Source organism: Hathewaya limosa (assembly GCF_030815255.1).
GTDB lineage: Bacteria > Bacillota > Clostridia > Clostridiales > Clostridiaceae > Hathewaya > Hathewaya limosa.
This window is the reverse complement of record NZ_JAUSWN010000015.1, coordinates 1-96,477: the sequence shown is the minus strand read 5'-3', so window position 1 is coordinate 96,477 and position 96,477 is coordinate 1. Positions and strand designations below refer to the sequence as shown.

The following is a 96,477-nucleotide window of genomic DNA, read 5'->3' as shown; positions in this document are numbered from 1 at the left end:
TTCTATCATGAGATTTGGCATTAGATACAACTATAAGTTCTGGAATTCCTTTGTTTAAGTTGAACTTTGTATGAAGTTTTATTCCCGCTTTTGTATATCGAAATTTTGCCCATTCAAAATAAGTTTTAGCTATACTTATAGTTGAAGAATCTATTAGTTTTATGTTTCCAAACTTTTTGATTTTCTCATTTATAGGCAATTGTTTTAAAGCATTAGAAATTAGTTCATTCAATATTGGAATGTAAACATTATAATCAATATGATTGTTATAATTTGATAACATCCCCAAGCTAACGCTTTTTATTAATTCCTTTAGTTTAGAATCTGATTGCATAAAATCACCAATATCCCTTAAGCTGTCTAGCTTCGCTAAGTGAAAATATAGGTGAGTTTTTAAATGATTTGATGCTACATTATAGTTAATATCTAACTTATAGGCAGATTTTTTCAAAGTGTTCCAATTAATAATATCTAACAATTTTTCAAAGATAGTTATATAATTATTCATAAATAGTCAGCAACTCCTTTGCGATATGATGGTGGTAATTATATTAAAGCAAAGGTGCTGGCTATTTTCATTTATATATTGATGGAATAAATACAAGTTTATTACATGTGATTATTGTCAATAGGATTTTAAATCCATTTATTAAACACTAGTGAAAATTTCTATATATCATAGTACTTAATTACTACATTTTAGTAAATTATTTTTCTCTTCTGTTATTACTTTCTTATCAAGTCTTTCAAGTAATATTGTAACTTCCCCTATTGAAACTTCTATAAAGAAGATGGTTCAATGAAAATACTTTGAATTTCTTTATTAAATAAAAATGCCTATACATTGGATTTTGACCAAACATATAGACATTCACTAACTTATTTTTTAAATCTTTTTCTTAATACAATTCCAAGACCTGATAAAATTGTTCCCATACTTGCTAAAATTCCTGTATTGATAGGAAGTCCTGTTTGCGGTAACTTATCTTTTTGTATTAACTTTTCTTTATTTTTATTATCTTTAAATTTTCTACTAGTGACTTCTTGTTTATATTGTATTTCTTTATTTTTTTCATTCATAGGTTCTAATCTTTTTTTATTAAGTTCTTCTTTTTTATTTTGTGTTTTTTTTTGTTTTAATTCTTCATTATCTATATTTTTAATGTTTTTTACTTCACTTTCTGTGTCTTTGTTTATATTTTGTTTTTGATCCTTTTCTTTATTACTACTATTTATTTTATATTTTTCCTTTTTTTTAATATCTGTTTTTTTATTTTCTTCTTTCTCTAATTTTATTTCCTTTTTATTTAATTTATCTTTTTCATTCTTTATTTCTTTTTCTTTTAATTCTTTATTATCTACTTTATTATTATTTTCTTTTAAATCTTCTAGTTCGTTGCTTTGTTTTTCCTTATCTTCTTTATTACCATTTAATTTATCTTTTTTTTGTTTTTTTGTTTTATTATGTGTTTCTTTTTCTTTTAATTCTCCATTATCTATATTTTTAATGTTTTTTACTTCACTTTCTGTGTCTTTATTTATCTTTTGTTTTTGATCCTTCTCTTTGTTACTAGTATCTATTTTGTGTTTTTCCTTTTTTTCAATATCTGTTTTTTTATTTTCTTCTTTCTTTGATTGTGTTTCTTTTTTATCTGATTTGTCTTTTTCATTCTTTATTTCTTTTTCTTTTAATTCTTTATTATCTACTTTATTATTATTTTCTTTTAAATTTTCTAGTTCTTTACTTTGCTTTTCCTTTTGTTCTTCCTTATTACAATTTAATTTATCTTTTTTTTGTTCTTCTGTTTTATTTTGTTTGTCATTATTTGCTTCTTTTTTATTCTCTACATCTTTTAACTCTTCCCAAAACATTGGAGCTACAGATGGTTTAAAAATTTCATTAGGATAATGTTCTCTTTTGCATTGATAAATCTTATTATCATACATTACAATTTGCCCTTTTACATATACTATTTTTTCACTCTGTGTTAAATTACTTTTACCATCCCATGATGAAATATCACTTTGCAATGCCTCCGTAGTGAAAATATTAGTAGTACTTAATATAGTAGTACTTAATACTAAAGAAATTAACATTTTTGATTTTTTCATAAAAATACTTCTCCCCTAACATAAAATTCTATTAGGTCGGTTGCACTACTAACTCGGTATAATTCAAGTGCCCAATTAAAAATTATACTTCATAGTTTCCTAATGTCATTATATACAAATTTTATGTAAAATTAAAGAGTATATGTAAAAATTTATATACTTTTTTGCTTTTATACAACAATTTCTTTTTTATGTATATGTCATGTTATTCTATAAATTGTAAAATAAGATATTTTAATGAAATTTTTTCACATAATTTTCCATTGTTAACTATGTTGTGTACATGAAAATGATTCTTACTAATTGTAAATAATAAGAGTCATTTTTATAAATTTAATTCATATAAAATTTCTATATATCATAGTACTTAATTACTACATTTTAGTAAATTATTTTTCTCTTCTGCTATTACTTTCTTATCAAGTCTTTCAAGTAATATTGTAACTTCACCTATTGAAACTCCGAATTTTAGATCAATTGTTTTCCATCTATCTTCATCAATAGCTAGGCTTTTTTATCAATTTATAAATAATATCTAAAAACAATTATTACAATACTATATCTATTGTCTTTTCTTTTTTGTGTTTAATACTTACTAATGTAACACCTATTATAGTAAGAATTATGATTATAATTAGCTCTTTATACTTAGGTTGAAATAATCCTATAAAGCTGTGTAATACTTTAGATTTTGTTATATATATTAAAATTGCTGAGATAGGTACTAAAACTCCTATAAGAAGAATATAATTTGAAATACATCTTGATATATAACAAGTTATTAATGTAACTATTTCTCCAAGAATATATAGTACTATTACTGTTAATATTATATATTGTATAAAAGTTACATCAAACCAAAATAAAGAATCTAAAAAGGAATTTATATTTGAATTATAAAATATGCTTACTGTATAAGGACGAGTACTATATAGAAAAAACAACATACCCAGTTGTATTGTTATAATTATAGGTGTTGCTATAAGTGCAGCTTTGATTTTGTCTTTATATAACCTTCGTCCTCTTTTAGATGTATATTGTAAGGATTCTAAGGATACTCTTTTATCCCTTGTAAAAATAGGTGCTATCATAAATATTATTGATATTAATACAGCTACAGAGGTTTCTTTAATGATATTTTCATAATTTTCAAAAACAAGTGCTGGTAATATGCTATTTTGTGATTTATTTTTTTTAATTTCATTTATTCTGTTTTTATATTTTGGGGTAAGTAATTCATCATGATTATTTTTATTTTTAAAAATTTCTATATATCTATCTATTACTTGTAATTCCCAAAATACATTAACATTATCTTTAAAGAAAATATCATCATTTAAACTTTGTACTGCTTCATTTGATCCATCATTTTTCTTGTCAAAACTATTATAATCTTTTATATTAAGTTGCTTGGCTTTTTTGTTATTTTTAAGATAATTATTTACTTCCATTAGCCTATCTTTTTTCATATTATAAAGATATTTAATATCCTTATCTTCAAGATTGTTTCCCTTTTCATTAATCATCTTTACTGCTAATCTGTACTCATCAAGCTGTGGCCTTCCATTTGGAAAAACATCCATAGAAGATTTTATAAATAAAGAATATATGGCAACATTTATTAATAATACAACTAATATGCTTTTAATATTAAATATTTTTTTAAGTTCATTTATTAAAATTCTCATATTTTCCTCCTAATTTAAAGCTTCTTTTTTAAATTTTTTTACACTCAATATCCCAGTAATTATTAATAATCCTCCCCATATTAAGACAGTTATCAGTTCATAACATTTATAAGTTGTAAATATATCACCGTGCATAAACCAAAAATTAGGATGCATTGTTAAAAAAAATGGGTTGAAATTTGAATAGATAATAAAATTGCTATTTTTAGGCACAAATGTTGATAATACTACTGCAAAGGATCCTACTATAAAAAATATAAAAAATCCAATATAAGTGTTTTTTGTTATTCTAGCTATTAAAAAAGTTATACCTCCAAAAAGCATCTGTATTACATATACTAAAATTATAAATAAAATTAAATATTGTTTCATATTTATTGGAAACCAACTCATAAAAGGAGTTCCCATTCCGCCTTCCCAATTAAAATAGCTGCTTATTGGTATTTTCCAAAGTCCCTCATAACTAAATATAGAAAAATATATTATAAGGGTTGTACCAAGTATAATTGTTGTTACCAAGCATATACATATTAAACCTGCAAACATTTTATCCTTCACTAAATTTCTTCCTCTTTTAGTACAATATACAATTAAACTCGTATTATTATGAAATTCATAATTTACTATAAATAATATAATTAAACATCCTAATATAGCAATCTCAAAAATAACATTTCTTAAAATATCCTTAAATAAAAAAGAATGCATTTCATAAAGTTTTCCTATAAAAAATAAATTTCTATGTTCTCCATTAACTCTTATATTATCTAGCCTTTTCTGAAATTTTTTATAATTACTTCTAATTGTTTTAGCCGCCTCTCCAAATATTCTATAAGACTTTATTTGATATTCAGCTATTTCTTTCATATTTATTTTTTTATAATCCATATCATTTTGCTCTATAGAATAATAATAATTTTCTAATATACAAGTCTCTTTAATTTTCTGCTGTTCTTGTATATTATATTGTTGTGATATATCTAACTTTGTGTTTTCATAAAAATCTGCTACATTTTTATAAGTTTTTCCTTCCTTTTTATTGATTATCTTCTTTACTTCATTTAAATTTTCTTCATAATAGTTTTTAAAATTTTCAATCATTTTTTCATCTATTTTATAACCTACTTTTTTAACTATTGTATTTAAAACTTTTAAATCTTCTCTATAACAAAATTTTTCACTCATGATAAATAAATTAAATAATATAAATAGTACAGTTAGTCCAATTACAATTGGTGATTTAACTATCTTTTTTATTTCATTTTCTATTATCTCCATAAGCAATCACTAAACTCCTTCATTATATTCATATAGAAAAACATCTTCAATATTTGGAGAAATTAACATCCACTTATCTTTTTTATCATTCTCTTCTATAAATCTTATTTTCATTTTTCCATTTTCCTGTTTTTCAGATAGTGAAATATGATTTTTTCTAAATTCATCTGCTTCATTAAAAGAAATTTCTGTTTCAAAAACCTTACCCTTAATAGTATTACATATGTTTTCCACAGTATCTTTATATAATATTTTTTTATTTTTAATCATAATTATTTCATTAGCTATAAATTCTACATCACTTACTATATGGGTAGAAATAATAATTATTCTATCTCTTCCAAGTTCACTTAAAATATTTCTAAATCTTACTCTTTCCTTTGGATCTAATCCTGCAGTAGGCTCATCTAAAATTAAAATCTTAGGATCATTTAAAAGGGCTTGAGCTATGCCAACTCGTTGTAACATTCCCCCTGAAAATTTCCTCATTTTTTTATTTATAACATTCTCTAAGGCAACTAATTTTAATACTTCTTCTACCTTAACTTTTGCATTTTTTTCTTCTATACCCTTAAGTGCTGCTAAGTATAGTAAGAACTGTTTAGGTGAATAGTTTTTATAATATCCAAAGTTTTGTGGTAAATATCCTAATATATCACGATATTCTTCATCAAGACTTATAATATTAGTTCCGTTATATAAAATTTCACCTTTATCTGGGAAAATTAATGTTGTAAGCATCTTAATTAATGTAGTTTTACCTTCACCATTAGGTGCCAGTAACCCATATACCCCGTTTTTTAACTCTAAATTTATATCTTCTAAAACTGAATAATCTCCAAAACTCTTACTTAAGTTATTTATTAATAACATTTATATTTCTCCTTTCTCTTTTCTTACATATATAAGCTTTTTTAAGGCTTTAAGGTAAATGATTATACAAATTGCTGTAATTATAAAATGAATATATAATGGACCATAAGTAATAAAATTCATATAGAGTTTACTTTTAACAATCATTAAAATTGAATTAACCAAAATCCAACCTATTATAACTAAATACTTATGGATAGGTTTCTTTAAATAAACTATTGTTAATATAAATATAGTAGAAAACAAAAATAACGAAGTTATAGATACTGCATATGCTCTTATCATGCTAAAGTTATTAAATATAAAGTATATAATAACTATTAAAAGAGAATTTAAAATCATTCCTACTATACTGAAAATAAACATTCTTATAACCGCTAAATTATACATATTATATTTACATGTAGCTTCTATTTCATAAGTTTCTTTTAATTTAGTATTTATAAAAGAAAATAGTGAAATCATTACATACATAATAGGAGAAACCATAAAAATATATCCATATAATCTGTAAAGGTATGTCTTTTCATAAATAAATTTTAATGCAATGTGTCCACCTATAATTGCAAATAATATTAAAGATATAATAGATATAAATATCAATTCACTTTTATCATGAAATATATTTTTTAAACCTATCTCTTTAATTGATGAAATTATATAAGAAAAAAAACCTTTTTCCTTTTTTAATCCTTTATCTAAAATTTCGTTTATTTGAATATTTATTTCTTCTAGTGATGGAAAATCAACCTCTTTCTTCACTCTAATCCTCCCTTAAAATTCTATTTATTTTTTTAATAGCTGAATAATATCTAGTCTTTACCGTAGATTCTTTAATTTCTAAAATTTTAGATATTTCATTAAAAGTCATATCCGAAAAAATTTTTAACCTTATGATTTGTTGAATACTTCCCTCCATTTTATTTATAATTTCCACTATCTCCCTAGCATCTTGGTTTATAATAAAATCATCCTCAATACTTAAATTATCCTTTAATTCTAAATCATCAATATTTCCAATATCAATACCCTGCTTATAAGATTTAGATCTATAATAATCGACTATTTTATTGCTTGCAATTTTATAAATCCAGGTTTTAAAAGAAGCCTTTTTTTCTTGAAAGTCGTTAATAGACTTCATCATACTAACAAAAATTTCTTGCGTTAAATCTAAAGAGAGTTCTCTGTTACCATTTTGTTTAAAAACATACAAATATATTTCTTTGTAGTATAAACTAATTAAGGTATTAGCTGCAGTTCTATCACCTTTTTTTTGTATTAATTTAATAAGCTGTAAATCTTGGGACATACAAATTTATAACTCCCTTCGTTTATTACTTTTAAAATACTAGTATTTTATTCCTTCATTTACATATTCGTAATAAATGTTAAAATAGTTTTAAAAATAAATATTCTTTTTCAATAAAGTTAAGAATTTCTTTAATCTTTGTAAAAATAATTAAAACTCCTAATAATTTCATAGTTAATCAAGACATACTTATGTTTTTTTAGCAGCTAAAACTTATACGATATCTTGAAAAATTATTAATAAACAAAAAACAAAATGTACACAAATAAACCATTAATATAATTTTTAAAATGAATACTTATTTATAAATGTATATAACATAATAAAATAATAAGGTGTTATAATAAATTACTTAACTTGACGTAACTTATTACACACCTTATTTGTTTTAATTTAGTAAATTTAAAGTACTTTTAATATTTTTTATCAACTTCTTGTAACAAATTATATAAATTATGAATATTATAAATTACAAGGAATAGTATTTCTTATAATTTTTATATGTAGGTGATTATAGTGTCATGTTATAATAATAGATTTCCAATAGAAGTATCTATTGATTATCCATTATATCAATCTAAAGAAGGTAATTATTTTATTGGACAAACACCATTTTTAACCGGTGAAGATAAACATGCCTTAGCTATGTTACAAAATCCAATTGATTCAAATAGAACTATATATTTAAATGCTATGACTATAACAAATGCTGCAAATCTAAATATATCGGCTGAATTTTATTTAAAATCCAGCTTTAATACTGGAGATATTAGTGATTTATTTAGCTGTACGAATACAGCTGTTTTTCCTGACCCCACTCCTAAAGGTGAAATTAAATATTTAAATACAACTACTAAACCCCCAAGTGATGGTGTCTGTATATTTAGTAGAATAGTTTCTCCATATTCAACTCTAGTAGTTGATGGTGGACAAATTATCCTTGGTCCTGGACAATCTATTCTTATTTATCTTGGCGGGTTCCTACCAATTGGTTCTAAAAGTTCAAAGATTGCTTTTGGTTGGTGGGAAAAAAGGATATACAATTGTCCTAATTATTGTTGTTAAAATATATTATTTAATATTCTATTTCATATATAAAAAAGCCCATAATCAAGAAATTTTAATGATCATGGGCTTTTTATCTTCATAGTGCAATTCTAAATTACATATGCCTAGTCCTCTTTCAATATTAAAACTTATACTATATGGTAGACATTTTTCTGTACTGTATATTTTGTAAACTATGTTATAATAAGTTCAATGTAAAATTATTTTACAATAAACAATATTCATTAAATTCATATTTTTTTAGGAGGATTTATATATGACCTATCATTTAAATGAAGAAAGAATACCTTCATTAGAAGAAGCAAAATTGCTTTTAATAGAAGCTGAAAGACTAAATCCAGGTCCTTGGGTAAATCATTCTATGTATGTAGCAGAAGGTGCAAAATTAATGGCAGAGCAAACGGAAAATTTAAATTCGGAATTAGCATATATTTTAGGTTTACTGCATGATATAGGTAGGAGAAATGGTATACATGCTATGAGACATGGGATAGATGGATACAATTATGCAATTAGTAAGGGCTATGATCTAGTTGCAAGAACTTGTTTAAGTCATACAGCATTTAAATATAATAATGAAGTTGTTATTGTTGGAAAATGGGATGGGACAATTGAAGAATATAATTTTGTAAAAGAATATTTATCAAAAACAGAAGAAACAGATTATGATAAACTAATAAAATTATGTGATTATTTATCTCTTCCAAGTGGATTTGTTTTGATTGAAAAAAGACTTGTAGATATATCATTACGAGGAGGATTTAATGAATATACAATTCCAAGATGGAAATCAACCTTTGAAATAAAAAAATATTTTGAAGAAAAAATAGGGAAGTCTATTTATGATATTTTACCTAATGTAAAAGAAAATACTTTTAATTCTTAAAACATAGAAGGAGTTAAATATTAACATAATTACTTTTTAACATTTAACTCCTAAATAACTTATACCTAATATACTTTTAAACTTTCTACAAAGACCAATCCATACTTTCTGTTTGTAACTTAACCATATTGCTATATATACCATTTTTCTTAAATAAAGACTTTGGTGTACCTTTCTCTGCCACATATCCATCAGATAGAACTATTATTTTGTCTGCATTCTCTACAGTACGCATTCTATGTGCTATTACTAATACTGTTTTATTTTTTATAAGTTCAGATAGAGCATTCTGGATTTTTGTTTCATTTTCTACATCTAGAGAAGCTGTAACCTCATCTAATAGAATAATTGGTGCATCCTTTAATAATGCTCTAGCTATAGAAATTCTTTGACGTTCCCCACCTGATAGGGTTGATCCATTTTCTCCAATAACAGTTTTATATCCATTTGGCATTTTCATAACAAATTCATCACACATAGCAATTTTTGCAGCATTCAAAACTTCTTCATCTGTAGCTTCTCTTCTTCCTAAACGAATATTCTCCATTACTGTATCATTAAACAATGTAACATCTTGAAAAACAATTGCATAATTCTTCAAAAGTGCTTCTGGAGATATAGTTGATATATCTACCCCTCCCATAGTTATCTTCCCACTTGTAATATCCCAAAATCTTGCGGCAAGTTTTGCAGCCGTACTTTTTCCACCCCCAGATGGTCCTACTAATGCAGTAACCTCTCCTTGTTTTATAACAAAGGAAACATCTTTTAAAACAGAATCTTTTTTATCATATGAAAAAGCTACATTTTTAAACTCAATATCATAGCCATTAAGATTATATTCATCTGACCCTTGTTGAACAGGCTGATTTTCAATTTCTTTCATTCTTTCTATTGGAACTTCTGTACCAAAAATTTCTGCTATATTAGCAAGTGTTCCCGCTAAAGGATCATATAATCTTGATGCAGTAATTAAAAAAACTAAATAAGTTATAAGATCGGTTTTCCCCTTAATTAATAGTGTACTTCCTACTAAAATAACTGTTGCAAGTCCTAAGTTTAAAATAGCTTTTCCTCCTATTACACAAGAACTCATCATTAATTCTGAACGAATTTGAGTTTTTTCTGATTTATCTAACTTCTCATTTAAATTATTTAAATATTGTTCTTGTATATTATAGGATTTAATATCCTCAATAGTTTCAAGACATTCTTGAATTCCTTCTGCACACTCTCTTTTTAATTTATAATGTTTTAATTTTGCTTTCTTTTGATAACGTTTTGATGACATAATAATCCATAGCGCTATTGGTAAAACCCATAATGCTGATAATCCCATATAAAAATTCATAGATGATAATCCTATGGCTATAAGAATTGTAGAAATCATAGCACCTATCAACTGAGGAATAGCATGAGAAAAAGCATGTTCTAGGTTTGTACAATCCCCTAAAAGTGTATTTGTTAGATCTGATAAATCTCTCTTACTAAAAAATGAAATAGGCAATTGTCTTAATTTTTCAGCTAAAGTAATACGTCTAGTTGCACTCTCATTATAGGTAGTTATAAAGACACTAGAATATTGAAGATAATTACAAAGATATAAAATAGAAAAAATAACTAAAACAAGAATTACATATTTAATAACACTTGGAGTAGCAGCTTTTTCTCCAAGAAGGGGTTTTAATAGTTCATCTAGTAATAGTATAAAAAGTCCTACAGGTAGCATCATACTAATATTTACTAAGGCACTATATATACATCCTTTAATTAGATCTTTTGATCCTTGCTCACTCAATGCAAATTTATCTTTAAAATATTTACGCATGTGCCTTCTCCTTTCCAACCTTCCATGAAATAGAATTTTGATACTCATTCCACATCTCTGAATATAAACCTTTTTTATTTAGAAGTTCTTTATGATTTCCCTTTTCAGCAATTTTTCCTTCTTTTAAGACTAAAATGCAATCCACATCTTTAATAGAAGAAAGCCTATGAGCAATCATAATAACAGTTTTATTTTTTACTAAGGATACAAATGCTTTTTGCAATTTATATTCGTTTTCAGGATCGGTAAATGCAGTTGCTTCATCTAAAACAACAATAGGAGCATTTTTTAAAATAGCTCTAGCTAAAGAAATTCTTTGCTTCTCTCCACCAGATAAATAAACGCCCTCTGTACCTACAATTGTATCTAATCCTTGTGGCATTTTTTCTAATATATCATCACATTGAGCTAAATGAGCAGCCTTTAATATTTCTTCTCTACTTGCTTTTGGATTACCAATTCGAATATTTTCTAACAAACTAGTTTTAAAAAGTTTATTATTTTGAAAAACAAATGCTACATTATTCATTAGCTCTTTTTCTTCTATGTTTTTAACATCTACACCGCCAATTAGTACACTTCCTTCATCTACATCCCAAAATCTAGGCACTAAACTAGCAAGAGTAGTTTTTCCTCCACCAGATGGTCCTACTAATGCATAAGTTTTTCCTTCTGAAATAGATACACTTACATTACTAATTGCTGCATTCTTATTTTCAGGATAAGTAAAAGTAACATTTTTAAATTCAATATCAAATTTCTTTATTTCATTTTTAATATTACTTTGATTTAAGGTTTTAGTTTCTATTATTTCATCTATTCTTTGAAGAGCTTGTTTTGCTATCATAATATTTTCACCAGAATACATAATCTTATTCATCATTGTTACACAAAGTGGTGCAAATAACATATAAAAAATTAGATCTAATAAAAACATCTTATAATTAGATGTATTTGTAATTATAAGTACACCAATTGGAATAAGTAATAAAGAAGATGAATTTATAGTAAGTGTAAAGTTAACCATAGGAATTCTGCAACACAATGCATAGTTTGAAGCAAAATCACTATACTTTTTAATAGCTTCATAAAAATTTTTAAACGAATATACTGTTTGTTGGAATACCTTTACTACTGGAATACCCCTAACATACTCTACGGCAGATGAATTCATATCTTCTAAGGCATTCATATAGTTATTCATAAATTTAGCATTTTCTCCACCCATCATTTGTTTTAAAAATACTAAACTTAAAAATATAGGTACAAGACAAACAAGTCCTAAACGCCAATCAAAAATAAATAATATAATAATAATTGCAATAGGCATTATTATTGTTCCTGATAAATCCGGTAATTGGTGTGCTAAAAAACTATGTGTAAGACCTGCATTATCATCTATTACCTTTCTAAGCTTTCCACTAGTATTTTTAGTAAAAAATCCTAAAGGTAATGTAACAATTTTACTCATAGCTTCCTTTCGCATATTTTTTTCTACACGAAATGCAACTAAGTGAGTACATAATAAACCTACAAAATAAACTGCTATACTGGATATTGCAAATATAACTGCCATCCATCCATATCTAATAGTTCCTGTTGCCTTTGTAACATCTGGTAAAACCCTAAAAATATCTCTAACAACAAACCAAATACATACAAAAGGAAATAAAGATAAAATCGTACTTATAGCCGATAAAGTGCACCCTACTATAAGTAAGGTCTTATAATTCCCTGCAAACTTAAATAATTTGGAAAAATCTTTTTTCTTATTTTCTTCCATATTTATCACTTCCTTACTTTCATTTTTTATAAAAAACTCTAAAATTTTCTTATCTTCTGTTAGTTATACTTGTTGCAACAAATAGTTTTTTATATTTCTATAAAAAGTTTCATGAAAGCTTTCATCAAAAGTAATCTATACATCATATTAAGACATTTAAAATTAAATCTAATTGCATAACCTACTTTCATTTTTTATTATATAGTATATAATTGATATTGATAATAGTTATCACTATTCTTCGTCTAATCATGATAGATTTGCGTCTAATCGAGATAAAGGGGTTATAAAAATGAAGTATTCTAATATACACGAAAAATTACTTTTTGATAATGGTTTTTCCATATGCAATAATGAAAATAAATTCAATAACTTAGGAACCTGCTATAAAATAGATCCTTCTATTGGTGAAGGTTACTATTGGGTATATAATCATAAAGATATGTTTTCTTTAGTAGTTCATGATTTTTATTATCATGAGGATTTTTATTTAGAAAGTTGTCTTTCTGAATATCTAAGCGTTTCATATTATGAATCTGTATCCGGAGAAGAACTAAATCCTTACCGTCGTGTAAATGCAGGATGTGTTAAATGTTACTGGTGGTACGATCAAGAAAAGTATCAAGGATTATTTCATAAAAACATTCCCATACGTATACTAGGAATAGAATTCATGCCTAAATATTGTGATGATTTTCTAAAAAACAAGTTTGGAAATGAATATATCAATCCTAGAGCAGCTTTACTAAGTATTGACGAAACTACTGATTTTCCTGAAATGATTGTATTACTTCATCAAATATTTAATTATAGAGGTACTGGAATTTCTGCTGAATTATTCTATGAAGGTAAAGTAGCGGAGGCTATGTCTTTAATTTTGGATAAATATAAACATGAAAAAAACATAGCTTCTTCTCTTTCTCAAATAGATATAGATCATTTAAGAGATGCAGCCTCTTATATAAATGATCATTATGCCTCATTACTTACTTTAAATCAATTATGCAAAATAGCTTGTATGGGAACTACAAAGCTAAAAAAATGTTTTAAACAATTGTATAAATGTACAATAACAGAATATATTCAACACCGTCGCATGAGTCAAGCAGAACATTTTCTAACAAATACAGAATTAACTGTAGGTCAAATTTCTAAACTAGTTGGTTATCAGAGTGGTAGTAGATTTTCTGAATTATTTAAAAAAAGTACAGGCTTGTGTCCCCTTGAATATAGACACTTTTCAAAACGTGCATAGTAAACATATCCATATATTTTATACAAAAATAGGACATATATAAATTATTTTTTAATCTACATATGTCCTTAATTAATATTATTTAATTTCTAACTTATCTCCAGTTTTTAATTTTTTAGATTCTTTATATATTTCACCATCTTTTTTAGAAAGTTTTATATTTTCAACACCATCTTTTGCACATACCTCAAACATTATATGCCCTTTACGCACCTGTGGATGACGTAATATTCGCGCTCCACTACAATTACATTCCTCACGAGTTACTGCAATATACATAAATTTTTCATCTTCATAAGGTGCTTCCCCACCCTTAAGTTGACGGTGTAAACTACTTCTGCTTACACGACAAGAAAAATGACACCAATCACTTTCTAATTTAGGACATTTATTATTATGTACACAAGGTGCTGCTATATTTGCACCACATTTTATTAATTCTTCACGTATTTTCTTTAAATTAGAAAATCCTACTGGTGTTCCTGGTTCTATAATCAACAACATTTTATTTGTAGCATTCCATAGCTTCTTTGCTGCCTTGATCCTATCTTCAGGTGACATTTCATTTAATACATATGATGCAACAACCAAGTCAGCCTTTTCAGGAATTTCATCTATAGTTAAGTCATGAGAAATCCATTTTGCGTTACGTAATACCTGTGATCCATTTTGCATTAATGCCTTGCCCGTTTTACGCATAGCACTTTCTCTCTCTAGACAAACAATATTTTTCAAATCTAACTTTTCATCAACTGCCCACGCAACTGCACCAGTTCCTGCACCTACATCTAATAAAGTTTCAGGATAGCATTGTGAATCTTCAAGAGCATGCTGAAGTGCCATAGAAACAGCTCCAAATGTTGCTGGCATTCGTGCTGCGGCATATGCTACTGCTTCTGTATCACGAGTTAAAAGTCGTTTACCTTTCCCACTTTCTGTTCTGTATCTCATACTAATTACCTGAGCATCATTCATCATTTGTGTTTGTTGCACACCTTTTATTTCAGCTTCTAATGCTGCACGAAGCGTCTGTGGAATTTCCATGTATTGTATCTCTCCTTATATGCTATATTTCATCCTATTTCTCTACCAATTTTAAAGCTAATTTAAGCTTCTGTCAATGTAACTGAAAATATAAAAAATAAAGAGACTGTCCCACTAATTTTTTAGTGAGATAGTCCCTTTTATTTTTTTATGTTATTTTATAATTAAATTTTAATATTATTATTTTATATTTTTCCAAAACATTCTTGATGCACTAGGATTCCAACCTGGTTGGGCATAATGAAATCTTTTACACTCATAAAATTTACCTTTATATAAAACAACTTTCCCCTTTTTATATGGTATTTTTTGATTTTGTGTTAAGCTTTCATCAACTGTCCATTCTCTTATATCTAACTTTTCCCAAAACATTGGTGCCACAGAAGGTTTAAAAACTTCATGAGGATAATGAGCTCTCTTACATTTATATACGCCATTATCATGTATTACAACTTGTCCCTTTGTATATAATGTTTTTTGACTTTGAGTTAAACTACTTTTACTATTCCAAGTAGAAATATCATTTTGCATTGCTGAAATAGTAGAAACATTTATACTACATAATATTGTAGTACTTAAAAGTACAGAAGTTAAAATTTTTGATTTTTTCATAAAATACTTCTCCCCTAACATAAAATTTCTATTAGGTCGGTTGCACTACTAACTCAGTATAATTCAAGTGCCCACATAAAAATTATACTTCATAGTTTCCTGACAATATTATACATAAAATCCACATAAAATTAAAGTAATATTGTGAAAATTAAGGTAATATTTTTCTTTTTATTTGTATGATTTAACATGTTCTTGAATATTTATCATTCTGTACTATAATAAAATAAGTTTTTATCAACTTTACTTTAATTCTTATATTTCTAATCTTTATTATTAAAATTTTCTTTAAGTTTTTCTTTTGCAATATCTAACCCTAAACTAGCAGCCTTTTTATACAGCTCAAGAGATTTTTCTTTATTTTGATCAACGCCATCACCGATATAATATATTTCACCCAAATTAAATAAGGCATACGGATTATCTTTGTTTGCTGCCTTAGTATACCATTTTATAGCTTGTTTTATATCCTTGTAGCCATCCTCATTAAAATCATATATATAAGCTAAATTACATTGTGCATTAGTATGACCTTGTTTAGCTGCTAAAGAATACCATTTTATAGCATTCTTAATGTTTTTCTCTATTCCCTTTCCTTCACTATACATGTATCCTACGTTAAATTGAGAATTAACATCTCCATGTGCTGCTGCCCTAAGTGACCACTTAAAAGCTTTTTTTAAATCTTTTGGTACATCTTTTCCTACCATGTACATATAAGCTAAATTACATTCCGCTTTTGAATAGTTTTGTTCTGCTGAAGAAGTATACCATATAATAGCTTTTTTTATGTTTTTAGTAACATATATACCTTTATGATAATAACATCCTAGGTTAAATTGTGCTACTTTATCCCCTTTAAGTGCAGATTTTTTACAAATATCAAATTGGTTCTCTTCATTATTTATAGTTTTTTCTTTATAGTTTTCTAATTTAATATCTTCTTTTTCTAAATCACTTTTCTCTTCATTTGATAAATTTTCTTCTATATCATTGAATATCATCATAAAAAATACCTCACATATATTAACCTCTATTTTAGGTATATTAAGTAAAATTTCAATATATGCTTTATATATCTTTCTTTACATTAATTTTAAATATAATATATGCTTCAATGCAAATTTCTAAAATACACTGTACTTCGCAGAACATTCTTGCCACTATAAAGTTTGTGAAAATTTATTGATATACTCTTAAGTATTATTTTAACAATATTGTTTAAAATCTAATTTAGACTTAATGATAATATTTCATAAAAATTATAGCTAAAAATAAAGAAATTATACCGAATATTTTAAGTGATTTTTCAAATTTTTCCTCTTTAGCTTTATCATATACCTGAAAAGTTTTATCTAAAGATTTCTCTTCTTTGTTTATTTGCCTTTTTTCTATATCTTTTTCTTCTTTTTTTATGTTTTTTTCTTTAATGTTATAATTAGTACAAGGCCTTTTATTATGTTGTTCATTATCCATAAAAAATTCTCCCCTTACATAAATTATTTGTTTAAATCTCTATGAAATTTATGTATTATAATTTATACTATGTACATTCTTATATTAAATTATTATAATTGTGAAAAATAAAACTTGTCAAACAAATATAAGTTAATAAAAACCTTTTAGTATTCAAATACAGCCTTTTAAATAAATTACTTAACAAAAAAAGGACTAAACCAATGAATATGGCCTAATCCTTAAATAATTCATAACTTTCATTAATTTTTTTGCTTATTCTGCACTTTTAAGTGATTCTATCATATCTATTTCATCAAATTTTTTATACATAACTAAATTTATAATTATTGAAAATCCTATAGTAAGTAATACTGAATATACAAAATAAATAGGCTCAACTTTTCTTAAAAACAGTAATATATTAGTTTCTGCAGTTATAATTACAAATTTATTAAGAACTATTCCTAATAATATGCCAATAATGCTACCTATAATAGTAAGTATTACATTCTCTCTGTATATATACATTGCAAGTTCCTTGTTATAGAATCCTAAAAGTTTTATTGTAGCAAGTTCTCTTTTTCTTTCATTTATATTTATATTGGTAAGGTTATAAATTACAACAAAAGCTAAAACTCCTGCCGATATTATAAGTATTATAACCACTGAATTTATACTAGTAATACTTTTATCATAATCAAATTGAATATTATTTTTAAAGACTATAGAATTAATTCTTTCAATTCTTGTTAAAAACTTTGATGTTTTTTCTTGTGATTCTTCTGAAACATTTTTTAACAATCCATAAAAACTATTAAACTCTAACTTCTTTTTGGTTAATTTCTTATAATATTCAGGACTCATATATATATAGTGCTGAATATAATGCTCTGTTATTCCAACTATTTTAACCCTTACACTCTTATTGTTAATAGTAATATTAAAATCATCACCTATATTCTTATTTATAAGTTTACAAAGCTTTTCTGTTATGATTACTCCCTCATTACTAAGCTTTAGCTCTTTATCTTTCATGTTAAGATTTACAAATGAATTAATTTTAGTTTTATTTTCTGGTACTACTACATACACATCTTCATTTGCTGAACTTTTAGTTTTAACCAAAGCATTTTTAGAATAAGTAAATAATATAGATTTTATATTTTTATCTTTGATAATATTTTCTTTTATCTTATTTTTTTCATTTAAGTCTACATCCTTGCTAAGATTGCTTTGAAAGTTATATTTATAAATTTTATTAAATTGCTTTTCCGTAGAACATATTATTCCATCTTTGATACCAAAGCCTGTTATCATTAATGCAGTACATGCAGCTATACCTATTACAGTCATAAAAAACCTCTGCTTGTATCTAAATATATTTCTTGCAGTAACTTTTTTAGTAAAACTTAATTTCTCCCATACAAAAGTTATTTTTTCAAGAAATATTATTTTCCCACCCTTAGGTGCTTTAGGTCGCATTAGGGATGCTGGTACTTCCCTTAATTCTTCTAATGTGGCTAAGACTGTAGATATTGATGTAAGTAGTATAACTATTATAGATGCTTGCAATGCTAAAAATATGTTAAAAGAAGAAATACTATATGGAATAGTATAAAGCGTACTATATGCTTTCATTATAAGCGGTGGAAATAATTTAAATCCAATTCCTATTCCAACTATGCTTCCAACAATACTTGCCAAAAGTGAGTATATAAGATAGTGACATACTATAGTAATTCTTGAATATCCTAATGCTTTAAAGGTACCAATTTCAATTCTCTTTTCCTGCACCATCCTTGTCATAGTAGTAAGACTGACTAATGCTGCTACTAAAAAGAAGATAAGAGGAAATACTTTTCCTATATTGTCTATTCTATTACTATCTTGTCTATAAGTTTCATATCCCACATTACTATTCCTATCCATTATATACCATTGAGGTTTGGATAAAGTTTTAAGTTTATCCTTTGCTTTTTTAATTTCTAATTCTTTCTCTTTAAACTTAATTTTCATCTCTTCTACATTTGTATTTATGTTATTAGAATTGTTGTTTGCAAGCATGCTTTTCCTTTTAGCATAATTTAATTTGTTTTGTAAATTCTGAATTATTTTATTCCCATCTGTTAAAATTTGCTTATGTCTATTTTCACTACTCTTAATTCCAAGTGTTTTTAAATCATTCTTTATCCTTGTAATCTTTTCTTTATAATCATCATTATATAAAAGACTCTTTTCAGAAGATTTGTCCTGTATTTTTATATAGGCCTCAGTAAAAACTGAACTTTTAAATACTTCAGGTAATACATATATAAATCCTTTCACAGAGCCATTACCAACGGAACTTAATTGTCGCTGTGTTGATATATAAAGAGGAGAATATGATGTTCCTACTATTTTGAACTCTGTATTTTTTAAGTTCTCACCTATTTTACTATTATTTCCCGATTGTAACTTTATTTTATCATGTAAATTTAACTTATTTTCTTTTAAAAATCTTTCTTCAACTATAGCTTCATTACTATTTTTAGGCTTTCTTCCTCTAACAATTTTTATATCATTTATTCCATTTTCTCTAGGTAAAGATTTTATATTCATAACTAAAGAATGCTTATTTTTTTCTATTATTGCATCCAAAGAATATGTGCCCTCTGCATTCTTTACACCCTTAACTTTATTTATTTCATCTAAATCATCTTTTGTAAGTCCTAAAGTTGAAATTATTTTAAAATCCATTAAGTTATTTTTACTAAAATATAAGTCTCCAGATTTTTTCATATCTGGACTTGTTGCTCTAACGCCTGCATAAAAAGCTACTCCAACTGCGATAATAATTATTATGGATAAGAATCTTGAAAATGTACTTTTTATATCTCTGAATAAATTCTTTAAAAATGTTTTTTTCATAATTACCACTCTATACTTTCTACAGAAACTTTATTTTGATTTTTCTCTACATTTTCGACTTTTCCACTTTTTACAGTTATTATTTTATCAGCAATTGGAGCTATAGCAGAATTATGAGTTATGATTATAACGGTCATATTATATTTTTTTGAAGTATCAATTAATAATTTTAATATAGACTTGCCTGTATTATAATCTAAAGCACCAGTTGGTTCATCACAAAGAAGTAACTTAGGATTTTTAGCAAGAGCCCTAGCTATAGAAACTCTCTGCTGCTCTCCTCCAGATAATTGTGAAGAAAAATTATGTATTCTATCTCCTAAGCCCACATCTTTAAGAACTTCCATAGGCTCCATAGCATCTACACATATTTCTACTGCTAATTCTACATTTTCAACAGCATTTAAATTTTGAACTAAATTATAAAACTGAAATACAAATCCTATATCTTCACGTCTATATTTTGTAAGTTGTTTTTTATTATATTTGCTTATATCATTTCCATTCACATAAATGTTTCCTTCTGTTACTTCATCCATACCACCTATAAGGTTAAGAATAGTTGATTTTCCTGCTCCACTTGCTCCCAGAATAATAACGACTTCCCCCTTATCTATTGAAAAGGAAACATCATCTACAGCTTTAATAGTAACTTCCCCCATACTATAAGTTTTTTTAACATTTTTTAATTCTATAAAACTTCCCATTTGTATATTCCTCCCCTGTACATTTGTGAACCTTGGTTCTCTTTTGATTTTTTTTAAATACTGCTACTTTTAAAGTAACAGTATTTATCTTTTATCTTCAATATTTAACTTATTTATAATATCCATATAAAAAAGACTTATTAAATCATATATAAGCTTTTTCACTTCTTCCCCATCTTCTTTTTCTTCTAAAATTATAGAAATACTCTCTACAAGGCTATTTGAAACTAAATATATAATAAAATTATCCTTAAGTATTTTTCCCTGAAGTGATAGTTCATATTCCATTGTTTCAGTAACTATTCTAGTTATAAATTCTACAAAACTATTTTTACAGTTTTCATATTTAGATCCTTCACCTTTATTAAGTAAAACCGAAAGTTCTATACTATTATTTTTGAATATATCCATAATGTTATCTAAAAGTCCATAGAATATTTCCTCTGCCTTGTCATTGATTTCTACTTTAGAAAATTGATTAATATAACCCATAAGCCTATTATAAACTGAACCTATAAGTTCCTCATAGAGTGACTCTTTATTATTAAAATACTTATATAAATTTCCCACTGAAGTATTAGCATTTTTAGCAATGGATCTTATAGAAGCTCCTCTATATCCTTTTTCTTTAAACTCATTTAAAGCTTCTTTTAGTATATTATTTCTAACTTCCTCTTTTAAATACTGCATAAGAAAACCTCCGTTCATTTTTAAGTTTATGACAGTTTAAGTGTACTTGTCAATAGAATATCTATAAATATTTTAGAATATTCCCTTAAAAATAAACCTATATAGATATAACAGTTTTTTAGTTTTTGAAAATACTATTCTTTTATTAATTATTTTTATTCTTTTACTGCCATAATTTTATAAACAGGAATCTCCATTCCTTTAGTCTTTTTCACAAAGTCTTGTAGATTTTCTTCTTCTTTAATTAATCCTTGTATGATTTCTAAATTTTTCATCCTATTTAATAACATTTTAAATCTATAATTAAAAAACTCTAAGCAATCTTCTCCTAATATTCGTTCCGGACTACTTTCTACTTTTACATCTTTAAACTCCAAAATTTCCAAAATATCTTTTAAAATTTCAGGTTCTATTTCGTTGTATGGTAACTCACCTAAAAACATATTTACTGATTTTAATAATCTCCATTTTTGGGCCCATACTTCTTGCATAGGATTATTAATATTTGTTATAGGATATTCTTCCTCTATATATAATTTCCCTCCCACTTTTAAAACTTTTTTAAATTTATTTAATGCTATAACACCTCTTCCACTTCTAGAATTAATTGCACATATAGTATAATTACAAACTATAAAATCTATTGAATCTTCTTCTATACCAGCTAACTCACAAGCATCTGTTCTAACAAAAGAGACTGGTACTTTATAATTACTTATTTTTTCTTTTATACTTTCAAAATTGCCATCATACCTTTAAAGATATTTTAAACCCTCTTCTTACTAGAGAGTCAACTGAAATTTCATTATATTTAAATAATTATTTTATCTCCTAATATAAATCTCTTTTAAACTTTAATAATTAACATTTTATAATTTATTGCAAGATATTTATATTATATAGAATATTAATTTAATTCTCTATAAAAAACTTTGTTTAACAAACTAAATTATAATAATTTAAGAAGCTTTAATAAAAAAAGATAAATATAAAAAGGCTGTTGATAAGTTGTGTTTATCAACAGCCTGAATAGGTCAAAAGATCTATCCTTTTTTAACTTTATAAAAGATTTATAATATTTTACTTAACTAATTCTACAGTTGTACCAAAATTATTAGCTATTTTTTGTGTTAATATAACTCTTGAATTAGATTCATCTAACTCAATTTTAAAATATTTAGTAAAAGATGAGTTAGCTTTAAATGCATTTTCTACTTTTTTAGCTATATCACTAGTACTATCTCCCTTTTTAACATCTACAGAAACTGTACCTATATTTATACCAACTGTTCCCTTAATTCTTAGTGTTAGGGTTTCATCCTTACTTGCCCCTTCAGTTATTGTAACATGACACTTCTCTTTTACTCTTAATTCACCTAAATCCCCTATTTTTTCATCATCTTGGAAAAATTCAATCTCATCTGTTCCTAATGCCAAGTTATTAACATTTTCTCTAATTTCTCTACATTCAAATTTAACACTTGCACCTTTTTCTTCCACTACTACATATCCAGTTTCAAACTTCCAATTTGGATCATTTTCAAGTGCTTTTAAAATTTTACTTTTTATACTACCTGAATCATCTCCAGTTACTAAGTTTATTAACTTACCTGCAACAGTAATTGTTTGATTTTTAGTTAGTTTTTTACCTGCAATTTTAAATGCTAAATATCCCTGCTGATTTGTAGCTTCTCTACCTATTACAAATTTATCTACTAATTCACTTTTTATTTCTACTTCTTTGCTTTTTTCTACAACTTTATTTTTTATTGTATTTACCTTTACCTCGAACATTATACGAGCTTGTTTACTCTGACTACTTTCTCTAGCCGCTAATAAATTTAATTTTACTGTATCATTAACCTCTTTATTATCTCTTACTTTTATTTTTAATATATCGTTTTCATCAATTGACAAACTTAATATATTAGTTTTTCCTTTTTGAGCTATAATATTATATAATATTTTTTCACCATCTTCTACTGTAACTGCTGGTCCTTGTCCATTTATATTTTTTAAATCTATACTTATTTCATTTACACCATTTATTTCAAATATATATCCCTCTAAAACGCCTGTTCTAGTTGGATATATGTTATGCTTAGCTTGGTTTTCTTGTTCTGCTTTTTTTCTTTCTTGTTCAAGTTTAATCTGTCTTGCCTTCTCTTCTTCTGCCTGTTTTTTAGCTTTTTCAAGTTCAGCTTGTTTTTGTTTTTCTATAGCAGCTTGTTTTGCCTTCTCTTCTTCTAATTTTTGTTTACTATCATTAACTTCATTATTTTCTTCTACAACTTTATTTTTTATTGTATTTACCTTTACCTCGAACATTATACGAGCTTGTTTACTCTGACTACTTTCTCTAGCCGCTAATAAATTTAATTTTACTGTATCATTAACCTCTTTATTATCTCTTACTTTTATTTTTAATATATCATTTTCATCAATTGACAAACTTAATATATTAGTTTTTCCTTTTTGAGCTATAATATTATATAATATTTTTTCACCATCTTCTACTGTAACTGCTGGTCCTTGTCCATTTATATTTTTTAAATCTATACTTATTTCATTTACACCATTTATTTCAAATATATTTCCCTCTAAAACGCCTGTTCTAGTTGGGTATATGTTATGCTTAGCTTGGTTTTCTTGTTCTGCTTTTTTTCTTTCTTGTTCAAGTTTAATCTGTCTTGCCTTCTCTTCTTCTACCTGTTTTTTAGCTTTTTCAAGTTCAGCTTGTTTTTGTTTTTCTATAGCAGCTTGTTTTGCCTTCTCTTCTTCAACTTTGCCTTGATTTTCTTGTTTATCCTTATGATTTTGTTTAACGTTTTCTTCCACAATTCTATTTGGTTCATAGTTCTTTAATATTTCATCTATTTTTTCAGAAGTTAATTTTAGGTTTAAGCTTGACCAATAAAGGCCAGCGTTAAAAGCTTTATTTTTATCTGCCCCTATATGTTTTAAATATTCAACTAGTTCTTCTGAAGTTCTACAATTTTTAATTGCTTCTTTCTCCGCATTACCTATTCTTTTGTCAACAATTTCCATATATTTTTTAGCTAATGCTTTAACCTCTAAAACTTGAGTGAAAATTTCAGCTGAATATTCATCTACAAATTTTTTAACCCCATCATTATACTTTACCTTATTTAAATCACTTAATTCTTCTTCTACTTTTTCTAAAACTAGAGTATTATTAGGTGCTACTTTAATATTCTTTACACTAGAAACTAATTTTTCAATTTTTACTTGCTGAACTTTATCTAACTCAGCAGACCAAGTTCTTTTATATTGATCTTCAATTACATCTTTAACTAATTCTCTACCTGTGTTTATATCTTCTTGTTTGTTACTTTTTTTTGATTTCTCTATAGATTTAATTATTTCAACAAATATAGGATGCTGTTTAGTATCAACTTGCTTTGAAAATTCACCAATAGCCCAATTTAATGATTTAGGTAATTTACCAATAGCCTCTCTAGCTTCTTTTATAGATTCTTGAGTTCCTAATTTTAAACATTTTTCAGTTGCATTATATGCATCTTTATAAAGTTGATCTATATTTTTTTTACCAGTAGTATTCTTTGAAATCTTTTCTGTTTTTTTCTCATTTTCTCTAGAATTACTTTGTAAAATAGCAGATTTCTTTTTTCTAAGCTGTATTTTTTCATCTAAACTAACATTTTCATCTTCTATTTCATTAATATCTATACTTTCATTAGTTACCCTTAGTGCTATATCTTGTCCTGATTTTTTTAAATTCCTTTTAACATCAGACCATAATGAATTTTGTACTGCAAAACCATTTGTAGCTATACTCATTGTTAACGTTAATGCGATTAAACTACTTAAAAATACTTTTCTCATAAAATCTCTCCTTTTATTTTATTGATTATATTTTATATATTAATATATTGGTTACAATTTGTTCAATTTTTTCTTATATTTTTAACATAGTGTTAACATTCATTTAACATTAAACAACATTTTTTGACAAATTAGCTGAATTATTTTTGTATTTATTGATTATTTTTCAATTTATTAATCTTACTTATTCATTTTTATTTAACTTTTTCCATTAAAAAAAGAACAATTAAGCTACATTTCTCTATACATTTAAATATTGCATAGTAATAGCTTTTTTGTTCTTTTAACTTTATTCTTTTATATTAAATTTTACTCTGAATCTGAATTATTTAGATTTTTATCGATTTTGGAATTATATATAATTCCTAAAGTTACAATTATAGACCCTATTATTTTATTTATTTCTATATTTCCACATATTATAAAGTCAATTATAATTCCCGTTATTACTTGCCCTATAAATAAAAGTATCATACTATAAAATACTGGTATTCTAGGAATTATTATGTTTGATGTATATACAACCGATACCCCTATTAAACCTCCTAAAAACATAAATATAGGTGTGCTTTTTAATTGTGCTATTGATATTTGTACTGAACTTCCTATAACCAACAATGTAAATATAGAAAAAATCAATCCAACTATATAATTTATTAATGTACTTTGAATTAATCCTACCTTTTTTGCAAGTGTTGAATTAATAACCATAGATAATGTAGTTAATATTCCACCTATTATTGCAAGTATGTACATTTATTATTCCTCCTATCTTATTGTCATTACTATTAATCCAATTATTATAATAGTAAAACCTATTAATTTTTTGCTATTAAATCCATATCTTTTCATTCCGAATAACCCATAGTTATCGATAAATGATGAAAATACTAATTGTCCAAATACAGCTAAAGAAGTTGTCAATGTAACACCTATAGTTCCTATTGTTAAAATATTACTTATTGTTAATGCAACACCTACTGCACCTCCACAAAATAGATATTTTGGAATATTGGTATTAATTTTAACCATTTCTTTTCTTATTATCATAATTAAAATTGTAGCAATTAATCCCACTATATGGATTATTATAAGTGAATACATTGTTCCAACTTTTCCTTCTAATTGGCTATTGAAGGTTATCATTATAGAAATTAAACTCCCGATAAATAATGCTAAAATATTATACATTAATTATTCCCCCATTAATAATGTTACTTTTTTTAATCAAGTATATAATATCAAAGTAATACTTTTTTACATAGGACATTTGTCCTGTATAAATCTGAAATAAACGTTTATAATTTAATATATTACTTTGTTATTTATTTTTATCTTAAATTAATCGTCTTGGGGTGAATTACTTGAAAAAATTAAAAGATCAAACTTTACTTGAAACATATTTAAAAAAATATTTATTAGATACATATTTAAATAAAAATTTGATAAACTACTGTGAACTTCATACCTTCAATAAAAACGAAATGATTTGCACATTAAATGAAAATATGTATTATATGTATTTTTTAGTTAAAGGAAAGGCTAAAATTTACACTCTTATATCAACTGGAAAATCTCTACTCCTATCATTTACAACTCCTCTTTCAATAATGGGGGATATTGAATTTTTAGATAATCCTGCGGCTGACTGCTCTGTACAAGCTCTAGAATGTTGTCATTGTATTGCAATTCCAATTGATAAAGTTCAAAAATTTGCATGTAATGATCCTAAATTTTTAAGATTTATTATATACTCCTTAGAAAAAAAACTTAGAAATAACTCAAATTTTAGTTCTATAAACATGCTCTATCCATTAAAAAATAGGTTTGCAAGCTATTTACTATCTATTCCAAGTACTGATGATAATATAGTTGAAATTGAGGAACTAACACATATATCTGAACTTTTAGGTTCTAGTTATAGACATTTAAATAGAGTTATTAAAGATCTTTGTGATACTAATGTTATAGTAAAAGAAGTAAATACTATAAAAATATTAAATATAGATAAGTTAAAAATGTTAGCATTAGATATATACAAACATGAAAAATAAAAAAACTATAAGTTTTAAAAATCCAATTTTGTTTTATAATATAATTTATTATAAAACTTGGACTAATAGTTGCTTATAGCCTATTTATTAATTTTAATTATTTGTTTGGTCTCTATAAACCTTATTGTAAATAAATTTTTAGTTATGTAATTCCTTAATAAACATTTGTGCCGTTTTTCCATCATCAACTTTATAAGTTTTACACAATATAAATCCATTTTTTAATAATATTTTCTTTGAACGTATATTATCTGGGTTTATTATTGCTGTGACCTTAGATATATTACTTATTTTTTTAATTTTTTCTAGTAAGTTTTCCGCAATTTCAGTTCCATATCTATTTCCCCAATATTCTGGAAGTAATAAATATTCAATTTCCGCCTCTGTACAATCATTATTTACCGAAATGGCAGCTAGTCCTATAAAAGTATCCTCATTCTTTTGAAAAACTTTGAAATATCCAAAATCCTTAGTTTTACTGTTTTGCTCCATCATCTTTTTATAAAACCCTTCGGATTCTTCTCTAGTAAAAATTCTTCCATAATTCATTACCATTAATTCTTCATTAGTAGTCAACTTTAAAAAATATGAAAAATCTTCTTCTAAAACAAACCTCTTAAAACATATTCTTTTTTCCATCCCTACACCTCCAATATTTAAAATAATTAATTTGTTATATATGCATATGATATTCATTAATCATTTCTATTTTAGCACCTTTATTCTCCCAAATCTTCCTAGATGCAATATTATTCTTTTTAATCTTACTGCTTAAATATATTATTTCCTTTTTTCTAGCATACTCTAATATTTTTTCAAAAGCTTTAGTTTCATATACTTTTCCCCAATATTTACTACCACTCCAGTAACCAACCTTTGCTTTTTTATTTTTAATATCTTGATTACTTAAAGAAATAGTTCCAATAGCTATATCTTTATAAATAATAGCAAATACCTCTGCGTTATTGATCTTGCACCATTTATCACTGTACTTTAAAAATTCTTCTATAGATATTTCTTCTCTGTTTTCTTTTGTTCCTAAAGAATTTAATAATACAGTATCTTTATTTAATATTTCTAAAATTTGACCTGCAAAAGCATTATTAACTTTTTAATATCTATATTCCTTTTTACCATAAATTCAATTAATCTCCCTAACATATGCTAAAATTAAATGTTATAATAAAACTTAACTTTTTTAATTAATTTTTATTCTATAGTATATTTGAGAATATTTCAACATTTTTATATACTTAATTCTTATAAACACATGCACTTTATATACTTTATTTTTTTCGTAGTATTCCTTTATATATACCTATAACATTATATATAAGTACAATCAATAATATAAAAAAATAGTTTTTATTTTCAAAAGACTTTTTAGTTAACATTGTTAGTATAATTGCTAACATTATAGCTACAATGATAAAAAAATTAAATTTCTTTTGATTTTTTATTATCTTATTTGCTAACTTACTTAAATCTAAATTTATCATATTTTTTCTATATCCTTTATATCCTATATTTATTTTCATAGAAACTATGTTAACTATACTTATTAACATCTTAGAATTCTTTAAAAGTTAAACTAATTTATTTTATATAACCTATTAATTATATAAAAAACATATAAAATTCTTGTAAGAATATAACTCAAATTATATCACATAAGCTATTTTAGATTATTATAATATTTAAATTAACTAAAAATATTTTCTAGTTAATTTAAATACAAGAATTATATAAAAAAATACCAACTAATAACTTTAATTTATTAATTAATAAAAAAAAGTATATATAGTTATTCCTAAAAATCCAGAAATATACTAATATACTTTATTTTTTTTAATACTAAATTTATATATATACTTTATCATCTAATTACACTATAAAAGGAGAACTTAATATTCTCCTTTTATAGTGTAATATTCTAAGTTAATTAGCTATTTATAAGATTGCATATGTTTTTTATAATCTTTATTATTATTGTATCTTAAACTTTTGTACTGTTTTATTAAGTTTTTCAGATTGCTCTGCCTGAATCTGTGCTGTCTTTGAAATTTCCATAATAGCTTTAGTTGTTTCATCAATACTTGATAGAATCTCTTCTGAACCTTCTGCTGATTCTTGGGAAGTAGCTGATATATTTTGTATTGCAGCACTTATTTGATTCATGGATTCTAAAATCTGATTAGTACTTAAAGAAATTTCATTTGAAATACTATTAATAAATTCTGCATCTTTTTCATACTGAGTTCCAGTATCTAAAAGTAATTTATAACTTGGCTTTACATTTTCATCAATAAAAGCTAAAACATCTTCTGTATTTTGTGAAAGATTAGTAAAAGCTTCTTGAACCTGCATTACTATATTTTGAATACTAGATACGGCATTTCCTGATTCTTCTGCAAGTGTTCTTATTTCTTCTGCAACTACAGCAAAACCTTTTCCTTGTTCACCTACTCTTGCTGCTTCAATAGCCGCATTTAGTGCTAATAAATTAGTTTGTTCTGATATAGCAGCTATAGCATCTGCCATAACTTTTATTTGTTCTACTATTTTTCCGGACTTAATTGCATCTATTATTTTATCATGCTTTTCTTTATAAATTCCTTCTATATTTTTTATAGAGCTAGTCCCTTCTTTGCTTATATTATTTGCTCTTTTCTTTATCTCTATAGATGATTTTTTTGCTCTTTCCGCTTTTTCTACAAACTCATTTGTTACGGATGAAACCTCTTGTGTAGATGCATTTACTTGTTCTGTAGTAGCACTTAAGTCTTCTGTTCCCTTTGATATCTGTTGAGTAGATTCATCTATTACATCCATTTTTGATGAAATTTCTTGCATAGAAGCCGAAAGCTGCTGACTAGACAAAGTTACCTGAGCTGCTATATCCATAATTTGAACAATTACTTCTTTTATATCTTTTAAAAATCTATTAAATGCTATTGCTAAATCCCCTATTTCATCACTTGATTTTACAGTAATATTTTCTGAAAGATCTCCTTTTCCATTTGATAATTTTTCTAATTCTTCTGTTATAAGACTTATTGGCTTTAATATTGAATTCTTAATTAAGATTATAGCAAAAACAGTAAAACCTAGTGCAAATATAAGGAACAAACAATTTATTATTTTTGCCTTCAAAATTTTATTTTTAGTAGAATTAGAATAACTATCAACAACTTTATCAATTTGTTGTGTACTATTGTTATCTTTATTTAACCTTTCTTCTTTGTGATCTACAATATTTACATCACTTTCAATTGACTTGTAAGTTAAAAGATTTGTACCTATTACTATTAATATTAAAAATAAACAAACTAAACTCATAACCCTTACTTTTGTTTTAATTTTCATAAAATCCCCCCTTATTAGTTATGTATAGGTTATATAAAATTTATTATGTATGAACAAGGATTAAATGACTTATTAGTTTGAATTTTAATATATTTACTTATTATATATATTACCACAATTTTGACTTATTTTTTAAAAATTTATAATATTATCTAGATACAATTTTTTAGAATATAAAAAATTATAACTTGTACTACTATTATAATTGGAATACCATATTTAAATTTAATATGTTTAGTTTTATGTTTAAAGGTTTCCATTCCTAAATAAGATCCTATACCTCCCCCTAAAATAGCAATCATAATTAAAGTACTTTCTTTTATTCTCCATTGTGATTTTACAGCTTTTCTTTTATCTAAATACATAGAAATAAAGCCTATTACATTAATACAAATAAAATAATTTATTATCATGAACTTCATTATTTTTTCTTTTTTCCTCCAATATTTTTCTACTTTAAATACACACAACTAAGTTTTTCTTTTTTTACATTTTTTTGTTGACATCATAGTATTATTTATGGTAACATATAGTTTTTGCTATTTTAGCCTTTCTATGTTATACTTATTATGTAAGTATAAAATTATATATGGAGGCGAGTTATTTGTTTAATATCGGTGATAAAATAGTCTATCCAATGCAAGGTATAGGAATAATAGAGGACATAGAAGAAAAAACTTTTTCAGGTAAAACACAAACTTATTATATAATAAAAATGTTAACAAATAATATGAAAATAATGTTACCATCTATAAGAGCAGAAGATCTTAATGTACGTCCAATTAGTGATGAATCTACTTTAGAAAATGTTCTAATAGCTCTTAATAATAAACAATGGGATTCTGAAGAAATGCCACCTTCTAAACAAAGATATAAAATCAATATGGATAAAATTAAATCAGGTTCTTTTGAAAAAAATGCTGAAGTAGTATATGATTTAACATTCATCAATAAAAAGAAACCACTTAATTCTAATGAAAAACAGATGTTAAAAAATACACGTAAGTTATTAATCAATGAGATAACTTTAATAAAGCAAATATCTGAAGATGAAGCAGTAAGTTTATTAAAAGAAAATATTAACTAATAATTATACTAAAACTAATTTGACATTATTCCTTTCTAATAAACATGCTACTATTTCAAATCTTTATAGACTTTATTAAAAAACTTACTAGAAGATAGAATAATTTCTCTAAGTTCTGGAATTTCATTTTTAATAGTTTCTTTTCCTAACTCTGTTATAATGTAATATTTTTTTAATTTAGTTTCTGTATAAACTTCCAATAGTTTTTCTTTAACTAATTTTCTTAAAAGAGGATATAATGTACCATGCGAAGGTTTCCATACATTAGAATCAAATGTATTTTCTATTTCATTTAAAATTTCTTTACCATATACAGGTTGCCCAGCTTTATAAATATAATACAAAGTATACATTGATAAAAAGTTTGTACTAGACATCTTAGATGGAAACATTCGCTTATATTCATTTTTATATTCTTTTGGTATTGTTATTTCCTTTCTTTTATATCCTCTTATTAAATTTAATTTAGATTCGGCCATAGTTTATCTCTTTCCTCCTTTATTAAATTTATGTTTATTTTATATCTATTATTCATTTACTGGATCCTTATCAATTAAAGTACTTACTTGCAGTTGAACAAATTCATCATCCCTAAGTTCTGGATCCTTAATTAAATCTTCTTCCAACACTTCATAATATCTTATAGGAAAATCTGTATTATCATCTTCAAAAGTTTTTCCTATGTACTCTAATATAAAAAGTTTTAAATCTTTTTCTGATTCAAAAACTCTTAATTCATCAACTAAATACTTAGATAGCTGTCTCATACTTAAGCTTAATACATACTTTAAATTAATTGCTTTTAATCTTTGTTCAATCCTCTTATCTATCATGTTCTTTCTCTCCTTTATAGTAGTATAACACTAATATAACGTTTTTTCCAATTACTTGCAAAACATTTTTTTCTTTATGGCACTTCTAAGAATTATCGTTTATTTTTCTATTTTAAAATTTATTATTTTTATGTCGCAATTGACTTTTTATATAAAAACATACTTAAATTTCTATCATAGATAAAGGCTATATAAAAATAATAAGAGTTTTACATAGCTTTTATATTGTTTTAAAAAATAAAACCCATTATTGTTATAAATAATATTATACTCATAAATACTAAAGATATATTTTTTCCAAGTTTAGCTCCGTAATCTTCCTTATGTTTATATCCAATAATTCCTGCTAAAGTAAATAAAATGATTGATATAACCGAACTAGGTATTGAACCGTGAACTACTCCTACTATATATTGTCCTATAGTTTTTCCGCCTATATAAGTAAATGACACCATTATAGCAAATAAAGAAATTATTAATGCTAAGGTTCCTATTCCATATTTTTTGTCTCCAATACTATTTACTCCACTCATGATTATCCTCCTTTACCGCATTTATATTTTCATAATATTTAAACAATTTTATATTGATTATATCAAAGTTTAACCATATATTCCATAATTATTTTATTTTTCTTTTTTAACCATACTTTCCTGATGTTTAAATTATATAAAAGATACTAATTTAATAAAGAAACTACCATTGAAACTTTTTCATTAGCAGTTTCTTTATATTAATTTATTATATTATTTTTGTAGACCACGCCTCTGCATTCCACACATCCGTTACTAATCCTTCATAAAATTCTGGTTCATGACATACAAGCAGAACTGTACCTTTAAATTCTCTTATAGCCTTTTTTAGTTCTTCTTTTGCTTCTACATCTAAATGATTTGTAGGCTCGTCTAATACTAAAAAGTTTGTTTCTTTAAGCATTAACTTACAAAGTCGTACCTTTGCATTTTCTCCACCACTTAAAACTTTCATCTTACTTTCTATATGTTCTGTAGTAAGTCCACATTTTGCTAGAGCAGCTCTTACTTCACCATTGCCCAGTGATGGAAAAGTATTCCACACTTCATCTAAAGCAGTATTATTGTTTTCTCTATCTCCTTCTTGCTCAAAGTAACCTGTAAATAAATAATCACCTAATTTAGCTTCTCCTGAGATTGGTTTTATGAGACCTAGAAGAGTTTTCAACAATGTAGTCTTTCCTAATCCATTAACCCCTTTTATAGCAATTTTTTGTCCTCTTTCTAAAACTACATTTACAGGTTTTGTTAATGGAGAATCATATCCTAATACTAGATCTTTAGTACTTAATATTATTTTACCTGCTGCTCTTGATTCTTTAAATTTGAAAGTTGGTTTAATTCTTTCTTTTGGCTTTTGTAAAACTTCCATTTTCTCTAATTGTTTTTCTCTTGATTTTGCTCTACCTTTTGTAGAAAATCTAGCCTTATTTCTTGCAATGAAATCCTCTAATTGCTCAATTTCCTTTTGTTGTTTTTCATATGCTTGTTTTTCTTGCTTATGCTTTATTTCATTCATTTGAAGAAAATATTCATAAGTTCCTTTGTATCTAGTAATTTCACCATTTTCTACATGATAAATCACATTTACAACTGCATTCATAAAACTTTCATCATGTGATACCAAAATAAAGGCATTTTCATATTCCTGTAGAAATCTCTTAAGCCATTCTATATGTTCTACATCTAAATAGTTTGTAGGTTCATCTAATATTAATATCATAGGTTGCTCTAATAAAAGCTTAGTCAATAAAACTTTAGTCCTTTGTCCACCACTAAGTTCATCAACTTTTTTATCAAGTCCAATCTCCATAAGACCGAGCCCACTTGCTACCTCTTGTATTTTAGCATCTATAGTGTAAAAACCACTTTGTTCTAAAATAGTCTGAATTTCTCCTACATCTTCCATCATTTTAGATACTTCATCCTCTGATGAATCTGCCATTTTTTCATATATGCCCATCATTTCATTTTCTAAGTCAAACATACCTTTAAATGCTTCTCTTAATGCATCTCTTATACTCATCCCTGGTGTCAGTTGACTATGTTGGTCCAAGTAACCATAAGTTACTCTATTACACCATTGAACTTTTCCTTCATCCGGTACTATTTTTCCTGTAATTATATTTATAAATGTACTTTTTCCTTCTCCATTGGCACCAACTAACCCAACATGTTCCCCTTTCAAAAGTCTAAAAGAAACATTTTCTAGGATTTGTCTTCCTCCAAATCCCTGACTTACATTATCAACCGTTAAAATACTCATCTTTATTTTGCTACTATAAAAGTACTAAACTACATCTTCTGTATTTATTAATTACTAAAAGTAGCGCCTCCTTCTTTATAATATGTCTATTAAATCCCCTGGATTATTTTTAAGTTTATCTATTGAATGTATATATCTATTTGTAGTAGATATATTAGCATGTGCTGCAAAATCTCTAACTTTTTCTAGTGTAGCCCCTGATTGGATTACTAATGTTATAGCTGTATGTCTTGTAGAGTGGACTTGTAGTTTTTTATCTATACCTGCTTTTTTTCTTGTTCTATCTATAATTAAATTTAAAGTATTACGATTTAATTTTTTACCATTTAATCCATTAGTAGAATGTCCCATAAACAAATATTCTTCACTATTTGTTTTTAAATTTCTCTGTGTCTTTTCAAGATATGTTAAAATTAATTCTTTAACTCCATCTTGCAATTTAACTAAATCTTTTTTTCCACCCTTTCTTCTAACCTCTATTACATCAAAATCTGCATATTTTTTTATATCTTTTAATTGTATGTTTATAATCTCTGATTTTCTTAATGCTGTAGTTAGAGCTAAAGATAATATACATTTATCCCTAAGTCCAATTAAAGTATCGATATCGATACTTTCTAATAACTTAACACACTCTTCTTTAGTTAAAAATTCAGTTTCCTTATTAACTACAGTTGGTTTTTCATCCCCTAATTCTGCAAAAGGATTGTATTTAATTATTTGTATATCTCTAACATTATCTCTATATTTAAGTAACCACCTATATAATGCACTTAGAGATGAAACCTTTCGATTAATTGTAGCAGAAGCATACCCCTTGTTTTTTAGTTCTAAAATATATTGTTCTGCATGAAGAAAATTTACACACCTAACTTGGTCTATGGATATACTTTTTATATTTTCTACTCCAAAAAAATCTTTTATATCTCTTTCATAACTTTTAGATGTATTTTTACTTTTCAAAGCTTTAATCTTTAAAAAATATTCTATAAAATGAGGTTTTTCCTTTAAAATACTTATTTTCTCCTCATTTACACTTACTATATCCATTTATATATGATTTACCCTCTTTCTTAATTCAATTTTTAATTTTTATAAATTTGAGATACCCAGAGCCTTATGTTGAGTTAAGATATATTCTTTTAATATTTCTTTAGTATTTGCAGCAAACTCATATACTAAGAATTCTGGACTAACAAGTTCAACTATCTGGCTAACTTTAGTATGAGTAAAAGGTTTATGCTGATCTATATTAAAAATATGATCATATGCAAGCTTGAAATTTTCAAAAAATTCTTCACTACTATGAGGATTTTTATATGTAATTTTTTCTTTTAATTTTTTTCTTACGTAAGGACCTGATATAGAACAATTTAAGTGTATACCTTTTATATGATTTTTTAAGGTTCCAAGCTCCATTATTTTCTTTTTAACATAATCTATACCTTCTTCTTCAGTATTTAGATTAATATTTGTATTTATCAAATGAGCTGTATCCAACATAAAACCACATTTACTATAATTTACCTTTGATAAAAGTTTTTCTGCTAATTTTTTATCTAAAAAATTTAATCCCGGCCACCAAAGATTTTCAAAGAGAAGATAAAAATCACCTTCAAAACCTTTTAACACCTCATTTAAAAATTCTATAGAGGCATTTATAATTTCCTCGTTACTATATGGAAATTTATAAGTAAAACAATGTTCTAAAGCAACATGAGTTACATGAAAAACAACATACTTAGCACCGACACTTTTGGCAAGTTTTAACTCATTTCTATAAGTTTCTATAATATCTTCTATGGTACCTCCATAAAATTGCTTTACTGTATCCATAGTTCCAAATTGTTTTTCTAATTCCTTTATATTACCCTTATAAAAATCCAACCAAATTGGATAATACCTTAAGTGAACCCCTTTTATAATTTCTCCATTTAATCTTTTTTCATCTAATTCTCCACATTGAATTAGTTCTACACCCGTTAGATTTAATTTTTTTAAAAACTTTTCTACTTCTTTGGAAGTTGCACCAAATCTGTCTAGATCCAATGGATAATTTGATGTATTAATTAACCTTTCCATTTAATTTCCTTTCCAAAACACAATAATAAATTTTTATTTTTTATTTTTAAATCTATTTGTTTTAATTAATATTACTATACTTTATATTCTTTATCAAGTAGCCTTATTTCAAGGCTTTTCAATCATATATAAAATAATTTTTAAACACCTTTTTTGTTAAGATACTTAAATCATATAACAAAAATAACCTACAATATAATTTATTGTAGGTTATTTCTATGTAATTATTATATTGTTTTTATTATTGTTTTCTCATAAAGAAATTCATTTTTTGTGCATCTTCAGTTTCAAAATCTATATTTCTTTTATGTATTGGTTGATTATTATTTTGAGCAAATAAGTTATCACAAACTAATGCATAATCAGTACTACCTTCTTTAGCCCATCCCATAAATATATAAACATGTGATGGATATCCTTCCATATTAGTCATATCCGTAGTAAAACAAACATCACCTTTTTGTAATTGTTTTGGATCTGTGATTTTTTGCCATCCTAAATTTTGTAAAGACGAAACTAAATCTTTTGTATTCTTAACCTCTCTAGGAACCTGAACTCCACTTTGTCTCAAAAGTTCTGATATATATATAGCTGCCAATCCAGTTGTTTCATTTTCATTTATTCTTACAGATTCTTCCAACGCTTTCTTTCTATTTTCGTCACCTAAAACATTAGTATAAACAGCATTATTTATTGCTCCTACTGGTTGCTGAGTTTGTGGGTTTACTTGTGGGGTAGTTGGCTTATTATTTGGCTCTACTTTTTGTTCTACTTTAACAGATTCAGTATTTTTTCCTGTTAGTTTATCAGCAGGAGTGTTAATCATTTTTATTCCTACAAATACTACTACCAAAGCAACAATACCAATTGCTCCACCCATAATCATATTATTTTTTTTGTCATAATTTTCTTCCATTTGTTGCATTTCTTTTATGCATTTTTGAACTTCATGATCATTTTTCATCTTTTGAACATATTTAGACTTTCCGCCAAATATTCCATCTTCTTTTAACTTACTAATGTGCTTTACAATATCTTCCCCTGCACCTTTTATTTTTTCTTCTTTTTTATTAAGCTTTTTTTCATTACTATTCTCTACATTTGTATTATGTTCTTGAAAATATTTTTTTTCCTTTATATTATTATCATTATTTTCATTATTCATTAAAAATCACTCTTTTCTAATCTTATTTAGCAAGAAAACTCACAACTTGTATACATTTTACCTAACTTAGTTAAATAATAAAACTATATATTAAATTAAACTTTGCATACAGCATTAATATCTTAATTAAATTAATTAGATGCATTTAATTAAACCGATAAAAAACTATACATATACATTGTAAATTATAATAGGAATTCTTTCAACAAAATCCTCAAATTTTTTTTAAAAAAGTTATATTTTTTACGTAAATTGTTTGGTAACTTTTTTAAATGTTTCAAATATACTGTATATAGTCATATTATAGGAATTTAATACTAGGAGGAATATTTATGTATAAATTTAATAAAGATAAAGTAAATATATTTTATGAAAAAGGTACTAAAGACATCTGCCCTATTATTCCCAGAAGATACACCTTAACTCATTCTGATAAAACCGGAGATTTATTTATAACTATTGGAAGTAACTTTGCAACTCAAAACATAGACCTAAAACAAAGAGATGAGGTTCTAGCTAAATGGGCTCATATAAATGATCAATATATATTTTGTGTATATGTTTTAGTTGATAACGAAAATCTTAAGAATAGTGCAGAAAAAAGGAATAAAATTTTCAGAGAGGAATTACCTCTTGCAATAAAAGGTTTAGCCTATGCTGATAAGGAATTGTTTATAACTTATCCTTATTTAAATAGCTCTCCTATATATGTATATTTCCATTCTACTAGAGAAGATCTTAACAGAATTGAATTCTCAGGTCATTTTTATGATTTTATAAAATGTCACTAGATTTTATAATAAAAGACTATGCTATATTTCTTGCATAGTCTTTTAAAATTATTCTTTTCTATGTCCTTCAAAGACATGAACATATTGAAAAGATTTTTTTATATTTTTTCTGCTAACTATATTTAGTTTGTGTATAGTTTTTCTTAAGCATATTGCAGAAACAATACATGCTATCAATTGACTTATAGGAAATGCAAGCCATAATCCATATATAGAAAGTTTAGTTCCATAACATAATATATATACTAATGGAATAAATACTCCTATTTGTTTAAATAATGAGAAAAATAGTGCTAACTTTCCTTGTCCTAAAGATTGATAAAAATACGTGGATATAAAGTATATTCCACCTAATGGAAATAAAATTATAGTGATTCTTAAAGCTGTAATAGCACTTTTATATACAGTACTATCATTTATAAATAAACTTATAATATTTCTTGAAAAAGCTAATTGTCCTATCCAAAATATCGTTGAAAAAGCTATTATAGTTTTTATAGCACATATTAGCACATTTTTTAATCTATTAAATCTTAATGCACCAAAATTATAAGATACTATGGGTTGCATTCCTGTAGTAATCCCTATAACGGGAATATCCATAAATAAAGTTATTTTTGTTATTATTCCCGCTATAGTTATTCCAAGAGATCCTTGAAGATCTCCTGCTACTCTATTTAAAACTATAGACATTAATGCATCTGAAGCATCAATAACTAAGGCAGCAATTCCAATATAAACTATTTCTTTGATCAGACTAAAATCAAAATTTAAATGTCTTAACTTCAATTTATATATAGATTGTTTTCCTGTAAAATGTTTTATTACATAAATAGAAGAAAATATTTGTCCAATAACCGTAGCAATAGCGGCTCCAGTCACTCCTTTATGAAGTAAAATCACAAAAACATAATCTAATATAACATTAGTAATAGCTCCTATAATAGTAGCTTTCATGGATACCTTAGAATTACCTGATGCTATAATTAATTCAGGAAGAACTATTACAAAGGTATTCAAAACTCCACCTAAAAGTACAATACTTACATATTCTTTAGCATAAGGTAATAACTCCTTACTACTTCCAAAAAATATCAATATAGGATCAAGAAAAATGTAAGTGAAAACTACCATTATAAAACTAATTAATAAACATAATATAATCCCATTACCAGCCGCTTTTTTACCTTTTTCAATATCTTGAGCTCCAAAACTTCTAGCCGCTATAGATGAAGATCCCGATGCAACCATAGCAGATATGGCTAAAAATAATGTTTGTATAGGAAAAGCTATTGCCAAGGCGCCGATTCCTGTAGTTCCAATAGCTTTACCTAAAAAAATTGTATCAATAACGTTGTATAATTGTGCTACCATTAATGAAATTGTAGCTGGAACTGAAAGTTTAAATAATAACTTATTTACCTTTTCCGTCCCTAAATTAATATTCTCAGTTTGCATAAATACCACCTTTTCAAATAATCAATGTCCTTTCCACTTTCAAAAAAGATTTTTGTCATTTATCTATCCCCTTCCGTTTTTCATCTTAATATTATTATATTACTTTTTTTGTATATTCTTAACCTATAACATTGCTGACTTATATGTACAACTTTGCTATTCTTAAAATTTACATTATTGCATATAAAACAAAAAACGCCTTTAAGTTAATAAAGACGTTTTAAAATTAAAGTTTTATGAGTTTTATAAGTTCTATTGCAAAAGGCTCTAAGCTTGACTTTATAGAATATATACTGCTTTCCTCTACAAATTCAAAGTTTACCTTAGGATGATTAATATTTTTTATTAAATCTATTTCTTCAGAAGTTAATAATTGAGGTTTAGCCAAACTATTCCAATTATCATATGGACAATTTTGCTCTTTTGTAAGTTCGTATCTAATTAACTTATAATTATTATCTAAATTTAGTACGTTTATAGTAGTTTCTTTCCAGATATCCATACTATAAGCGTCATTAACAAAATCCATTAAATTTTTATAGTTTTTATTGCTTATCTTACTTAATTCCTTAGGACTCATGTAATTGTATAAAAGTATTTCAATATCATCTTGTTTTTTAGTAACTATATATCCTTTGCCCTTGTCTAAAATTATATCTCCTAATTGACTAAAAAAAGAATATGCGAAATACGAAGGTTTTCTTAAACCATTAGAATAGGTCAATCCCTTTTCCCCTTGGAATATAAAATTCTTTTTATTCTCTATGATCAAAGGATAATCTTCATCTACAGCCTTCATAATAATATTATTTTGTCCTTTTTCTATAAATTTGTGTAAAAGATAGGCAGCCATAAAATTAGTTTCTTTTTCTAGCCCCTTTCCAATACCTTTTATATCTTTGATTAAAATTATTATATTATCATCTAGTTCTTTAATTGCATTTACTATTTTATTTTTTATTCCTTCTTCTAAATTAAAAGGTAATTTAAAACCAAATTTAAAATCTTCACCATAGTTTTGTTTGAGATAGGTAATAACACCTTGTAATATTTCTAAAAAACATTTTTTCTGCATATCTTTAAAAGTAAATTCAATAATAGGACAAATGTTTAATTCTTTTAAAACTTTAATACTTTCATATAAAAAGTTTGAAAAATTATAGATATCTTCTATGCTATTAAATAATGAAAAAACATCATTTAATATTCCATATTTAAAGTTTAATTTGTTTTGGACTTTCTTTAATGTATTTAATATATCTTTATTAAATACATTATGTATTTTACCTATTTCTATATAATTAAAAGCTCCATAATTTAATTTATTTTTTTCATCAAAATCTACTTGCTGTTCCAAGTCTATGTTAATAGCTTGTATTTCATCATAATTTATATTTTCTTCTTCATAATCTTCTATATAGGAAATTAAATAAGGTATAGCCTCTTCTAAGTCTTGAATAGAATAAATTTTTAGCTTTTCTAGTTCTTTTTCATCAAATTTATATTTTTTTCTAAATTGCGTTGGTGAACAATTATAATAATACTTAAAATGCTTATTAAAGTATCTTGCATGAGAAAAGCCACATTCTAGTGCTATGTCAGATATGCTTTTATTTGTATCCAATAATAATTTTATAGATTCCTCTATTCTTGTTAAATTTAAAATCTCTTGAAATCCATATCCAAATTTATTTTTAAGTTCATGAGATAGATAATGTAAACTTAGAAACTCCTTATCTGCAATATCCTTTAAGCTAATTTTATTCATATAATTATTATAAATATATTTAGTTATCCTATGATATCTCTCCATTTGTAATTCTTTTTCTTTTAAATCATTATCCTCCATAGTTAAATAATGAAATTCATTTACAAGGTGAAATAAAATAGATATTAGATTACTTTGTACTTCAATTTCATATTCTTCCTCAGATTTTATAACTTCATAAAATATATTAGCTAAGTATCTTTTTAATACATCATATTTTTCTTCTTTTTCTTGTGACTCATTATCCGTGTAGAAAAAAACATTATCAATATCTTCATAATAATTTTTTAAAAACTTAGTATCTATATTAAAAAGAAGAACTAAGTTATCTTCCTTAGAATTAATACTATGCGCTTCATCTATATTGATTATCTCTACTTCTCCGGATTTTAAAGTAAAACTTTCCGTATCTATGGTAACAAAAATTTCCCCTTTTAGTACATATAAAATTTCCATACAATCATGCCAATGAAATGGATATTCTCTAAAATTTATTAAGCTTATATTAAGAGGTATTCCTCCATAAAAATTTATATATTCCCTTCTCATATTTTACTCCTTAGTTTAACCTATATTCTTTATTATTTTACTATATAATTATATTATAAATCTAATACCTAATATTTTCTTTCATAAATTTTAATTTTTATGGAATAGGTCCTTGTTCTGGATTTATATTAGCTCCCAAATTAATAGAAAGTATAGCTAAAACGTTACTTCCTGTAAGTGCTAAAAAGTTTCCTATTATTCTTAGATCATCATTTTGTTTATCTTCAGCTATTATTAAGGCTGCTATATTTGCTAAAATCACAAGTTCTCTTCCCGTCAACCTAGGTAACTTTTCCATATATATCACCTCTAAGATATTATATTGCATATTTTATCTAATTATTATTTAAAATTTATTTTTATTATATAAACTTTATTTTTATTTTCATAAAATATTATTAAAATATATAATATCTCTATACAAAAAAATAGATAGGTAATATACTTACCTATCTATAAATTTTAATTTTATATGTGTATTGGAGAGCCTGGTCCTATAGGTAATCCTGTTTTATACCATACCACAAGTAATATACTCCAGAATATTAAGAAGAATATTGAATATGGAAGCATAGTAGAAATTAATGTTCCTATTCCAGTATCCTCATCATATTTTTCTGCAAATGAAACAATCAATGCAAAATAAGACATTAATGGGGTTATTATATTAGTACAAGAATCTCCTATTCTATAAGCAACTTGAGTAAACTCTGGTGAGAAATGCAATCCCATAAACATAGGTACAAAAATAGGTGCCATAATAGCCCATTTCGCTGAAGCTGAACCCATAAATAAATTTATAAATGCAGACAATATAACAAATGCAATTATAAGAGGTATTCCTGTAAATCCAGTAGACTTCAAAAATTCAGCACCTTTAAAAGCTATTATTGTTCCTAAATTAGTATGAGCAAAGTAAGCTACAAATTGAGATGCTGTAAATACTAATACAAGATATCCTCCCATTTTTCCCATAGATTTTCCTAAAGAGTTAGCTATATCTTTATTTGACTTTATAGTTCCTACAACTTTCCCATAAGCCACCGCTGGTATAAAGAAAAATAATGTAATAATAGGAACTATAGAATTCATAAATGGAGTATGTCCAATAATTTTATGTGTTTTTGGATCTCTTAAAATTCCGTTTGTTGGAACAACAAGAAGCAATATAATTGCCATAAAAATAAAGAATCCTATCCTTGCTGCTTTTAATCCCTTATTCTCTTTCTCTGTAATAACCATCATGTCTTCTTGATCAATTTGTTGATTATATTTTCCAAGCCTAGGTTCTACTATTCTTTCTGTAACAAAAGTACCCACAAACATAATTAAAAAAGTTGATACTATCATAAAATACCAATTGGCTGTAGGTGCAACCTTGTAACCTGTATCAACAAGTTTTGCTGCTTCTGTACTAATTCCTCCTAATAATGGGTCTGTAGTACCTATTAATAAGTTTGCACTAAATCCACCTGATACACCTGCAAAAGCTGCAGCCATCCCAGCCAGCGGATGTCTACCAAAACTTAAAAACACCATAGCCCCTAAAGGTATTAATACTATATATCCTGCATCTGATGCAATATTAGACATTACACCTAATAAAACAATTATCATTGTAACAAATTTTTTAGGTGCCTTTAATACAGATTTTTTTAATATAGCTTGTATAAGTCCAGTTTCTTCTGCAAGACCAACACCTAGCATTGCAACAAGCACAGTTCCTAATGGAGCAAACCCTGTAAAATTATCTACAGCACTTGTAAACATATATCTTATTCCATCCGGGTTAAGTAAGCTTACAGCTTTAACATTAACAAGTTTTGTTCCTCCCTTTACTTTATCCACTAAATTAGCATTAATATTTACCCCCATTTTAGCACAAATATGAGATATTATAATTAATAATAGGCATAATACCACAAATATTGCAGCTGGGTGAGGCATCTTATTACCTACTCTTTCAACCCAGTCAAGAAATTTTTGAAAACCACCCCTCTTAACGTTTTCTTTCACTTCTTTAGTTTTTGACATTTAATCCTTCCTTTCTTAAATTTCATTCCCACAATAATTTTAATTTTTCAAATCTTTTTAAAAGTTTAGCATATTTATTCTTTTTACGCAATGAATATTTTGGAATTTTCAAATTATTTTAATTTTTTAAACTTTTATTTTTTCAATTTTTATCTATTATTTTCTTTATTTTTTCTAATTTATATGGTAGTATTGAACATTTTTATAAACTTACTAATTAATTATTTATATAATTTACTATTTAAATCTGAATAATAAATAAAATTGTACATGAATAATTATGCATAATTTTTAAATAAAAAGCCTATTCTTTACCTAGCCATTGCTGATATATGGTTTTTCAATATATTTTTCTTTACAAAAAATTTCTTTACAAAACCAAACTTTAATAACGTTTAAAACAATTTTATTATAATGTAAAAATATATACAAATTTCGCAAAAATAGCAAATAAATCCTTAAACAAAAATTCAAAATTTTTATTTAAGAATTTATTATTTATATATGTTATTAAACTATCAATAACATATATAACATTCTTTTATTATTACTTATAATACATTTTTTAATATGTACACTATTTATTTTGTAACTATACTAAATATTAATATGTTTTCTACTCTAAAAAATACTCTAAAAAAAGCTATCTCTAAATAAAAAAATATTTTTTATAAGAGATAGCTTTTTTTAATATTAGCCTTTTGACATTTTGTAATTACCTGTATTATTAAATTGTTCTTTAAATGCTTTTTCTGCATATGGCTTAAATTCCTCTGATAGCTTGTCTAATTTCTTCATAAATACAGGATCAGTTACCATTAAATCGGCACTTGGATGGGTTCCTTTAGCCCCTGTTACCTTTACAATTTCCCTAATTTGCTTTGGATTATCTATCATAGGACAAGGCATTAATAAATTTTTATTATATGGTTGTCTATTTCTCAATTCTTTAAAATATGATGTTTTAAAAGCTTCCCCTAAAGGTTTTCCTTTAACATTGTCAGTTGCAAAATGTGAAAAAATACATGGTTCTAAATCTTCTTTTGAATTAATATGACAATAATATTTTCCTGCTATACATCCTCCAACATAGGGAGCATCGTTAAAGAAATCTATGGTAAACATTTTTTTAGTAGTTCTAATTTTTCTTGTTCTTTCTCCTAAACGTAAACGTTGTTCCGGAGTCAACATTAAATCCATATCTTGAATTGGATTATCGCCTACTGGCATAAACATAAAATACCAGATCATTCTAGCGCCTTTTTCTATTAGCATATCTGTGAATTTATCTGAAGTAACTATATCTATGTTATTTCTACTTGTAGCTGAAGATACTCCAAAAGGTACACCAGCTTTTTTCAAGAGTTCCATTCCTTTCATAACTGAATCAAAAACGCCAGGAGCTCTACGTGCATCTGTTTCTTCTTTAAATCCTTCTAAAGAAAACATAGGCATTACATTACCCAACTTAGCCAATTTATTTACTATGTTCTCATTAAATAAAGTCCCATTTGTAAATGGAGTAAAATATACATCATTATATTTTTCATATATATCTAACATATAGTCATTAAAAAAAGGTTCTCCTCCTAAAATAACCATATAATAAATTCCTAAATCTCTAGCTTCTTTTACTATTCTGTCCACTTCTTCTAAAGGAATATCGTCTTTTTTACTATAATTAGCAGCATAACATCCTTTACACCTTAAATTACATCTCATTGATGGACTCATCAAAATTGTAAAAGGTATTTTTGTATTATATTTTTCTCCTTGTTTTTCCCTTTTAGGAATACCATACCACATAGCATTTCCAACAAAATTTGAAAAGAATTTCTTTAAACAGTTTTTATTTGTATTAAGAAGTATATCCTGAATATATTCATGTATCGATGGCATTTCTTCATAATATTTTTGAACATTATCTATTCTTTGCTTTGAAAATTCATCTTTTACACCTTTACGAATAATGGCAAAGATTTTATCTACATTTTTTTCAGGATTTTTTTCTAATAATTCAACTCCAGCTTTAATTATAGCTTCTTTTGTCCCTTTTTCTAATGTATCCTTAATGCCCATAAAATCACCTCTTTTATAATATTAATAAGACTTACTGTATTATAATTCTTATCATTTTATAACCCATCAAGTATAATTCTTTTCATTACTAATTATAACATATATTTTATTTATTTACATTTAAGTTAATTTTATTATGTTACCTCAAAAATTAAAGTCTTATTCATTGTTATGAAATTTTATAAAGAATTATAACTATAGCAAATAATTCTAAAATTACATTCTATGAATAAAATTAAACTCTTTTATGCTTTTAAATAAAATTTTATCTATAAAAAGAAACATGATGTTACAAATCATTATATTACCATTTTTTCAATTGTCAACCTATTCATAATTTTATTAACATTATATTAATATCTCTTTATTTTAATGTTAAATAAAATTTTTAATAATTATCTTAATTTATAAAACACTACTTTATATAAGTTTAATTTTACATATGTATAAGTTTTCTAATGATATTTTTAGCTGGTTTGGGATTACTTGAAGCTATACGCAGTGTAATTTTTTTCTACAACTATATTCCAAAACTTTTGAACCAACTTAAGATAACATCCTTTTGGTAAAACACAAGATAATTTAGATTCCATTAATACTTTAATTAATGAAAATTTAAATTGTAAAAAAACTAAAATATTAGTTTTAGATGATAGCACTTCTAAACTAGATGCTAAATTAGAAGAATCAATAAAAAATCTATTAATGGATAAAGAGGTTTTTATTAGTCTCTGTATACTACTCGATTTAGTCTTTCTTAAAGTTTTAAATTTCTAAATTTAATTACAAATTTGAAAAAGGTGTATTTTACATTAAAACTATGTATAATATTTATATTGTATACAAATTTATATTTATACTATATATGGATTTTTATTAATATTGTGTACAAATCACATCGTGCATAGTTTTATATTTTTAAATCATAAATTGGCATATTTTATATAGAAATTTAACTTAGGAGATAAAATAAATGAACAACTTTGAAATTTGCTCAAATATACTAAGTGCAAAAATAATCTCTAATGTAAGTCCTGCCCTAAAAAAGGAACTTAACATTAAACACGATCATAAAAGTATTGGCATGATTACTGCCGAAATAGATTTACCTGCTTATACAGCATTAGACCAAGTTACTAAAATGGTAGATGTAGAGTTAGTGTATGCAAAATCCACCTATGGTGGACATACTAATGCCACAACAAAACTTGCAGGCGAATTTATAGGCATCTTATCTGGTGGTACTACAGAAGATGTAAAAACTGCTTTAACCTTAGCCTCTAATTACATGAAGGATTCTTTATGTGGAGAAATTCAATTTGCAGATGAAGAAAATTCTATTCCTTATTATGCTCACTGTATTCCTAGACCCGGTACTTATTTCAAAACTGCAACTAACATATCTGAAAACGAATCTATAGCATTTTTAATAGCTCCCCCACTTGAATCTATGTATGCTTTGGATTCAGTGCTAAAAAGTGCTGATGTAAAAATAAGAGTTTTATGGAAACCACCTACAGCAACTAACTTTGGTGGTGCCTTAATTAGCGGAAATGAGAGTAGTTGCACTACAGCCTGTAAATCCTTTAGTGAGGCTATTATAACCATAGCAAAAATTCCTATTGATATTTAGATTTTAATTAAATAAAAAAACGGATGTCTTTTAAAAATTAAAAGATATCCGTTTTTACTTATTAATAAATTCCTTGAGAATACATTGCCTCTGCTACTTTTAAGAAACCAGCTATATTAGCTCCCGCTACTAAATTATATCCAAATCCATATTCTTTAGCAGCATTCATAGCATTTTTGTGAATATTAATCATTATTTCATGTAATTTTTCATCTACCTCTTCACTACTCCAACTTAATCTCATACTATTTTGAGCCATTTCAAGTGCAGATACTGCAACACCACCAGCATTAGCTGCTTTGGCTGGACCAACTATTACCCCATTTTGCAAGAAATATTTTATTGCTTCGTTTGTACAAGGCATATTAGCCCCTTCACAGATAAATTTAACACCATTTGCAACTATTTGTTTAGCTTGTTCTAAATCAATGTCATTTTGAGTGGCACATGGCATAGCTATATCAACTTTAACACCCCAAGGCTTTTGTCCTACATGATATTCACATCGGAACTTGTCTGCATAATCTTTTACTTTGCCCTTAGTAGAACTCCTTATTTCAAGTAAATAATTTATTTTTTCTTCAGTTATAACTCCATCTTTATCATATATGTATCCATCTGATCCTGATAAAGTGACTACTTTTCCTCCAAGTTCAGCTACCTTTTTACATACTCCCCAAGCTACATTTCCATATCCTGATACTGCTACTGTTTTACCTTTTATACCTTCTCCTTTAAGGTGTAACATTTCTTCGCAAAAATAAGTTACTCCAAATCCAGTAGCTTCCGGTCTTATTAAGCTTCCTCCATAAGATAAACCTTTTCCTGTTAAAACTCCATTTTGGAAAGCCCCTCTTAATCTTCTATAATATCCATATAAATATCCTATTTCTTTCGCACCTACTCCTATATCTCCTGCAGGAACATCTACATCTGGCCCTATATGTTTATATAATTCCGCCATAAAACTTTCACAAAATCTTCTTATTTCTCCATCCGACTTACCTCTTGGATCAAAATCTGATCCTCCTTTTCCACCACCAATTGGAAGACCTGTTAAGGAATTTTTTAAAATTTGTTCAAATCCTAGAAATTTAATTATTCCTAAATAAACTGATGGATGAAATCTTAATCCTCCCTTATATGGACCAATACATCCATTAAATTGCACTCTAAATCCTCTGTTTACTTGAACATTACCGTCATCATCTACCCATGGCACTTTGAACATAATTTGTCTTTCTGGTTCACAAAATCTCTCTAAAAGGTTTTCTTCAATGTATTCTGGATGTTTATCTAAAACGGGCGCTAAGGCTGGTAAAACTTCTTCTACTGCTTGAATGAATTCAGTTTCTCCATGATTTCTTTTTTTTACTTTTTCTAAAACACTATTAATATACTCTATAGAATTTAATGTATTTTTTTTCATATTAAGAGCCTCCTATAAGATCCATTAAGTTAAAAAGATCTAAACGCATTAAAATTTTATTAATTAATAAAATTAGAATAGTATAAAATATACTATTCTAATTTATTTTCTTTATGAGAATATACTCCATACTCTTGCCAAATATCTTCTAACTTAGAAAAAGTATTAGAAATGGTTTCTTTTTCTCTTAAGCCCACTGCTATAATTAAGGCATTTATTACACTAAGTGGTGCAACAAGAGAATCAACAAAAGAAGCCATATTACTTTGAGCTATTAAAGTTAAATCTGCTTTAGCTGCTAATGGCGATAATAAACTATCTGTAATTGCTACAACTTTAGCATTTCTACTTTGAGCAAAACTTAGAGCTTCTATAGTTCTAGTAGCATATCTTGGAAAGCCTATTCCTATGACTAAATCATCTTCTGAAATATTTAAAATTTGCTCAAAAATATCACTTACACCATAGTTAACAACTTTTACGTTATCTAATATTATATTTAAATAAAAACCTAAAAATTCTGCAAGTGCACTTGAACTTCTTAAACCTATAATATATATTTTTTTAGCTTGAAATAAAGATTCTACAACTGTATCAAAGGTTCTATGATTGATTTTTTCTAATGTAGCTCTAATATTTTCCATATCAGATTTTAAAACACCCTTTAATGCATTTTCTTGAGTTATATAATCATTAGATAACTCAATTCTCTGTACAGTAGTTAGTTTGTTTTTAATCATTTCCTGTAACGCTTTTTGCAGTTTAGGATATCCACTAAATCCTAATTCATTGGCAAATCTAACTACAGTGGACTCACTTACCCCAACACTAATCCCAAGTTTAGCTGCAGTCATAAATGCTGCTTTATCATAGTGCTTTAATATGTACTCCGCAATTAACTTTTGCCCCTTACTTAGTCTTGGGAATTTAATTTGAATAATCCTCATTAAATCCTTATTTTCTTCCATGTATACTACCCCTTCATAAATTTTCGCAATAAATATTTCATTTTTAAAATTTACGAAATATTAATTTCATTTTAACATTAATTGCATTTGTTATCAATATAAAATTCATATTACTTTTTTTCTATTACCAATAGCTTCGGTGCAAAATCACTTCTATTTATAAAATCATGCATTACAACTGCGTATAAAGATTTATCCAATGACTCTAAATACGGAACTAATACTTGTTGTTCCTTTTTACCTTGTTCATGTCCAATGTATAAACAAAGCGTTATAATTCCTCCTGATTTTAGTAGAGTAATAGCTTCTTTTAAACTATTAAAACTACTCTCTGGCAAAGTAGTAATATCTTTATTTCCTCCTGGCAAAAATCCTAAATTATACATAAAGCAATCTATTTCTTTTTCTTTTATGTTTTCTTTTAAATTTTCATGAGATGTATTTATTAAGCATACGTTTTTAACATTTTTATTTTTATAATTTTCAATAGCTTCTTTTTGAATATCAAAGGCATATACTCTATCAAAATTTTCTGATAGGAAATCTGTATCATGTCCATTTCCTAAAGTACAATCTACTGCCACATTAAATTCACCTACATATTTTTTTATAATATCTTGAGCAAGCAAACTTATATCTTTTGCATATTTAAACATAATTTATCCCCTTTGCTATAAACTTTTTAAATAATCAATTTCATTTTTTTCTAGATACCTCCAAGTACCTTCTTTCAAATTTCCTAATTTAATTTTACCTATTGAAATACGTTTTAACTCTACCACAGGGTGATTTATTTTATCACACATTTTTCTTATTTGTCTGTTTTTGCCTTCATGTATTTTTATTTCTACTATAGCATGTGTATGTTCCGATTTTATGATTTTAAATTCACTTTTAGCGGTTATATATCCACCTATATCTACTCCATTTTTAAAATGCTCTATTTCTCTTTTACTAGGAACTCCTTTTATTTTTGCTACATATGTTTTATTTTTTTCTGTTCTAGGATGAATTATTTTATTAAAAACCTCTCCATCATTGGTAAGAAGTAATAATCCTGAAGTCATAAAATCTAATCTTCCTATGGGATAAATTCTTTCCTCTACATTTATTAAATCTAAAACTGTTTTTCTATCTTTTTCATCTTTTACTGTAGTAACATACTTAATAGGTTTATTTAAAGCTATATATACTTTTTTTTCTTCTCTAAAAATTCTTTTCCCTTGAAATTCTACTACATCCTTTTCTCCATTTACTTTTTCACCTAAAGTATTTACTACTTTACCATTTACTTTTACTTTTCCTTCTATAATAAATTCTTCACATTTTCTTCGTGATGCAACTCCACAAGAAGCCATATACTTTTGTAATCTTTCTTCCATACTATAATCACCTATTCATTAAACTTTTTAAACCTAAAATATATAATACACTATATATTACACTAAAATCAAAAAAACATGAAGAATTTTCTTCATGTTTTTTAGTAGCTTTTTCTATTTAGCTTGCACTATAAATTTAATAGCAGTTCTTTCTTCGCCATTAATCTCGATGTCAGTAAACGCAGGTACACAAACTAGATCCATTCCACTTGGTGCTACAAAACCTCTTGCAATAGCTATAGCTTTAACTGCTTGATTAATTGCTCCTGCCCCTATAGCTTGTATTTCTGCAATTTTATTTTCCCTTACAACTCCTGCTAAAGCACCTGCTACAGAATTAGGATTTGATTTTGCTGAAACTTTTAATACTTCCATAGTATACCTCCTGATAATATTGTATATAAAATATACATTAGTATATACTTTTATATACTTCTACAAATAACAAAAAAATCCTTTAAATATAAGTCTTTTTAACTCGTATTTAAAAGGATTTTTTAAAACTTCAAAATTTATTCACAATTTTAAATTATTTTGCATATTCTATTGCTCTTGTTTCTCTAATAACATTCACCTTGATTTGTCCAGGATATTCTAATTCATTTTCAATCCTCTTGATAATGTTTCTAGCCATTTCTATGGCAGAAGCATCATCGATTTCCTCTGGTCTTACCATTATTCTTATTTCTCTTCCAGCCTGAATTGCAAAACATTTATCAACTCCATCATATGATGTAGCTATTTCTTCTAATTTTTCAAGACGTTTAATATAAGCTTCCAAAGTCTCTCTTCTTGCACCAGGTCTAGCTGCAGAAATAGCATCTGCTGCTTGAACTAATATAGCTTCTACTGATTGAGTTTCTATATCACCATGATGAGCTCCTATAGCATTAACTACTACTGGTGATTCATGATACTTCTTAGCAATTTCAGAACCTATTAGTGCGTGTGGACCTTCAATTTCATGATCTACAGCTTTTCCTATATCATGCAAAAGACCTACTCTTTTTGCAATAGCAGGATCTAATCCTAGCTCTGATGCCATAATACCACATAAGTAAGATACTTCTATAGAATGTTTTAAAACATTTTGACCATAACTTGTTCTATATTTTAATCTTCCTAATAATCTTATAAGTTCTGAATGAAGACCATGAACACCTGTTTCAAATGTTGATTGTTCTCCTTCTTCTCTTATAATATTCTCAACTTCTTTTTTAGCTTTTTCAACCATTTCTTCTATTCTAGCTGGATGAATACGTCCATCTATAATTAGTTTTTCTAATGCAATTTTAGCAACTTCTCTTCTTATAGGATCAAATCCAGAAATTATTACTGCTTCTGGGGTATCATCTATTATTAGATCTATACCTGTTAAGGTTTCCAGAGTCCTAATATTTCTTCCTTCTCTTCCTATAATTCTTCCCTTCATTTCGTCATTTGGAAGTGGTACTACATTTACAGTTGATTCTGCAACATGATCTGCAGCACATCTTTGAATAGCACAGGTGATAATTTCTCTCGCTTTTTTATCAGCCTCTTCTTTCGCTTTTGTTTCTACTTCTTTAATCATCATTGCTGAATCATGAGTTATTTCTTTCTTAACTTCATCTAAAAGGATATTTTTAGCTTCTTCAGAAGTTAAGTTAGATATTTTTTCTAACTCATTTCTTTGTTCATCGTAAGTTTTTCTTATCTCTGACTCCAACACTTCTACTTCTTGTTGTTTACTATTAAGAACTTCTTCTTTCTTTTCTAAGGCTTCACTTTTCTTGTCTAATATTTCTTCTCTTTGAATATTTCTTCTTTCTAGCCTTTGGATTTCATTTCTTCTTTCTCTTGATTCTTTTTCAAGATCTGAACGAAGTTTATGCACTTCCTCTTTTGCTTCTAATAGTGCTTCTTTTTTGATTGACTCTGCATTTTTTTGTGCTTCTTCAATTACTCTTTTAGCTTCTTCCTCAGCTTTTGCAATATTAGCTTGAGATATATTTTTTCTAGTATATATCAAAACAAATATACCTAAAAGCACAACGGCAATTACTGCAAACACAACTGTAACAATTAAAATTGTTGAGCCCTCCATAAACAACACCTCCTTTTTGTCCATATAATAGCAATTAACTTTAAAAGCTAGAAAAGGTGTTATATTTAAAAAATTGGCAGCAAATTGAATATACTAAACCAGCATTTGTATTTATTGTATATTACTTTTTAAATTGTGTCAAGCAATTAGAAATATCCCCTTTTTTCTTTTCTTATATCAAATTTAAGCTATTTTTCTTTAATTTTTGTTATAAACTACATTCTTTATTATTAACTATTTTAAATTTTCTAAACGCAATTATAACTGTTTTCTATAATAATATCTTAAACATTATCTTATTATTAATTTAGTCTTAAATAAGATATAAAATCTGTTGCTTGATTAATACTATATAATTAATATTTCAATATTTTTTACAATAAGTGATTTAATTTTTAAAAATTTATTAATTCTATGAAATTAGAAAATAAAAATACAAATAAAAATTATATTATAACTTTTATTTGTATTTTTTAACTATATTTTTTTATTTATATCTATTTTATATAATGTGTAGTATTTCCTTTGATCCATTCATTAATATTTTTTTCACACTGTATATTTCCATCTATTATTACCTTAACATATTCTGGTTTCCACTCATCTTCTATAGATGCAAGTTTTGATTTCTTTATCCACATTTTTGATATTTCATTATATTTAATTTTATTATCTTTAAATTTTAATATATAAGTATCTTCTTGATTTTTTTCAAAATCATTTCCTGGATTATCTAACTTCCATTCATGTTGTTTACCATCTTTTGTTTCAATACCAAAAGAAATATAATTATCAGTACCCGCATTTTGTTCATTAGCAGTTTTTATAACTACCATTAACTCATTAGTTTCATGATTTTTATATGGCAATAGGTTTTTTGATATATCATAAAGAAATCTATATATATATCCTGCTGTACCTTTTTGAGCATTTCCTACAGCATGTATAGCTGAATATTCCCAGTCATTCCAATTGTGATTCATTGTTGAGTGTGTATAATATAAACTTTTGGCTTGTTTTGCCCAATAAGTTGAATACTGTTTTGACCAATCATCAAAATCATCATTAATTAATATATCAGAATAAAATGTTTCATTAGTTTTATATCCTGTTGAATACAATTTATAATTATCTTTTCTTTGCTCTACATAAGTTTCATATTTTACATGTCCTGGACTATCTGCAGCCGTTACATTCGCTGCATGATATGGTGTATTTAAATCTCCAAAATAATGCATAGCTTGTCCTAAATACCATGTTGCTTTTTCATAATCACCCTTAGCCCACTCATTTTTAGCTATTGCTGTAAATTTTCTAACTTGTGATTCCGCTGTTTCTGGAACTGCATATGCAAGATACCATTTATTATCTTTAGAAAAATTATGATTAGTATCAGGATCCCAAAAATGATCTTGATATAACTTATAAGCATTTGGATCATAATCTGGATAAGTAGAGCCTAATTGAAATTTGTGTAAATTATTTTTAAGAACTTTAAAATTTTGTTTTATAACCTCTGGTTCCTTATCACTGAAATCCTTTTCTAACATTTCAACAGCTTGTGTAACTATTACAGAATGAGTCCCTGTTCCATCTTTTTTTCCATCCCATGCATATACCTTGCTTGTGGAACTTATGCATATTAATCCTGTTATTAAAACATACCCTAAATTTTTTAAAATATTTTTATTCATAGTATTACCCTCCTTATTACCTTTATATGTAGTATATTCCTTTTTCAAAAAAAATACAACTATTTTTTAATATTTTTATTAATTAAATTATAATTTATATTTAAGTTATGATGCTTAACAAAAAATTAACTTATTCTTCACCTAAGGTTAAACTTTTTAAAACTTTATTTTTTTATAAAAAAAATGCTATACATCTATTATTAGATGTATAGCATTTTATAAAATTTACTTGTCTACTTCTTTTTTCTTTGCAACCACTTTATTTACTTCCTTTAATTCTTCCATTAGTGGCAATTCAAATTTAGCTCTAATTTTATTTTCTATTTCTAAAGCTACCTTAGGATTATCAAATAAATATTGTTTAGAATTTTCTCTTCCTTGGCCTAATCTAATATCTCCATAAGAGAACCATGCTCCACTTTTTTGTACAATTCCATTATCTACACCTGAATCTAATATATTACCTTCTCTAGATATACCTTTTCCATACATTATATCAAATTCTGCTTGTTTAAATGGAGGTGCTACCTTGTTCTTAACTATTTTAACTCTTGTTCTATTACCTAAGAACTCATCACCTTGTTTTATTGTATCTATTTTTCTAACATCCATTCTAACAGATGAATAAAATTTTAATGCCCTTCCTCCAGGTGTAGTTTCTGGATTACCAAACATTATACCAACCTTTTCTCTTAATTGGTTTATAAATATAGTAACACAATTAGACTTATTAATAGCTCCTGCAAGTTTTCTTAATGCTTGTGACATAAGTCTTGCTTGAAGACCTACATGAGCATCTCCCATTTCACCTTCAATTTCAGCCTTTGGAACTAAAGCTGCAACCGAATCAACAACTATAACATCAATGGCTCCTGAACGCACTAAGGCTTCAGCTATTTCTAAACCTTGTTCCCCTGTATCTGGTTGAGATACAATTAAATTTTCTGTATCTACACCTAAAGATCTAGCATATATAGGATCAAGTGCATGTTCTGCATCTATAAATGCAGCCACTCCACCTTTTTTTTGTGTTTCAGCTACTATGTGTAATGCTACAGTAGTTTTACCTGATGACTCTGGTCCATATATTTCTATTATTCTACCTCTTGGTACTCCACCTACTCCTAAAGCAATATCTAAACTTAGACTTCCTGTTGAAACAACATCTATATTTAATTCTGTCTTTTCTCCTAATTTCATTACTGAACCTTTACCAAATTGTTTCTCAATTTGAGACATAGCTGCTTCTAACGCTTTTATTTTTTCGTTTTCCATATTTCTCCCTTTAGGGTTCACCATCCTCTCATTTCTCGAACATTTGTTCAATAATTATATTATATATTATTTATCAACTATAGTCAATAAATATAATTAAAAGTCCCTACATATTTAAAGTAGGAACTTTTTTAGTCTTTTTACTTATTATTACCAAACAATCTATTTTTAAACAATTATTTGTTAGTTTTTATAATGTGAAGATTTTTTCTAAAATAATCTACTCCTGATACAATAGTTATTACTACTGCTGCAAACATAAATATTCGTGTTAAACTTTCTAAATATGTAACTCCATAGGTTAAATTTAATAACGCTAAAATTATAGCTATTATTTGAATTACTGTTTTTAATTTTCCCCACCAACTAGCTGCTATAACAATACCTTCAGATGCTGCAATAGTTCTAAGTCCAGATACTGCAAATTCTCTTGCTATAATTATTACTGCCACATATGAATGAATTACTTGTAATTCCACTAAAGATATTAAAGCTGTAGTAACTAAAAGTTTGTCGGCTAATGGATCCATAAACTTTCCAAAGTTAGTAATTTGATTTCTACTTCTTGCAATATACCCATCTAACTTATCTGTTAAAGAAGCTATTATAAATATGCACGTAGCAATTATAGTACCATAGGGTATTCCCTTTATAGCAATAAAAATCAAAAATACTGGAACCAAAAAAATTCTAAGAACAGTAAGTTTATTTGCTAGATTCATCGCATACAACTCCTATTAAATCATATTCTAAGCTTTCTGTAATTTTAACTTTCACAAATTCTCCAAGATTTAATTCTTTTTCTGATGTAAAAAGTACTTCTCCATCAATTTCAGGAGCCATTTCATAAGTTCTTCCATGATATAAAAGTCCATCAAAGCTTTCTACTATTACATTATATACTTTTTCCATCTTATTTTCATTAATTTTTTTAGAAATATCTTGTTGTAGTAACATTATTTCAGATTCTCTGATTTCTTTAATTTCTTCACTAATTTGATTTTCCATTTCATATGCTGCAGTTTCTTCTTCTCTAGAATATTTAAATACTCCTAGTTTCTCAAACTTTATTTCTTTACAAAACTCTTTAAGTTCATTAAAATCCTCTTCACTCTCTCCTGGGAATCCAACAATTAATGATGTTCTTAAAACTACACCTTTAATTTTTTCTCTTACTTTATTTATATTTTCTAATATGATTCTTTTTCTACCTTTTCTTCTCATATTCTTCAAAACATTATCTGATATATGCTGAATCGGTATATCTAAATATTTACAAACTTTTTTATTATTTGCCATCTCGTCTATAATCTCATCTGTCATTTCTTCAGCATAACAATATAATACTCTAATCCATTCTATACCATTAATTTCAGATAATACTCTCAAAAGCTCAGGAAGTTTCTTCTCCTTGTATATATCAACTCCATATCTTGTAGTATCTTGTGCTACTAAAATAAGTTCTTTAACACCTTGAGATACTAATGTTTCCGCTTCTTTTAGAATATTTTCCATAGTTCTACTTCTGTATCTTCCTCTAATTTTAGGAATAGCACAGTAAGCACAGGCATTATCACACCCTTCAGAAATCCTTATATAAGCTGTTCCTTTATCTGTTGTTACTATTCTTTCTCCTTCATTAATATTAGAATCACTATAGTTACAATAACTTACCTTTTCCTTATTTAAAGCCTTCTCTATTAGTTCTTGTAATTTATTATAGTCATTCACTCCTAAGATACCATCTAACTCCGGCATTAAATTTAAAATTTCATCTCCATATCTTTGAGTTAAACATCCTGTTGCAAGTAATACTTTACAATTTTTTTCTTTATATTTTGCCATTTCTAATATAGTATTTATAGATTCTTGCTTTGAAGCTTCAATAAATCCACAAGTATTTACTATAATAATATCCGCATTCTCTGCATTTGATTCTAAAACATAATTTTTACTTAAATTAGCTAGTGCAATCTCTCCATCTATCCTATTTTTATCGCATCCTAAATTTACAAATCCCAATTTTAACTTTTTCACTTCTGTTCCTCCTAAAATTATGTTCATTAAATATGTTCTAAATCTGCTAAAGTAATCAATACATCTCTAGGTTTACTTCCATTTCTACCCGAAATAATATTTCTCTCTTCCATACTATCAATTATTCTCGCTGCCCTATTATAACCTATTTTGAATTTTCTTTGCAACATTGAAGTTGAAGCATATCCACTTTCTACAACAAAATTAATAGCTTCTTTTAATATAGGGTCAACTTCTTCATCATTATTTACCGCTGTTCCGCCTTCTGCATTTGCATGAATTTGTTCTATTATATCTTCATCATATTTTACTTCTTCACTTTGAGATTTTATAAATTCCACTATGTTTTCTACTTCTTTTTCTGATATAAATGCACCTTGAATACGTACTGGTTTAGGTGCACCAACAGGATAAAATAACATATCACCTTTTCCTAAAAGTTTCTCTGCTCCTGAAGAATCCAAGATAGTTCTTGAATCTATTTGGCTAGATACTGCAAAGGATATTCTAGATGGAATATTAGCTTTTATCATTCCAGTAATTACATCTACAGATGGTCTTTGAGTAGCTATTACTAAATGCATTCCTGCTGCTCTTGCCATTTGTGCAAGTCTCGCAATATAATCTTCTACATCTTTAGGACATACCATCATTAAATCTGCCAACTCATCTATAATTATAACCTGATATGAAAGCTTTTCATCTTCCTGTCCTTCTTTAAGTTTATTATAACCTTCTATATTTCTAACACCATTTTCAGCAAATAAATTATACCTTCTAGTCATTTCAGTTACCGCCCAATTTAAAGCGCCAGCAGCTTTTTTTGGATCTGTTACAACCGGAATTAATAAATGTGGTATACCATTATATATGCTAAGTTCTACAACTTTAGGATCAATTAATAATAAATTAACTTCTTTAGGTGAATATTTATAAAGTAAACTAACTATTAAAGTGTTAATACATACACTTTTTCCTGATCCTGTAGCTCCTGCTACTAATAAGTGAGGCATTTTAGATAAATCTGCTACTACCGAGTTACCTCCTATATCTTTACCTAATGCAAAAGATATGTTTTTAGTAGATTTTATGTATTCTTCTGATTCTATTATTTCTCTTAGGAATACAGGGGTTAAATTTTCATTTGGCACCTCTATACCTATAGCAGCCTTTCCTGGTATAGGAGCTTCCATACGAATACCTGGTGCTGCCAAATTTAGTGCTATATCATCGGATAAATTAACAATTTTACTAACTTTAACTCCTGTCTCTGGTTGAATTTCAAATCTAGTTACAGATGGTCCTTTAGTTACCTGAGTTACACTTGCACTAACGCCAAAACTACTTAATGTATTTTGAAGTTTTGTAGCATTATTTAAAAGTTCTTTTTTATCTCCCCTTTTATTTTTTAAAGCATCATTTTCTTTTAAAAGATCTATAGGTGGAATTCTATATTGTATATTAAATTCATTTTCTTTAGCCATAGATATATTTTTTTCAATTTCATTTTCAAAACTTTGTTCACCTGTGTCTTTTGAAACAATTTTTTTATTAGTACTATTTACTATGTCATCATTACTATCTAATATATCTACACTAATGCTTTGTTTTACTAAAGGTTCATTTGCAGTTTTTTCTCCATCAGTTGACTTTAAAAAATTCATTAATTTTAGTCTATTAACATCCTTTTCTAATTCATTGTCTGATTCTATTGGTTGCTCTGTATCATCTACAATTTTTATTTTTTCTGGTTTTTGCAATTTATTTTTTATATTTTTCTTTTTAGATTTAACATTTCCTTTAAAATTAATAAATACATCTCCTATAGATAAATCAAATAATATTATAGCATTAATTATATAAACACATATACAAATTACATAAACTCCAACATTACCTATTAAAAACTTCACCGGTGCTATTAAAATATAACTTAAAAATCCACCGTGAATTATAGTGTTTGAATTGTAAAAATTAGAAAATGTATCTAAAATATTTTCAGATGCAAACTTATTTAATTTCACCATTTGAATTAAAACTAAAGTATTAATTATAGTTGTTACAATAGAATAAAACCTAGTATTAAATTCAATTTTTCCCTTTTTAACGATAAAACACTTTCCTATAAAAAATAAGACAAAAGGTAAAATATAAGCTCCTACCCCTAAAAAAGTAAATAATACATTTCTTATAAACTTTCCTATAATACCTGGGGAGGAATCTTGAAAAAATATGGATATTAAACTAAATAACATTAAAACTCCTACTGCTATTAATATTATCCCTTTAATATCCTTATTTTCTTTGGTTATTTTTGCCTTTTTAGATTTTGCCAACTTCTTCACCTCCAAACTTATTATTTCTACAAAAGTAACTTAAATCCTTTTTAAATATTTATTTATAATTTAATTAACTTAAAGATTTTATTTTAAAAATATGCCATAATATGTATTTAAATTATATCATAAAATAAGGATATATACTTATAAAATAAAAGCATATATCCTTTCTTAAATTTATTTATTTTCATCTATAAGTTCATTTAATTTTTTTAACGCCTCTTTTACTCCACCAACTTCATCTATTAATCCACACTCTACAGCCTGTTTGCCTATTAAAATGGTTCCCATATCATTTAATAGATCTTTGGTTTCAAGCATAAGCTTATTTAAAATATGCTTTTCTATATGAGAGGTTCTCACAATAAAGTCCGAAATTCTTTCTTGCATCTTATCAAAATAATGAAATGTTTGAGGAACTCCTATTACAAGTCCATTCATTCTTATTGGGTGAATAATCATAGTAGCAGAAGGTGATATAAATGAATATGTTGATGCCGTAGCTAAAGGTACTCCTATGGAATGTCCTCCTCCAATCACTAAAGATACAGTTGGTTTACTTAAACTTCTTATCATTTCTGCAATTGCGAGCCCGGCTTCTACATCCCCTCCTACAGTGTTCAAAACTGTGAGAATTCCCTTAACATTATCATCTCTTTCCATTGCGATTAACATAGGAATTATGTGCTCATATTTAGTGGTTTTTGTTTGAGGATTTTGAGCCATGTGCCCTTCAATTTGGCCAATTATAGGAACAACTTGAATTCTATCATCAATTTTCTTTTCTATTTGGGGCACACCCATTTCCTTTATATTTTCTGTTTGGTCTTCCTCACTATTTACTTCATTATTTTCTTCATTTACATCATTTTTAATAAAATCCTCTTGTGAATTATATAAATTTCTCATAAATATTCCTCCTAACTTTCAGTTTAGTTTCTGTTATAGGAGGAATTTTATACATTAATTAAAATTTAAAGTTGAAAAGCTTCATGTAAGGATTTAATTGCCCTTTTAACCTCTTCTTCTTTTACAAGACACCATATAGTCATATGGGAATCTGCTGTTTGTAAAACTTCTACTCCTTCCTTAGTTAAAGCTGTTAATATTTTAGCCATAACTCCTGGCTTTCCTTTCATACCAGATCCTATAATAGAAATTTTACTACATCTTTCTATAACACTAAAATCTAGTTCAAATTCTTTTAAGATATTTTCTACTTTTTCTAAATCATCACTGTCTATAGTAAAGATTTTTTCTTTAGGAAATACATTAATTAAATCTAAACTAACAGAGTTATCTCCTAATGTATCAAATAATCTAAAATAATTATCATTATTATAAGATACCTTTACTTGAACCCTATTATTTATATTAGTTATACCGGTTACAATCTTATTTAAGTCTGATTGATAGAACTTACTTATTAAAGTTCCCTCATTATCATTCATTGCATTCTTTATTAAAAGAGGTATATTATTTTTTTGTGCTATTTCCACAGCCCTAGGATGTATAACTTTAGCTCCTTGTTCTGCAAACTGAAAAATTTCTTCATAATTTATTTCTTTAATTAAGGAAGCTTCTGGTACTATTCTAGGGTCTGTAGTCATAATACCATCTACATCTGTATATATTACTACTTTTTCTACATTAAAAGCAGCACCTAATAATGCAGCAGTAACATCACTTCCACCTCTTCCTATTGTAGTTATAAAACCATCTTCTGTGATTCCTTGAAAACCAGCTACTACTGGAATTTTTCCTGATTTTAAAACTTTTTTTAACTTTTCAGTATCCACTCTCAAGAATGCTGCATTATTAAAATTATTATCTGTTATAATTCCCGCTTGTCCACCTGATAATGGAATTGCATCTATGTTTTCTTTATATAATTCATTACACATTACTGCGGTACTTATAATTTCTCCACAACTCATAATAGTATCTAAAGCTTGTAAATTAGTCTTTGTGAATTTCTTATCTAAAAGAGAGATTAACGTATCTGTAGCATAAGGTTCACCCATTCTTCCCATGGCTGAAACTACTACAATAGGTGTATATCCTTCATTAATTACTTTTTTTATTTTTTCCACTGTTCTTCTTCTTCTAACCTCTGTAGAAACCGAAGTTCCTCCAAACTTTTGTACAATTAGCTTCATAAGATCACCTACTAAAAATTTATTTCATTTTAATTATTTTTGATTTTTATCCATATCAATAATTATAGTTCTAGAGCCTATTTTTTTTACACATTCCCAAGGCACCTCAAAAAAATTTCCTTTTGAAAAAAAACTAAAACTATTTTTCATATCATTTAATAATAATAACTTTAAATTTCCCTCTTCGTCAATAGCAACATCATTATTTCCTAAATAACTGTATTTATCTCCATCATTTATATTAATAATTTCATATCTTTCCATTTCACTAAAATATTTTTTACTATTATCCATACTTTCTCCTCCTAAGATTTTATTATTACATTTTATGTTCTTAAGAGGAGTTGTATAACCTTATTATATGCTTTTAATATTTATTGGTAAACTATTTTTAACCAATTCGTAATCTTTAGATACAAATCCAGCATTTATAATTCCTTTTCTAAAAGTTTCATCTAAAACTCTATCTATATCTCTAAGATTTATGTTATCTATTTTTTTTAGAATTTCATCTGGTTTATTTATTTTATTTAAGTTAATAACGGTCTTACCATTATTAAACATTCTACTACTAGTACTTTCTAATCCTAAAATATAATTTCCTTTTAATTGTTCCTTAGCTTTTCTTAATTTTTCTTCTCCTAAACTTTCTTTTGAAAATTTAAAAATTTCTTTTTCTATTTCATTATATGCTTCTTTTATAAATTCTGAGTTTAGTGCAGCGTATATAGTTATAATTCCTGTATTAACTAAGGCACTAGAATAAGAATATATTGTATAACAAAGTCCTAATTCTTCTCTAATTTTTTGAAATAAATTCGAAGATGCTCCTCCTCCAAAAAGATTAGTAAGTAATATCAAACTATATGAATCTTTATGTCCTATGGGAAGTCCTTGAAGTCCTAAGCTAAAATATGTTTGTTCTATATCTTTTTGTCTAAATAAAAATTTATTTTCCATCTTAGGAGTACTATAAAAACTTTTTTTATTCTTACTCCTTTGCCATGTTCCAAAATAATTTTCAATTTGACTATATATATTATTTTTATTAAAATTACCACAAATAGATATAACGGTATTTTGTGGTACATAATACTTAGACATATACTCTAATATAGAATCTCTATTTAATTTATTTACACTTTCTTCTGTTCCTAAAATAGGCATTGAAATAGTATCATTTCCATAGGCAGATAAAATATGAATATCAGACAGAACATCCTCTGGATTATCATCATTCATCTTTATCTCTTCTATAACTACCTTTTTTTCTTTTTCTATATCCTCTTCCAAAAATTTTCCATTAAAAAGCATATCCGAAAGCACATCTAATCCTAGATCTAAATGCGAATCTAAAAGTTTTACATAAAAACAAGTTGCTTCTTTACTTGTAAAAGCATTGATTTGCCCGCCTACATCTTCAATATCCTCTACTATCTGTTTGGCTGTCCTCTTGTATGTATCTTTAAAAAGCATATGTTCAATAAAATGAGATATTCCACTATTAAGTTTTTCTTCATTTCTAGAACCATTTTCAATCCATATTCCTACACTAACTGAATTTACATATTCAATATGTTCTAAAACTATTCTAAGTCCATTAGCTAAAGTTACTAATTCATACATATATATTTCACCTCAAATATATTTTTAAGAAATTACAATATATTATTCATTATAAAAATAAAAAGGCATTAATTATGCCCTTCTACTCAAAACTAACATATTCTATTTATATATTATTCTTCAACTTCTTTAGCTACAGCATCTTTTCTTGAAAGATTAACTCTTCCTTGATTGTCTATTTCCATAACTTTTACAAGGATTTCATCACCTACAGATACTACATCTTCAACTTTATTAACTCTTTTATGATCAAGTTTAGATATATGAACTAATCCTTCTTTATTTGGTAGTATTTCAACAAAAGCTCCAAAAGCAGCTATCTTAGTTACTTTTCCTAAGTACACTTCCCCTACTTCTACATCTTTTGTAATTCTTTCTATCATTTCATAGGCTTTATTTGCAGCTTCCATATCTGCTGACATAATAACTATTGTTCCATCATCATTTGTATCTATTGAAACGTTAGTTTCTGCAATAATTTTCTTTATAGTTTTTCCACCTGCACCTATTACGTCTCTAATCTTTTCTGGATCTACTTTCATAGTTAACATTCTTGGCGCATAAGGAGATAATTCTTCTCTTGGTGCATTAATACAGTTTTGAATTTTATCTAAAATAAATAATCTAGCTTTTCTTGCACCATATATAGCATCATTGATTACCTTATATGATAAACCTTTAATTTTTGTATCAACTTGAATTGAAGTTATTCCTTTTTCTGTTCCTGCAACTTTAAAATCCATGTCTCCAAAGAAATCTTCTAATCCTTGAATATCTGTTAAAACTTCTTCTTTGGTAAGATCTTCATTTGTTATAAGTCCCATAGCTATACCCGCTGCTGGTCTTTTTATTGGTACACCTGCATCTAATAATGCTAAAGTACTTCCACAAACTGATGCTTGTGATGTTGATCCATTTGAACTTAAAACTTCTGAAACTAATCTAATAGTATATGGGAATTCTTCTTCTGAAGGGATTAATGGTTCTAATGCTCTTTCTGCTAAAGCTCCGTGTCCTATTTCTCTTCTTCCTGGACCTCTTAATGGTCTTACTTCTCCAACACTATATGAAGGGAAATTATAATGATGCATGTATCTCTTTGAACTTTCTTCTCCTAGACCGTCTATTATTTGTACATCACCTAAAGCTCCTAAAGTAGCAACGGTCATAACTTGTGTTAAGCCTCTTGTAAATAATCCTGTACCATGAGTTCTTGGTAGAATACCTACATCACAACTTATTGGTCTAATCTGATCAAATGCTCTTCCATCCGGTCTTCTTCTTTCATTTAGAAGCATACTTCTTACTACTTCTTTTTGCATTCTATAAGTAATATCACCAACATCAATGGCTACTTCTTCATATCTTTCTCCAAGCATTTCTTGGATTTCAATCATAACCTGATCTACTGCTTTATTTCTTTCATCTTTTTCAGTAATATACATAGCTTCTTTGATTTTATCAGAAGCAAAATTTCTAATTTCTGTCTCTAAGTCATTATCAGCTTTATATAGTACTGGTTCAGGCTTTTCTTTTCCGAATAACTTCATAGCTTCTTTTTGAAAATTAACGATTTTCTGACAACCTTTAAAACCAAATTCAATAGCTTTAATCATTGTTTCTTCATCAATTTCATCTGCACCAGCTTCTATCATCATTACTCTTTCATCTGTAGCACTTACTACTAAATGTAATAAACTTTTTTCTCTTTGTTCTGTAGTTGGATTTAATATAAATTCACCGTCTATTAATCCTACTAAAACGTTACCAACTGGTGTTGTAAATGGTAAACTAGATAAACATAATGCAGTAGATGCTGCATTCATAGCTAAAATTTCCGGTGAATTATCTTGTTCTACAGATAAAACTGTACAAACTACTTGAACATCATTTCTGTATCCTTTAGGAAATAACGGTCTTAATGGTCTGTCTATAGCTCTTGCACTTAAAATTGCTTTTTCTGAAGGTCTTCCTTCTCTTTTAATAAATCCTCCAGGAATTTTTCCTACAGAATATAATCTTTCTTCATACTCTACACTTAAAGGGAAAAAATCTATTCCTTTTCTTGGCTCTTTAGATGCATTTACGTTTACCATTATAACTGTGTCACCATAGCTTACGAATATCGCACAGTCTGATAGCATACCTACTTTGCCAAATTCGACTTTAAGCTTTCTTCCGCCTAATTGCATTTCATGTACATGACTCATTGGCATACCTCCATAAATAAAATATATTATTATCTTATCTAAATATAAATTTTTAATTCTCTTTTTCTAATTCTTTTTAAAATAATAGAGCGGCATAGCCGCTCTATAATTATTTTCTTAAACCTAATTTTTCAATAATAGCACGATATCTTTGTATATCTTCTTTCATAAGATAGTTTAAAAGACCTCTTCTTTGACCAACCATCATTAAAAGACCTCTTCTTGAGTGGTGATCTTTCTTATGTAGTTTTAAATGCTCATTTAAATGATTGATTCTGTGAGTTAGTAAAGCGATTTGTACTTCTGATGAACCAGTATCACCTTCGTGCTTACCGAATTCTCTTATTATTTGTTCTTTTGTTGCCTTATCCATTATAAAACACCTCCAAAAATTATCCCCTTAATCCAAGAAATCGTTGGCAAATCGATATTCTTAGCTTAAGGTTCAAAACAATTATAACAAATATATTGTTTATTGTAAATTAATTTTTATAATTTTAGTTCCTTTTCTTTTGCAGAAATTTTATCCTTTGTTAAAACTTGCTTTAATTGTTCTAAAGAATTAAATTTCTTTTCATCTCTTAATTTCTCTATAAAAAACAACTTAACACTTTCACCATATATTTCTTTACTGAAATCTATAATATTAGTTTCTACACTTAAATTATTACCATTTACCGTAGGATTAAACCCTATATTTGTAATTCCTCTATATAATTTTTTTTCATACTCTACTATAGTATAGTAAACCCCTCTTTTAGGCAAAGCAAAGTTTCTTTTATAACTTAAATTAATAGTAGGAAAACCTATTTGTCTTCCAATTTTTTTTCCTTCTATTATTTCACCTTCTATAGAATAAGGTTTGTTTAAAAGTAATCTTGCCTTTTCTACGTTTCCCTCTTTAATAAGATTTCTAATAAAAGTACTACTTACTATTTTTTCTTCAAATGTTATTGGAGGACAAACATAAAGTTCAAAATTATATTTTTCACTAAAATCCTGTAATAATTCTATTGTACCTAAATTTTTATATCCAAATCTATAATTAAATCCTACTACTATACCTTTAACATTATAATAATTTACTAATCTACATACAAATTGTTCCGGTTGCATTTTCATATGACGTAAATTAAAAGTAGCGAAATTTACAATATCAATACCTTCATTTTTAAAAATTCTAACTTTATCTTTTTTACTTTGAAGTAACTTAGGTATTTTTTCACTATTTACTAGACTCATAGGATGATTTTTAAAAGTATATATCATACTTTTGCATTTATTTTTTTTAGAAAGTTCCACTACCTTGCGTACTAAACTTAAATGCCCTAAATGCAATCCATCAAAACTCCCTAAAGCTATATATGTATCATATTGAAGTTTTTTATTAAAGTTGTCTTCTAAAATTACCATATCATAACCCCTATTTTCTAAAATAAACTTTCCATCTTGAAGAAATCTTGTTCTCTTTTCCCAAGTCCTAAAAATTTTCCACTATTATTATACACTTTAAATATACCCATTTCCATAAATTTAGATATAAGTCTATTATCTTTTATAGAAACTCCATTTAAAAATAATTTTTCAAAATAAGGTTCAATGGTAAAAGAATTGAAGTCTTTAAAAAGCTCTTCTACAGAAATTAATATGCTTTCTATATTGTCTAAATTTAATGCTTCTAACTTTAATGATTGATCAAGATTGAAATGCCCTGATTTAATACGTTGAAGATTAAAAAGATGTGCTCCACATCCTAGTTTTTGTCCAATATCATAAGCTAAACTTCTTATATAGGTTCCTTTAGAACAAGTAACTTTTATAGTAAAATAAGGAAGATTAATATTTAATATTTCTATACTAAACACCTCTATTTCTCTTCCTTTAACTTCAAATTCTATTCCTTTTCTGGCTAGGTCATACATTTTTTGACCATTTATCTTTAATGCTGAATATTTTGGTGGTACTTGAATGATCTTTCCTACAAATGATTTTATAGCTTTAATTAAATTTTCTTCACTAATATTAACATCATTTGTTGATACTATAGTTCCTTCTCTATCATAAGTATCAGTAACTTCTCCTAGCTTTACTTCTGCTATATATGCTTTATTATCTTTTATCAAATAATTAGCAGCTTTAGTAGCCTTTCCAATACAAATAGGTAAGACACCTGTGGCCATAGGATCTAAAGTACCTGTATGCCCAACTTTTTTGCATGATAAAATTTTCTTAACTTTTCTTACTACATCAAAAGAGGTCATACCCTCTTCTTTATTTATAACTATAATTCCATTAAATTCTTTCATCTTTATAACTCTCTATTTTTAAAATTAGTTCATTTTTTAATTGTTCTAATGGTTTATCACTGGCAAATCCCGCCGCCCTTATGTGACCTCCACCACCATAAGATTCTGCAATTTCTCTTACATCTACATATTGTTTTGATCTTAAGCTAACTTTAAGTATATCATCCTTTTCCTTAAATAATGCCACTACTTCTACTGTATTTATTTTCATACCAAAAGTAAGTAAATCAGAAGTATCTCCATCTTCTAAATTTAATTCTTCAAAATATGATTTTTGGGCATTAATAAATGCAATTTTGCCATTATTGGTAACTTCTAAATCTTCAATAATCTTTCCATATAATTTTATTCTATTTAAAGATTTATTATCAAAAATAATTCTATGAATTTGTGAAAAATCAAACCCAGTAGAAATTAATTTTCCTGCAATATTATGAGTTTTAGAAGTTGTATTAGAATGTCTAAACGAACCTGTATCTGTTAATAAGGAGGTATATATACATGTAGCAATACTTTTATTTAATGTAACCTTTAATTGTTCCATTATATCATATATAATTTCACCTACAGCGGCAGCTTCACTATTTACATAGTTTATTTTGCCGTACTCTTCATTTGATTTATGATGGTCAACATTTAATACTATATATTTATCATTGTTTAAATCTATATTTCCGTTTATTCTTTCTACATTTCCACAATCAAGAACCACTATACAATCAGTATTATCTAAGGGTTCCGTAATATTTTTTTCTATTTCCGCATTAAAAGGTAAAAAATTAAAAGTCTCTGGTATGCTTTCTTTACAAATAATATATGCTTCTTTTTTTAGCTCCCTTAAAATTTGTAGTAGAGCTAAAGAACTCCCTAAAGAATCGCCATCAGGTGATGTGTGAAAGCTGATGCCAATCCTTTGGGAATTTTTTAATGTTTTTATAACTTCTTTAAGCATTTTATTATTTTTTAGAATCCATTTTCTTTAAAATAGAATCTATATGCATACCATATTCAAGACTTTTATCATTTTCTATAACTATTTGCGGAATATGTCTAAGTTTTACACAATGACTTAATTCAGTTCTTATAAATCCTGCAGAGGTTTTTAAAACATTTAATGATTGTTCTTCCTCTTCTTTACTACCAAAAATACTTACATATACTTTAGCATAGCTTAAATCACGTGTAACTTCTACATGAGTTACACTAATCATTCCCGCTAATCTTGGATCTTTAACTTTAGTTCTAATTATGTCACTTATATATTTTTTTATTTCTTCGTTAATTCTTCCACTTCTATACTTTGCCATAATACCACTCCTTTACAGACTTTGTGGCTTTATTTCTTCCATAGTGAAAGCTTCTATTATATCTCCATCTTTAAGGTCATTAAATTTCTCTATACTTAATCCACATTCGTATCCTGAATTTACTTCTTTTACGTCATCCTTAAATCTCTTTAATGATGCCAATGTAGATTCAAAAATTACTATACCGTTTCTTACTATTCTAACGCTACTATTTCTAGTTAACTTACCATTTAACACATAACAACCAGCTATAGTTCCTACATTAGAAATTTTGTATATTTCCCTTACTTGAGCACTACCTAATACTACCTCTTTATATTCTGGATCTAAAAGTCCTAGCATAGCTGATTTAACATCATCTATAGCATCGTATATTACTCTATAAGTTTTAATATCAACTTCATCTTTTTCTGCAAGAACAGTAGCATTTACATCAGGTCTTACGTTAAAGCCTAAAATAATGGCATTAGATGCTGTAGCTAGTATAACATCTGTTTCTGTAATAGCTCCAACTCCACCATGAATTACTCTAACTTTTACACTATCTGTGCTTAATTTTTCAAGTGATTGAGATAATGCCTCTACAGATCCTTGAACATCCGCTTTAACAACTAAGCTTAATTCTTTTACTGTTCCCTCTTGAATCTGATTATATAAATCTTCAAGTGAAACTTTATGAGATTTTAATAATTTTTGTTCTCTTAGTTTTTCTTTTCTACTTTCAGCAGTATTTCTTGCAGTTTTCTCATCTTTCATAACTACAAACTTATCTCCAGCTTCTGGTACTTCTGATAAACCTAAAATTTCTGCTGGCATAGAAGGACCTGCTGATTTTATTTTTTTACCATGAGCATTAAACATAGCTCTTATTCTACCATAGCTTGTTCCTACTACTATAGAATCTCCCACATGTAATGTTCCATTTTGAACTAATAATGTAGCTACTGCTCCTCTACCTTTATCAAGCTTAGCTTCTATTACAGTTCCTTTTGCTTTTCTATCTGGGTTAGATTTAAGTTCTAACATTTCAGAACTTAAAACAACCATTTCAAGTAATGAATCAAGTCCTTCATGAGTATGTGCTGATACTGGTACGCAAACAGTATCTCCGCCCCAATCTTCTGCTATTAAACCATGTTCTGTTAACTCTTGTTTAACTCTGTCTATATTAGCACCTGGTCTGTCTATCTTATTAATAGCAACTATTAAGCTTACTTCTGCAGCTTTACAGTGGTTTATAGCTTCTATTGTTTGTGGCATTATTCCATCATCTGCAGCAACAACTAATATAACTATATCTGTAATTTGTGCTCCTCTAGCTCTCATAGCTGTAAAAGCTTCATGTCCTGGAGTATCTAGGAATGTAACCTTTTCTCCATTAACTGATACTGTATAAGCACCAATATGTTGTGTTATTCCACCAGCTTCTGTAGCTGTTACTTTTGTTTTTTTAATTGCATCTAATAAAGATGTTTTACCATGGTCAACGTGTCCCATAACAGTTACAATAGGAGGTCTTTTTACTGATTCTTCATTTTCTTCATAAGAATCTTCCATTGATTCCATAAGCTCAGCATTTTCTTCCTCTAGAACTTCTTCTCTATTAATAACTTCAATAACAGCGTTAAACTTTTCTGCAACCTTTTCTGCTGTAGGTATATCTATTTCTTGATTCATTGCAGCCATAACTCCTGCAAACATAAGTTGTTTAATAACCTCTGTTGCTGGTTTACCTAATTCTTCTGCAAATTCTTTAACAGTTATAGTATCTCCCATTTCTATAACTTTTAATTCATCTGAATCTTCATCTTCTTGTGTATTAGTAGCGTCTTTGCCCTTAGATGCATTCTTTTTAGTTTTTGCTTTTTTAATATTTTTAAGTACATTTTCATTTTCTAACTTTTCATAATGCTCAACTACCTCTGATGTATTATCTCCATCTGTAGGAACTGTTCCAAATAGTTCTTTTAGTAAGTCAGCATCCTCTTCATCTATCATACTCATGTGATTTTTAACTTTTATATCAAACTCTTCCATTAATACATTGATTAATTTTTTACTTGATATATCTAGTTCTTTAGCTAATTCATAAATTCTTACTTTCGCCAAACTATTCACCTCCAAAATACTCATCTTTACTCATATATAAAGACTGTAGGTTTTTACCGAAAGATTTATCTTTTACTCCTAAAATTCTTAATTCAGAATTTAAAAGCTCATTTCCTATTTCATCCATAGGAGCATCCTCTATTAAAGTAAATTTATATTTTAATGCATAGTTTTTAAATTTATTTTTTGAGTTTGCTGATAAATCTTTTGATATAAATACTAAAAATATATTATTCTTTTTTAAATTCTCTTCTGTTCTATTATATCCTTCTGTTAAGGCACCTGCCTTTTTAGCTATTTTAAGAAAATTATAGAACTTTGTCTTATTGTCCATGCACTATCTCTTCCTTTAGTTTAAGATAAATTTCTTCTTCTATGTTGTGAGATAAGTTCTTTTCAAGACGTTTAGTTTTAAATGCATTTTCAAAACATTTAACGTTTTTACAAACATAAGCTCCTCTACCAGGTTTTTTTCCTGTAAGATCTATAGATACTTCACCTTCCTTATTACGTACAACTCTAATAAGATCTTTTTTAGATTTCATTTCCATACATCCTACGCATTTTCTTTCTGGTAACTTCTTTGTTTTCATAAAGAATCACTCCTAAATTAAAATGTAATTAATTTTCTTGTAGGATTTCTTCTAAATTTTCTACTTGTGAACTACTTTTAATGTCAATTTTCCAACCCGTTAATCTTGCTGCTAATCTAACATTTTGGCCTTCTTTTCCTATAGCTAGTGATAATTGACTGTCATCCACTATAACTTTTGCACATTTGTTATCTTCATCTTCTATGATTACTTTTAAAACTTTAGCTGGGCTTAATGCATTAGCTATATATACTTTAGGATCTTTATCCCAATTAATAATATCAATTTTTTCGTTATTAAGTTCATTTACAATATTTTGTACTCTTGTACCTTTGGTACCTACGCAAGCGCCCATTGGATCTACATTTTCATCTTGTGAATATACTGCAACCTTACTTCTTGATCCTGCTTCTCTTGATATTGCTTTAATTTCAACTGTTCCATCATAAATTTCTGGAACTTCTAATTCAAACAATCTCTTAACAAGACCTGGATGAGTTCTTGATAATATTATTTGAGGTCCTTTAGTTGTCTTTTTAACTTCCACTATATATAATTTTATTTTATCATTAAATCCATAGTGTTCTGAAGGAATTTGCTCATTAGGACCTAATACAGCTTCAATTTTTCCTAAATCAACTAAAATATTTTCATTATCTTTTCTTGTTATAGTACCTGTAATTATGTCGTATTCTTTTTCTAAAAATTCTTCATAAAGAGCACTTCTTGAAGCTTCCTTGATTTTTTGCACTACAATTTGTTTTGCAGATTGAGCAGCCACTCTTCCAAAGTCTCTAGGAGTAACTTCCATTTCTACAATATCTCCTTCTTCATAACGAGGATCTATTTCCTTTGCATCTTCAAGTTCTATTTCATTAACTTCATCCCAAAGACCATCTACAACTTTCTTTTGTGCAAATACATGGAATTCTCCTGTCTCTTTATCTATTGAAACTTTTACATTTTGATTATTGTTGTTATTATTTAAATACTTTGCATAAATATTATTAGTATTTTTTGAACAATTCTTTTTATAAGCTGAGATCACTGCATCCTCTATAATTTCATATAAATAATTTTCACTGATACCTTTTTCCTTAGCAATCTCTTTTAATGCAGCTATAAATTCTTCATTCATTTTAATACTCCCCTTTTAAACTAATGGTAATTATGTTATTTCTATTTAAAGATATTTCTTCTTCTTCTAAATTTATTACGACATTTTCCTCATTAAGACCTTTTAAAATACCTTCTAATTTCTTTTTACCTTTTACAAGGTTTTTAAGTTTTATTTTAACATTGAATCCCATATATTTTTGTAAATGTTTATCATTATGTAAGACTCTCTCTATACCTGGAGAAGAAATTTCTAAATAATAAAAATCTTTAATTAAATCTTCTACATCTAATGCTTCACTAACTAATTTGTTTACTTTTACACAGTCATCTAAAATAATACCTTGCTCATTATCTATGTAAACTCTTAGGTAATCTTCTCCACCTTCTTTTACAAATTCTAAATGGTAAAGTTCATAACCTGACTTTTCAACTATAGGCTTAATTAGATTATTTAATTTCTTCATTAATTCATCTGTCAATATTATCCCTCCTTATATTTAGTTTTTACTATATTTTTTTAATTATTATAATTAAAACGCAACAAATGCTGCGTTTATACAAACAGAAAGAGCGGGTAAAAACCCACTCTTAATTATCCGACAAAAACTATAGGAAGTTACTAGGATTAATTTTATCACACAAGCACTGATTTTGCAAGTTTTTTATAAAAATCCATTTTGTCCTGTAAAAAATGAAAGTTGATTTGTTTCTGGAAGATTCTTTAAACATCCATGTAAGTCTAAAGCCTCTATTACAGTCTTAGTTACTTTACTTCTTATTCTTAAATCTTCCTTAGAAATAAATTCTCCATCTTCCCTTACTAATTCAATACTCTTAGCTGCATTTTCTCCTACTCCTTGAAGCGCACTTAAAGGCATTCTTATATAATCCCCTTCTACTTTAAATTTAGTTGCATTAGATTTATATATATCAACAGGTAAAAATTTCATGCCCCTCACAAACATTTCATGGCATAATTCTAAAATAGTCAATAATCCTTTATCCTTTACAGTTATATTATTACCTTGAGCATATAATTCATTCATTTTATTTAAAATTACTTCATCACCTTTAATTATTAAATCTCCATCAAAATCTCCGCCTCTTACTGTAAAATAAGTAGCATAATATGCTTTGGGATAATGAACTTTAAAGTAGGCTATTCTAATGGCCATCATAACATAAGCAACAGCGTGCCCTTTAGGAAACATATATTTTATTCTTTTACAAGACTCTATATACCAATCAGGAACTTTATGTTCTTTCATTATGTTTTCATGTTCTTCTGTTAATCCCTTACCTTTTCTTACTTTTTCCATTATTGTAAAGGCTGTTTTAGGTGGTAACCCCTTATAAATTAAATATACCATAATGTCATCTCTTGTAGCTATACAATCTTTTAATGTAGTATATCCTTCTTTTATAAAATATTGGGCATTATTTATCCAAACATCAGTACCATGTGAAAGTCCTGATATTCTAACAAGATCTGAAAAGGTCTTTGGCTTAGTATCTAATAACATTTGTCTTACAAACTTAGTTCCAAACTCCGGAAGGCCATATGTTCCAACCTCACAGCCTAATTCTTCTTTAGTTACTCCTAACGCTTCAGTACTTGTAAATAAACTAAGTACTCCTTTATCATCTAATGGAACTGTTTTAGGGTCTATTTTAGTTATATCTTTTAACATTCTTAAAATAGTAGGATCGTCGTGTCCTAGAATATCTAATTTTAAAAGTCTACCACTTATAGAATGATAATCAAAGTGCGTAGTTATAATATCAGATTCAGTATCATCTGCCGGGTGCTGAATAGGACAAAAATTAAAGATTTCATTATCACTAGGTACAACCATTATGCCCCCTGGATGTTGTCCTGATGTTCTTTTAACTCCCGTACATCCCTCTGTTAGCCTATCTATTTCTGCTTGACTTGCTTTTAAATTTCTTTGTTCCAAATACTTTTTTACAAAGCCATAGGCAGTTTTTTCAGCTATAGTACCTATAGTACCAGCTTTAAATGTGTGACCCTTTCCAAATAATACTTCTGTATATTTATGGATTTCCCCTTGGTTATCTCCTGAAAAGTTTAAATCTATATCAGGTTCTTTATCTCCTTCAAATCCTAAGAAAGTTTCAAATGGTATATCAAATCCATCTTTATTGAATTTAGTACCACATTTAGGACAATTTTTATCTTCCATGTCTGCCCCACATCCAACAGAACCATCCAATATAAATTCACTATACTTACAATTTGGACAAACATAATGAGGAGGTAAACCATTAACCTCTGTAATATTGGACATAGTAGCTACAAAGGATGATCCAACCGATCCTCTGGAACCTACTAAATATCCATCGTTTACAGATTTTGCAACTAACTTTTGAGCAATTAAGTAAAGTACTGCATATCCATTATTAATAATAGAATTTAGTTCTTTATCTAATCTTTTTTGTACAACTTCTGGTAACTTTTCTCCATATATAGCATGTGCTTTATTTAATGTCATATTCTTAATATCTTCTTCTGCACCTTCTATTTTAGGTGGGAAAGTTTCATCTGGTATTGGTTTTACATTTTCTATACTATCTGCAATTAAATTTGTATTTTTAACTACAACTTCATATGCTTTTTCTTCTCCTAGATATGAAAATTCTTCAAGCATCTCTTCAGTAGTTTTTAAATATAATGGTGGTTGATTATCAGCATCACTAAACCCTTGACCTGCCATTAAAACTCTTCTAAAAATTTCATCATGAGGTTCTAAAAAATGCACATCTCCTGTAGCTACTACTGGTAGATTTGATTTTTCTCCTATTTTACAAATAGTTCTATTTATATTTTGTAACTCTTTTTCATCTTTTACTGTACCGTTTTGTATCATAAACTGGTTATTACCTATGGGTTGAATTTCTAAATAATCATAAAAGGATAACATATCTCTAAGTTCATCATAAGTCTTACCATTTAAAACATCTTTATATACTTGCCCAGCTTCGCATGCCGATCCTATGATTAATCCTTCTCTATATTTTTGAATTACACTTTTAGGCATACGTGGTTTTTTATGAAAATAATCTAAATTAGAAGATGAAATTAATTTATATAAATTTTTTAATCCAATTTGATTTTTACAAAGAATTATTAAGTGATATGTAGGTGCAGCTTTAATGTTAAAGTTGCCTATAAATTCTTTATTTAAATCCTCTAATTTATAAATATCTTTTTCCTTCAATTTCTCAAAACATTTTAGCAATATTTCTCCTGTTGCTTTGGCATCATCAACTGCCCTATGATGATTTTCAAGAGAAATTCCTAAATGTTTCGCAACTACGTTTAGTTTATATCTTTTTAATTCAGTATATAAAAATTGACATAATGGAATAGTATCCATAGTTGAATTTGTAAATTCTATATTTAAATCTCTACAATTTTTCTTTATAAAAGAAACATCAAAGTTAGCATTATGAGCAACTAAAATAGCTTCTTTACAAAACTCCATAAATTTAGGTAAAATAATACTTATATTATCTTTTCCAAAAACCATATCATTTGTAATACTAGTAAGTTCCGTTATTTTATATGGAATGCTTATTTGTGGATTAACAAATTCATTAAAGGAATCTATAATCTTTCCATTTTTGATTTTTACAGCTCCTATTTCTATAATTTTATCATTTTCACTAGAAAAACCTGTGGTTTCTATATCAAATACTACAAACTCATCATCTATATTTTTATCTTCTCCACCTATTATTATTGGAATACCATCATCAACTAAATAAGCTTCCACACCATATAAAATCTTAACATTATTTTTCTTGCCAGCGTCCATAGCTTCTGGATAAGCTTGAGCAACTCCATGATCCGTAATTGCTATAGCTTTATGTCCCCATTTAGCAGCCTTTTTAATAAGTTTAGACGCAGGTGTCATTCCATCCATTGCACTCATGTTTGTATGTAAATGTAATTCTACTCTTTTTTCTTCTGCAAGATCTAATTTTTCTATTTTTTCTAACTTACTTATATGTGAGGCCATTAAAACCATTTCGTTCATGAAAGTATCATATTTCAACTCACCTTTCACTTTATAATGTTCACCTTTTTTTAATTCCTCTTCCATCTTTTCTATGTACGCATTTTGTGGGAAACTTTTTATAGTAACAGACCCTGTATAATCTGTTATAGCAAAAATGAAAAACTTTCTTCCTTTTTTAGTTTCCTTAATTTCTAATTTAAATATATCTCCTTCTACACACACATCCCCTGGTTCGGAATCTAATTCTATAATTGAAATTGGCTCTTCCATAATAGTTTTTCCTAAAAGGATGTTAGAATTTCTAGATATATTGGAATTATAAGTTTTTTGATTACTTTTATTACTTTTCTTTTCTTTATTACTTCCACCTACTGAGACATTCTCTGTTAATACATTTTTCATTATTTTGTCATTTTCTTTTTGTTTCTCTTCAAAATATGTATCATTATTTAATTCTTTATTATATTGAAGTTCTACAATGACAGTAATATCAAAAACATCTTTTATTCTATTTTTTATAATTTTTTCTATATCTCTATTTTTTAAAAAGTTACAAACAAAAGAATTTCCATAAGACAATATTAACAAATCCTCTTTTACTTCTTTTTTACAATTATTAAGACATTCTTTAGCTACCGGCATACTCTCTGAAACTGATTGTACTAATTCAAACCAATATTCTTTTATTACTCCATCTAAGGTTATATCTGAAATATCTTTATAAAATCCTAATTCAATTTCTTCCACATATCCAAGATATGTCTTTAAAATTTTTTTTATTTTTTCTTGTAAGGAGGAGTCTAATTCGTATTTTCCTTTTAATATTAGTGTAAGTTTGTTTAGACCCTTAAAATATTGTGCCTTTAAAAATTTAAATTCTTTTAATGACATAAATTCTTCTTTTTTTAGATTCTCTTTAAGCACTTCATATATTTCCAAAATCTATACCTCCTTATAAGCATCTTAATTAAATAATGGCCATGAATTCATAGCCATTATTTTTATTTATCTTTTATATATTATTGACTTCCTTAATCAATTCTTCAACTAGATCTGCTTCTTTTACTTTTTTTATTATAACGCCTTTTTTAAAAATAAGTCCTTCTCCATTTCCACCTGCTATACCTATATCGGCATCTTTGGCTTCACCGGGACCATTGACTACACATCCCATTACTGCAACTTTTATATTTTTATTTACAGAAGCTAATCTTTTTTCTACCTCTTCGGCTATTTTAATAAGATTTATTTGAGTTCTACCACATGTAGGACATGATACAAATTTAATACCTTCATTTATATATCCTAAAGATTTTAACATTTCTCTACCTACTTTAACCTCTTCTCCAACATCTCCAGTTAAAGATACACGTATAGTATCTCCTATTCCTTCTACTAATAAAGTACCTATTCCAATTGCCGATTTTATAGTACCTGAAAAAATAGTCCCTGCTTCTGTAACACCTAAATGAAGTGGATAATCAACTTTTGTTGATAATATTCTATAACCTTCTATAGTTTTATATACATCTGAGGATTTTATTGAAATCACAGTATCATAAAAATCATGTTTTTCTAAGATTTTAACGTGTTTTAAAGCGCTTTCAACTAGTGCCTCTGCAGTTGGAGAGCCATGTTTCTCTAAAATTTCTTTTTCAACTGATCCTGAATTAACTCCAATTCTAATAGGAATTTGTCTTTCTTTGGCTGCATTTATAACAGCTTTAATTCTATCTTCACTTCCTATATTTCCTGGATTTATTCTTACAGCTGAAATCCCATTTTCTATTACCTTAAGTGCTAATCTATAATCAAAATGTATATCTGCAACAACTGGTATATTTACCTTTTTTATAATATCTTTTATACTTTCCGCTGCTTCCATATCAGGAACTGCACATCTTATTATATCACATTTTAATTCCTCTAAGGCTTTAATTTGTTCAATGGTTTTTTTTACATCTCTTGTATCCGTATTAGTCATAGACTGAACTGCAATAGGATTATTTCCTCCTATTTTAATATTCCCTACTCTAACTTCTCTTGTTACTCTTCTATTTATCATAAAAATTCACCTCTAAAATTGAATAGGATTTACTATATCTTTTATAGTTACTAAAATCATAAGCGATATTAAAATTATAAATCCTATATAATTTATCTGTGCTATTCTATCTTCACTAATTTTTTTACCTGTTATTATTTGAATTAATAGTATAAATATCCATCCACCATCTAAAGCTGGAAAAGGAATCAAATTAAATATAGCTAATTGAACACTTAAAAGAGCCATAAAATATACTAATTGTACTACTCCCTTAGATGCTACCTTTACGGAAACCTTTATAATAGTTATAGGTCCGCCTACTTCATTTTTGTTAAACTTTCCAGTAAATAAAGATTTAAAGAAAGAAAATGTTTGTTTTGTAATATCTACAGTTTGGTCAACTCCACTTTTCAACATTTGACCTAAATTAGGCTTAACTACTGTAGGCACAACTCCAATCATATATCTTCCTTCTGATTCCTTAGGAAGTATATAAAAATTTAATTCTTCTCCTCCTCTTTTTACTCCTATATTAATTTTTTCTCCTTTAACTTTAGACATCTTAATCTGAAAATCAGTCCAAGAAGAAACTTTCTCATTATTGAATTTTATAACTTCATCACCTTTTTTTATACCTACATGCATAGCTGGGGAATTATTTTGTACTTGCTCTATTTTTGGAATTATGTATCCCATAGTTTTAGTTGTTATTGCAAAAAATATAATTGCCATAATTAAATTCATAATTGGTCCTGCTGCTACAATACTTAATTTTTGAAGTGGAGATTTACTAGAAAATGCCCTATCATCACTACATTCTTCCCCCTCTTCACCATGCATTTTGACATACCCACCTATAGGCAAGGCTTTTATTAAATATTCTGTTTCTTTTCCTTTAATACTAAATAATTTAGGACCCATTCCTAAAGAAAATTCCTCTACTTTAACCCCATTTAACTTAGCTGCAGTAAAATGCCCAAATTCATGTCCTATAACCAATATACTAAAAGCTACTAGTGCACCTAATATATACAGAATAATCACTTGCATTCTCCTTCCATTAATTATTAAATTTGTTCATAATATATTTTCTTACTTCTAAATCAATATCAAAAACTTCATCCAATGTTATGTTCTTTTTATACTCAAAGTAATTCATGGCATCTTCTATTAATTCCCCAATTTGTAGAAATTTTATCTTTTCTTTTAAAAATAATTCTACTACTACTTCATTAGCTGAATTTAAGATGACTGGCATATTTCCGCCCATTTCTCCTGCTTTATATGCAAGACTAAGACATTTAAATGTATCCATATCTGCTTTGCAAAAATTCAAATTCGCAACTTTAAACAAATCTAACCTATCTATAGCACATTCACCCCTATCAGGATATTTTAATGCATATTGAATTGGTAATTTCATATCTGTAGTTGCAAGTTGAGCCATAACTGTTCCATCTTTATATTCTACCATAGAATGAATAATACTTTCAGGATGAACAACTACTGTTATTTTATCATAAGGTACATTAAATAAATAATGTGCTTCTATAACTTCTAATCCTTTATTCATTAGACTTGCAGAATCTATGCTAATCTTTCTCCCCATATTCCATTTAGGGTGTTTTAGCGCATCTTTAGGACCCATATTCTCCAATTCTATTCTTTTTTTTCCCCTAAATGGCCCTCCTGAAGCAGTAAGTAAAATTCCTTCAACATCCATATGTTTATTTCCTTGAAGACATTGGAAAATTGCTCCATGTTCAGAATCAACCGGTATAATACTAACTTTATTTTTTCTAGCTTCTTCTATAACAAATTTTCCTGCTACTACTAAAGTTTCTTTATTAGCAAGTGCTATGTGTTTTTTATGCCTAATAGCTTCTATAGTTGGTTTTAATCCTATCATTCCAACCACAGAAGTTAAAACCATTTCTATTTCATCTAAAGTGGCTATCTTAATTAATCCTTCCATACCTTTTAATACTTTAATATTAAACGATTGTCCCTTACAATATTCCTCTACTTGCAATGCACAACTCTCATCTTTCATAGCAACATATTTAGGCTGAAATTCATCTATTATGTTAATAACCTTATCTACACTAGTATTTGCACTTATACCAATCAATCTAAAATTATCCTTATCTTTTCTTATAACTTCAAGAGCTTGAGTTCCAATAGAACCTGTAACCCCTAAAATACTTATCTTTTTCAAAGTTATTCTCTCCTTTATATTTGTAGTATCTCTTTTGCACTAATCACATAAATAGGAGCCAATATTACTCCAATTACTCCTGTTATTTTAATAAAAATATACATAAAAATTAAAATAACAAGTGGATGCACCTCAAAACTTTTGCTAACAAAATTAGTCTCCAAAATTTGTCTAACAATTAAAGTTAATAAATATAAAGCTACCAATCCTATTACTCTTATATAATCCTTTAAAACTATACGATATAAAATTAAAGGAATAAAAATAAAAATAGTACCTATATAAGGTAATATATCAAATAATCCACATATTATGCCTAAATGTATGGCATATTTTATTCCTAAAATAAAAAATCCTAATATAGTTATACCAGTACAAATAATCATAAGTTTAATTTCTATGGCAATAATTTTATTTAATTCTAAACTTTTCAAATGTATTTGTTTAATAACATTAGAATTAAAGGCTTTTCCTAAAACCTTTAATATTTTTTCTTCATCAACTAATAAAAAATAAACTATTATATTGGCTAAAAAATAAGAAAATAAAAATTCTGTAGTATTTATTGCTCCTTCTCTTATAACTTCTTTTGAGAATATACTATTGCCTCCATCTATAATTTTAGTAACAAAACTATGTAAATTAAACTTTCCTAATAATTGCATACTTAAATTTTCATATATATTAAAAATATATACGAATCCCTTTTTTATAATCTCTAAATTTTTAATTAATAAATGTCCTATTTTAAAAATGCATATAAAAAACAGAAAATTTACTATTATAATACTAAAAACACCCTTCAATTGTTTAGTAAGTCCCTTTATGTTACTAAATAAATTATATATCGGTTTGGTAAAGAAAAATAAAATTAAAGTTATAAAAAAAGGTTGTAGGTAAGTATGAAAAAATTTGGCAAGTATACACAGTAAAATAAATAAAAGAATACAATACCCTAATTTTTCAGATTTTTCATTCAAGATTTTTCTCCTAAAATATTATTTTACTGTATAATATATTCATATTTATAATTATATATTAATAATAAAAATAATTAAACATATTTATTTCTATTATTAATATATCTAAAAATATAATAAATGTGGAAAAAATAAAAAGAGAGTTGAAATAAAAATTTCATTTACTCTCTTTTAGAATTATAATCCTACTACAAAAGTTAAATAAAAATATACTACTGCAGATACAAAAAGAATACTATCAAATCTATCTAATATTCCTCCATGTCCAGGTATTATTTTACCATAATCTTTAACTTCTAAATATCTTTTTATAATAGATGCAGATAAATCACCTATTTGACTTAATATTCCTCCTATTAATCCTATAATTAAATAATTATATAAATTAATATGAACTCCAAATCTATAAATTATAATTCCATATAATAAACATCCTAATATACTACCTATAAGTCCACCTACAGCACCTTCTACGGTTTTTTTAGGACTAACCTTAGGACACAACTTATTCTTTCCAAAAATTCTTCCGGAATAATAAGCAAAGGTATCACTTCCCCAAGATGAAATGAAAACTAACCAAACAAAATAATTTCCAAATTCCTTTACCTCAATCTTAGGTATCAAACTAAACATAAGTGTAACATATAAAAATCCAAATATAGTTAGGGCTGCTTCTATAAAATTATGTTTTAAATTAAAAACAGGTATACTCAAACAAATAGCTACAAATGCAATTAATATTAATAAAAACTTATCTGTAGATAAATTTTTAGAAGTTAAAAAATATATTATTGTAAATACATAAGAAACTATATTAAAAGTATGATAATTTTTTGCCTTTAATATAGTATAAAATTCATACAATCCCATTAAGGATAGTATTAAAGTTAAAAATTTTAAATACTGACCTCCTATAAATATTAAAATAAAAATAGGAAGTAAAACAAGTACTCCTACATACCTCTCATAGATCTTGTTCATACTATTTTAGTCCTCCAAATCTTCTTTCTCTGTTTTGAACTTCTTTAATAGCTGTTCTAAGATGTTCTGGAGTAAAATCAGGCCATAGCACTTCTGTAAACCAAAATTCTGAATAAGAAATTTGCCATAACAAGAAATTACTTATTCTTTCTTCCCCGCTAGTTCTTATTAATATTTCAGGATCCGGCATACCTTTAGTATACAAGTAAGAACTAAATAAATTCTCATCAATATCTTCTATATTAATTTTATTTTCTTTAACATCGTTGCAAATATTTTTTACACTATTTATAATTTCATTTCTTCCACCATAATTTAATGCTAAATTTAAAGTTAATCCGGTATTTTCTTTAGTTTTTTCATAGGCTAATCTAAGTTCTTTTTGACATATGTCAGGTAAATAACTTATATCTCCTATGGAATTTATTATTACATTATTTTTATGTAATTCTTCAAATTCATTTTTTAAATAAGTAACCAATAAACTCATAAGAGTACTAACCTCTTCTTTAGGTCGTTTCCAATTTTCTGTTGAAAAAGCATATAAGGTTAGATATTTAATTCCTAGTCTATTACATTCTTTTACTATATTACGTATAACTTCAACCCCTGCTTTATGACCCATTGTTCTTGGTAAGTTTCTTTGTTTAGCCCATCTTCCATTACCATCCATAATTATAGCAATATGACTAGGTACTTTTTTAAAATCTACATTTGTAGATTCTGTATTTGTTTTTTTAAGTTCTTTTATATCTTTTTTATTGCCACAAAAACCAAAAAATTTTTTCACTTTTGTAAGCACACTCCCTAACTAAATATTATAAAGTTACTATTATTATATTCTTAAATTTAAACTTTATAAATAATTTAAGTATTTTTATTAAATAAACCTGCCAAAGCAGGTTCATTTTTTAAACTGTCATTATTTCTTTTTCTTTTTGTTCAACTAATTTTTCGACTTCTGTTACAAAAGTATCAGTTTGTTTTTGTATTTTTTCTTCTGAAGACTTAACCTCATCTTCAGTAATTTCTCCGTCTTTTTTCAAGCTCTTAATCTTGTCATTAGCATCACGTCTAATTGCTCTTATAGCTATTTTTGAATCTTCACCAGCTTTTTTTACAGCTTTAACTAATTCTTTTCTTGTTTCTTCTGTAAGTTCTGGTATTATTAATCTAATTACTGCTCCGTCACTTGATGGATTTAATCCTAAATCTGACTTTAAAATTGCTTTTTCTATCTCTTTTATAGCAGTTTTATCATATGGTTGAATTAGAATAATTCTTGCTTCTGGAACTGAAATATTAGCTAATTGATTAAGCCCTGTTAAACTTCCATAATATTCTACCTCAATTTTGTCTAAAATTTTAGGATTAGCCCTACCAGCTTTCATTGTTCCTAATTCTTCAGCTAATACTGAAATTGATTTTGACATTTTGTCTTTAGCATTATTAATAATATCAGATACCATAAATATCCTCCTTAAAATTATTTTTTAACTATTGTTCCTATTTCTTCACCACAAACAGCACGAATTATATTTTCAGGTTGATGAAGTCCAAATACAAGAATCGGAATATTGTTATCCATACATAAAGATGTAGCTGTAGAATCCATAACTTGTAAGCCTTGTTCTAAAATTTGTATGTAAGATAATGAAGTATATTTTTTAGCATCTTCATGTTTCTTAGGATCCTTATCATAGACTCCATCAACATTTTTTGCAAGTAAAATAATATCTGCTTCTATTTCAGCAGCTCTTAATGCTGCAGTTGTATCTGTAGAGAAATATGGATTACCTATTCCTGCTGCAAAGATTACAACTCTTCCTTTTTCTAGATGTCTCATAGCTTTTCTTCTTATGTAGGGTTCTGCAACTTCTTTCATTTCTATAGCAGTTTGAACTCTTGTTGGAACTCCAATAGCCTCTAGAGAATCTTGAAGTGCAAGTGCATTTATACAAGTAGCCATCATACCCATATAATCTGCCGTAGCTCTGTCCATATCTTCGCCTTGTCTTCCTCTCCAGATATTTCCACCGCCAACAACCATACCACATTCAACACCCATATCAACTAATTCTTTAACTTGTTTAGCTATAATTTTTACAACATCAAAGTTAATTCCAAATCCCTTTTCTCCTGCTAAAGCTTCACCTGATAACTTTAACATTACTCTCTTATACTTAGCTGTTGCCATTTAACCATACCTCCAAAGCAGAATTTTACTTATATCTTAAAAAAAGAGAACACTGCGTGTTCTCTTCTCTTACTAGTTACCACCCATTTGCTTCTTAACTTCTTCAGCGAAATCCTCTTCTTTTTTCTCGATACCTTCGCCTCTTTCAAATCTAGCAAATTTTTCTACCGTGATATCAGCACCAAGTTTCTTTCCTTCTTCTTGTAAGTGCTTTTGAATAGTTAAATCAGGATTCTTAACCCAAACTTGCTCGATTAAGCAGTTTTCTTTATAGAATTTATTAATTCTACCATCAACCATTTTATCAACGATCTTTTCTGGTTTTCCTTCATTTAAAGCTTGAACTCTGTATATTTCTCTTTCTTTTTCAAGACTTTCATTATCTACAGAGTCTCTGTTAAGGAAAGCTGGATTTACAGCTGCAACTTGCATTGCCACATCTTTAGCTATTTCAGATAATATTTCATCATCTTTTTGACATCCTAATTGAACTAAAACACCAATTTTTCCATTTCCATGGATATAGCTATTGATTTTTCCGTTTTCTACTGAAAATCTTTCAAATCTTCTTATAGACATATTTTCGCCTAATTTAGCTATTAAAGCAGTTAAAGCATCTTTTAATATAACGCTTTCATCTTTTATGAATTTTTCTTCTAATAATTCTTCAACAGTGTTTACGCTTGAAGCACATGCTTGCTTAGCAACCTCGTTAACGAATTCTATAAAATCTTCATTTGCAGCAACAAAGTCTGTTTCACAGTTAACTTCTACTATAGTAGCTTTTTTACCATCTTCAGCTATATAAGTTTTAACTAATCCCTCTGCAGCAACTCTTCCTGCTTTTTTAGCAGCAGCAGCTAAACCTTTTTCTCTTAAGATTTCTACCGCTTTTTCCATATCTCCATTAGCTTCAGTTAAAGCCTTTTTGCAGTCCATCATTCCTGCTCCAGTGCTTTCTCTTAGCTCTTTTACCATCTTTGCACTAATCATGAATATTCCTCCTTAAACCATATAATAAATAAAATTTTTCAATTTATATTTATTATTCAGCTAATTGTTCACCTTGTCTTCCTTCTATAATAGAATCTGCCATTTTAGCTGTGATTAATTTTACAGCTCTTATAGCATCATCATTACCTGGAATTACATAGTCAACTACATCTGGGTCACAGTTTGTATCAACGATTGATATAACTGGAATTCCTAATATTTTAGCTTCAGATACAGCATTCTTTTCTTTTCTTGGATCAACAACGAACATAGCACCAATGTTTTCTACGTTCATGTTTCTGATACCACCTAAGTTCTTTTGTAACTTATCAGCTTCTTTTTTAAGTAAAGTTACTTCTTTCTTTGGAAGAACTTCAAATACGCCTTCTTCTTCCATTTTTTCAATTTTTTCTAATCTAGCTATTCTTGATTTAATAGTATTGAAGTTTGTTAACATACCACCTAACCATCTATTGTTAACAAAATGCATTCCTGATCTTATAGCTTCAGATTGGATTGCTTCTTGAGCTTGTTTTTTAGTACCTACAAATAATACGTCTTTTCCTTCTTCTGATACTGATTTAATGAAATCGTATGCTTGATCTACCTTTTTAACTGTTTTTTGTAAATCGATTATGTAGATTCCGTTTCTTTCAGTGAAGATATAAGGAGCCATTTTAGGGTTCCATCTTCTTGTTTGATGTCCGAAATGAACACCTGCTTCTAATAATTGTTTCATGCTTATTACTGCCATTTAAATATTCCTCCTAATGTGGTTTTATTCCTCCACTATCTTCTTTTTTACAAAACAACCTTTATTTAAGGCACCTATTTTGCAAATTGGATAATGTGTGTATTTCTCACTTTAAGTAGTATAACATAACCCAAACCCGTATTCAATATAAATTTAATAAAATATTTCATTAAATCAAAAATCAGGATATAAATATCCTGATTTTTATTTTTTATCAAAACTATTTGATTTTATTTAATTCTTCTAAAAGTTTTTCATTTAATATTTTAATGTGAGTTCCCTTCATTCCAAGAGATCTTGATTCTATAACCCCAGCACTTTCGAACTTTCTTAAAGCATTTACTATAACAGATCTAGTAATCCCTACTTTATCAGCAATTTTAGATGCTACTAATAATCCTTCATTTCCATCTAATTCATTAAAGATGTGTTCTACAGCTTCTAATTCTGAATAAGAAAGAGTGCCTATAGCAAGTTGTACTATAGCTTTCTTTCTTGCCTCTTCTTCAATTTCTTCATTTTTAGATCTTAATATTTCCATACCAACTATAGTAACACTATATTCAGCTAATATTAAATCTTCTTCTGTGAAAGGTTTATCATATCTAGCTATTAAAAGAGTTCCTAATCTTTCTCTATTTCCTATAATAGGTACTATTGTTGTAATCTTATTATCTAACTCACATACTTTTTTATCTTTAAATACACAATAACCTTCGCTTTTTAAATTTTCCTTTGTTTCTTCAATTGTCAATAGCTTATTATTGTACTCTTCTGGAAATTTTAAAGTATCTACAACTTCATCTTTTAGCATATCGCATTCGAATTCATTTGCTAACTTATGTCCTAGAATCTTTCCTTTTCTACTTGCTATGTATACATTCGCTTCTAATATTTCACTTAATAAAGTGCATATGTCACTAAAAGATACTGGCTCATTTCCTGATTTTTGTAATATTTTATTTAACATTCTTGTTTTATGTAATAATGTCATTATATTTTCCTCCTAAAATTTTTTTTATGTTTTCAACCATTAATTGGAATTTTCAAAATTCACTAATTATTTTTAATTTTTAGTCTAGTTCTTGATACTAATATATAATATCATACTAATAAGACTATTTCAACAGTATTTAGTAAAATTTTCGACAAGTTTTATATTTTTTTTATTAATTTTAAAAAAAATCATAAATTTGATGTGCATTATTAAGAATTTTATACCTTTTGTAAATATTTCTCTCTAATACACATCTGTTTTTTATAATAAAATTAAATTTCTTATATAAAATACATTATATAAAATTAACTTTACTTATTTTTATATGAACACTCCTTATTTATGCATTGTAAATAATCACCTTTAGCTTTTGAACTCTTTTTAACCAAAATAGACTTACATTCTGGACATCTTTCCTCCGTTGGCTCATACCAACTTATAAAATTACAATTTGGATAACCACTGCATCCAAAGAACTTTCTACCTTTTTTACTTTTCCTAACTAAAATTTTAGAACCGCAAAGTGGACAATTAACATCTAATTCTTCAACAATTGGCTTAGTATTTTTGCACTCTGGATAACCTGGACAAGCAAGAAAGTTACCGTATCTTCCGCGTTTTATAACCATAAACCTTCCACATTTATCACACTTCACATCTGTAACTTCATCTTCAATAGTAATCTTTGCTATTTCATTTTCTGCAATTTCTATAAGCTTTCTTAGTGGAGTAAAAAATTCATCTACAACACTTTTCCAGCTCAATTGTCCTTCTTCTATTTTATCTAATTTACTTTCCATTTCTGCAGTAAATTCTACATCTACTATATTTTTAAAATATTCACTTACAATATCATTAACTATAAATCCAAGTTCTGTAGCCTTTAATGTTTTCTTATCTCTTTCTACATATTGTCTTCCAAGTAATGTTCCTATAGTTGGAGCATATGTACTAGGTCTACCTATACCATTTTCCTCCATACACTTAATTAAACTTGCTTCGGAAAATCTTCCTGGTGGTTGAGTAAAATGTTGTTTTCCAAATACATTATTATACTTTAATTTTTCATTTTCCTCAATACTTGGAATTAAATTTTCTTCATTTTCTGAAATAAGTTCATATATTCTAGTAAATCCATCAAATAAAACCTTATTACCAGTGGTTCTTAAACCGTAGTCACTATTTATTATTTCTATAGAAGTACTTTCATATATACAATTTGCCATTTGTGAGGCTACAAATCTTTCCCAAATAAGTTTATATAGTTTATATTGTTCTGGTTTTAAACTCTCTTTTACACGAATTGGTGTAATATCAACATTGGTAGGTCTTATTGCTTCATGAGCATCTTGAATATCCTTTTTACTCTTATATATTTTCTCATTTTGTGGAATATATTCATTACCTAAATTATTTAATAAATATTCCTTACACATTTCTTTAGCTTCTTTAGATATCCTTACAGAATCTGTTCTCATGTAAGTAATTAATCCTACACTTCCGAAGCCTTTAACTTCTATACCTTCATAAAGACTTTGAGCTACTGACATAGTTTTTTGTGTCGTAAATCCAAGTCTTTTATAAGCTTCCTGTTGCATTGTACTAGTTGTAAATGGTGCTTGAGGTAATTTTTCTTTTTTTGATTTTTTTATTGCTTTTACAATAAATTCTCCATCTTTTAATTCTTTTATTATTTTATTACTTTGTTCCTCTGTTTTTATCTCTATTTTTTTGCCCTTATAATTAGAAAGTTTTACTTTTACTTTTTCTTTATTTTTATTCTCTAATGTGCATTCAACAGTCCAATATTCTTCTGGTACAAAAGCTTCTATTTCTTTCTCTCTATCACAAATAATTTTTAATGCGACAGATTGTACTCTACCTGCACTTAAACCCCATTTCACCTTTCTCCATAATATAGGACTTATTTCATAACCAACTAATCTATCTAATATTCTTCTAGCTTGTTGGGCATCTACAAGACTTTCATTTATTTGTCTAGGTTTTTTAATAGCAGATTTAACAGCTGTTTTAGTAATTTCATTAAATTCTATTCTACACAAAGTTTTCTCATCAATTTTCAAAGCTTTTGCTAAATGCCATGATATAGCTTCACCCTCTCTATCAGGGTCAGTAGCCAAAAATACTTTATCACATTTTTTAGCTTGTTTTCTTAACTTATCTAGAACTTCACCTTTACCTCTAATAGTTATATACTTAGGTTCATAATTATTATCTATATCAACGCCTAACTGACTTTTTGGCAAATCTCTTACATGTCCCATAGTTGCTTCAACAACATAAGTACTTCCTAAATATTTTTTAATAGTTTTAACTTTTGTTGGTGACTCAACTATAATTAACTTTTGTCCCATTATTTCCCCTCCATTAAATTTCTACACCATATTTTTATATTTTAAATTAGTTGTTGGTTTTTAACATAAAAACTTCCATCTATACAATTAACATGTTTTTTAACCTGCATTTCAAATAATAACTCATATAAATACTTTATGTCAATATTAGTTATTTCAACAATTTTATCAATATGCATTGGAACATCACTTAAAACAGAATAAATCTTATTGTATTTTTTCTCAATATTTTGTTTTTTATTTAAACTTTTTTCATATTTTATACCTAATATCGAATATATATCTTGTAATTCTGTAAATATATATGCCCCATCTTTTATAAGTTCATTAGTACCCTTACTAAATTTTGAAGAAATAGAACCAGGAACTGCCATTACATCCACTCCTTGTTGCAGTGCATAATTAACTGTTATTAAACTACCACTTTTTTCACCAGCTTCTACTACTATGAGTAAATCACTTAACCCACTTATTATTCTATTTCTAAGGGGGAAATTCCATGAAAATGGTTTTGTTTTAGGTTCAAATTCAGATATAACACATCCACTTTCTTGAATTTGTTTATATATATCAGAATTTTCTTTAGGATAAACGACATCTACACCACATCCTAAAACTGCAAATGTTCTACCATTTTCTTTTAGTGCTCCTTTATGTGCCATACTATCTATACCTCTAGCCATTCCACTTATTACATTTATATTATTTCTTGCTAAATCATTGGCTATATTTATTGCTACATTTTTACCATATAAACTACAATCTCTTGAACCAACTATACCTACAGTTAAGCCATTATTTATTAGATTGAACTTTCCCTTAAAAAATAATACTCCAGGAGCATCATCATGGTTTTTTAGTTTTTGGGGATATAGAGAATCATAATAATTTATACAATTTATATTATTTTGCTTCATATAATAATACATTTTTTTTAATTCTTCAAGTTTCCACGCATTTAAAAATTTTTCATAGATTTTCTTATTAAAGTTAAATTCATTTTTTTTAAAAACACTTATCCATATATTTTTTATAGAATCATGTGTTTTTAAAAGCCTTATCTTGTCTTTAAGATTAATTTTAAGTCTAGAAAACCATAAATCATAAATACTCATAATTACTCCTTTCTTGCGTTTTTATCGCAATACTTTAAATAATGTTAAAAATGTATAAATTTTTTATTTCTAGTTTTCCACAAATTGTCTATATGTAAAAGCCTCAATTAAATGTATTTTTTCTATATTAATACTTTCTTCTAAATCAGCAATAGTTCTAGCAACTTTTAAAATTCTATGATAAGCTCTCAAACTTAAATTATAAGTTTTAAACATTGTTTTCATAACCCTTTCTCCCTCTTCATTTAATGTACAAAATTCATTTATTAACAAATTGTTCATTTGATAATTTAATTTAATCTCTTTATTTTTAAATCTTTCACTTTGAATTTTTCTTGCATTTTCTACTCTATATTTTATTTCACTTGAACTTTCACCTTTTTTACTTTTAAATTCTTCATAAGAAAGCCTTGGTACAGATGTAAAAATATCTATTCTATCTAAAAGAGGGGAAGATAATTTTTTTATATACTTTTTTCTTTCAAACTCAGTACAAGTACAAGGAATATTGGACATGTAATTTCCACAAGGACAAGGATTCATAGCTGCTATAAGAGTAAAATCACAGGGATACTCATAGCTTCCTACCGCCCTACTTAAAATAATCTTTTTATCTTCTAAGGGAATTCTTAGATTTTCTAAGATACATTTATCAAATTCTAATAATTCATCTAAAAATAAAACACCTTTATGTGCTAATGATATTTCTCCCGGCAATACTTTATGACCTCCCCCTATTAGTGCACACTTAGTAACACTATAATGTGGTGACCTAAATGGAGGTCTAAAATTTATACCCTCATCATTAATTTCTCCTAAAACACTATTTATTTTTGCAACTTCCAAAGCATCATCATATAATAAATCAGGTATTATAGTTGTAAATGCTTTAGCTAGCATAGATTTTCCTGAACCTGCTGGACCATATAAAATTACATTATGTCCTCCAGCTGCTGCTATTTCTAGTGCCCGTTTTGCTTGTTCTTGTCCTATTATATCTTTAAAATCTACATTTTTTTCATTTTTCTTTTCTTCTACACAATTTTTTTCATAGGGCAACAAATCTCTATACTTTAGAAAATGAATAGCCTCATTTAAAGTTTTTAAAGGGTATAGATTAATATCCTTAATCAAGGATGCTTCTTTTTGATTTTTTACTGGGATAATAAAATTTTTAAATCCACTTTCCTTGCCTTTATATATTATAGGTAAAATTCCTTTAATTTTATTTATTGAGCCATCTAAAGATAATTCCCCTAATACTAATGTTTCACTTAAATCAACATTGCATAATTGATTGGATTGTATCAAAATTCCTATTGCTATCCCTAGGTCAAATACAGAACCTTCTTTTTTAATATTAGCTGGAGCTAAATTTACAGTAATTCTGCCTAATGGAAACTCATAAGATGAATTAATCAATGCAGAGCGTACCCTTTCTTTTGATTCTTTTATTGAAATGTCTCCAAGTCCTACTATATTAAATATGGGAAGACCTTTAGAAATATGAATCTCAATGTTAACTATTTCCCCTTCTATGCCTTTAAAAGTTGCACTATTCACCTTTGTTATCATCTTCTATACCTCCTTCTATTTAATATCTATATTTCAATTATTGACCACATTAAAGTTTTAATACCATATTAGAGTTTAATAATTGTTTTGTTGGATATATTATCTAATAACGAAAGGAGAAAATATGAAAAATTTTAATAAAGACATAGGCGCTTTAGGTGAAAATTTAGCTAAAAATTTTTTAATTGGAAATGGCTATACTATTTTAGATAATAATTTTACATGTAAATTAGGAGAGCTAGATTTAATAGTTCAAAAGAAAAATATAATTTCTTTTGTAGAGGTAAAAACAAGGTATTATTTTAATTATGGTTTACCTATGGAATCTATTACTTTTTCCAAAAGGAAAAAAATATTTTTAGTTTCTTCATATTACATTCAAAAATATAATCTTAAAGATTACTATTTTTCTTATGATATAGTAGAAATTTTTTTTAATAAACATAACAATAAATATAAAATTAATTTTATAAACGATGCTTTTAGACTATAGAAAAAGACTCCTAAGATATAAAATGTATCCTATGAAGTAGACAATTTAAAAAAGTCTATTTCATAGGATTTTTTATGTATAATAGAATAAAAGAAATTTTTAAACGTGAGGTTATGAAAATGAGTAAAAAATTATTTACTAAAGACGAAGTTAAAATCTTATCTAAAAATAAATATGTTAAGAAAGTAAGTTCAAAAGGAATTACTTATACTGATGAGTTTAAGAAAATTTTTATAACACAAAATGAATTGGGTAAATTTCCGAGACAAATATTCGAAGAATGTGGATTCAATATAGAAATTTTAGGTATGCAAAGAGTAGGATCAGCGGGCAAAAGATGGAGAAGGTCTTATAAAAATGGCGGAGCCATTGCACTTCAAGATACCAGAAGACTTAATACTGGCAGACCAAGCGAAAAAGAATTATCTTTAGCAGAAAAATATGCTCGTCTCGAGGCTAAAGTTGAGTTGCTTCAAGCTGAAAATGAATTATTAAAAAAGTTAGATAT

The 96,477-nt window shown here is 26.9% G+C and carries 87 protein-coding genes and 2 riboswitches; of the genes, 9 read left to right on the top strand and 78 right to left on the bottom strand.

The features are described from left to right. From QOZ93_RS09645 to QOZ93_RS09615, 7 genes are all read right to left on the bottom strand, one after another. Positions 1–508, bottom strand: a 508-nt coding sequence (locus QOZ93_RS09645) for a DUF4372 domain-containing protein (protein WP_307356066.1), incomplete at its 3' end; no start/stop codon positions are given. Positions 509–879: 371 nt separating this feature from the next. Next, on the bottom strand, positions 880–2,112 hold the full coding sequence (locus tag QOZ93_RS09640; RefSeq protein WP_307356065.1) for an LPXTG cell wall anchor domain-containing protein: 1,233 nt from the start codon (positions 2,110–2,112) through the stop codon (positions 880–882). Positions 2,113–2,137: 25 nt separating this feature from the next. Continuing rightward, positions 2,138–2,221, bottom strand: a riboswitch (cyclic di-GMP riboswitch). Positions 2,222–2,660: 439 nt separating this feature from the next. Further along, on the bottom strand, positions 2,661–3,800 hold the full coding sequence (locus QOZ93_RS09635; protein ID WP_307356064.1) for a hypothetical protein: 1,140 nt from the start codon (positions 3,798–3,800) through the stop codon (positions 2,661–2,663). A 9-nt stretch (positions 3,801–3,809) separates the two neighbouring features. Beyond that, the gene (locus tag QOZ93_RS09630; RefSeq protein ID WP_307356063.1) at positions 3,810–5,078 is read right to left on the bottom strand and encodes a hypothetical protein; all 1,269 of its coding nucleotides are present in this window, start codon (positions 5,076–5,078) and stop codon (positions 3,810–3,812) included. 9 nt (positions 5,079–5,087) lie between these two features. Continuing rightward, complete coding sequence (locus QOZ93_RS09625; protein WP_307356062.1) at positions 5,088–5,951, bottom strand: ABC transporter ATP-binding protein; 864 nt, start codon at positions 5,949–5,951, stop codon at positions 5,088–5,090. Continuing rightward, the gene (locus QOZ93_RS09620) at positions 5,952–6,713 is read right to left on the bottom strand and encodes a hypothetical protein (RefSeq protein ID WP_307356061.1); all 762 of its coding nucleotides are present in this window, start codon (positions 6,711–6,713) and stop codon (positions 5,952–5,954) included. A 1-nt stretch (position 6,714) separates the two neighbouring features. Further along, the gene (locus QOZ93_RS09615; RefSeq protein WP_111942563.1) at positions 6,715–7,260 is read right to left on the bottom strand and encodes an RNA polymerase sigma factor; all 546 of its coding nucleotides are present in this window, start codon (positions 7,258–7,260) and stop codon (positions 6,715–6,717) included. Positions 7,261–7,776: 516 nt separating this feature from the next. On the opposite strand from QOZ93_RS09615, the gene QOZ93_RS09610 reads away from it, so the two are divergent. Both QOZ93_RS09610 and QOZ93_RS09605 read left to right on the top strand, forming a co-directional pair. Further along, on the top strand, positions 7,777–8,325 hold the full coding sequence (locus tag QOZ93_RS09610) for a DUF6143 family protein (RefSeq protein ID WP_307356060.1): 549 nt from the start codon (positions 7,777–7,779) through the stop codon (positions 8,323–8,325). Positions 8,326–8,584: 259 nt separating this feature from the next. Then, positions 8,585–9,214, top strand: a complete 630-nt coding sequence (locus QOZ93_RS09605) for an HD domain-containing protein (RefSeq protein WP_307356059.1) — start codon at positions 8,585–8,587, stop codon at positions 9,212–9,214. Positions 9,215–9,299: 85 nt separating this feature from the next. Here the strand turns inward: QOZ93_RS09605 and QOZ93_RS09600 are convergent, their stop codons facing one another. Then, a complete protein-coding gene (locus tag QOZ93_RS09600) occupies positions 9,300–11,042 on the bottom strand; it encodes an ABC transporter ATP-binding protein (RefSeq protein ID WP_307356057.1) in 1,743 nt (580 codons plus the stop codon). Then, a complete protein-coding gene (locus QOZ93_RS09595) occupies positions 11,035–12,825 on the bottom strand; it encodes an ABC transporter ATP-binding protein (protein WP_307356056.1) in 1,791 nt (596 codons plus the stop codon). Before QOZ93_RS09595 ends, QOZ93_RS09600 begins: the two co-directional genes overlap by 8 nt. Positions 12,826–13,117: 292 nt before the next feature. Between QOZ93_RS09595 and QOZ93_RS09590 the strand changes: the two genes are divergently transcribed. Then, positions 13,118–14,080 carry a helix-turn-helix domain-containing protein gene (locus tag QOZ93_RS09590; protein WP_307356054.1) on the top strand — a complete coding sequence of 321 codons (963 nt, stop codon included), beginning with the start codon at positions 13,118–13,120 and terminating at the stop codon, positions 14,078–14,080. Between the two features lie 78 nt (positions 14,081–14,158). Here QOZ93_RS09590 and QOZ93_RS09585 read toward each other — a convergent pair whose 3' ends face one another. From QOZ93_RS09585 to QOZ93_RS09535, 11 genes are all read right to left on the bottom strand, one after another. Further along, positions 14,159–15,124 (bottom strand): small ribosomal subunit Rsm22 family protein, encoded by a 966-nt coding sequence (locus tag QOZ93_RS09585; protein WP_111942571.1) that lies wholly within the window; start codon positions 15,122–15,124, stop codon positions 14,159–14,161. 180 nt (positions 15,125–15,304) lie between these two features. After that, entirely contained in the window at positions 15,305–15,736 is a 432-nt protein-coding gene (locus QOZ93_RS09580; RefSeq protein WP_307356052.1) for a carbohydrate-binding protein, read from the bottom strand. A gap of 25 nt (positions 15,737–15,761) precedes the next feature. Then, positions 15,762–15,845, bottom strand: a riboswitch (cyclic di-GMP riboswitch). A gap of 154 nt (positions 15,846–15,999) precedes the next feature. Beyond that, entirely contained in the window at positions 16,000–16,743 is a 744-nt protein-coding gene (locus tag QOZ93_RS09575; protein WP_307356050.1) for a tetratricopeptide repeat protein, read from the bottom strand. 232 nt (positions 16,744–16,975) lie between these two features. Then, positions 16,976–17,212, bottom strand: coding sequence for a hypothetical protein (locus QOZ93_RS09570; protein WP_307356048.1), 237 nt, complete (start codon positions 17,210–17,212; stop codon positions 16,976–16,978). A gap of 255 nt (positions 17,213–17,467) precedes the next feature. Continuing rightward, the gene (locus QOZ93_RS09565; protein ID WP_307356047.1) at positions 17,468–20,101 is read right to left on the bottom strand and encodes an ABC transporter permease; all 2,634 of its coding nucleotides are present in this window, start codon (positions 20,099–20,101) and stop codon (positions 17,468–17,470) included. 2 nt (positions 20,102–20,103) lie between these two features. After that, on the bottom strand, positions 20,104–20,808 hold the full coding sequence (locus QOZ93_RS09560) for an ABC transporter ATP-binding protein (protein WP_307356045.1): 705 nt from the start codon (positions 20,806–20,808) through the stop codon (positions 20,104–20,106). 84 nt (positions 20,809–20,892) lie between these two features. Beyond that, positions 20,893–21,498 (bottom strand): TetR/AcrR family transcriptional regulator, encoded by a 606-nt coding sequence (locus QOZ93_RS09555; protein ID WP_307356043.1) that lies wholly within the window; start codon positions 21,496–21,498, stop codon positions 20,893–20,895. Positions 21,499–21,653: 155 nt separating this feature from the next. Then, positions 21,654–22,229 carry a class I SAM-dependent methyltransferase gene (locus QOZ93_RS09550; protein WP_307356074.1) on the bottom strand — a complete coding sequence of 192 codons (576 nt, stop codon included), beginning with the start codon at positions 22,227–22,229 and terminating at the stop codon, positions 21,654–21,656. 349 nt (positions 22,230–22,578) lie between these two features. Next, positions 22,579–25,365, bottom strand: coding sequence for a hypothetical protein (locus QOZ93_RS09545; protein ID WP_307356042.1), 2,787 nt, complete (start codon positions 25,363–25,365; stop codon positions 22,579–22,581). A gap of 309 nt (positions 25,366–25,674) precedes the next feature. Next, positions 25,675–26,121: a DMT family transporter gene (locus tag QOZ93_RS09540; protein ID WP_307356041.1), complete on the bottom strand. Its 447-nt coding sequence runs from the start codon at positions 26,119–26,121 to the stop codon at positions 25,675–25,677. 12 nt (positions 26,122–26,133) lie between these two features. After that, entirely contained in the window at positions 26,134–26,556 is a 423-nt protein-coding gene (locus QOZ93_RS09535; protein WP_111942585.1) for a DMT family transporter, read from the bottom strand. 173 nt (positions 26,557–26,729) lie between these two features. Between QOZ93_RS09535 and QOZ93_RS09530 the strand changes: the two genes are divergently transcribed. Continuing rightward, positions 26,730–27,419 carry a cyclic nucleotide-binding domain-containing protein gene (locus tag QOZ93_RS09530; protein WP_307356040.1) on the top strand — a complete coding sequence of 230 codons (690 nt, stop codon included), beginning with the start codon at positions 26,730–26,732 and terminating at the stop codon, positions 27,417–27,419. Between the two features lie 138 nt (positions 27,420–27,557). Here QOZ93_RS09530 and QOZ93_RS09525 read toward each other — a convergent pair whose 3' ends face one another. From QOZ93_RS09525 to QOZ93_RS09505, 5 genes are all read right to left on the bottom strand, one after another. After that, on the bottom strand, positions 27,558–28,058 hold the full coding sequence (locus QOZ93_RS09525; RefSeq protein ID WP_307356039.1) for a GNAT family N-acetyltransferase: 501 nt from the start codon (positions 28,056–28,058) through the stop codon (positions 27,558–27,560). 34 nt (positions 28,059–28,092) lie between these two features. Further along, entirely contained in the window at positions 28,093–28,428 is a 336-nt protein-coding gene (locus tag QOZ93_RS09520; RefSeq protein ID WP_307356073.1) for a GNAT family N-acetyltransferase, read from the bottom strand. Between the two features lie 277 nt (positions 28,429–28,705). Continuing rightward, positions 28,706–28,957, bottom strand: a complete 252-nt coding sequence (locus QOZ93_RS09515) for a hypothetical protein (RefSeq protein WP_307356038.1) — start codon at positions 28,955–28,957, stop codon at positions 28,706–28,708. A gap of 448 nt (positions 28,958–29,405) precedes the next feature. Continuing rightward, positions 29,406–30,785, bottom strand: coding sequence for a methyl-accepting chemotaxis protein (locus QOZ93_RS09510; RefSeq protein ID WP_307356037.1), 1,380 nt, complete (start codon positions 30,783–30,785; stop codon positions 29,406–29,408). A gap of 152 nt (positions 30,786–30,937) precedes the next feature. Beyond that, complete coding sequence (locus QOZ93_RS09505) at positions 30,938–31,198, bottom strand: DUF1294 domain-containing protein (protein WP_111942603.1); 261 nt, start codon at positions 31,196–31,198, stop codon at positions 30,938–30,940. A 191-nt stretch (positions 31,199–31,389) separates the two neighbouring features. Here QOZ93_RS09505 and QOZ93_RS09500 point away from each other — a divergent pair, with 191 nt between their 5' ends. Then, positions 31,390–31,872 carry a CarD family transcriptional regulator gene (locus QOZ93_RS09500; protein ID WP_307356036.1) on the top strand — a complete coding sequence of 161 codons (483 nt, stop codon included), beginning with the start codon at positions 31,390–31,392 and terminating at the stop codon, positions 31,870–31,872. Between the two features lie 50 nt (positions 31,873–31,922). On the opposite strand, the gene QOZ93_RS09495 is transcribed toward QOZ93_RS09500, so the two are convergent. From QOZ93_RS09495 to QOZ93_RS09465, 7 genes are all read right to left on the bottom strand, one after another. Continuing rightward, complete coding sequence (locus QOZ93_RS09495; protein ID WP_111942607.1) at positions 31,923–32,351, bottom strand: PadR family transcriptional regulator; 429 nt, start codon at positions 32,349–32,351, stop codon at positions 31,923–31,925. Between the two features lie 48 nt (positions 32,352–32,399). Further along, positions 32,400–32,705: a hypothetical protein gene (locus tag QOZ93_RS09490; RefSeq protein WP_111942609.1), complete on the bottom strand. Its 306-nt coding sequence runs from the start codon at positions 32,703–32,705 to the stop codon at positions 32,400–32,402. A 230-nt stretch (positions 32,706–32,935) separates the two neighbouring features. Further along, complete coding sequence (locus QOZ93_RS09485) at positions 32,936–33,238, bottom strand: hypothetical protein (protein ID WP_307356035.1); 303 nt, start codon at positions 33,236–33,238, stop codon at positions 32,936–32,938. Positions 33,239–33,446: 208 nt separating this feature from the next. Next, positions 33,447–35,003 (bottom strand): ABC-F family ATP-binding cassette domain-containing protein, encoded by a 1,557-nt coding sequence (locus QOZ93_RS09480; protein ID WP_307356034.1) that lies wholly within the window; start codon positions 35,001–35,003, stop codon positions 33,447–33,449. Positions 35,004–35,078: 75 nt separating this feature from the next. Further along, positions 35,079–36,053, bottom strand: coding sequence for a tyrosine-type recombinase/integrase (locus QOZ93_RS09475; RefSeq protein ID WP_111942615.1), 975 nt, complete (start codon positions 36,051–36,053; stop codon positions 35,079–35,081). 42 nt (positions 36,054–36,095) lie between these two features. Further along, positions 36,096–37,085 carry a TIM barrel protein gene (locus tag QOZ93_RS09470; RefSeq protein WP_307356033.1) on the bottom strand — a complete coding sequence of 330 codons (990 nt, stop codon included), beginning with the start codon at positions 37,083–37,085 and terminating at the stop codon, positions 36,096–36,098. Between the two features lie 241 nt (positions 37,086–37,326). Further along, on the bottom strand, positions 37,327–38,250 hold the full coding sequence (locus QOZ93_RS09465; RefSeq protein ID WP_307356032.1) for a hypothetical protein: 924 nt from the start codon (positions 38,248–38,250) through the stop codon (positions 37,327–37,329). Between the two features lie 332 nt (positions 38,251–38,582). Between QOZ93_RS09465 and QOZ93_RS09460 the strand changes: the two genes are divergently transcribed. Then, positions 38,583–39,041 (top strand): staygreen family protein, encoded by a 459-nt coding sequence (locus QOZ93_RS09460; protein WP_307356031.1) that lies wholly within the window; start codon positions 38,583–38,585, stop codon positions 39,039–39,041. A 48-nt stretch (positions 39,042–39,089) separates the two neighbouring features. Here QOZ93_RS09460 and QOZ93_RS09455 read toward each other — a convergent pair whose 3' ends face one another. The 5 genes from QOZ93_RS09455 to QOZ93_RS09435 all read right to left on the bottom strand — a co-directional run bounded on the left by QOZ93_RS09455 (position 39,090) and on the right by QOZ93_RS09435 (position 46,929). Next, positions 39,090–40,499, bottom strand: a complete 1,410-nt coding sequence (locus tag QOZ93_RS09455) for an MATE family efflux transporter (RefSeq protein ID WP_307356030.1) — start codon at positions 40,497–40,499, stop codon at positions 39,090–39,092. 226 nt (positions 40,500–40,725) lie between these two features. Continuing rightward, entirely contained in the window at positions 40,726–42,816 is a 2,091-nt protein-coding gene (locus tag QOZ93_RS09450) for a helix-turn-helix domain-containing protein (protein ID WP_307356029.1), read from the bottom strand. A gap of 97 nt (positions 42,817–42,913) precedes the next feature. After that, entirely contained in the window at positions 42,914–43,114 is a 201-nt protein-coding gene (locus tag QOZ93_RS09445; RefSeq protein ID WP_307356028.1) for a hypothetical protein, read from the bottom strand. Between the two features lie 170 nt (positions 43,115–43,284). Next, positions 43,285–44,850 (bottom strand): AbgT family transporter, encoded by a 1,566-nt coding sequence (locus QOZ93_RS09440; protein ID WP_307356027.1) that lies wholly within the window; start codon positions 44,848–44,850, stop codon positions 43,285–43,287. A 693-nt stretch (positions 44,851–45,543) separates the two neighbouring features. After that, positions 45,544–46,929 (bottom strand): radical SAM protein, encoded by a 1,386-nt coding sequence (locus QOZ93_RS09435; RefSeq protein ID WP_307356026.1) that lies wholly within the window; start codon positions 46,927–46,929, stop codon positions 45,544–45,546. Between the two features lie 973 nt (positions 46,930–47,902). Between QOZ93_RS09435 and eutL the strand changes: the two genes are divergently transcribed. Then, on the top strand, positions 47,903–48,562 hold the full coding sequence (eutL, locus tag QOZ93_RS09430) for an ethanolamine utilization microcompartment protein EutL (RefSeq protein WP_307356025.1): 660 nt from the start codon (positions 47,903–47,905) through the stop codon (positions 48,560–48,562). 61 nt (positions 48,563–48,623) lie between these two features. On the opposite strand, the gene gdhA is transcribed toward eutL, so the two are convergent. The 41 genes from gdhA to QOZ93_RS09225 all read right to left on the bottom strand — a co-directional run bounded on the left by gdhA (position 48,624) and on the right by QOZ93_RS09225 (position 95,476). Continuing rightward, positions 48,624–49,991, bottom strand: a complete 1,368-nt coding sequence (gdhA, locus tag QOZ93_RS09425) for an NADP-specific glutamate dehydrogenase (RefSeq protein WP_307356024.1) — start codon at positions 49,989–49,991, stop codon at positions 48,624–48,626. A gap of 92 nt (positions 49,992–50,083) precedes the next feature. After that, complete coding sequence (locus QOZ93_RS09420; protein WP_111942637.1) at positions 50,084–50,959, bottom strand: MurR/RpiR family transcriptional regulator; 876 nt, start codon at positions 50,957–50,959, stop codon at positions 50,084–50,086. Between the two features lie 110 nt (positions 50,960–51,069). Beyond that, the gene (gene mnmM, locus QOZ93_RS09415) at positions 51,070–51,615 is read right to left on the bottom strand and encodes a tRNA 5-(aminomethyl)-2-thiouridylate-methyltransferase MnmM (protein WP_111942639.1); all 546 of its coding nucleotides are present in this window, start codon (positions 51,613–51,615) and stop codon (positions 51,070–51,072) included. A 15-nt stretch (positions 51,616–51,630) separates the two neighbouring features. Next, complete coding sequence (locus tag QOZ93_RS09410) at positions 51,631–52,341, bottom strand: pseudouridine synthase (RefSeq protein WP_307356023.1); 711 nt, start codon at positions 52,339–52,341, stop codon at positions 51,631–51,633. A gap of 114 nt (positions 52,342–52,455) precedes the next feature. Continuing rightward, on the bottom strand, positions 52,456–52,716 hold the full coding sequence (locus QOZ93_RS09405) for a stage V sporulation protein S (RefSeq protein WP_111942641.1): 261 nt from the start codon (positions 52,714–52,716) through the stop codon (positions 52,456–52,458). 154 nt (positions 52,717–52,870) lie between these two features. Then, positions 52,871–54,427 carry a ribonuclease Y gene (rny, locus tag QOZ93_RS09400; RefSeq protein WP_307356022.1) on the bottom strand — a complete coding sequence of 519 codons (1,557 nt, stop codon included), beginning with the start codon at positions 54,425–54,427 and terminating at the stop codon, positions 52,871–52,873. A gap of 497 nt (positions 54,428–54,924) precedes the next feature. Then, positions 54,925–56,121 carry a phospholipase C gene (locus tag QOZ93_RS09395; protein ID WP_307356021.1) on the bottom strand — a complete coding sequence of 399 codons (1,197 nt, stop codon included), beginning with the start codon at positions 56,119–56,121 and terminating at the stop codon, positions 54,925–54,927. A gap of 225 nt (positions 56,122–56,346) precedes the next feature. Continuing rightward, entirely contained in the window at positions 56,347–57,396 is a 1,050-nt protein-coding gene (gene recA / locus QOZ93_RS09390) for a recombinase RecA (RefSeq protein WP_111942645.1), read from the bottom strand. Positions 57,397–57,572: 176 nt separating this feature from the next. Then, a complete protein-coding gene (gene pgsA, locus QOZ93_RS09385) occupies positions 57,573–58,118 on the bottom strand; it encodes a CDP-diacylglycerol--glycerol-3-phosphate 3-phosphatidyltransferase (protein ID WP_111942647.1) in 546 nt (181 codons plus the stop codon). Beyond that, entirely contained in the window at positions 58,102–59,433 is a 1,332-nt protein-coding gene (gene rimO / locus QOZ93_RS09380; protein ID WP_307356019.1) for a 30S ribosomal protein S12 methylthiotransferase RimO, read from the bottom strand. Before rimO ends, pgsA begins: the two co-directional genes overlap by 17 nt. 26 nt (positions 59,434–59,459) lie before the next feature. Next, positions 59,460–61,769, bottom strand: a complete 2,310-nt coding sequence (locus QOZ93_RS09375; RefSeq protein WP_307356018.1) for an FtsK/SpoIIIE family DNA translocase — start codon at positions 61,767–61,769, stop codon at positions 59,460–59,462. Positions 61,770–61,949: 180 nt separating this feature from the next. After that, positions 61,950–62,681 (bottom strand): ClpP family protease, encoded by a 732-nt coding sequence (locus QOZ93_RS09370; RefSeq protein WP_422723881.1) that lies wholly within the window; start codon positions 62,679–62,681, stop codon positions 61,950–61,952. Between the two features lie 65 nt (positions 62,682–62,746). Next, positions 62,747–63,931 (bottom strand): aspartate kinase, encoded by a 1,185-nt coding sequence (dapG, locus tag QOZ93_RS09365; protein ID WP_307356017.1) that lies wholly within the window; start codon positions 63,929–63,931, stop codon positions 62,747–62,749. Between the two features lie 33 nt (positions 63,932–63,964). Then, on the bottom strand, positions 63,965–64,225 hold the full coding sequence (locus QOZ93_RS09360; RefSeq protein ID WP_111942657.1) for a YlmC/YmxH family sporulation protein: 261 nt from the start codon (positions 64,223–64,225) through the stop codon (positions 63,965–63,967). 63 nt (positions 64,226–64,288) lie between these two features. Continuing rightward, positions 64,289–65,557 (bottom strand): M16 family metallopeptidase, encoded by a 1,269-nt coding sequence (locus tag QOZ93_RS09355; protein WP_307356016.1) that lies wholly within the window; start codon positions 65,555–65,557, stop codon positions 64,289–64,291. Positions 65,558–65,670: 113 nt separating this feature from the next. Continuing rightward, a complete protein-coding gene (locus tag QOZ93_RS09350) occupies positions 65,671–67,767 on the bottom strand; it encodes a polyribonucleotide nucleotidyltransferase (RefSeq protein ID WP_307356015.1) in 2,097 nt (698 codons plus the stop codon). Between the two features lie 109 nt (positions 67,768–67,876). Then, positions 67,877–68,140, bottom strand: coding sequence for a 30S ribosomal protein S15 (rpsO, locus tag QOZ93_RS09345; RefSeq protein ID WP_111942662.1), 264 nt, complete (start codon positions 68,138–68,140; stop codon positions 67,877–67,879). A 116-nt stretch (positions 68,141–68,256) separates the two neighbouring features. Further along, positions 68,257–69,180, bottom strand: a complete 924-nt coding sequence (locus QOZ93_RS09340) for a bifunctional riboflavin kinase/FAD synthetase (RefSeq protein ID WP_307356014.1) — start codon at positions 69,178–69,180, stop codon at positions 68,257–68,259. Between the two features lie 17 nt (positions 69,181–69,197). Then, on the bottom strand, positions 69,198–70,073 hold the full coding sequence (gene truB / locus QOZ93_RS09335) for a tRNA pseudouridine(55) synthase TruB (protein WP_307356012.1): 876 nt from the start codon (positions 70,071–70,073) through the stop codon (positions 69,198–69,200). Further along, positions 70,060–71,025 carry a DHH family phosphoesterase gene (locus tag QOZ93_RS09330; protein ID WP_307356011.1) on the bottom strand — a complete coding sequence of 322 codons (966 nt, stop codon included), beginning with the start codon at positions 71,023–71,025 and terminating at the stop codon, positions 70,060–70,062. The genes truB and QOZ93_RS09330 overlap by 14 nt, the downstream gene beginning before the upstream one ends. A gap of 4 nt (positions 71,026–71,029) precedes the next feature. Beyond that, positions 71,030–71,380 carry a 30S ribosome-binding factor RbfA gene (gene rbfA, locus QOZ93_RS09325; RefSeq protein WP_307356010.1) on the bottom strand — a complete coding sequence of 117 codons (351 nt, stop codon included), beginning with the start codon at positions 71,378–71,380 and terminating at the stop codon, positions 71,030–71,032. Positions 71,381–71,392: 12 nt separating this feature from the next. Beyond that, positions 71,393–73,489 (bottom strand): translation initiation factor IF-2, encoded by a 2,097-nt coding sequence (gene infB / locus QOZ93_RS09320; protein WP_307356009.1) that lies wholly within the window; start codon positions 73,487–73,489, stop codon positions 71,393–71,395. A gap of 1 nt (position 73,490) precedes the next feature. Further along, positions 73,491–73,823, bottom strand: a complete 333-nt coding sequence (locus tag QOZ93_RS09315) for a ribosomal L7Ae/L30e/S12e/Gadd45 family protein (protein WP_307356008.1) — start codon at positions 73,821–73,823, stop codon at positions 73,491–73,493. Continuing rightward, entirely contained in the window at positions 73,813–74,082 is a 270-nt protein-coding gene (gene rnpM / locus QOZ93_RS09310) for an RNase P modulator RnpM (protein ID WP_307356007.1), read from the bottom strand. Before rnpM ends, QOZ93_RS09315 begins: the two co-directional genes overlap by 11 nt. A 28-nt stretch (positions 74,083–74,110) precedes the next feature. Further along, a complete protein-coding gene (nusA, locus tag QOZ93_RS09305) occupies positions 74,111–75,220 on the bottom strand; it encodes a transcription termination factor NusA (protein WP_307356006.1) in 1,110 nt (369 codons plus the stop codon). 1 nt (position 75,221) lies between these two features. Continuing rightward, a complete protein-coding gene (gene rimP / locus QOZ93_RS09300) occupies positions 75,222–75,680 on the bottom strand; it encodes a ribosome maturation factor RimP (RefSeq protein WP_307356005.1) in 459 nt (152 codons plus the stop codon). Between the two features lie 183 nt (positions 75,681–75,863). Further along, positions 75,864–80,135, bottom strand: coding sequence for a PolC-type DNA polymerase III (locus tag QOZ93_RS09295; RefSeq protein WP_307356071.1), 4,272 nt, complete (start codon positions 80,133–80,135; stop codon positions 75,864–75,866). A gap of 121 nt (positions 80,136–80,256) precedes the next feature. Continuing rightward, positions 80,257–81,306, bottom strand: a complete 1,050-nt coding sequence (gene ispG, locus QOZ93_RS09290) for a flavodoxin-dependent (E)-4-hydroxy-3-methylbut-2-enyl-diphosphate synthase (protein WP_307356070.1) — start codon at positions 81,304–81,306, stop codon at positions 80,257–80,259. A 15-nt stretch (positions 81,307–81,321) separates the two neighbouring features. Then, positions 81,322–82,326, bottom strand: a complete 1,005-nt coding sequence (rseP, locus tag QOZ93_RS09285; protein WP_307356069.1) for an RIP metalloprotease RseP — start codon at positions 82,324–82,326, stop codon at positions 81,322–81,324. Positions 82,327–82,351: 25 nt separating this feature from the next. After that, on the bottom strand, positions 82,352–83,509 hold the full coding sequence (locus tag QOZ93_RS09280; protein ID WP_307356004.1) for a 1-deoxy-D-xylulose-5-phosphate reductoisomerase: 1,158 nt from the start codon (positions 83,507–83,509) through the stop codon (positions 82,352–82,354). Between the two features lie 14 nt (positions 83,510–83,523). After that, a complete protein-coding gene (locus tag QOZ93_RS09275) occupies positions 83,524–84,489 on the bottom strand; it encodes an AI-2E family transporter (RefSeq protein ID WP_307356003.1) in 966 nt (321 codons plus the stop codon). 177 nt (positions 84,490–84,666) lie between these two features. Then, on the bottom strand, positions 84,667–85,461 hold the full coding sequence (locus QOZ93_RS09270; protein WP_307356068.1) for a phosphatidate cytidylyltransferase: 795 nt from the start codon (positions 85,459–85,461) through the stop codon (positions 84,667–84,669). Between the two features lie 10 nt (positions 85,462–85,471). Beyond that, positions 85,472–86,221: an isoprenyl transferase gene (locus QOZ93_RS09265; protein WP_307356067.1), complete on the bottom strand. Its 750-nt coding sequence runs from the start codon at positions 86,219–86,221 to the stop codon at positions 85,472–85,474. Between the two features lie 160 nt (positions 86,222–86,381). After that, a complete protein-coding gene (gene frr, locus QOZ93_RS09260) occupies positions 86,382–86,939 on the bottom strand; it encodes a ribosome recycling factor (protein WP_111942686.1) in 558 nt (185 codons plus the stop codon). A gap of 17 nt (positions 86,940–86,956) precedes the next feature. Further along, on the bottom strand, positions 86,957–87,667 hold the full coding sequence (gene pyrH / locus QOZ93_RS09255; RefSeq protein ID WP_307356002.1) for a UMP kinase: 711 nt from the start codon (positions 87,665–87,667) through the stop codon (positions 86,957–86,959). A 72-nt stretch (positions 87,668–87,739) separates the two neighbouring features. Beyond that, positions 87,740–88,660 (bottom strand): translation elongation factor Ts, encoded by a 921-nt coding sequence (gene tsf, locus QOZ93_RS09250; RefSeq protein WP_111942690.1) that lies wholly within the window; start codon positions 88,658–88,660, stop codon positions 87,740–87,742. Between the two features lie 52 nt (positions 88,661–88,712). After that, complete coding sequence (rpsB, locus tag QOZ93_RS09245) at positions 88,713–89,414, bottom strand: 30S ribosomal protein S2 (protein ID WP_111942692.1); 702 nt, start codon at positions 89,412–89,414, stop codon at positions 88,713–88,715. Between the two features lie 220 nt (positions 89,415–89,634). Beyond that, on the bottom strand, positions 89,635–90,411 hold the full coding sequence (codY, locus tag QOZ93_RS09240) for a GTP-sensing pleiotropic transcriptional regulator CodY (protein ID WP_111942694.1): 777 nt from the start codon (positions 90,409–90,411) through the stop codon (positions 89,635–89,637). 311 nt (positions 90,412–90,722) lie between these two features. After that, positions 90,723–92,786 carry a type I DNA topoisomerase gene (gene topA / locus QOZ93_RS09235; RefSeq protein ID WP_307356001.1) on the bottom strand — a complete coding sequence of 688 codons (2,064 nt, stop codon included), beginning with the start codon at positions 92,784–92,786 and terminating at the stop codon, positions 90,723–90,725. Between the two features lie 41 nt (positions 92,787–92,827). Further along, positions 92,828–93,901 carry a DNA-processing protein DprA gene (gene dprA / locus QOZ93_RS09230; protein ID WP_307356000.1) on the bottom strand — a complete coding sequence of 358 codons (1,074 nt, stop codon included), beginning with the start codon at positions 93,899–93,901 and terminating at the stop codon, positions 92,828–92,830. A gap of 69 nt (positions 93,902–93,970) precedes the next feature. Beyond that, positions 93,971–95,476, bottom strand: coding sequence for a YifB family Mg chelatase-like AAA ATPase (locus QOZ93_RS09225; protein ID WP_307355999.1), 1,506 nt, complete (start codon positions 95,474–95,476; stop codon positions 93,971–93,973). Between the two features lie 124 nt (positions 95,477–95,600). On the opposite strand from QOZ93_RS09225, the gene QOZ93_RS09220 reads away from it, so the two are divergent. Further along, the gene (locus QOZ93_RS09220) at positions 95,601–95,969 is read left to right on the top strand and encodes a YraN family protein (protein WP_111942702.1); all 369 of its coding nucleotides are present in this window, start codon (positions 95,601–95,603) and stop codon (positions 95,967–95,969) included. 119 nt (positions 95,970–96,088) lie between these two features. Continuing rightward, the coding region (locus QOZ93_RS09215; RefSeq protein WP_340343994.1) for an HTH domain-containing protein at positions 96,089–96,477 on the top strand (389 nt) is incomplete at its 3' end.

Coding starts and splice junctions, on each gene's coding strand:
- QOZ93_RS09640 (WP_307356065.1), bottom strand. CDS start 2,112: ATGAAAAAATCAAAAATGTTAATTTCTTTAGTATTAAGTACTACTATA.
- QOZ93_RS09635 (WP_307356064.1), bottom strand. CDS start 3,800: ATGAGAATTTTAATAAATGAACTTAAAAAAATATTTAATATTAAAAGC.
- QOZ93_RS09630 (WP_307356063.1), bottom strand. CDS start 5,078: ATGGAGATAATAGAAAATGAAATAAAAAAGATAGTTAAATCACCAATT.
- QOZ93_RS09625 (WP_307356062.1), bottom strand. CDS start 5,951: ATGTTATTAATAAATAACTTAAGTAAGAGTTTTGGAGATTATTCAGTT.
- QOZ93_RS09615 (WP_111942563.1), bottom strand. CDS start 7,260: ATGTCCCAAGATTTACAGCTTATTAAATTAATACAAAAAAAAGGTGAT.
- QOZ93_RS09605 (WP_307356059.1), top strand. CDS start 8,585: ATGACCTATCATTTAAATGAAGAAAGAATACCTTCATTAGAAGAAGCA.
- QOZ93_RS09600 (WP_307356057.1), bottom strand. CDS start 11,042: ATGCGTAAATATTTTAAAGATAAATTTGCATTGAGTGAGCAAGGATCA.
- QOZ93_RS09595 (WP_307356056.1), bottom strand. CDS start 12,825: ATGGAAGAAAATAAGAAAAAAGATTTTTCCAAATTATTTAAGTTTGCA.
- QOZ93_RS09590 (WP_307356054.1), top strand. CDS start 13,118: ATGAAGTATTCTAATATACACGAAAAATTACTTTTTGATAATGGTTTT.
- QOZ93_RS09585 (WP_111942571.1), bottom strand. CDS start 15,124: ATGGAAATTCCACAGACGCTTCGTGCAGCATTAGAAGCTGAAATAAAA.
- QOZ93_RS09580 (WP_307356052.1), bottom strand. CDS start 15,736: ATGAAAAAATCAAAAATTTTAACTTCTGTACTTTTAAGTACTACAATA.
- QOZ93_RS09575 (WP_307356050.1), bottom strand. CDS start 16,743: ATGATGATATTCAATGATATAGAAGAAAATTTATCAAATGAAGAGAAA.
- QOZ93_RS09570 (WP_307356048.1), bottom strand. CDS start 17,212: ATGGATAATGAACAACATAATAAAAGGCCTTGTACTAATTATAACATT.
- QOZ93_RS09565 (WP_307356047.1), bottom strand. CDS start 20,101: ATGAAAAAAACATTTTTAAAGAATTTATTCAGAGATATAAAAAGTACA.
- QOZ93_RS09560 (WP_307356045.1), bottom strand. CDS start 20,808: ATGGGAAGTTTTATAGAATTAAAAAATGTTAAAAAAACTTATAGTATG.
- QOZ93_RS09555 (WP_307356043.1), bottom strand. CDS start 21,498: ATGCAGTATTTAAAAGAGGAAGTTAGAAATAATATACTAAAAGAAGCT.
- QOZ93_RS09545 (WP_307356042.1), bottom strand. CDS start 25,365: ATGAGAAAAGTATTTTTAAGTAGTTTAATCGCATTAACGTTAACAATG.
- QOZ93_RS09540 (WP_307356041.1), bottom strand. CDS start 26,121: ATGTACATACTTGCAATAATAGGTGGAATATTAACTACATTATCTATG.
- QOZ93_RS09535 (WP_111942585.1), bottom strand. CDS start 26,556: ATGTATAATATTTTAGCATTATTTATCGGGAGTTTAATTTCTATAATG.
- QOZ93_RS09525 (WP_307356039.1), bottom strand. CDS start 28,058: ATGGAAAAAAGAATATGTTTTAAGAGGTTTGTTTTAGAAGAAGATTTT.
- QOZ93_RS09515 (WP_307356038.1), bottom strand. CDS start 28,957: ATGAAAATAAATATAGGATATAAAGGATATAGAAAAAATATGATAAAT.
- QOZ93_RS09510 (WP_307356037.1), bottom strand. CDS start 30,785: ATGAAAATTAAAACAAAAGTAAGGGTTATGAGTTTAGTTTGTTTATTT.
- QOZ93_RS09505 (WP_111942603.1), bottom strand. CDS start 31,198: ATGATAATAAATTATTTTATTTGTATTAATGTAATAGGCTTTATTTCT.
- QOZ93_RS09495 (WP_111942607.1), bottom strand. CDS start 32,351: ATGGCCGAATCTAAATTAAATTTAATAAGAGGATATAAAAGAAAGGAA.
- QOZ93_RS09490 (WP_111942609.1), bottom strand. CDS start 32,705: ATGATAGATAAGAGGATTGAACAAAGATTAAAAGCAATTAATTTAAAG.
- QOZ93_RS09485 (WP_307356035.1), bottom strand. CDS start 33,238: ATGAGTGGAGTAAATAGTATTGGAGACAAAAAATATGGAATAGGAACC.
- QOZ93_RS09480 (WP_307356034.1), bottom strand. CDS start 35,003: ATGAGTATTTTAACGGTTGATAATGTAAGTCAGGGATTTGGAGGAAGA.
- QOZ93_RS09475 (WP_111942615.1), bottom strand. CDS start 36,053: ATGGATATAGTAAGTGTAAATGAGGAGAAAATAAGTATTTTAAAGGAA.
- QOZ93_RS09470 (WP_307356033.1), bottom strand. CDS start 37,085: ATGGAAAGGTTAATTAATACATCAAATTATCCATTGGATCTAGACAGA.
- QOZ93_RS09465 (WP_307356032.1), bottom strand. CDS start 38,250: ATGAATAATGAAAATAATGATAATAATATAAAGGAAAAAAAATATTTT.
- QOZ93_RS09460 (WP_307356031.1), top strand. CDS start 38,583: ATGTATAAATTTAATAAAGATAAAGTAAATATATTTTATGAAAAAGGT.
- QOZ93_RS09455 (WP_307356030.1), bottom strand. CDS start 40,499: ATGCAAACTGAGAATATTAATTTAGGGACGGAAAAGGTAAATAAGTTA.
- QOZ93_RS09450 (WP_307356029.1), bottom strand. CDS start 42,816: ATGAGAAGGGAATATATAAATTTTTATGGAGGAATACCTCTTAATATA.
- QOZ93_RS09445 (WP_307356028.1), bottom strand. CDS start 43,114: ATGGAAAAGTTACCTAGGTTGACGGGAAGAGAACTTGTGATTTTAGCA.
- QOZ93_RS09440 (WP_307356027.1), bottom strand. CDS start 44,850: ATGTCAAAAACTAAAGAAGTGAAAGAAAACGTTAAGAGGGGTGGTTTT.
- QOZ93_RS09435 (WP_307356026.1), bottom strand. CDS start 46,929: ATGGGCATTAAGGATACATTAGAAAAAGGGACAAAAGAAGCTATAATT.
- eutL (WP_307356025.1), top strand. CDS start 47,903: ATGAACAACTTTGAAATTTGCTCAAATATACTAAGTGCAAAAATAATC.
- gdhA (WP_307356024.1), bottom strand. CDS start 49,991: ATGAAAAAAAATACATTAAATTCTATAGAGTATATTAATAGTGTTTTA.
- QOZ93_RS09420 (WP_111942637.1), bottom strand. CDS start 50,959: ATGGAAGAAAATAAGGATTTAATGAGGATTATTCAAATTAAATTCCCA.
- mnmM (WP_111942639.1), bottom strand. CDS start 51,615: ATGTTTAAATATGCAAAAGATATAAGTTTGCTTGCTCAAGATATTATA.
- QOZ93_RS09410 (WP_307356023.1), bottom strand. CDS start 52,341: ATGGAAGAAAGATTACAAAAGTATATGGCTTCTTGTGGAGTTGCATCA.
- QOZ93_RS09405 (WP_111942641.1), bottom strand. CDS start 52,716: ATGGAAGTATTAAAAGTTTCAGCAAAATCAAATCCTAATTCTGTAGCA.
- rny (WP_307356022.1), bottom strand. CDS start 54,427: ATGGAGGGCTCAACAATTTTAATTGTTACAGTTGTGTTTGCAGTAATT.
- QOZ93_RS09395 (WP_307356021.1), bottom strand. CDS start 56,121: ATGAATAAAAATATTTTAAAAAATTTAGGGTATGTTTTAATAACAGGA.
- recA (WP_111942645.1), bottom strand. CDS start 57,396: ATGGAAAACGAAAAAATAAAAGCGTTAGAAGCAGCTATGTCTCAAATT.
- pgsA (WP_111942647.1), bottom strand. CDS start 58,118: ATGAATCTAGCAAATAAACTTACTGTTCTTAGAATTTTTTTGGTTCCA.
- QOZ93_RS09370 (WP_422723881.1), bottom strand. CDS start 62,681: ATGAGAAATTTATATAATTCACAAGAGGATTTTATTAAAAATGATGTA.
- dapG (WP_307356017.1), bottom strand. CDS start 63,931: ATGAAGCTAATTGTACAAAAGTTTGGAGGAACTTCGGTTTCTACAGAG.
- QOZ93_RS09360 (WP_111942657.1), bottom strand. CDS start 64,225: ATGGATAATAGTAAAAAATATTTTAGTGAAATGGAAAGATATGAAATT.
- QOZ93_RS09355 (WP_307356016.1), bottom strand. CDS start 65,557: ATGTATGAATTAGTAACTTTAGCTAATGGACTTAGAATAGTTTTAGAA.
- QOZ93_RS09350 (WP_307356015.1), bottom strand. CDS start 67,767: ATGAGTCATGTACATGAAATGCAATTAGGCGGAAGAAAGCTTAAAGTC.
- rpsO (WP_111942662.1), bottom strand. CDS start 68,140: ATGGATAAGGCAACAAAAGAACAAATAATAAGAGAATTCGGTAAGCAC.
- QOZ93_RS09340 (WP_307356014.1), bottom strand. CDS start 69,180: ATGGTAATTTTAGAAGACAACTTTAATAAAAAACTTCAATATGATACA.
- truB (WP_307356012.1), bottom strand. CDS start 70,073: ATGAAAGAATTTAATGGAATTATAGTTATAAATAAAGAAGAGGGTATG.
- QOZ93_RS09330 (WP_307356011.1), bottom strand. CDS start 71,025: ATGCTTAAAGAAGTTATAAAAACATTAAAAAATTCCCAAAGGATTGGC.
- rbfA (WP_307356010.1), bottom strand. CDS start 71,380: ATGGCAAAGTATAGAAGTGGAAGAATTAACGAAGAAATAAAAAAATAT.
- QOZ93_RS09315 (WP_307356008.1), bottom strand. CDS start 73,823: ATGGACAATAAGACAAAGTTCTATAATTTTCTTAAAATAGCTAAAAAG.
- rnpM (WP_307356007.1), bottom strand. CDS start 74,082: ATGAAAACAAAGAAGTTACCAGAAAGAAAATGCGTAGGATGTATGGAA.
- nusA (WP_307356006.1), bottom strand. CDS start 75,220: ATGAATGAAGAATTTATAGCTGCATTAAAAGAGATTGCTAAGGAAAAA.
- QOZ93_RS09295 (WP_307356071.1), bottom strand. CDS start 80,135: ATGTCATTAAAAGAATTTAAATTTTTAAAGGCACAATATTTTAAGGGT.
- frr (WP_111942686.1), bottom strand. CDS start 86,939: ATGGTATCTGATATTATTAATAATGCTAAAGACAAAATGTCAAAATCA.
- pyrH (WP_307356002.1), bottom strand. CDS start 87,667: ATGGCAACAGCTAAGTATAAGAGAGTAATGTTAAAGTTATCAGGTGAA.
- tsf (WP_111942690.1), bottom strand. CDS start 88,660: ATGATTAGTGCAAAGATGGTAAAAGAGCTAAGAGAAAGCACTGGAGCA.
- rpsB (WP_111942692.1), bottom strand. CDS start 89,414: ATGGCAGTAATAAGCATGAAACAATTATTAGAAGCAGGTGTTCATTTC.
- topA (WP_307356001.1), bottom strand. CDS start 92,786: ATGGGACAAAAGTTAATTATAGTTGAGTCACCAACAAAAGTTAAAACT.
- dprA (WP_307356000.1), bottom strand. CDS start 93,901: ATGAGTATTTATGATTTATGGTTTTCTAGACTTAAAATTAATCTTAAA.
- QOZ93_RS09225 (WP_307355999.1), bottom strand. CDS start 95,476: ATGATAACAAAGGTGAATAGTGCAACTTTTAAAGGCATAGAAGGGGAA.
- QOZ93_RS09220 (WP_111942702.1), top strand. CDS start 95,601: ATGAAAAATTTTAATAAAGACATAGGCGCTTTAGGTGAAAATTTAGCT.